The organism is Chryseobacterium antibioticum, assembly GCF_012927325.1.
Lineage (GTDB): Bacteria > Bacteroidota > Bacteroidia > Flavobacteriales > Weeksellaceae > Chryseobacterium > Chryseobacterium antibioticum.
Genome location: NZ_JABBGI010000008.1, coordinates 1 through 115,343 on the forward strand (window position 1 = coordinate 1; position 115,343 = coordinate 115,343).

Consider the following 115,343-nt stretch of genomic DNA (forward strand, 5'->3'; position numbering starts at 1 on the left):
TATCATTTACTTTTTTTCTTCTCGATTTAACTGCTTGATTCACTGTTAAATATACAAAAAACAAACCAAAAAAACAATTAAAATAACTGATAATCAACGTATTAAATCCATAACTTAATGACATTGGCCTAAAGGTCCCCAATAGAAAGAGTCCAGTTTATATTTATTCAGGTCCCACCATGCATAATATCCACGTTGCACATCGATTGTTTTTGACGTATTCTCAGGTGGAATAGCTAAATCTACTGTAGAATGTCCCAATGTCATAGGTGTTTTGTTGTACCAGTCATAGACATCCTTAGGTTTCATGCATCGTCTGAGATTATTGTTCGGGTTATTGGTAACATCGTTGACGAAGCTCTGGGTGAAAAGATTTCTCCAGATCACAGGACCCCAAAGAAGACCTCCGTTATCCTGAACGACATGATAGTTGTATTTATCCAGATATTCCGGTGAAATGACCTCTGAAATGCTTGTGTTATAGGTTTTAAAGCCCGTGTTATTACAGGTATGGAGTACATTGGCAAGGAAGGAAGTGAACGGATAGAAATCTTTTTCCAAAACCCCTTTGTTTAACGTAACCCCTGAAAAATCATAAGGTCCGTCTCCCATATATGCATACTTGAATTTCAGGTTGCCAGGATTGGAAACGTTTAGCATTTTTAAAGTGGACATTGCTGCGTGCGCGCCCTGGGAATAACCTGCCAGGAAGTATTCATCATAGCGTTTTATTCCCTGCTGGGCCAGAACTTTATTGGCAGCCTTTACAAAATCTATTGTTGCTCCGGCTTCCGTAGCATAATCTACATAGGGATGAACCCCGTCTCCGGTTCCCATGCCCACATAGTCAGGAGCCATTAAAATATATCCATTGAGTGCATAAGAAAGTTCGACGACAAATCCGGCTGTTAAAGCTCCTTTAAAGTTAGAAGGGACATTATCCCTGCTGTCTGTAGTTCCGTGGTCAGATACGACCGTAGAGAGCTTAAAATTGACGTTAGGGTACATCAGTAGCCCAGTTGCCTTTACTAAAACATTTTTTTCATTTTTGGTGTAATAGGTGATTTTGTATCCTTTGAGGCCTACATTGAAACCGTTGAGATAACTGACGAAGTCAGGAGCATTCTGTTCGCCAAGACTATTGGCAATGAAATCAACAACGCCCTGCGGGGTCAGATCCAGCTTTTGTTCAACATTCACAAGGTCTCCTGCCTGTTGAGCAAAAAAGAACGGTGCTGTTAAACCTAATAAAAGCATCGAGATTTTTTTCATATCAATATTTTTTAGTGATATTAAAGTAGATATTTTTAATAAAACTATAATAACATTAATGGATCAATAATTATTCAATGAATATAAGTTCCCCGGAAAGTGAGTAAAACAAGGAGTCCGGCCATTCGGCCGGACTCCTATTCTGTATATTTTGGGCTTTTAATTAAAAAGCATTGATTCCTGTAATATCTAAACCGGTGATCAGTAAATGAACATCATGCGTTCCTTCATAAGTGATCACAGACTCCAGGTTGGCTGCATGTCTCATCATCGGGAATTCACCCATGATTCCCATACCCCCAAGGATTTGTCTGGATTCTCTTGCGATATCGATAGCCATTTTTACATTGTTACGTTTAGCCATTGAAATTTGTGCAGGACTTGCCTTATGATCATTTTTTAGATTTCCTAACTGAAGACATAGCAACTGAGCTTTTGTGATTTCTGTTAAGAATTCAGCCAATTTCTTCTGCTGAAGCTGGAAAGCACCAATTGGTTTTCCAAATTGTCTTCTTTCTTTAGAATACTGAACGGCTGTACAGTAGCAGTCAATTGCTGCACCAATTACACCCCATGAAATTCCATATCTTGCTGAGTTCAAACAAGATAAAGGTTCTTTTAATCCGGTTACTCCCGGAAGTAAGTTTTCTTTAGGAACTTTTACATCATTGAATACCAGTTCTCCGGTTTTCGATGCTCTTAAGCTCCATTTATTATGCGTTTCAGGGGTGGTAAAACCTTCCATTCCTCTTTCAACGATCAGTCCCTGTACTTTTCCTTCTTCATTTTTAGCCCATACTACTGCGATGTCGCATACCGGAGAATTCGTGATCCACATTTTGGCACCGTTCAGAAGATAATGGTCGCCCATATCCTTGAAATACGTTTCCATAGAACTTGGATCAGATCCGTGGTTGGGCTCTGTCAATCCAAAAGAACCGATCATTTCTCCCGCAGCAAGCTGAGGAAGGTATTTTTTCTTCTGTTCCTCAGAACCGAATTCGTTGATTGGGAACATCACCAGCGAGCTCTGTACAGAAGCAGCAGAACGTACCGCAGAATCTCCTCTTTCCAATTCCTGCATAATCAAACCGTAAGAAATCTGATCTAACCCTGAGCCACCGTATTCAACTGGAATGTATGGACCTAAAGCCCCGATTTTCCCCAATTCTTTCATTAAGCCAGGAATATCAGTATGATTTTGCGCGGCCTGGTCAATTTGCGGCATTACAAAACTCTCCACCCAATCTCTTACCGATTGACGGATCAGTTTGTGTTCTTCAGTAAGTAAAGCATCAATTCCGTAGTAGTCTGGAATGCTTGTAAGAGGATAATATGACATGATTTTTTGATTTGCCTAAAAGTAAGACTTTTCGTGTGGTTTGAAAAATTTTTTTGAAAATCTTTATTGTCTTTGATTCTCAATAAGATAAAACTGCATCAGCAGGATTTCAGCAGAAATACAGCCTCCTAAGATTCCTCATCGTTGGAGATAGGATATTGATTGGCAGCATTGTGTACCTTACTTTTGAACTTATAGAGATACGGAGCTTTGTTCGCAGATCCGTCATAAAATTTCTCTAATCTGTCCAGAATATTTAAACTTAATATCTTGCGCTGGAAATTATTTCTCCTGAATTTCTGGTTCAAAATAGTTTCATACAGCGACTGAAGATCTTTCATGGTAAATTTCTCCGGAAGAAGATTGCTGGCGGCCACCTCTGTATTGATATTCATACGCAGGTATTCCAGGCCGGTTTCTATGACCCTGTCGTGGTCAAAAGCCATTTTAGGAAGCTTATTAACCTCAAACCATTCGCAACTTTCATTGAAGGCATCCGGAAAAGTATTGGCAACGGAAAAATCGATCAGGCTACAGTAACCCACTGTAATAAATCTCTGGAAGATCCAGTGATCTTTGGGAACCTCGATTCCTTTATTGTTAAGAAGGATCTGGTGAACATTATTCTCTGTACGGTCAATTCTTCCGAAAGTGTGGAACTGTTTCAGAAAAAGATCCTGAAGGTGTGTTCTTTCATAGAGTACTCTGGCAGCGGCCTCACGAAGATCTTCATCATTAAAAACAAAGCCTCCCGGAAGCGACCACAGATCCAGATCGTGGTACTTTAAAAGCAAAACCTTCAAAATATTATTGTGAAAACCAAATATCGTGCAGTCAACAGATACGTGTGCTACAAAATCTTTTGTATCAATAAGTTCCTGAAGGGTTTCTTTGTTTTTGGTGTCTTTGATTTTCATGGGAGTAAAAATAAAATTATTTTCTATAATTTCTTTCCTGCGAGCTTAAAATATATTAAACTCACCGTAAAAAGCACAGAAACAGCAAGTAATATGTATAGAGGATAGTAGTTTAACAGTTGTTTTCCGAACAGAACAGACATGAGAATAGAACTGACAGAGCTGCCCAGTGATGAAAAAATCACAATCAGTGAAGTAAACAGGTTGATTTTTTCTTTATTGACCTGTGCAATCATTTTTGAGTTGATGACTGGGTAGAGTGGTGACAGAAAAAGCCCGATTACCGGAAATAAAAATAAAATGATGCTGGAATGTACAGAATCAAAATACTGGATTCCCAGGATTATCAGAAGCACAGCCATAATTAAAGAAATACACAATACATAATATTTTGATAATGAGAACCTCTGAATGACATTGGCAGTTACCGTTCTTCCTGCATACGAAAAAAGGGCAAGGAAAGAAGTGGCCTGTAAAGCAAAGAATGAATTGACGTTCAGGTGGTTTTTATAAAAGGAAGGAAGCCATGAATTGAAACCCTGTTCTACATACACAATAAAGAAAACCACAGCAAGAAACGCAATCGTTGCCGGTTTTGCAAATGCTGAAAGTTCCGAAATAAGGCTTTCTTTCTCCGTTTTTTTAGCTTCCGAAATATTTAATTTTGAAAATAGAAATATTGTTACCACGCACAGCACCGCTATAGACAGGAACCCGAATTTCCAGAATTCGGAATAACGACTGGAAATCAGCCATCCAAAACCCATATTGACTACAAAAATACCCGCCATAAAGGTGGCTTCTACGCTGTTCATCATCCTGGCAAGAGATTTTTCATCTGAAATATTATTTCTGATAATGCCGAAAACGCAGATCTTACCTACCGCAAAACAGGTTCCGATAATAGCAAACCATACCTTATAAAACCAAAAATCTTCTACGAATGGAAGAAGACAAGAACAGATTCCTACAATAACCAGGGCAGATATAAGAGCCTTTTTAGTCCCAGTTTTACTGATGAAATTCACAGCGAAAAGGGAAATAAATGCGATCGGAAGATCCTTGAATGATTCTAAAAAGCCTAACTTTTCATAAGTGATCTTTGCTTCCGAAAGCTGAAGAATCACAATGCCCATGCAGTTCAAGACCATTGAGAAAATAAGGAAGGTCAGTTTTAAAGGAAGTGAAATATGGGAAAGCTTGGCTGTCATTTTGGGGATTTTTTTATTCGTTTTTTTGGGTAATTTTATGAATTATGAAGTGAATATAGTGCTTTGAACTCCCAAAAATAAACGAAAAATTAAAATAATTATGAATAGAATGTTAATTAATTAAAAAAAAATATATTTTTATTGTCTCAATTTGAGAATTAAAAACTAACTGTATATGAATCTAAGAATATCAAGGAGCCTGGGAATGGTTGCTGTGCTGTATTTTACAGCGAATTTCAGTGCACAGACCAGCGTAAAGGACACTGTTCCTAAAGAGAATAAGATTGAAGAGGTTATCATGATCGGTTATGGTAGCCAGAAAAAAAGTAATGTGACAGGAGCAATATCAAGTATAAAAGCTTCGGACATTGAAAATTCTCCCACGGCAGGAAGACCAGAACAGATTATGCAAGGGCGAGCTGCTGGTGTTAGTGTAGTATCAAACTCAGGGCAACCTGGGACAGCTGCTACAGTGCGTGTGCGTGGAATCACAAGTTTTGGTGCCGGAAGTAATGATCCGTTATGGGTAGTAGATGGAATTGTAGTAGACAATATCGGATGGCTGAACCAATCTGACATTGAAGGAATGGAGATTCTTAAAGATGGTGCTTCTGCTGCTATTTATGGTGTTTCAGCTGCAAAAGGGGTAGTTCTTATTACGACTAAAAAAGGAGCAAAAGGAAGAATGAATCTTTCTTATAATGGTTTCTTTGGAGTGGGAAGCGCCGCAAAAAAACTGGACCTACTGAATGCAACACAATATGGGAATATTATGAATGAAGTGATTGCCAATGATAATATGTATAATAATTCCAATACTCCTAATCCTCCAATGTTTGCTAATCCAAACTCATTGGGAACAGGAACGGATTGGCAGAAACAAATTTTCAATTCGGCACAGCGTCAGTCTCATGAATTTAGTATCAGTGGAGGAAACGATAAATCTTCCTTCTATACTTCATTTGGATATTATGATCAGCAGGGCATTGTATTGAGAGATATCTCAAATTATAAGAGAATTAATGCCAGATTTAATTCAACACATAAAGTTTTTGACTTCTTAACAATAGGGCAGACTTTTGCTTATACTCATACAAAGTCTCAGGGAATTAATGATAATAATGAATTTGGAGGGCCTTTAAGCTCTGCCATTAATCTCGATCCTGTTACCTCTGTTTTAGCTACAGATCTTAGTCAGCCTGTTTATACGAATAATCCCAATATTGTAAGGGATGCCAATGGAAATCCTTACGGAATTTCACCCTATGTAAGTAAAGAGATGTCTAATCCATTAGCATTTCAGGAAACTCAAAGGGGGAGATACAAATGGGCGGATGATATTGTTGCCAATGTTTTTGCTGATTTAAAAATCAATAAACATATCAATTTTAAATCGACAGTCAATGGGAAGTTGTCCTATTGGGGAAATCAGGCCTTTACTCCATCAGCGTTTCTAAGTACCGCAAATAACAATCTATCTAATAATTTATTCAGAGAAGTTCAAAGAAAATTCGAATGGAATACGGAGAACACCCTTACTTATCAAAATAAATTTGGAGAACACAATCTAAGTGTTTTACTAGGTCAGGGTTATTACGAATATAACATTAGTTACGGGCAGAATGCTACATTCAAGAACCTTCCAACGAATGATTGGCAAGAAGCTTCATTTAATTTTGATGTTGGAGAATCTAACAAAACTTCTAATGCCTGGGATGGAAAGCAAACCCATAAAGCGTCTTATTTTGCAAGAGTAGTTTACGATTATAATAACAGATATCTTTTCACAGGTACAATCCGTAGAGATGGATCATCAAAATTCGGAAGCAATAACCACTGGGGGAATTTTCCGGCAATGTCATTAGGTTGGAATGTATCCAACGAAAGCTTTTGGCCTGAAAACAAAATTGTTACCAGCTTTAAATTAAGAGGTGGATATGGTGTATTAGGAAATGATGCGATTGATGATTTTGCATTTGCCAATTTCCTTGTTCCGGGTAGTAATTATACTTTCGGAGATAATATTATTCATGTAGGATATGCACCAAGTACATTAGAGAATCCTGATCTGAAGTGGGAAAGAACATCGCAATTTAACATTGCGGCAGACCTTAAACTTTTCAGAAATTTTGATTTAAGCGTTGATCTTTACAGAAAAAAGAGTACCGATATCTTAAGAAGAGTTGAGCTTCCGGGATATTTAGGGTTAAGCCAGAATCCTTTTAGAAATATTGGGGATATGAATAATGATGGGATTGAAGTGACTTTAGGCTATAAGAAGAATTGGGGCGATTTTGGGATGTCTGCAAACGGTAATTTTGCCTATGTAAAAAATGAAATTTTAAGATTGGAAGGAAACAGAGAGTATGTTAATTTCGCTGGTTTCCAAACATTGGGGAATGTATCCAGATTACAGGTTGGAGAATCTTATGGCTCTTTTTACGGATACAGAAATATTGGTGTGTTCCAAAATCAGGCAGAAATTGACGCTTACAGAAATTCAAGCGGACAACTACTCCAGAATAAGGCAAAACCGGGAGATTTCAAAAGAGAAGATGTAAATGGTGATGGGGTCATTGATATCAAGGACTATGTTAACTTAGGTAATTCTGTACCAAAATATACATTTGGTTTTACTCTAAACATGAGCTATAAGAATTTTGATTTAATGGTATTTGCACAGGGACAGGCCGGAAATAAAATTTTCCAGGGTTTGAGAAGACTTGATATACCGGAATCAAATTATCAGACATCAATTTTAGACCGATGGACAGGTGAGGGCACTTCTAATACAGTAGCAAGAGTAACTAAAGATGATCCTAACCAAAACTATACAGCAATGTCTGATTATTATTTGCAAAAAGGAGATTATCTGCGTATCAAATTAGTTCAGGTAGGCTATACACTTTCTAAAGATATAGCAAAAACGATCGGAGCTTCCAAAATAAGATTTTATGTAACAGGAGAAAACCTGTTAACCTTCACAAAATATACAGGTTATGATCCTGAAATTGCAGGCGCAGATACTTTTGGTATAGACAGAGCTTTCTATCCACAGGCTAGAACTTTCCTTTTTGGAGCTAATGTTCAATTTTAATTAAAAGAAAAATGAAAAATAAAAGTTTTATATATAAAAGTATTTCCGTTTTAATGCTTACGGGAATTAGCTTTGGAGCTGTTTCTTGTAACGATGGTAATTTAGAAGATGTTAAAAATACAGGAACCTTCGATTCAAATAATTATTTTAAAAACGAAGAGCAATCTTTCGCGGGACTTGTTGCGACGTACGATATGATGAGAAAATATTCGGGCGGATTTGAAAATATGGTAACATTCTTTAATGGCGCTTCTGATGATTTCTATTCTGGTGGAGGAAATTCTTCAGATGGAGCAGGTATCCAAGGATTTTCAAATTATACACTTAATCCGGTGATTATGCCGGCCAGTTATTGGAAAGATTATTATCAGGGAATTGCAAAAGCAAATCTTTTATTGGATAGAATTCCTAATGCCAATATGAATGATCAAACAAGAAAAAGATTTATTGCAGAAGCAAAAGTTTTGAGATCATTATATTATTTTGAATTATTAAGAATGTTTAAAAATATTCCTTTAATATTAAAGCCTGTTCTGGTAACAGATGATTATTATAATATTCCTCAAGAAGATCCGGCAAAAGTTTATGCACAGATAGAAAATGATATTGTGTCAGTACTTGGAGATCTGCCAATGACTATTCCGTCAGGTAATCTAAACGAGATTGGTAGAATTACACAAGGCTCCGCAAGAGCGATTTTAGGTAAAATTTATTTGTATGATAAAAAGTATACATTAGCCGCGTCTGAATTTCAGCAAGTAAATGGCACACCTGGACAAATAAGCCAATACGGATATAAGCTGGTTGCTAATTTTGCAGACCTTTGGGTGATAGATAATAAATTTACAACAGAATCTATCCTGGAAGCAATGCATACTAATAAAGGAAACGGAGTTTGGGATAACTGGGGATCTGGTAAAGATGAAGGTAATGCAGTAAATCAGATGGTTGGAATAATTTCTTATGGAACTAATACAAACATTCCAAATAATGATGCTCCAAGTATTCATTCTGGTTGGGGATTTAATCCTATAACAGATGATTTATTTAACTTTATGCAAGGTGATCCGCGTATTAATGCAACTATTTTTAATGCTAAAAGCTTAAAACAACAAAATAAAATCACTTATTCTGCAGGTTTTAGAGATACAGGATATTTTCTAAATAAATATTTACCAAGAAAAGCTGATGAGTCTACTCAACCGGGAAATACAGAACTTAATTTTCGTCAAAACTATATCGCCATTCGATTGGCAGACACTTATTTAATGGAAGCTGAAGCATTAGGTAGCTCAGGAGCAAGAGCACAAGCCTTGTTAGATGCTGTAAGAGCAAGAGTAGGTTTGGCACCAGTTACGGTTTCTTTGCAGGCGATTAAGGATGAGAGAAGAAGAGAGTTAGCAGGTGAAGGTCACAGATGGTTCGATTTGGTAAGGTGGGGCGATGCTTCCGCTAAACTAAGTTCAAGAGGATTTATTACAGGTAAAAATGAAGTATTGCCAATTCCTTTCAATGAGCTAATCAATACAGCTTTAAAACAAAACCAAGGTTATTAAAGTATGAAGTTTCACAACTTATATAGTTTCTTTTTTAAAGGTACTGCGCTGCTTTGCGGCGTGGTGCTTTTTCCTTTATCGTGTGCATCCGTTGGAGCAGATAAAGAAAGTGAGGTTCAGTCGTGGCTCACCAAGGACAATGAAAGTGTAAAATTACAGCAGCAAGCTCCGGTTAGGTTTGTCAAAAATGCCAATAACTGGCAGAATATTGAAATTGATGATACTCAGAAGTTTCAATATGTTGACGGTTTTGGATATACCCTCACAGGAGGCAGTGTTGAAGTAATCAACCGTCTTTCCCCTTCAAAAAGAAAAGCTTTGCTCAATGAACTTTTTGGAAATGATAAGAATTCTATTTCTATCAGTTATCTCAGATTAAGCATCGGAGCTTCTGATCTTGATGGCAGAGTTTTCTCTTACGACGATCTTCCGGAAGGGCAGACAGATCCCAAGCTTTCAAAATTCAGTCTGGCCAATGATAAAGACCTTATCGCTATGCTGAAAGAGATCCTGGCAATTAATCCTAAAATTAAAATCATTGCGGCTCCTTGGTCACCTCCGGTTTGGATGAAAGATAACGGTAAATCAAAAGGAGGAAGTTTAAAACCTGAATTTTACAGCGTTTACGCAGAATATTTTGCAAAATATATCCTTGGAATGAAAAAGGAGGGAATTACCATTGACGCTGTAACACCTCAAAACGAACCTCTTCATCCGGGAAACAATCCAAGTCTTTTTATGCCGTCTGATCAGCAGAGAGATTTTATCAAAGGTCATTTAGGTCCGGTCTTTAAAGCCAATAATATCAAAACAAAAATTGTAGTCTACGACCATAACTGCAACAAACCAGAATATGCCCTTGATATTCTGAAAGATCCAGAAGCTTATCAATATATTGATGGCTCAGCCTTCCATTTGTATGAAGGTGATATTTCCGCTTTAAGCACGGTGCACAACGCATTTCCTGATAAAAATTTGTATTTTACCGAGCAATGGACGGGATCGAAAGGTACTTTTAACGAAGACCTGAACTGGCACATTAAAAACGTAGTCATCGGTTCCATGAGAAACTGGAGCAGTATTGCTTTGGAATGGAATGTAGCGAATGATCCACAATATAAGCCTCATACAGACGGAGGATGTACGGAATGTAAAGGAGCAATAACGGTTTCAGACAGTGAAAATTTCACCAGAAACGTTTCCTATTACATCATTGCGCACGCTTCCAAATTTGTTCCTGCAGGTTCTCAGCGTATTGCTTCCACACAGACAGAAACACTTTCCACGGCGGCATTTAAAACCCCAGCCGGAAAAACGGTACTGATTATCCAGAATGGAAAAAGTACTGATGAAAGTTTTAATATCAAATATAACGGAAAGATTGCTCCCGTCATCCTTTCAGGAAATTCGGCAGCAACTTATGTTTTTTAATTTAATATCATGAAAAGAGTTTATTTCTTACTGGCATTTTCAGCATTTGGAATGAATGCTTACGGGCAGAAAACAGTTGATCAGAAAGTAGCAGAGCTTTTGTCTAAAATGACATTGGAAGAAAAGGCAGGGCAGATGGTCCAGTATAGCGGATTTGAATATGCTACCGGACCTCAGCAATCTAACTCGGCAGCAGTTTTAGAAGAAATAAAAAAAGGAAAGGTAGGCTCTATGCTGAATGTTGCCGGAGCGGAAGAAACAAAAGCTTTCCAGAAGCTGGCTCAGCAATCCAGACTGAAAATTCCTTTACTGTTCGGGCAGGATGTTATTCACGGATATCGTACAACCTTTCCGGTCAACTTGGGTCAGGCCGCAAGCTGGGATCTTGGACTGATAGAAAGATCAGAAAGAATTGCGGCTACAGAAGCTGCGGCTTACGGGATCCACTGGACTTTTGCGCCTATGGTGGACGTTGCCAGAGATCCTAGATGGGGAAGAGTGATGGAAGGTTCTGGGGAAGATACCTATCTGGGAACACAAATCGGGTTGGCGAGAATCAAAGGATTTCAGGGGAGAGGTTTAGGAAGTCTTGATGCTGTGATGGCCTGTGCCAAGCATTTTGCTGCATACGGTGCAGCAGTCGGCGGAAGAGATTACAATTCTGTCGATATGAGTTTAAGACAACTTCATGAAATATATCTGCCTCCATTTAAAGCTGCTGCGGATGCGGGAGTGGCTACATTTATGAATTCTTTCAACGATATCAATGGAATTCCGGCCACGGCAAACCAATATATCCAAAGAAATCTGTTAAAAGGAAAATGGAATTATAAAGGTTTTGTGGTTTCGGACTGGGGAAGTATTGGTGAAATGATTCCTCACGGTTATGCTAAAGATGCCAATGAAGCAGCTCAAAGAGCAATTCTGGGGGGAAGTGATATGGATATGGAAAGCCGTGTTTATATGACGGAACTTCCCAAATTGGTCAAAGAAGGAAAAGTAGAGGCAAAATGGGTAGATGATGCGGCGGGAAGAATTTTAACCAAGAAATTCGAGATGGGACTTTTCGATGATCCGTACAGGTTCAGCAATGAAAAGAGACAGAAAGAGCAGACCAATAATCCGGAGCATAGAAAATTTGGAAGAGAATTTGGCTCCAAAAGCATTGTTCTCCTTAAAAATCAGGGAAATATTCTTCCGCTTTCAAAAACGGTAAAGACTGTTGCCTTAATCGGACCTTTCGGAAAAGAGACTGTAGCTAATCATGGTTTCTGGTCTATTGCCTTTAAAGATGACAACCAAAGAATCGTTTCGCAATATGACGGGATTAAAAATCAACTCGATAAAAACTCAACTTTATTATACGCTAAAGGATGTAATACCGATGATCAGGATAAATCTATGTTTGCAGAAGCAGTGGAAACTGCAAAAAAAGCAGACGTGGTGATTATGACCTTAGGCGAAGGACACGCGATGAGTGGCGAAGCAAAAAGCAGAAGCAGTATCGGTTTCTCCGGCGTTCAGGAAGATTTGCTTAAAGAAATCGCTAAGACCGGAAAACCAATCGTATTAATGATCAATGCCGGAAGACCACTGATCTTCAATTGGGCTGCAGACAACATTCCTGCTATCACCTATAATTGGTGGTTGGGAACTGAAGCTGGAAATTCTATTGCTGATGTTCTGTTCGGAGCCGTGAACCCCGGAGGGAAACTTCCGATGAGTTTCCCGAGAACAGAAGGGCAGATCCCGATTTATTACAATCATTACAATACGGGAAGACCTGCAAAAACCAATACAGAAAGAAATTATGTTTCAGCGTACATTGATCTGGATAATGATCCAAAGTTTCCGTTTGGTTACGGTTTAAGCTATACGGATTTTAAATATTCTGATATGGTTTTAAGTTCAGCCAGTCTCAAAGGAAATCAGACATTGACAGTTAGCGTGACCGTTTCCAATACCGGAAAATATGATGGAGAAGAAGTGGTACAGTTGTATATCAGAGATCTTTTCGGGAAAGTAGTGAGACCGGTGAAAGAACTGAAAGGTTTTCAGAAAGTAGCCATTAAAAAAGGAGAAAGCAGGAAAGTAGAATTCAAGCTGACTCCGGAAGATCTGAAGTTTTTTGATGATGAACTGAATTTTGATTGGGAAAGTGGTGAATTCGATATTATGTTGGGAACTAATTCTCAAAACGTACAGACGAAAAGAATCATCTGGACTCAATAAGATATTCAATAGGAGCGGGCTTCAGCCCGCTTAATTTAAAAAAAATAAAAAACGGCTTTAGCCAAAACCTAATTAGTAGAGATGCATTCATGAACATCAAACTCCAAAATATCATTCAGCTTTGTACTGTGGGAATAGTCATCTTTTCTGCGACTAGCTGTGTTTCAAACAAACCAGATTCCGGGAAGAAGTTGATCTGGAACGATGAATTTAATGGAAAAGGGCTTCCTGATTCCTTAAAATGGAACTATGATGTAGGTGGAGATGGCTATGGAAACGAAGAAGCCCAGTTTTATACCAAAAACAGGCTCGAAAATGCCAGAATGGAAGACGGCAATCTTGTTATTGAAGCCAGAAAAGAGAATTGGCAAAAGAATAAGTATACCTCCGCAAGGCTTTTAACCAAAGGGAAGTTTTCCTTTCAATACGGAACAGTAGAAGTAAGAGCAAAGCTTCCCAAAGGTCGCGGAACATGGCCCGCTATCTGGATGATGAGTGAACATATGAAAGAATGGCCGGATGATGGCGAACTGGATATAATGGAACATGTAGGTTTTAATCCGGGCTATGTTCATGCTTCGGTACATACCAAAAAGTATAATCATATTCAAGGGACACAGAAAACGGATACTTTGATCGTGAAAGACGTAAGTGAAAAATTCCATGTCTATAAAGCAGACTGGACTCCGGAAAAAATTGACGTATATATTGACGGACAAAAGTTTTTCACTTACGAAAATAAAGAAAAGACCTATGAAGCATGGCCTTTCGATCAGCCTTATTTTCTAATTTTAAATCTGGCGGTAGGCGGTTTCTGGGGTGGAAAAGAAGGTATTGATGATCGTATTTTTCCACAAAAATATTATATAGATTACGTAAGAGTTTATCAAAATAAATAATGAAGCGAGGGCAGTTGAGTCCAAAAACAGAAAGAAAAAGATTATGAAAAAACTAATTGTGAGCTGTCTGGCAGTTGGAGCGTTGTTAAACATCAATGCACAGAACTACTGGAAGAAGAATGCAGGGAAAACAGCGAAAGTTATTTTAACCAGTTCCAAGACCAATGAAAAGATGGCGGATAAAGGAACGGTTAAGTTTGAGAAATTCGGCCAGCCGAAAGAAACAGATGCCTGTATCTTCGTGGATCCTGATTTTAAATATCAGAAACTGATCGGAATAGGAGGTGCCATCACGGATGCATCTGCCGAAACTTTCTATAAAATGCCGAAGAATAAGCAGAAAGAGATTATGGAAGCTTACTTTGGAAAAAATGGACTGGGATATACAGTAGTTCGTACGAATATGAACTCTTGTGATTTCTCCAGCGATTCTTATACCTATGTGGAAGATAATGATACGGCTTTGAAGACTTTCAATATTGCCCATGACGAAAAGTATAAAATCCCGATGATTAAAGAAGCTCAGAAAGCTATCGGCAAAGATTTTACCTTCTATTTTTCTCCTTGGAGCCCACCGGCATGGATGAAATCTAATAAAAGTCTGTATAAAGGAGGCAGACTGGAAAACCAGTATTACCAGACCTGGGCAGATTACTATATTAAATTCATCAAAGAATACGAAAAGAGAGGAATCAACATCTGGGGACTGACGGTTCAGAACGAGCCGATGGCCACACAGAGCTGGGAGTCCTGTATTTATTCTGCAGAAGAAGAAGGAGAGTTTCTTAAAAACAATTTAGGACCAACTCTCTGGAAGAACGGGTACAAAGATAAAAAAGTAATGATCTGGGATCACAACAGAGACCTGATCTATCAAAGAGCAACCACTACTTTAAGTAATCCTGAAACGTCTAAGTATGCCCATGGAATTGGCTATCACTGGTATGAAACCTGGAACAATAAAACCCAGCTTTTTGATAACTTGACAGAAACCCAGAGAGCTTTTCCTGATAAATTCCTGGCTTTTACAGAAGGATGTAAAGAACAGTTTAATATGTCAAAAATTTATGACGTGAGCTTAGGAGAATTATACGGCAGAAATATGCTTAATGATTTTAATAAAGGAACCGCTTTGTGGACAGACTGGAATGTGCTGCTGGATGAAACCGGAGGCCCGAACCATGTCGGGAACTTTTGTTTTGCACCGATCATTGCTGATACCAAAACAGGAGAAGTACATTATACTTATGAATATTATTATGTTGGTCATGTTTCAAAATACATTAAGCCGAATGCTCAGAGAATCGGAAGTTCTTCCAACAGGGCAGCTCTAACGTCAACTACTTTCATGAATGAAAACGGGCAGTTGGTTACGGTGATCATGAATGATTCTGAAAACGATATTGAAACGAATCTGTGGATTGAAGGAATGTCTGCCAGGCTATCGGCACCTGCACATTCTATACAGACTGTTATTTTATAAAATCAAATTTTATTTTTAGCGGAAGATTCCAGCCTTGAACTTTTGGTTCATTTTGTTTCAAGACAAAAGAACAAGTACAAAAAATAATTAATTTCTTCATATTAGCATTATTTTAAAGAGAACCGGCGGCCTCGTAGAGGCCGCCGGTTTATTTTTGATAAAAATTATTAATCAGATTAACTATTTTTACTTTCAGCGTCATATTTGTCCACAACTTTTTGCGAAACCCCTGTATTGCTGAACCCTCCATCGTGGAAAAGATTCTGCATCGTTACCTTTTGAGTAAGGTCAGAGAACATGCTTACACAATAGTTCGCACAGTCAAGCGCCGTAGCATTTCCTAGTGGAGACATATCGTCTGCGTACCCTAAGAAACCTCCGAAGCCTTTCACGCCGCTTCCTGCCGTAGTAGGAGTAGGAGATTGAGAAATTGTATTGACACGTACTTTTCTTGCGCCCCAATAGTTTCCGAAAGATCTTGTGATGCTTTCCAGATAGGCTTTGTTGTCTGCCATATCATTATAATCCGGGAAGGTTCTCTGCGCTGCAATATAAGTAAGGGCAAGAATGCTTCCCCACTCATTCATACAGTCTTTTTCCCAAGCTACACGCATTACTTTGTGGAAAGAAACAGCGGAAATATCCCAGCCTTTTTCTAACCAGTCGTAATTCATTTCTGTATAATGCTTTCCTTTTCTTACATTTACGGACATGCCTATTGAATGAAGGATAAAATCTATTTTACCATATTTCGCAACAGCAGCATCAAAAAGTTTTTCAAGATCTTCCACAGAAGTAGCATCTGCACCTATCACTTCAGAACCTGTTTTTTCTGCTAAACCATTAAGTTCTCCCATTCTCAACGCAATAGGAGCATTGGATAAGATAAATTCAGCACCTTCTTCATGACATCTTTCTGCAACTTTCCACGCGATAGATTGCTCATTAAGGGCTCCAAAAATAATTCCCTTTTTGCCTTTAAGTAGACCGTATGACATAATTTTTTAATGTTTATTTAAATACAAATGTAGCAATAATTTGTGTTTGCGACATAATAAAAATGGAGCCTTATTGATTTAAGACTCCATTTTTTTGAAAATATTTATATGACTGAAATTTTAATTGGTTTTCTTATTCCATTCTGCTTTTACATCCTCTGCTGCATCTTTTGTTTTTTCCCATGCATCATTGGCTTTATCTTTAATGTCGTCCCATGCATCAGAAGCATTATTTTTTACCTTTTCCAACCAATCTTCCTGGCTAGCTTCCTCATCATTGTTTCTTTTTTCATTGATATAATCTTTTGCTTTGGCAGCTAGATCTTCAATTTTCCATTTTGTATTGTCTGCTGCATTCTTTAAAGAATTTTCTGTGTTGTTCACTGCATCTTCCGCTTTGTTGTATTCTGAATTGTTCATAATGTGTAATATTTTATTGTTGTGTACCAGTAATTAAACAAGAACCATTCCTAAAATCCGGGGCTACTGTTAAAATTTTCTTAATTTTTTGTTATACTTTTCTAAATCAGCACTAACTTTAATGTAAAATATACTGTTATGGAAAAAATACGCTGTGGCTGGTGCGAAAAAGATGATCTCTACAGGCAATACCATGATGAAGAATGGGGAAAACCGGTCTATGACGATGAAACCATCTTTGAGTTTTTGGTTCTTAAAAGCTTTCAGGCAGGGTTGAGCTGGTATACCATTCTTTCTAAAAGAGAGAATTTCAGAAAAGCTTTTGATGATTTTGATTATCAAAAAATTGCTCTTTATACTGATGAAAAAATAGAAGAGCTCATGAAAGATTCCGGTATTATAAGAAACCGTCTTAAAATTAAGGCGACAGTTTCCAATGCACAAAGATTCCGGGAAGTACAGCAAGAGTTCGGCAGTTTTTCCACTTACATATGGGGTTTTGTAGAAGGAAAGCCTATTGATAATAGCCCGGCGGCTTTAGAAGATGTTCCTGCTGTAACAGACATTTCGGACGCTTTGTCTAAAGACCTTAAGAAAAGAGGGTTTAAGTTTATGGGATCTACAGTCGTTTATGCTCATATGCAGGCGACCGGAATGGTCAATGATCATATAAAAAGCTGTTTCATCAGGCAGTAATGAATTTTATTCAATTTTAATTGATAATAATGTAATTGTATCTGGCGTTTTTTTAATCTAATTGTTGCTGTGTCGCTTCAGAAGGGTTTTTGGGGCTGTTTAATATTTAAAAATGTTTCATTTAATAGTGATTAATGACACTGATTTCATAGACGATTTGGGATAGGTTTAATATATATTTTTGCTAATCTCTAATCTCTAATCTCTAATCTCTAATCTCTAATCTCATATCGACAAAATACGCCAAATGGTCATGCAGTTTTTCAGTGAAATGAAGTTCAGCATTATTTATTTTGGATGATGATTTTTCAAAACTGTACTTTACTTTTATACTGAATTCAAAATTGTCGACAGAAAAATCGGGCTTGTCTTCATAGAGTTTTTTCAGATGGCTTTTGATCAGCTCATCTTTGTTATTGAGAATAGAGTGGAGCTCAACGGAAAGGGTATCTTTTTCCTCATCAAGTTTAACCAGTTTCATTTGATAATTATATTCCATTCCATCTACCAATCTGGAGTTGAACTGGAGTTGGCTGGATAAAAAGCTGAAATGCTCATTGGGAGGGAAAATAAGGCTGTATATTTCCGGGAGCAGCAGAACGTACTGAAGATTTTTTTTCAATCCTGTGTCAAAGTCCTTCAGTCCTTTTTCGTAATTGGAAATCATTTTAATCTGATCCTTCTCTTCCGGGAAAACAGAAGAAAGTTTGTTCTGTTTCCAGAGTTCCCAATCTTTCCAAAGGTCTTCTTTTTTCTCAACGGACAGCATTTTCCCGTCGAGGTTTCTTTTAATAAAAAGGCTTCTGGAGATATCCGAAAGCGCCAGACTCTGCATTAAGAAAGGTTTCATAATGTGATCTTCCGTATCTCCGGTAATGTGAAGGAGCTCTATTGTATTATACAGAAAGTTATCATCCTTGTCCTGCTTCAGGACAATATCTGATGTCGTTTTTAAAGAAATAGGCGGATTCTCCTTTCCCATCAGAAAAGTATTCTCAACGGTCAGTGTGTAGGGTTGTGAGAATGATTCCAGCTGTAAAAGCGGGATGTTTTCTCCAAATAAAGATTTTGATAGGCTCATTGGTGTATGTGATGGGACAATTAAGTGTTCTTTTGTTTACAGCGATCATTTTATCCTACATATCATCAAATTCATTTCTTTCAGGATCTATATCTATATAATTAAGACTAAAGTTTTCTTGTAAATAGGGCAGCATTTTTTCTTCTATTAATAATGATTTTTCAATACTTATAACTACATCATCAATATCTTGCTTCCCGATAATTTGCAGCCAGTAAAATTTTTGAAGCTCTTTTTTTAATTGATAATAATTATCAAAATATTCATCCTTAATAATGTTACGCTGGTACAGAGGGAAGCTGGTTAAACAAATTTTGATAATCTAAAAGGTATTCATAGTCTAAATAATTTTTAGGACTATCAAACCAATGTTTAGAAAGGTCAGCAGTTCCAAATTGTTCAATGAGTTCTATTTTTTCATTTTCTTTTGTAAACTCTTTCAAAAAAATATTATTTTTCTTTTTATTAGAATAGAATAAGATTGTTTTTCCTAAATCACCATACCAGGATATTTGTTTATTATCAAACAGTATAAAATCTCCATTAACTATTTCACCTTTAGAAAAGACTATCATTAGATTATACTTAAGTATATTATTATCATAAAAATTAAATTTTATTGTCATAGAATCAATAGCGACCTGACAATAAGGTTTTTCATCCTTGTAATAATTGATAGTATATTCCAGTTCATTTTCAAAAGCATAATTAGCCCATTCATCTGGCGTATATTTTAAGAAATCTTTTGGAACATTTTGGCTAAACTCTGTTGATAAATGAACTTCTAATGTGGTTTGTTCATCCATTATTTTGTTCATTATTCCATTATACTTCGAAAATTCTGTTTTATACATTTTATAATACTTATTGCACAATATCTAAATACTCCGGTTTTAGAATACTTTTGTAGTCCAGTAGGTATTCATAATCTTTATAAGTTTCAGGACTTCTTATAAAATTATGAGATATATTAACTTTGGTTTTTTTTACCTCAGTGTTACTTTTATTGGATTCTTTATCAAGGGTTGTAATAAATATATTTGTGTTACCATTTAATTTAAAAGCTAATTCATTTTGTATTTCCTTGTCAGAGTCCTCAAAATAATTATTAATTTGCCCTAAAAACAATTCATCATTAGGAAATTTTTCATTTCTGTTCTGTTTAAAAACAATATCCATGTTAAACTTAAAATAGGTCATTGACAAATATATTTTTAATTCTCCTTCAATGTAATCCAGAAAGTCAACGGTGATATCGAAAAAGCTATTTGTAATATGGGCAATAGATTTTTCTCCATTATAAAATACTAGGTGGTACTCTTTGTTTTTTTCAAAAGCATATTTAGCCCAATCTTCAGTGCTCTTGAGAGCTTCTTTTTCTTCTTTATTAGGTTTCTTTTCTACGACTAGGTCACAAATATTTTCTAAGGTATCCTCTTCAGACAAGATCCTTTTTAGTAATTGATTGTATTCTAAAAACTTTACTGTATACATTTTTTCTATAATTTATTTATAATCCAGGTATTTGGGAAATATCGTCAATAATGGTTACTCCTTTTTTTGCAGCATGATCAATAATTTCTTTTGATAAACCTTGAGCATTTTCAACATGTAAAAATACCTTTTCCTTTAATACGGTTCCTAATTCGTCAGAATATGACTGACCATATTTTGCAGCATTATCTATGTAGCTTTTAGCTGTTTCTTTTGCTATTTTTGATAAATCAGTAGCTTTCCTTTCTATTATTCCTACACCTTTAATATAAGAATCGATAAATCCTTTTTTTCCATTTTTTAAAGAAACATGCAATTCCGATCTAAATAATTTTCCAGCATTGGTTGCAAGCTCTTCTGTAAAAGCATTCATCACATTGTTAAAACTATTACCTCTCATAATATTCTGAAACCATTTCTGAGATTCCAGCATCATCTGGGACAAGCATCGTCCAGAGTTGTGGACTAACAGGGCTAGAAGTCCTACAAAATACGTATGAAAATGAGCTACCGTAAAGTTATAAACTTTTTTAGGTTCGTAGCTGTATTCTGTTTTTTCAATGGAGATTTTAGTTTGTCCTTTGGTGATAATTTTTTCTCCTGCTTCAAGTTCAGATGCATCTTTCCATCCGTTTTCTGTATAAAAAGGATGAATCGCTGTAGTCTCAATCACTTCAGCTTCCGTATAAATACTAATGGTATGATCGCTTTCATTAACCATCAGATCAATAACAGGTTGCAGTGCGACGGTATCTGTGTCCTCATCATAAGCCCAGACCATATCACCGACCGTTATATCTTCAATGTTTTTAATGCCCTGTTCCGTATGAACGGGTGTGCCTGCCGGAAAACAGGCAAATACACAGGTTTTAAGCAGTTTTTTCGCAATATCGTCGACGCTTTTCTTTAAAGCTTCCTTGCTTAATTTTTTGAGTGCCGCTTTTCCCATTTGTTGCAAGGCCTCTTTCGAAACTGCTTTAGCGCCTGCTTTTATGGCGCCTTTTATTCCAGCTTTAGCACCCTGCATCGCTACAGTTCCGGTTCCAAAGGAAACAACTCCCACGGCTATAGAAGCTACATCCCAGATCAGAAAACCGGCGTTCATAGCAGCGCCCCAGCCATCGCCGGTTTGTATATCGTTGATGAGGTCTCTTCCGCTTCCCCAAACCGGGATCATCCCTTCAACTAATCCTGCTTCACCCACGCTATCGCCCTGTCCGTTGTCATCCAGTTCGCGTTGTGCCTGGTCCTGCATATCTTTTACTTCCTGGGCGGCATCATCCGGGAGCGGAACCTGTCCGCTGGTCATAAATTCTACTTTTCCGCCTACCGGACAGCGGCAGGTACTTTTACCGATCAGGGAATGTATTCCGTTTATTTTTACCTGCCACGTATCCTGCCATGTCATAGGGACAGTGGCAGGGGTGCAGGGTCCTCCGGTAATTTTGCATACTTTAAAGGACGGTATATTGATAAGTGGTGTGGCATCTTTATTGGTCGCCACCAGACAACCGTGGATTTTAACCTTGGTATTGTAGGTCGGCTTGAAAAAGTCCGGCGCGGCACCCTGATCACACATCATCAGGGCATTCAGCGTTATGTATTCTAATTCATCCATGATCTGTTGTTTAGAATTACATAATATTGGTATCCCCTGAAGACATTACGGCTGTAGGTCCGCCAGTGATTGTAAGTGCCGAATCTGTGGTTATATCCATAGTGCCTCCTTTACTGGAAAGTCCTAAAGCGCCTGCCAGTGCGGTGATGTCTATGGTTCCTTTTCCGGCTGAAGCGGTAATCCCTTCACCCGATATGGTAATAGAGTTTTCGCCTACTTTCAGAGTAATACTTGTCTTTCCGTCAAGCATGATGTTTCCACCGGCATCCATCTGCAATAGCGATTGCGGGGGAGCGTCTTTTTTTCCACCCACGTTGATGACACTGGAGTTTCCTGCGTTGGTGGTGTGATTGGCATTAGCATTGGTGGTGGCATTTCCGCCTCCGTCAAACTTCATATTCGCTCCTCCCTGATCTGTCAGAAATACAGATCCTGCTCCGTCATCCAGCTCCAGTTTATTGCCGCTGCGGCTGCTTAAACTTTTAACGTTATTGTTCTGTCCGCCACCGCCGCCAACACCACCATGAAACATTCCTCCCATTACAAAGGGACGGTCCGGATGCTGGTGTACAAAATTGACAACCACCTGGTCTCCAACTTCAGGAATAGCCATAAAACCGCGGTTTTTACTTACCTTATCGCTTCCGCCTGCATCAGGAGTCATCACGCGGATAAATTCTGTGTTATCCTGTCCATTTTGCCAGTCAAACTGAACCTGTATGCGTCCCTGGTTTAAAGGATCAGTGCTTGAAATAACTTTAGCGAACTGAGGGTCTGCTTTTGGCATCTGAAATTCAGGTCGGGGCATAAATCCGGTATCTGCTGCGATAGCTTCGAAATTCCCCGTATAATAACCTCTTCCATCTACCTCATGACTGATTTCTGTAATCATCAACTTGGTAAAGTAGGCCGTTTTATTGGTTTCAGATTTACGCATTTCTACATCTGCAGTACATCCCGGATACAAAAACGGGACACTGGTGGTTCCGGAAGTCATAAAGACATCTACTGCCTTACTTCCAGCCGTACCTTTCTGTGAGGCATCAATATCCATAAAGGTTGATGCTTTGATTGGAGCTATTCTTAAGGAAGGGGTTGTAAATGTTTTTTGAGATATTTCATACGCACGTTTCGCAATATCGGATTGATGGTTTATTTTTGAGGTTCCCGTTGTGAGCTTTTCATTTTTGCTGCTGTTGTAGCCATAAAAAGAGGGATTCACGTGCTGGGCTTTCATTTTAATCTTTATATCATGTACGCTGCTTCCATAAACCAATTGTACCGGTTTTTCCTGTGGTGGAAGTTTCCCAAAATGAAGAACTTCACCATCATAATAAAACTGTTCGCCGTAAGCTTCTGCTATCCTTGCGAGATAGTTGTAGTGGGTTTCTTCATATTGTGAGCTGTAGGAAACATTTCCATGCTGGGAATCTACTCTGAAATCGAATTTATTAGAGCCTAAGCCTTCTTTGATGACCCAGTCTGCAATACTGTTCAGACTGATCTCCTGTGTACCGCCGAAACTTTGGATGTGGGGTGCCGCATCCAGGAGTACGGTAGGGCTGTTTCCGGTAAGTACAATATTACCCAGACTGCCTTTGTCCTGACTGAATCCTACTTCTGTGATCACTCCTACAAAATTCCTTTCCGGACTTTCTTCTACATCTTTATATTTAAATACGACTGTGATCCTTTTACCAAGAAAGTTTTGTGTCTGCTCCAGATTATGATTTTCCGCATCTCCCAAAGTATCATGGGCTAGGGTTAGATTGAATTCATGATGTTTAATGGCACTCTGAGTGAGTTTAAAATGTTTGAAGTGCTTTATAATTTTACCTTCAATAATGATTTCAAGCTTGACCACACGGTTGATCCCCAAAAGTTCGCTTGTGGGAATAGAGCTGGCATTGTATATTTTGGAGGTAGGCTGTTCTGTCCAGATTTTATTTTCTGATACCAAAGCTGTATTAGGCTGGGAAACTTTGTTCATAAAGTTATCAGCATAGGAGAGTGTCTGTCCGGCTGTCTGTACAGTTTCCTTTATTTTATCAGCTTTTTTTACGGTTTCTTTACCTGCATTGAAAGTTGCCGGTTCTATACTATCCAGATCTTTTTTAGATTTTGAAATCTGGTTCTTTGATGATTTACTGTCTTGGAACATAACATATTTTTTCTGGTTAGTGTATGTAAACATCAGCCTGGCGAACAGGTCTGCATTATAGTTTTTTCTTGTCGCTCACTGCAGATGAAAATACTACCTGATCCATGTCAACAGATGATATCTTTGGTGAGGACTTTATCGTTCTTTTTTCACTTGATGTATGGGTAAAACCCGCTCTGTTTACTATTTTAAAATACAGTTAATGTTTTGTTTTCATAAATTTAATATTCTGAATTACAGATTAATATCGGTGTTGTGAAAATCACGTTCCTGTGAAAACAAATATAAGAAGCAATGGCTCGAATCAGAAAAAATTGGAATGCTATTTTACTTTTTGTCGTAGTTTTACTACTAACGATTGTTAGGCTCAAAATGAGACAAAAAACATGGACGCAGATGCACCTTCGTATGGAAAGGGACTTCCTTTTATCCTTTTTATTTTGATTTCTTAGCCCAAACTCAGATTAATTGGGAGTTTAGAAAAACTAAAATATTGCACTCTGTATAAATTGATTTAATTTTGCTGAAAAATCTATATGTTTTTTCTAAATACGGGAAAGAACATTTAGACCATTAATGCAGATATCTGAATTTATGAAGAAAATAGGAATTATAGGCTGTGGCTGGCTGGGATCCAGAATGGCCACTTCAATGTCCGATCGGTATACAATATATACTACCACAACCACTAAAGATAAAGTTGAGGATCTTTCTTTCAAGGGTTTCCATACCTCTGTCGCCAGTTTCCCTGATTTTCAGCTGGAAGAAAAAATTACGCAATGGAGTGAGATTAAAGATATTGATGTTCTGGTTATTACCATTCCGCTTTCCGGAAAGAGCTGCTGCGCAAGTTCGTTGTATAACAGAATACAGCATTTATTGTCGTTCATTGGTGATTTTGATGGACAAATGTTCGTGATGAGCTCTACAGGTGTATACCCGGATATTGCAGGAGCGTATACCGAAGAAAGTCTTTCTTCCGATCAGGTTCCGGGAGAAAGGATGATCAGAAACAGATATCCACAGGCTAATATTTTGAGATTGTCCGGACTGATGGGAGACAACAGGCTTCTTAAAAATTATAATGTATCAAATCTGGAAACTCCGGTGAATCATATTCATTATGAGGATATTTCCGGAGTAATCGAAAAAATGATTGAAAAAGGTTCAGAAGGAAAACTGTATAATGTGACAGCGCCACAGCATCCGTCAAAGGCCCAGGTGATCAATGCCCAGAAAAACCTGGCATCTCCTGAGAAGGCAGTAGGGGAAGGGAAAGTAATCCTGCCTTCAAAATTAATTTCAGAATTAGATTTTGTTTTTAAATATCCGGATCCGCGAGCGTTTCATTAAAATAACAAATTCTCATGGATTTGACAGGTTGCAAAGATATTGTGATGCTTTTTTTGCAAAATGTATTTTAAACTAAACCTTATAGGTGCAGAAACCTACAAGGTTTAGAATTCAAGTTTTATCCCTGAAATATATTTTATTTAATGATTCTATCCAATACCCAATCGATCAGGTTCTTTTCAGAAGCATGGTGGTCTGCGGAGAATTCTCCTCGTCTTCTGTTGGCAATAACATTATTGACGGTGATTGCTTTGTGTCCTAATAATTTTGAAAGAGCGTAGATCGCTGAGGTTTCCATTTCAAAGTTGGTGACTCCAAGATCATTTAAGGTTTCAAGAAATTTATCATCGAATGCCTTTAGACGAAGTTCTCTTCCCTGTGGTGCATAGAATCCCGGAAAAGTAGCTGTATTTCCGTGGTATTTGGCATCTTTGTAGTATTCTCCCATTTCTTCTGCCCAGTCCGAGAAATAAAGCATCGGTTTGATCTTTGCGTACGGGAATTTCTCCATAAAGTTTTTGGAAAATTCATTCTCGAAACTGTAATCCTGATAGAAATGCATCAGTCCGTCAAGACCTACCACATTCTGGGTTACCAGCATATTATCAACCTGTACATCAGGGTTTACACTTCCACAAGTTCCCATACGGAACAGTTCAAGCGCCTTATGTTCTGTTTTGAATTCTTTGTTTTTAAGATCGATATTCACCAAAGCATCAAGCTCGTTCATCACGATATCGATGTTTTCGGTTCCGATACCTGTGGACATAACCGTAATTCTTTCTCCACGCAATGTTCCGGTATGGGTATAGAATTCTCTTTTGTTTTTTTTGATCTCTACTTTGTCAAAATATTTTGAAACTTTTGCCACTCTGTCCGGATCTCCTACAAGGATGATCTTATCAGCAATATCTTCAGGTAAAAGATTTAAGTGGTATACACTTCCGTCATCATTCAGAACCAGTTCTGAGGCAGCAAGTTTATTTAGCATAACTTATATTTTTTGTTTTTTTAATTAATGAAAATAGCGTCTTTGTAAGGCGATCCGGCAAGGTCGTAGATGGTATCATATTCCTCTACAATTCTTTTTTGTCCCTGAAATATTTCGTAGACCGTTACGATCGTCTTTTCAAAGTTTTTGGGATCTTTTCTTTGAGTTGTGATTTCGTAGAATTTGTCTCCTTTTTTTAAAACAGAAACCATCTCTTCCTTAGTCGAATTGTTCGAGTTCATCATACCCGGGAAATCCATCACAACATCCTTGAGATCCGTATACTTTTTGTAGGGTTTTGTAACTCCGTTTGAATACACGTACACATTGGGTATCTGTTTATCCTGTTCCAGGCGTATCAGATAATAATCATTGCCTTTCTTCTCTGCGTAAACGGCCATTTCTTTCTTTTGTGAAAATGCACCAATGGAAAGAAGACCCGCCGCAAAAGCGAATAATACTTTTGTTTTCATAATAATATTTTGTTTTGATCTGCTGAAAATAATGTTAAAAATCCTCTCCCAATATCTTTCGTCATCATTTTTTAAACCGGCATGAAGAAGTCAGCCGTCCTTAAGTATAATGAATTTGATTTCGGGGTTTAAAATTAATAAAAATATTTCTATTTTTTATGGATGGAAGCAGGAAGATGGAGGCTTGGTATTATTGAAGTTAAAAGAAGGGCTAGGTATCGCTTTATTGTTCTTTTACAGGCTGCTTTATCAAATTGTATGATGACTTAAAAAATTCCAGTCGACACTAACTTTCTTCCTCCATCTTTCGTTTTCTAACTGTCTCACGAGAAACTCAGATGAAATATAAACATTTTTTAATCTGCACTTAAACTTAACATAACATGAGAACGGTACTTTTGCCGCTAAAAATTCATGAGATTGTATCCGCTGCTAGCTGTGATTGTGTTGATAGGTTTTGCTGTCATGTCTTTTAACCCTGTTGATAAGGGTAGAGAAAATGAAAATACCTTTGTCAATAAAGGTCTGTCCGATTTTAAAAACAGGCTTGATCAGCTGAAATCAGACGTATATAAATTTTCTGACGACCAGATCTCTCTTGAGGAACTCAGAAATTCTTTAAGCAGTACCAGGAATTCATTTAAAGAAATAGAATTTTATATTGCTTATCATTATCCGGAATTTACAAAAACACACCTCAATGCTGCTCCGTTGTTTCATATAGAAGCAGCAGGTACTTCGGCCTACACCTTGCCACCGGAAGGGCTTCAGGTTTTAGATGAACTGATATTTTCCGATGAAGCGCGAGACGAGAAGGATAAAATAAAAACCATTACTGATTTTTTGTACAATTCCTATTCAAGCTTTTATCTGAGTGCTATGAAGAATGGTTTAAGCCGTGGAAATAACAAAACCTTACCTTTAAGGATAGAGTTAATAAGGATTTATACGCTGGGAGTTACAGGTTTCGATACACCAGGTTCCCTGAATATTTCTGAGGAGGCCAGTCACGCGTTTACAGGCATTAAAAAATACCTCAACGACGATGCCTATTTTAAAAATTATAATGTTCAAAAAGCGAATCAGATTCTTGCTGAAGGGATCAGTTATCTTTCAGCCAACAAAGATTTTGAAACTTTTGACAGAATTGAATTTTATAAAAAATATATTCAGCCTCTGTATGAAGAATTGGGGAAATGGGATGGAAGAGAAGATGATCTTAAAGAATTTTCCGGCTGGAATGTAAAGAGTAAAAATCTATTCAGCAGTGATTTTCTGGATCCTTATTTCTATACGCTGCTGCAGTCTTCTGAAGATAATTCAGATCTAAGAAGTCTAGGGAAATCTATTTTCTATGACCAGAACTTAAGCCAAAACGGTAAAATGAGTTGTGCAGCCTGCCACCTTCAGGAAAATGCTTTTACGGATCTTAAAGCAAAATCACAGAGCAATGTAGAAGGAAAAACAGTCTTACGAAATTCACCCTCTCTTTATAATGCTGTTTTTGCGAAAAGATTTTTCTATGATCTTCGTGCTTTTTATCTGGAACAGCAGGCTGAACACGTGATTTACAATGATGACGAGTTTAATACCAGTTATGAAGACATTATCAAAAAATTAAAAACAAAACCTGAGTATAAAAAAGCGTTCCGTGCTGCTTTTAAAAATGGTGAAATTAGCAAAGAGAATTTTTCTAAAGCTCTTAGTTCTTACACTGCTTCCTTGTATTCTTTTGACAGCGATTTTGACCGTTTTATGAGAAATGAAAAAGACGTTTCTGATGATGTTAAAAAAGGCTACAATCTGTTTATGGGAAAAGCCAATTGTGCCACATGCCATTTTGCTCCGCATTTTTCAGGTCTGGTACCACCGTTCTTTAATGAGAATGAATCTGAAGTTTTAGGGATCACGAAAAAACCTTTCAACCAGCTTCCTGTAGAGTTGGATGCCGATCTGGGAAGAGGAAACAGTCCTGTGAAAAAAGAAAAATCATGGATTTATGATTACTCTTTCAAAACTGTTACGGTAAGAAATATCGCCCTTACCAAACCTTATTTCCATAACGGTGCTTTCAATACACTAGAAGAGGTAATGGATTTTTACAACCAAGGCGGCGGAGAAGGACTCGGGCTAAAAATGAAAAATCAAACATTGCCACCGGATAAACTGGAACTTACAGAAACCGAGATCAAACAGGTCATCGCTTTCCTGAATTCACTGACGGATATTAGTAAGGCAAGGTGATGTTTGAGAGTCGGAGTGTTTTAAGGTTTGAGAGTTTTTAGAACATGGTTTTAAGAGGTGTACAAGTTGTAAAACTCAGTAATTCCAAATTATAAAGACTCGATAGCAATATTGGTTCTAATCAGTTTTTCAAGATGTATCTTCTCAATGCAAAAATAATTACAGCCTAATAAATCTTTATATTACACTAAAACACTCCAACTCAAAAGACAACATTATTTAACAATTATTTAATTCTCTTAACATTGAGTTCCGAATTAATTAATATTCCCTGATCTTTATTTAAAGTCCTATTAACAGAGGTTTGGCGCCAAAAAAATAGTTTTGCAAGGTCTAATAAATCAATAAAAAATGAAGAAAAAATTACTTACAATTGCGGCGTTGGCAATGGTCGCTGGTTTTAGTGTACAGGCCCAGACCTTTTTGTTCAACAAAAACTCGTCATGGAGCTACAAAGACAACAACCAGGCCCTGGCAGATCCGTGGAAAGGCCAAGCATTTGATATTTCAACATGGGCAACAGGAAACGGACCTTTAGGATATGGGGATCCCGTGACCACTACCATCAGTTCAGGTCTTACAGCAGCTTATTTTGCTAAAGATTTCACTGTAGACTTGTCAACCCTTTCAGACAATATGGAATTGGGCGTAATGAGAGATGACGGAATAGTTGTTTATCTTAACGGAGTTGAGGTGGTGAGAGATAATATGCCAACAGGGGCTATTGCTTTCAATACACCTTCCAATACAACAATTGACGGGGCTGCAGAAAGCGTTTATAATATCTTTTCTATTCCGAAGGCTCAATTTGTAAACGGAACTAACAGGATTTCTGTAGAACTTCACAACAGAACCGGAACCAGTTCAGATCTAAGAATTGATGCTTATTTAAAAACAACAACTACGGTTACGCCACCTCCTGCATGTACAGGAACGCACATCAGTTGTTTTACTTCTATTGTTCCTACTGCACAAACCAATAAACTGATTATTCCGGGAGAACATAAATACCAGCTTATCTTAAAAGAAGGTGAAAGCTACACCGAAGGAGGCGGAATGGTAGGAGGTCAGAATGACTTTACCGCCTATGTTGCTAAGACAGGAAGCAGCACAAACGGCTATCTTTCTGTAAACCACGAAACAAATCCTGGAGGGGTTACGATGGCTGAGGTTAACTACAATTCTTCTACAAAGCTTTGGCAGCTAACAAGATCAAGAGCGGTAAGCTTCTCAGATCCAAGTCTGGTTCAGACGATCAGAAACTGTTCAGGTGGAGTTACGCCTTGGGGAACTGTTGTTACAGCAGAAGAATCTGTTACTTCCAATGACGTAAACAGTGATGGCTATAAAGATTACGGATGGCTAGTGGAAATTGATCCTGCTACGGCTCAGGTTGTTTCCAAAAATACAGATGGATCCAAAGGAAAACTATGGCAGATGGGTATTATGAACCATGAAAATGTGGTGGTTAATAATGCAGGAACTACGGCTTATTATGGAGAAGACGGTGGAACTCATATGGTATACAAATATATCATGGATACGCCGAATAATCTTGCTTCAGGAAATCTTTATGTACTAAAACTTGACCAGGGATTAAGTGCTTCAGGAGATCCGGTAGGAACTACAGCCACATGGATTCAGGTTCCGAATAAAGTAAAAGCAGACCAGAACAATACAACAGCTCTTGCTCAGTCATTAGGAGGAACAAGATTTAATGGAGTAGAGGATGTAGATATCAGTCCACTAGATGGAAAGATCTATTTTACAGCAAAAGGATTGGATAAAATATACCGTCTTCAGGATAACGGAACAACTGCTTCTCAGGTAGAAACTTTTGCAGGAGGTGCTTCCACATCGTATTCATTCAATACACCACAGGGAATGAAAACTGAAGCGTGGGGTGATGGGAACGACAATCTTACGTTTGATGAGCTTGGAAATCTTTGGGTTCTTCAGGATGGTGGAAAAAATTATATCTGGGTAATCGCTCCGGATCATACGCAGGCTAGTCCTAAAGTGAGACTTTTTGCTTCTATGCCGGCAGGATCAGAGCCTACAGGATTAACATTTACACCTGATCATAAATTCGGTTTCTTCTCTATTCAGCATCCGGATTCTACGATTTCTACGGATATCGATGCTACAGGAAATACGATCGATTACAGAGGGAAATCAGCTACGATTGTTATTGCTTTAAAACAAAACTTAGGAACAGCTGGTGCATTGGGTACCGTTGAAAGTCACAATGCTGAAAATACGGTTGAGGTTGCTCCGAATCCTACTTCAGGAATGGTTAAGATCAACTCTCCAAAGGGATTGAAAGATATTTCAGTTACCGCATACAATATGGATGGGAAGATCGTGTATACGAAGAAATTCAGTGGGGTAAACAGGTCATTGGATCTTGATTTTACCCATCAGTTGGAAACATCCCGTATCCTGGTTCTGAATATCGAAGCAGAAGGTGGTTTCCAGAAGACTGTGAAATTATTAAAAAAGTAAATTATTAATACCCATTTCGGGCGGCGGCAAAGCCGCCGCCCGAAATTTATCTCTATGAAAAAAATTGTTCTCTTGATTGCTGTTTTGTCTCTCTGCCTTGCGAAGGCACAGATCGATCCTGTAAAATATCCTACGTTTACCAACATAGATGAGGCTCTGAACAGTAAAAAGACAGTTTACAGCATGAGTTTCAGGGAAAAGGGGCTTTTTAACCTTCCTCCACAGATCTCGAAACTGAATGCTTTATTTTTCCTGAATATAATGGGAAATAAGCTTGAAAAAATGGATCAGGAGATCTTTGCTTTAACTGAACTGGAGATCTTAAATGTGAATGAAAACAGCATCAAATATATTCCTGATGAAATAGGAAATTTGAAAAAGCTGAATACATTTTCCATGAATCTTAACGGTCTTACAAGTATCAATTCTAATGTAGCAAAACTTCAACATTTAAAAGCTGTTCATTTTGATGCCAATAATCTGAATGTTTTTCCCGAAGCACTGATGGGAATTCCTGCTTTGGAAGAAATTAATCTTCAGGGAAACCAGATCAGCATCATTGCGGACCGTTTACATAGAATCAAAAATTTAAAATTTCTAAACTTATCTGAAAACCAGATTAATGACCTTGGAAACCTTTCTTTTCCTAAAAATTTAAAATATCTGGAACTTCAGCAGAATGCTATTGTAAAGCTTCCGGAAAACCTGTTCAAAGCTAAAAATCTTGAATTTTTGAACGCTAGCGACAATCATATCACAAAAATATCCCCTGGAATCAAAGGGTTGAAGAATATAGTCAGTATGAATCTGGCCAATAATAATTTAAAAGACATTCCTGAAGAAATAGGGCAGCTGAAAAACCTGAAAACCCTTATTCTTACAGGAAATCCAATAGAAAAAACTAAGATTGAACGATTAAAAAGCCTGATGCCGGAAACACAGATCTATTTCTAGGTCTATCCGCCGACTCTTTTGGTTTTATATCCCATTTCTTTAAGGATATTCATTATTTTATCACGATTATCGCCCTGAATAATGATCGTTCCGTCTTTCTCTGAACCGCCTATTCCTAAGGTGGTTTTTATTTTTTTTGAGATTTTCTTCAAATCATCCTCATTTCCTTCCCAGCCTTCAACAATCGTTACAGGCTTACCGTTTCTGCCTTTCTTTTCAAATTTGCACACCAGAGGTTCCTGCTGCTTAAATTCTTCTTTAGGTATTTCAAAATCCTTTTCCTCATGTTCAGGAAAAAGGTTCTTTAACTGATCTCGTAAATCCATAAAGCAAAATTAAATAATAATTTATAAAAGTGTGTCAGATCAACAGATTATTTAAGGTGAAAATACAGGTAAATATAAGAAAGCAGGGGGTAATAATTCGCGTACACAGGAAAGATAGCTGGTGACTGAAGCCTTTGAAGTCACGATTAGTGTAGACTTCGAGGACATCGGCTAACGATAGGGCAAGGACATAAATAATAGGATAGCTAAAAAAACAATTTGAACAATAATCTGTGCCATCAGCGAAATCTGCGCGAGAACAAAAAAGCAAAGCATTCAAACGTACTGTTTTTACCCGAATGTTTTTAAAATAAACCTTTCAAATTCTTCCATTCATCGGAAATTAGGTAGATTTGTGTAACAAAAAGTTATACGAAATGTCAAAAAAAGCAATATTAGCAATCCTTGACGGATGGGGACTGGGGACAAATCCAGAGGTGTCTGCCTTAGACAAAGCCAACACTCCATTTATAGACAGTTGTTATCAAAAATTTCCACATACAACACTTGAAGCCAGTGGTCTGGCTGTAGGACTTCCCTTAGGACAGATGGGAAATTCTGAAGTAGGACACATGAATTTAGGAGCGGGAAGAGTGGTATATCAGAATCTTGTGAAACTGAATATGGCCGTTGAGAATGGTACATTGGGGCAACAACAGATTATTCAGGATGCCTTCGATTATGCTAAAAGAGAAAATAAAAAACTGCACTTTATCGGATTGGTTTCCAACGGAGGTGTACATTCACATATCAATCATTTAAAAGGTTTATTAACTGCCGCTCAGGAGTTCGGATTGCATGAAAATGTTTTTGTTCACACATTTACAGACGGAAGGGACTGTGATCCGCATTCAGGACTTGGATTTATAGAAGAACTTCAGGATCATATGGCAACTACAGTAGGTAAACTGGCAACCGTGATCGGAAGATACTACGCAATGGACCGTGATAAAAGATGGGAGCGTGTAAAACTGGCATACGATGCTATGGTAGATGGAGTAGGACTGGAGACGACAGATGCTTTGGCTGCTATTAAATCTTCTTATGACAACAACGTAACCGATGAGTTCCTAAAACCTATTATTTTGGTGAATACAACCGAAACTGGGAATGTAGTTCCGGTAGCCAAAATTATAGATGGTGATGTGGTCATCTGTTTCAATTTCCGTACAGACAGAGGGCGTGAGATTACAGAAGTTCTTACCCAGAAAGATTTCCCTGATTTCTTTATGCGTAAACTCAATCTTTATTATGTCACTTTAACCAATTATGATAAAACCTATCAGAATGTACAGGTTGTATTTGATGAAGAAGTACTGAAGGATACCATGGGAGAAATCCTTGAGCGAAACGGTAAAACCCAGATAAGAATTGCTGAAACGGAAAAATACCCTCACGTGACCTTCTTCTTTTCCGGAGGTAGGGAGGAAGAGTTCACTGGTGAAAGAAGACTTCTGTGCCCAAGTCCGAAAGATGTTCCAACGTATGATCTTAAGCCGGAAATGTCTGCTTATGACATCACTAATATCATCGTACCGGAGCTTGAAAACGGAACTGCTGATTTTGTCTGTCTGAATTTTGCCAATACAGATATGGTAGGTCATACCGGAGTTTTTGAAGCCGCTGTAAAAGCCGCTGAAACAGTAGATAAATGTATTGAAAGAGTAGCCACTGCAGCGTACGAACACGGATATACCGTATTTATTCTCGCAGATCACGGAAACTCAGATGTAATGATTAATCCGGACGGAACACCAAATACGCAGCATTCCACGAATCTTGTCCCATTTATTGTCATGGATAAAGATCATACCTGGAATCTGAAACCCGGAAAACTGGGTGATGTAGCTCCAACAATCCTAAAGGTAATGGGAGTGGGAATTCTGGAAATAATGACAGGAGATATTTTAGTTAGCTAAAATTCAATAATAATGTCTGAAAAATGTCGTTATACTATAGATGGCGGCATTTTTGCATGATTTATATCAGTCATCGTATGGGTTGCATATGTTATTATGCGACAAATAATAAATAATTCATATCTTTGTAAATTAAAATCCATATAATAAAATGTATCAAACGCTTGTCAGAAAAGAAGTAATGGGAATTTTGGAAAAGGAGGTAGGTTCTTTTCTGGATAAATTTTTAACACCAATTGAAAAAATTTGGCAGCCCTCTGATTATCTTCCGGATCCATCAAGCTCTGATTTTAAATATGATCTTGAAGAAATTCAGACTTTCGCACGTGAAATGCCTTACGACCTTTTTGTAACGCTGATCGGAGACTGTATCACAGAAGAAGCACTGCCTTCGTATGAGTCGTGGTTGATGGGAGTAGACGGAATTGATCAGGAGAAGAAAGAAATCGGCTGGGCCAACTGGATAAGAGCATGGACTGGTGAAGAAAACAGACATGGAGATCTTTTGAGCAAATATCTTTATTTGTGTGGAAGAGTGAACATGAGAGAATTGGAAGTTACCACTCAATATTTAATTAATGACGGTTTCGATTTGGGAACAAGTATGGATCCTTACAGAAACTTCGTATATACAAGTTTTCAGGAAACGGCAACTAATATCTCTCACAGAAGAGTAGGGACATTAGCCAAACAGTGCGGAAACGGAAAGCTGGCTAAAATGTGTGGTGTTATTGCGGCAGATGAGGCCAGACACGCTAAAGCTTACAAACATTTCGTGGCTAGAATTTTAGAAATAGATCCTTCGGAAATGATCCTGGCATTTGAAGATATGATGCGTAAAAAGATCGTAATGCCGGCTCACATGATGAGACAGTCCGGTCAAAAAGCAGGTGAACTTTGGGGACATTTCTCAGACGCAGCACAGAGATGTATGGTCTATACAGGAAATGATTACATCAATATTTTATCAGACCTGTTGGATGAATGGAAGATTGAACATGTAAAAGGACTTACTGAAAAAGCTGAAAAAGCTCAGGAATATTTAATGAAACTTCCTTCGAGACTTCAGAAAATTACAGACAGAATTTCTACTCCGGATCTTCAGTTCCAGTTTAAATGGGTGAAAAGCTAGTTCCGGATTATCATTAAATTATAAAAACTTAAGAGTGCCAGCGTTTTCGGCACTCTTTTTATTTCTTATCTTTGCAAAGCTAAAAAAGGTATAAAATGTTAAATAATAAAAAAATTGCTGTGGATTTCGACGGAACTATCGTTGATGATGCCTATCCTGCAATTGGAAAAACGAAAACTTTTGCTTTCGAAACATTAAGAAGACTTCAGGCAGAAGGATACAGATTAATCCTCTGGACATACAGACATGGAAAGACTTTAGATGAAGCCGTAGAATTTTGCAAAAGTAACGGCATTGAATTTTATGCCATCAATTCCAGCTTTGAAGGAGAAGTTTTCGATTCCGAAAATCAATCCAGAAAACTGGATGCGGACTGGTTCATCGATGACCGAAATCTTGGAGGATTTCCGGGATGGGGTGAAATTTACAATATTATCCAGGACAGGATAGAATTCCGCGTAGAAGGAAAAGAAGTTCTGGCCTATTCAAAACTTAAAAAAGAAAAGAAAAAAGGACTTTTCTGGTAGAGTGGTTAGAAGTTAGAAGCCAGAAATTAGAAATTAGTTTTTAATGCTGCTTCTTTTTTTAAATTCATCAGGAAACCGCAGATGCCCAGAAGACTATTATATTATTAAAAATATACATTTAGCTGTAGTCTAATATCTGGCATCTAATATCTAACATCTAAAAAAAATGATTCAATTAAAAACAATAGAGGAACTACGCCTCATGAAGGAGAGTGCACACCTGGTGTCTAAAACACTGGGAATGCTTGCTAAAGAAATAAAACCGGGAATCAATACTTTATATCTTGATAAACTGGCCCACGATTTTATTAAAGATCACGGGGCTGAACCCGCTTTTTTAGGCTATGGCGGTTTCCCGAATTCTTTATGTATTTCTCCCAATGATCAGGTAGTTCACGGTTTTCCCAATAATGATATTATTCAGGAAGGAGATGTACTTTCAGTAGACTGTGGTGTTATTCTGAACGGTTTTGTAGGAGACCATGCCTATACCTTTGAAATCGGCGAAGTAAAACCTGAGGTTAAAAAACTGTTGCAGGTAACCAAAGAATCCCTTTACAAAGGAATTGCACAGTGTGTAAGAGGAAAAAGAATAGGAGATATCTCCCATGCCATCCAGAACCATTGTGAAAAAGAAGGATATGGGGTGGTAAAAGAACTTGTAGGGCATGGTCTTGGAAGAAAGATGCATGAAGATCCACAGGTTCCGAATTACGGAAAACAGGGAAGCGGAAAAGTCATCAAAGACGGTCTGGCTATCGCTATTGAACCGATGGTAAACCTGGGTACTGAAAAAGTAAAATTCCATAATGACGGATGGACGGTAACGACTTTGGATAATCTGCCTTCTGCTCACTTTGAGCATGATGTAGCTGTGATCAATGGTAAACCGGTATTGCTTTCCACATTCAAATATGTTTACGAAGCCTTAGGCATTGTAAGCGATGAAGAGAAGCCATTCCAATTGGATTTTTAATGAAAAGAGTAGCCAAACTTTTACTCAATACCCTACCACGTCCGATGCTGATCAAAATGAGTATCTGGGCGAGGCCACTTATCTATCAGTTTTTTAAAGGAGATAAGTTCTATGATCCTATCGACGGAAAATCTTACCGGAAATTCCTTCCTTACGGGTATGGAAAGCAGCGCGAAAATGCACTTTCTCCAGGAACACTGAGCTTGGAGAGACACCGCCAGATGTGGCTGTATCTTCAAAACGAAACGGATTTTTTCATTAAAAATGCCAAAGTCCTGCACATTGCTCCAGAACAGGAATTTCTGAGAAAATTTAAGCTGATGAAAAATCTGGATTATATTTCTGCAGACTTATTTTCTCCCATCGTAGATGTGAAAGCGGATATTCTGGATTTGCCTTTTGCTGATGAAAGTTTTGATATCGTTTTCTGTAACCATGTTCTGGAACATATAGAAGATGATGCAAAAGCCATAAGCGAGCTTTACAGAGTGATGAGACCCGGAGGTTGGGGGATTTTTCAGGTTCCGATGAGAAATGCTTTGGAGAAAACCTATGAAGATTTTTCTATCAAAGATCCAAAAGAACGCCAGAAGCACTTCGGTCAGTATGACCACGTTCGATGGTACGGAATGGATTATTTTGACCGTTTGAGGAAAGCCGGTTTTGAAACAGAACCGAATTTCTACTCCCAAAATTTTTCAGAAGAAGAAATCACAAAATATGGGTTAAGACAAAATGAGATCTTACCTGTAGTTTTCAAAAAATAAAAGCAACAACAAACCCGTCTTCAGATTCGAAGACGGGTTTGTTTTAATATAGATAGAAATTGTTTAGATTTTAGTGGGAAACAGATTTCAGTCCGACCACAGAACCAATCAGGGTGGCGATGAAAAATATTCTCCAGAAGCTGACAGGATCTTTAAAAAAGAACATTCCCATAAGAGCGGTTCCTACAGCGCCTATTCCTGTCCATACAGCATAAGCCGTTCCAATGGGAAGCGTTTGGGTAGCTTTGATCAGCAGCAGCATACTGATCGTCATGGTTACCAGAAAGCCGGCATACCAGTAATACATCTCGGATCCTGATGTTTCTTTGGCTTTTCCTAAGCAGGAAGCAAAGGCAACCTCAAATAATCCGGCGATGATTAAAATAATCCAATTCATTTTTTTTGATTTTCTCTCCTGCAAATTTCAGGATTTGAAAGGAGAAATAATTTTACATTTGTTAAAAAACGAATTTAGTTTAATCTGAGTCAGGAAGTTTGAAGCTGGAAGAGGGAAGTTTATTGATACCTTACAGCACAACTATAGTGCACGATTTATTCATTTTTTAGGGAAACTATTAAAAATGAATAATCAATAGTAACTTCCGGCCTCCCTCTTCCAGCTTCCAGCCTTCTTATTATTTTATTTCTGCCCGAATCCTGCTCAGGCTTACCTGGGTGATGCCAAGATAAGAGGCGATATGACCCAGCTGGACTCTTTTCAAAAGATCAGTTTTGTTGATCATCAGGTCTTTATAACGTTCCAGAGATGTTTTGAACTGTCTGGAAATAATCAGCTCTTCCGTTTTCACGAGTTCTCTTTCTGCAAATTTTCTTCCCCAGTTCGCAATGTGAATATCTTCATTGAAAAGTTTTCTTAAGCTTTCGGTTTCCAGAATATACAGATCACAGTCTTCCAAAAGTTCGATGCTTTCATAGCCGGGCTTGTCTTCCACGTAACTTTTCATGGAAACTATGGTTTCACCTTCACTCCCGAACCAGAAGGTTATATCATTGTCTGCCGTAGAGGCGTAAGCACGTACAATGCCTTTCCTGATGAAGTAGATGTAAGGAATGATCTTGTCAGATTCCATAAGGCAGAAATATTTGGGATGGGATACTTCTGTAATATGCTTTTTCAAAGAGGCCTTAGATGCTTCAGGGAGTGCATAAATACGGTCAAGGATCTGGTCTATATCCATAAAGTGAATTATAATGTCAAAAGTATTGGTTTTAAGAGTTGCAATACAAAAGTATTTCGTTTAATTTTCAAAATTAAGAAGATAAATATACAGATGAATCATTCAAATAAACAGCATCCGTAATTTTTTTTAAAACGATTAAGCTTTTTTATTTTCTAAAAGTAGACTTAAACCGTGAAGACCAGTTTTGTTTTAGTAACTTTGCAGTTCGTAATACTATTTATATGCATAAAGCTGGATTTGTAAACATAGTCGGAAAGCCCAATGCTGGAAAATCTACCTTATTAAATGAATTAATGGGAGAAAAACTAGCTATTGTAACGCAGAAGGCACAGACAACCCGCCACAGAATTTTTGGAATTTATAATGAAGAAGATCTACAGATTGTATTTTCAGATACTCCCGGAGTATTGGATGCAAAGTATGGTCTTCAGGAAAAAATGATGGATTTTGTAAAGGACTCTTTACAGGATGCCGATGTATTTTTATTCATCGTAGACGTCACCGATAAAGCTGAACCTTCAGAATTTTTAATTGATAAACTTAATAAGATCCCGGTTCCGGTATTGCTGTTACTGAATAAAGTAGACCAGACCAATCAGGAAGGACTTGAAAAACTGGTAGAAGAATGGCACAACAGGATTCCAAAAGCTGAGATCCTTCCTATTTCTGCTTTGAATGCCTTCAATACAGATATCATTCTGCCGAAATTAAGATCCCTGTTGCCGGAAAGCCCAGCTTATTATGATAAGGAACAGTATACCGATAAGCCGGAAAGGTTTTTCGTAAACGAAGCGATCCGTGAAAAAATCCTTTTAAACTACGAGAAAGAAATTCCATATTCTGTAGAAGTGGTGACCGAGCAGTTTAAAGAAAAAGAAGGGATCATTTTTATAGATTCTATCATTTATGTGGAAAGAGATACCCAGAAGGGAATTATCATTGGACATAAAGGAGACGCGATCAAAAAAGTAGGAACAGAAGCCAGGATAGATCTGGAAAAATTCTTTTCCAAGAAAATTCATTTGAATCTTTTTGTAAAAGTGAAAAAAGACTGGCGTAAAAACGACAGGGATTTGAAAAATTTCGGGTACAGATAAACTAAAAACGCTCGTGATTCCGTTCTATTAAAAGATTTTTATTACCTTTAATCTAAATTTTTAGTAAATGAACTATTTCAATTCAAATTCCAGCTCAGTACTTAAAGATATTATTTTATTAGTAGTGAGAGTGTTTGTAGGTTTTGCGATGCTTTCTCACGGCTTTCCAAAGCTTCAAATGCTTTTGGAGGGCGGTAAAATTGAATTTTACAACTTTCTGGGATTAGGTCCTTTAATGACCCTGGTTCTTACTGTTGTTGCTGAATTTGCGTGTTCTATACTCCTTATATTAGGATTGTTTACGAGAATTTCGTTAGGTTTTCTGATCTTTACAATGGTTATAGCTGCTTTTGTCGTTCACGGAGCAGATCCATTCGAGAAAAGAGAAATGAGCCTGATCTATCTGTCTGTTTATCTTCTCCTGATGGCTTTTGGCGCAGGGAAAGTATCGGTAGATCACATGATAGAAAAAAGAAGAAGAGCTTCAGACTGGTAAACGGGTCTTGAAATATAAGCAAAGAGCATTAGTTATCTAATGCTCTTTTTGTTTTTACGATGGCTTACAAGGCAATGAAGACCATACACCGGTTCATGTGATGATACCGTTTTCATCTTCTCCGGCTGTGCATGGTTTTATACCATGAAGGACATGATGGGATCTTTCCTCCGATGATGATTTTTAAATCACTTTTAGATAATTTTTTCATAGTCAACATTTTAATTATTTGATCTGATTAGTATAAAATTATTTAATTATATCACGATATAGGGTGTTAAAATTAACAGTTTCAGTTATATCACAAAAATCACTACTTTCGTAGAAAATGAATTTATATGAAGATAAAACTGACCATTTGCCTTCTGGCATTTCTCAATTTCTACGATGCACAGGAGAATATTACTTATCAAAAGCCATCTGCAGAGATCCTAAAACTGGCAGATTATGAAAGACCCCCAAGCGTTCTGATGAACAGCAAAAAAGACTGGGTAGTTTTTACTTACCGTCCTACTTATAAAACACTGGAAGATCTTAATCAGCAGGAAATGAAACTGGCAGGATTAAGAATCAATCCGGTTACTAATATTTCCAGCAGTGTTACCTATTCCAATAATCTGAAGATCAGAAAGATCAACGATAAAAATGAAACTCAGGTGAAAAACCTGCCTGCCAATGCTAAAATTACCTATATTTCATTCTCACCGGACGAAAAGAAACTGGTATTTACCAACACCACAAATAAAGGGGTAGAGCTTTGGTTAGTAGATATGGAAACGGCTACCGCCAAAAAAATTACTGAAGATAATCTGAATGCTAATTTAGGAACGCCTTATACATGGTACAATGATTCGCAAAGTTTGCTGATCAGAACGCTTCCTCAAAACAGACGAGCTCTGATAGATGCCACCAAAGATCTTCCTACAGGACCTATTGTTTCCACAGCAGACGGTAAGGTTTCGCAAAACAGAACTTATCAGGATCTTTTAAAGAATCCTCAGGACGAAAAAAACTTTGAGGTACTTACGGCCTCCGAAATTTATAATGTAGATCTGAATGGAAATCTTAAGAAAGTAAAAGATCAGGACATGTATTCCAATCTGAGTTTTTCTCCGGATGGAAATTATTTAATGGCCGTTGTGATCAAAAAGCCATTCTCATACATTGTTCCGTTAAGCAGATTCCCGCTGACGGCTACCGTTTATGATATGAAAGGGAACGCTGTAAAAGTAGTGAATGATGTTCCTCTGAATGAAATAATGCCTAAGGGATTTTCATCCGTAAGAACAGGAAAAAGAAGTATGGGCTGGAGAAGTGATGCACCGGCAACATTACTGTTTGCAGAAGCATTGGACGGAGGTGATCAGTCTAAATCCACAGAATACCGGGATGAGATCTTTATGTGGGAAGCTCCGTTTGCAGCTGCTCCGAAATCATTCTTTAAAACAAAACAAAGATATGAAGGTGTAAGCTGGACCAATGACCACTATGCCGTAGTTTCTGAAGGCTGGTATGATACAAGGAATACAAAATCGTATCTGGTAGATCTTAATAATGGCGAATCAAAAGTCATTGATGACAGAAATTACCAGGATGTTTACAGTGATCCGGGGAATTTCAATACAGCGAAAAACCAGTATGGAAGATATGTCATCGATATGAAAGGAGGGAAGACCTATCTGATCGGAGACGGATTTACAAAAGATGGACAGCATCCTTTCATCGACGAAATGGATGTAAAGTCACTTAAAAAGAAGAGACTCTACACTTCCAACGTTAAGAATGGTAAAGAAGAGATCATTGATATCTTAAATGCTTCGAAAGGTGAAATCTTAACGACTCAGCAGTCTCCAAGCCTGTATCCGAATTATTTCAAAAAGAATATTAAATCGAATAAAGCAGAAGCCGTAACTAATTTCGCGAACCCTTTTGAAAGTATTAAAGATGTATACAAAGAAGTAATTACGTACAAAAGAAATGACGGAGTTACTTTGACGGGAACGCTTTATCTGCCTGCCAATTACGACAGAAAAGCTAAAAAAGAAAAGCTTCCTTTACTGATCTGGGCTTATCCAACGGAATACAAGGATAAAAATACTGCAGGTCAGAATACCCAGAACCCGAATGACTTTACCTTCCCATACTACGGATCTTTCGTATACTGGACAACAAAAGGCTATGCTGTACTGGATGATGCTGCATTCCCGATCATCGGAGAAGGAAAAACAGAACCTAACGATACTTTCATTCCACAGTTGGTAGCCAATGCTGAGGCTGCAATCAATGCAGTTGACCAGTTAGGATATATCGACAAAAAGAAAGTAGCTGTAGGAGGACATTCTTATGGTGCTTTTATGACTGCTAATCTATTGACTCATTCTAATCTTTTCGCATGCGGTATCGCAAGAAGTGGTGCGTATAACAGAACGCTGACTCCATTCGGGTTCCAGAGCGAGCAGAGAAATTATTGGGATGTTCCGGAGATCTACAACAAAATGTCTCCATTCATGAATGCAGATAAAATGAAAACGCCAATGCTTTTGGTTCATGGTGATACGGACAATAATCCTGGAACTTTCACTTTGCAGACCGAAAGATATTTCCAGGCCCTGAAAAATTTGGGAGCTCCTGTGAAAATGGTTTTGCTTCCCAAAGAAGCCCACGGTTATGTGGCTAAAGAAAATATTCTACACCTTTTATGGGAACAGGATCAGTTCCTTGAGAAGTGTTTGAAAAAATAAAATAATTTGATAGAAAGCCCGTTCATGATTGGAACGGGCTTTTTTATAAATGTTTCAGTATTTCATCAATACTTGTCAGCTCCATAAAATTGTCATATTCCAGGTGATGCTCATGTTGTTCATGGCTCCACGTTACATGATAAGGAATGTGCGCTGCAAAACCTCCAATCTCCAATACCGGCAAAATATCTGATTTTATGGAATTTCCAAGCATCAGAAAGTCTTCAGGCTGACAGTCCAGATGTTTCAGCAGCTTTTGATAATCACTTTCCTTCTTATCACTCATAATTTCTATATGGTGAAAATACTCCTGCAATCCTGAATTTTTAAGCTTTCTCTCCTGATCAAGAAGGTCACCTTTTGTAGCGACTACCAGTCTGTATTTTCCTTTTAAAGCATCCAGGGTTTCAGTGACTCCATCTAACAATTCTATTGGTTTCTGAAGAAGTTCCTGACCGATTTCAATAGTTCGGTTGATTAATTGCATTGATGCTGTACCATCCGAAACTCTGCTTACCGTTTCAATCATACAGAGCATAAAACCCTTTACACCGTAACCATACAGGTGGAGGTTCTGCATTTCCTTTTTAAATAATTCCTGCGATATGGAATGCTGTGGCAGATAATCTTCGAGCAGTATACAAAATTCCTTTTCAGCTTCCTGAAAATAAGGTTCATTGATCCAAAGGGTATCATCCGCATCAAAGGCGATGGTCGTTATGTGATTATTCATTTTACTTTTGTATTTTTCTCCTGACAAAATTCAATATAAAAATTCAATCAGAAAAGGACATTTGTCCCGGATAAGATATGCTACGAACCAATCAGTTATTTTTAAACTATTTAGAAGATCTTTACGAAAAGCAGGAACGTAAAGAAGATATCACCAAAAGATCATTTTCCAAGGGAGAACGGATATTGACCCAGAATGAAAAACCTTCTAAAATAATGCTGATCAAAGATGGTATTACCAAATGTTTCTTCATTGAAGAAAACGATAAAGAATATATTGTTGAGTTTCTGGGAAAAGGGGAGATCATCGGAGAAATAGAACTGATCCGGAATATTTCCTGCCTTTGCAGCATTGAAGCGGTAACAGATGTCACTGTGTATGCTATGGCTATACCGTATTTCAAATCATTGATCAAAACCGATCTATTGTTGAATAATCATCTGTTGGAGGTCTTTGCCGAACGTATTGTCAATACTTCCAGAAGAGCCTCCTATCAGCAGTTGTATGCCGCGGAACATACTTTGGCGCAGCTTCTTGAACTGCAGGCACAGCAGAATATTCAGATTTCAAAAGAAGATATGGCTGCTTACCTGGGAATTACGGTGAGAAGTCTGAACAGAACTTTAAAGAATTTGGAAAAGTAAAAAATTAAGTAAGGAAGCTGAAAGATGGAAGAGTGAAGTTACAGAGAGCGCGCAAGCACAATCCTATTTTAATTTTTCTTTTTAAAGATTATTTTAACTGAATAAAGAAGTTAATAGCAACTTTCTGCTTCCATATCCTATCTTCCAGCTCTTTAGACTGATCTTAATTACAATTATTAACGGAACTTCTGCTCTTAAAAGTTTTTACTCCTTATTTTTGCAATGAAATAAAACCGGAATCTACAAAATGGAAGAGCTGAAATTCAGGAATGCTGACCTGAAAGATTTAGAGAAAATAGTGGAGATATACAATTCTACGATCCCTTCAAGAATGGTAACCGCCGATACAGAAAATGTTTCTGTAGAAAGCAGAAAAGAATGGTTTGAAGAACATAATCCTGAAACCAGGCCTCTCTGGATCATTGAAAATAATGACCAGGAAACAATAGGATGGGTGAGTTTTTCTTCATTTTATGGGAGACCTGCTTACAATGGAACCGTTGAAATGAGTATCTATATGGATGAATCATGCAGAGGAAAAGGGTATGGGAAGAAAGTAATGGAACACTGTATGATCATGGCCCCCGGTTTAGGGATAAAAACACTCTTGGGGTTTATCTTTTCTCATAATGAAGCCAGTTTGAAACTCTTCAGGCATTTCGGATTTGAAGAGTGGGGAATGTTTCCGGATGTAGCTGTTCTGGACGGGATAGCAAGGAGTTTGACGATTTTAGGAAAAAGAGTGGGATAATTGATACATAAAAACGGATTGCGCGAAGTCGGAGACTTCGTGCAATCCGTTTACAATTTAGTTTTAAAAGAAGGCTCCTTATCCTTTTCAATGTAAATGTAGCGGCTTTTTATCCCGTTCTGAAGCATTGACTTCTTTTTATTGAGCTCTTCAACAGATTCTATACTTTCGTTCTTAAAAGTAGCTTTCTGTCCGTTTTTTATATTTTCTGAAAACATTCTTGTTGGATTTTCATAAATGTCTTCAACATACTTATTGAATTTCTCGTTGGAAATAGGGATGGCTGCTTTTCCGTAGTGGGTTTCTATAAATTCTTTGGTATCGTATTCGGTGTCCAGTTTTTTATTGCTGATCAGTTTATAGATGAAATTTTTATCTGTGTCTTCCAGAATAAAGATCAGACCCGGAAGTCCTCTGAATTTATACGGACCTTCCTTAATGTTTACATCATTGGAAAACCATGCATTCCATGTTCTGCCACCAAAATCGGTGGTTGCTTTTTGAAGCTTGTAACCATTGTATTCCTAGGTTTCCTGAAGCAATTTCCATTTCATTTCGTCATTCGTACTGACAACGAAATAATCAAAAAAGTCCCTGTACCATTTGTTTTTAAAAGAATTGGGTGCCCTCTCAATCACCTGATCAGTTTTTGTACTGTATCTCGAAACAGATGCATTTGCGTTTTTATTGATGGAATCATAATCCGCAAATTTTTTGTCATAAAACTTGACAGATTTCGGACTGATATCAAGATTCATAAGATTTTGTCTGTACTCTTCAGAAGCATCTTTCCGATACTGAAGTTCATAAATAAATCTGTTGGTCTGTGACTGGTAGAATGAACCAGCATACAAAGCGAGCAGGAATAGTATTTTTTTCATGGTTTTTATTGATTCTGTTTAATAGCGTGACCAAAAATATAAAAAGCTGCGCGAAGTCGAAGACTTCGCGCAGCTTTTTTAGCAAATTTTTAATGACGTCAGGAAGCCTGAAGATGGAAGAGGTAAGTTTTTAGGACTAAAGAACAACTAAAGTCTTGCTTTATTCATCTCGTAAATTTCTTTATCACATCATTTTAGCAAACTGTATGAAGTTGTAAGCCTGGTAGTAACTTCCAGCCTCCCTCTTCCAGCTTCCAACCTATTAATTCTCCTTAATTCTCTTTGCAGACATATTTAAAAATCGCTTCACAAGGAAAACAGCTGAAACGGTAAGTCCCAATCCTAAAGCAATCCACATTCCGAAAGCGCCCATTTCTAAAGTAACGCATAAGAAATATCCCAAAGGAATTGTAATTACCCAATAGGCAATAAATGTATAGATGGACGGGATTTTCACATCCTGAAGGCCTCTCAGCATTCCTAAAGCCGTTACCTGAACTCCATCTGAAAGCTGGAATAAAGCAGCAATAATCATTAATTTGGAAGCCAGCATAATCACTTCAACCTCTTCTTTTTTAGTGAAGAAAGTAGGGAGGATGTTTCTTCCCAGAATGAAGACCAATCCACAGATACACATGAAAATAAAAGCTATTTTCAGGTTGTTGATTCCCACTTTTCTTAATTCAACAAAATTCTGTTCACCAAGCTTTTTCCCGATCATGACCGTGGAAGCCACACTGAATCCTACACACAGGTTGAAGGTAAATGAAGCCATACTCAACGCGATCTGGTGAGAAGCAATATCATGAGCAGAGATCAGTCCACAAATAAATGCCGCTCCCGCAAAAGCCGTTACTTCAAAGAACATCTGTAAAGCAGTAGGCAGACCCAGTTTCACCATTTTATCAAACATACTTTTAGAAAAAACCTGAATTTTTAAAGAAAAATCTTTGATATAACGTCTTGTTTTTTTCTCTTTAACTAATACTACGTAAAGGAAAACCACCATGAATATTCTGGAGATCAGTGTTGCTAGAGCCGATCCTTTTACCCCCATCTCAGGGAAGATCCAAAGTCCTTTGATGAAGACATAGTTCAGGATAATATTGATGACATTGGCAATGATTGTAGCCTTGGTAACGCCTATGGTATAGGAAAGACCTTCAGAAACTTCGCGGAGCGTCTGAAATGCCATAAACGGGATCATACTGATTGCCATGATACCCAGGAAGTCTACCGTATTGGGAATGATCTTCGCAGGCTGCCCGGACTGATAGAGTAGTGGCATCCCTAGAAGTAAAAGTGCCATTAAAATAATTCCTACAGACATATTGATGACAAATCCATGGCTGAATACAGAATTAATCGTTCCGTGATCCTGCTTGGATTGAGCTTCTGAAACCAATGGCGGGATTGCAAATGAGAATCCAAGAGCCAATACAAACACTGAGAAAAATACAGCATTTCCCAATGAAACGGAAGCAAGGGCATCCGCACCTAAAAGTTTTCCGACAATAATGTTGTCGAACAAATTCACCGAGACCTGCCCCACCTGCGTAAGCATTACAGGAAGAGCCAGAGTCAGGCACTCTTTCGTATAGTTTTTGTTTAAAAAGTTCATAATAGTTTATGATTCATATAAAATTTAATATTTAAAAATAAGGCAAAAAAAAATTTGCAGTAGGGCTACTGCAAATTGTTATAATATATTTAATGTTCAATTAAATTATTTCCTTACAAAACTTGCAACATCCTCCTCGGAAACAGAATTTCCGCCAAGAATAATTAATCTTTCCACCACGTTTCTCAGTTCTCTGATATTTCCAGTCCATGAAAGAACTTTAAGCGCGTCAATCGCTTTATCATCAAATTTTTTCACGGCAGTACCATGTTCATCGGCAATCATACCGGAAAAATGATCTACTAATAATTTGATATCTTCTTTTCTGTCATCCAATGGCGGAACATAGATTTCAATCACAGAAAGCCTGTGGTAAAGGTCTTCCCTGAACTTTCCTTCTTCAATTTCCTTCTGCATGTTTTTATTCGTTGCTGCAATCACTCTTACATCAACTTTTATTTCTTTATCGCTTCCCACAGGAGAAACTTTGCTTTCCTGCAATGCTCTCAAGACTTTAGCCTGGGCAATAAGGCTCATATCTCCGATCTCATCCAAAAAGATAGTACCTCCGTTGGCTTGCTCAAATTTCCCTTGCTTATCCTTAATAGCTCCTGTAAAAGAACCCTTTACGTGTCCGAAAAGCTCAGATTCAATAAGCTCAGATGGAATAGCCGCACAGTTGACTTCAATCATTGGACCTCTTGCACGCTCACTTTGGTTGTGAATCGCGTGGGCTACCAATTCTTTTCCTGCGCCGTTCGGTCCTGTAATCAGAACTCTGGCATCAGAAACCGCTACTTTTTCGATCATATCCTGGATTTTTTTCAAAGCAGGAGAATCACCGATCATCTGGTATTTTTTGTTGACCTTTCTCTTTAAGGTCTTATTTTCAGTTTGAAGATTTTTATTTTCCTTTTTAAGACTTTCTTTCGCTAAAGCATTTTTTACACTTGTGATCAGCCTGTTGATGTCGATAGGTTTGGAAATAAAGTCATATGCACCTTCCCTTAAACAGGAAACAGCAGAATCAATATCCGCGTGACCTGAGATCATGATAAATGTGCTTTCAGGTTTCAACATGATACTTTGCTTTAAAAGCTCTGTTCCTGAAAGTTTAGGCATCTTGATATCAGAGATCACCAATGCGAAATCTTCTTTTTCTATCTGTTTGTAGCCTTCAAGGCCATCTTCAGCGATAACAAATTCGTATTCGGTAAGTTCATCAGAAAGGATACTGTGTAATACTCCCGAGATTGCTTTTTCGTCTTCTACAATAAGGATTTTTTGCATAGTTGCAAATTTAGATTTTTTGATTCAATTATTAGCAAAAACCATACCTAAATATACTATTTTGAGTAATCTCTTCTGCCAAAAATAGCAGATCCAACCCTCACAGAATTGGCACCACATTCAATGGCAGCAGGGAAATCATCACTCATTCCCATAGATAAAGTTTTAAGAGTTTTTAATTGATTTAATTCATCAAAAAGTCCTTTTAAAACTAAAAATTCTCTTTTTACCTGTTCTTCATCATCAGTAAAAGTAGCCATTCCCATTAATCCGGTTATCTCAACATTGGAAAGTTTTCCGTCAATATATTTTTGAAACAAGGCTTTCGCCTCATCGATCTCAAGTCCGAATTTTGTTTCCTCTGCTGCTATTTTTACCTGAAGCAGTACTTTAATGATTCTGTTGTTTTTACCCGCTTCTTTACTGATTTCGGCCAGAAGTTTTTCAGAGTCTACACTTTGGATCGTATCAATGAATGGGGCAATATATTTAACCTTATTCGTCTGTAAATGTCCGATCAGGTGCCATTCTATATCTTTAGGCAGGAGAGGATATTTCTCCATAAGCTCCTGAACTTTGTTTTCACCAAAGACTTTCTGTCCCAGATTATAAACCTGCTGAACCGCCTCAACCGGATGCGTTTTTGAAACTGCCACAAGCTGAACTCCCAATGGAAGCTGGTTTTTTATCGCTGTATAATTTTCTTTAATATCCATGAATGCAAATTTCTGAATTTTAAAAGCAAAAAACTAATGAATCTGTAAAATAGTTGCTGACTGTTGCCCTTTGCTGGTTTGCCCGTTACTTGTTGTCAGTTTAGCGCTAATGTAATTTATCCCATGTATCATTAAATTGTTACATTGCTACACTGATACATTGTTACATTAATTAAGAATATCATTAATCTTCGGATACTGAGAAATTTTTCTGAACACAAATTTGTTGCTTTTCTGAAGCTTTTCGATAAACATATCCAGCTCGTTGATAGAATCTGCATCTCTCAGGTACTGATCATGCGTAAGAAAAACAAGGTGTCTGGATGTTTTTTCAAGATCATTCAGGAAGATGCTGTCTACTTTTTTGATCATGGCTTCGTGGCTGCCTTTCAGGGTCATTTTTTGGGAAGGTCTCCACTCAAGATCCCATCCGATGACTTTGTAACCCGCTTTTTGAAGACCATTGGCCGCGTTTGTAGAGCTTTTAATATCGGTCACATTAATATTGTTTAGCCTCCAGATATTTCTACCCGGAGTTCTTGCTATTTTATCATGAAGCTTAAGACTGTCTTTGGCGATATCAAAATCACGAACTACTGCATCAGCACTTTTGTAGAAATCTGTGTATTTGTTGTGGGCGTGGGTAAAACTGTGATTGGCCAGTTCGATCAATGGATTGCTTTTTAAAAGTTCCAGGTCATCTTTCTGTCTCTTGCTTCCATAGGCGTGTTTTCCTACCAGAAATGCCGTGGCGCACACGTTTCTTTTATTTAAAATTTTAAGAAGATTTTCCGTACCCTGGTTAGGGCCATCGTCAAAAGTAAGATAGATAATTCTTTTATCGGTTTCTACGCTCTCATCATCTATTTTGGGGACCATTTGTGTGGTGGGATGTTCCTGTGAGGTTATTTTTTCAAATTCTTTCACATCGGTTTTGCCATTACAGCTGTTGAATACAATTGAGGCCGCACTCATCAATGCAGTCATCCCAAGAAAAGTCATGTTTCCTGACTTTCCCCCAAATTTTTTTTTCATAAAGATAATGGAGATTTAAATAGTTAAAAATCGTTAAAATATTGCTGAAATGTTAACAAATTACATGCCATGATCTGTTAAATTTCTACTTTTTAATTTTATTTTAAGAACTTTATTTTAAAGCAAATTTTGAATAAAAAAGCAGGTCGGTAGATTATGTTTTTGAATTCTTTTGTTTTAACATTTATAAATGTTAATTCCATTTATTTTATCTATTTGTATTGAGGTTTTCTTATTCTTCCTATATTCGGGAATTATTTATCTGATGAATTTTAAATATTTATTTATTCTTCTGGCTACGGCCAATTTATCTGCTCAGAAGATTTCCGGAACCATTTTTTCTGAAAAACATCAACCTATTGCAGATGCCAGGATTGGAATCGAAAATGAAGATATCGGAAGTATTACGAATGAAGAAGGAAAGTATGTTGTTGATCTTACAGGTATAGATAGAAATAGAATATTGAAGGTCTATGTAAATGGATACGAGCCTTTTTACGTGAAGATTTCAGATTTTGAAGCATTACAGAAATATGATATTTCGCTTAATAAAAAAATATTCGAAATTGAAAATGTGAATATTACCCCAAAGAAATATATCCAGAAGAACTTTGGAACCAGAAATTCAAAAAGAGGGTATTGTGGATATGATTCTGAAGATCCGAAGAAAATATTCAGGGAATACGCAATTAAGATTAAAAACAGGAGAAAATTAAAGGTAAAAAAGATCAATCTTAATCTTTCCTTTTTCGCGATTGAGAAGCCTGTTACTCTGATTTTTGATATTCAGCAATCTGCAGGCGATTTTCCGGGAAAATCGGTTGTGAGTGAAACCCTGAAACTTACGATAGCAAAAGAAGATATCCGGGATAATACGATCTCTCTTGATGTGAATGATAAAAGTATCTGGCTGAATGGGGATTTCTTTGTTTCCGTGCGGGTTTCTGAAGATTTTAGAGGGAAGCTTTTTTTAGGAGGAAATATTTTTGCGTTTTCTAAAAATACCTATTACAGAAATTATTTTGGAGAATGGAAAAAGTTCTCGGCAGGAGAACCTTCTATTAATGTGGATGTTTTAATAGAGAAATAAATACTTACTCTAAAATTTTCTTGAGATACAGTGCATTTTTAATCGCAGCAGTTCCCCAGGTATTATTTAAAAATATAAATGCTTTTCTTTCGGAATGTTTGATTTTATCTGCGAGAGTATCTATAAACTCCGAGCTGTACTCCGATTTGTAAAGAACTAGCTTTCCGTGGAGCCTATAGTACAAAATATCAGCATGATTGATGATCATATCCTCAGGAAGATTTCCCGGAAAGCTTACTCCAGAAAACACAATATTATTTTCTTTTAAAAGACTGAAAATTTCCTCTGTCCACCAGGATTCATGACGAAATTCAATGACGTTTGGATAATTAAAATCGAAACTGGCCAAAATCAGATCTATATTTTCCTGGGATTTTTTGAAAGATGGCGGAAACTGATACAGAAACCCGGCAAGCTTTTCTTTTAAGTGAGTCTCAATATGCGCACAAAATTCTGAAACGTCTTCTTTAGATTCTTTCATACGTTTTTCATGGGAAATGGCTTTCGGAATTTTGATGAAGAATTTAAAATCATCGGGCGTTTCATCATGCCATTTCAAAAGTGTTTTGGCGGTAGGTTTTCTGTAAAAGGTAGAATTGATCTCTACCGTATTGAAAACCTGAGAATATAAGGTAAGAAAGTCTTTACTTTGGGCGTTTTCAGGATATAGCGACCCTTTCCAGTCGTTATTATAAAATCCCGAGCATCCAATGTAAAGACTTTCTTTTTTCATGATTTTTATTTTATATCTGCATCCAGATCTACCGAGTTTAAACGCAATGAATTCAGAATGACAGAGAGTGAACTGACGCTCATTGCTGCTGCTGCAATCATGGGTGATAATAATATTCCAAAGAAAGGATACAATAATCCTGCCGCTACCGGAATCCCCAGCACATTATAGATAAATGCAAAAAACAGGTTTTCTTTGATATTCTTAAGGAGCTTTTCACTCAGTAATTTAGCTTTAGCTACCCCTAAAATATCGCCTTTCAATAAAGTAATTTCGGCACTTTCCATGGCCACATCAGTTCCGGTTCCCATTGCAATTCCTACATTAGACTGGGCTAGAGCAGGGGAGTCATTGATTCCGTCTCCGGTCATCGCTACGATCTTTCCTTGTTGCTGAAGTTTTTTCACCTCATTCAATTTATCTTCCGGAAGACAGCCTGCTTTATAATGTTTGATTCCCAATTCGTCAGCAACCGCTTTAGCGGTATGTTCATTGTCTCCGGTCATCATGATGACATCAATTCCTTCACTCATCAGACGCTGAACCGCTTTTTTGGAAGTATCTTTAATTTTATCTGTAAAACTGATGAAGCCTAATACCGTTTTATCCTGCGCAACATAAGAGATCGTATGTGCCTTTGACTGTATTTCAATAGCTTTTTCTTTTAATTCCTTTGGAATGGATAGGTTGCTGGAGATCAGAAGACTTTCATTTCCCAGATACACCGTTTTTCCACTGATATTTCCCTGAACTCCTTTTCCTGAAATATTTTCAAACTGATCCACTTTTTCAGGGATTAAATTTTCTTCTTTTGCTCTTTTGATCACCGCATTAGAGAGCGGATGTTCCGAGTTTTGGTTAAGGGAAAAAGCAAGCTTTAAAATTTCGTTTTTATCTCCGTTTCCTGAAGTTTCAATATATTCTACGGACGGTTTCCCTTCTGTTAAAGTTCCTGTTTTGTCAGTGATCAGGACATTCACTTTATGCATTTGTTCCAGCGCTTCTGCATTTTTGATCAGGATGCCGCTTTTGGCCCCTTTCCCGATTCCTACCATCAGGGACATCGGTGTGGCTAAGCCTAGTGCACAGGGACAGGCAACAATTAACACCGCAACTGCATTCACAAAAGCAAATAAACTTCTCTTTCCTTCCGGTCCGAAAAACTGCCATAAAACGAAGGTAAGAACAGCAATCAGGATCACTATCGGAACAAAAACTTTGGAAACCTTGTCTGTCAGTTTTTGTATGGGAGCTCTGCTTCGGCTGGCTTCATTCACCATTTTAATGATTTGCGAAAGAAGAGTTTCATCACCTACTTTTTCAGCTTTCATGATGAAAACTTTATTCCCGTTGATCGTTCCTGAAGAAACCCGGTCATCGATACTTTTCTCTACTGGTACAGGTTCTCCTGTGATCATACTTTCGTCAACCAGAGAGGTTCCTTCTGTGATCTTTCCGTCAACAGGGATTTTTTCACCCGGTTTTACTTTCAGCAGATCTCCGATTTTCACCTGGGAAAGCAATACTCTTTTTTCTTCACCATTCACAATAAGATTGGCTTCATCAGGAGAAAGATTCATCAGTTCCTTGATGGCATTTCCTGTTTTTTTATGAGCAGCAGCTTCCATCAACTGTCCTAAGATCACAAGTGTCAAAATCACACAGACCGCCTCAAAATAGAGTGGAATCTCGTGATTATGTCCCCTGATTTCATGAGGAATGATATCCGGAAAAGTCAGTGCAACAATACTGAAGATAAATGCTGCTGCAACGCCTAAAGCAATCAGACTGAACATATTTAAATTCCATGTTTTGAACGAAACCCAGCCTCTTTTTAGTAGGAACCACCCGGAATAAAACATTACCGGAAGGGTAAGTGCAAGTTCAATAAATCCCTGTATTTGATGAGAAAAGGGAAAATTGATAAACATTCCGCCCATCGAAAGAATAAACACAGGAATGGTGAAGGCAAGGGAAATAAAGAATTTCTTTTTTAAAATGTTATACGTTTCATCCTCTTCATCATCGCCGTTGTCGGGCATTCTTACAAGGTCCATTCCACATATCGGGCAGTCTCCGGGCTCATTACGAATGATCTCAGGGTGTATGGGACAGGTATATTTCGCCATTTTCTTTTCAGGATATTTTACCAGGTCCATTCCGCATACAGGACATCCTACGTTGGAGTCATAGGTTTTATCTCCCTCGCAGTACATCGGGCAGTAGTATTTTCCGGCCATATCATCGGTTACTTTTGGGGCTTCATGATGATGGCTGTGGTCGTGATTGTGGGAATGGGTATGCTGATGACTGTGAGAAGCAGCATTTTTTGCAAGATCTTCCGTGATTTCCTCCAAATGCATGTGGCAAACCGGGCAGTCACCTTTTTCGTCATAGACTTTATCCCCTTCACAGGACATCGGACAATAGTATTTTCCAATGCTGTCTTTAAAGTTTTGTGGAAGATGGGAAGAAGAGTAGGTGGGCTTATGATTGGGATCTTTAGCATGTTTTTCTTCGATGGGTACGAGGTACATATTGCAGTCCGGACATCTTTCGCCCTGTTTGAAATAAACTTTGTCTCCTTCGCACTCCATCGGACAATAATAAACTGAAGAGGGAGAAACTCTATCCTGAGGCTTTACAAATGCAGTGTCAGGTTTTTTAGGGTCTTCCAGTTTGTATTTTTCTTCTAAAACATTATTTAAAACTGAAAGTTCGATTTCTTGATCGGAAGTGATGGTTGCGGTATGGGTTTCTAAATTGACATCGGCCGTAACTCCTTCAACGCTGTTGAGCTTTTCAGAAATTTTTTTCTGACATCCGGAGCAGGTCATTCCGAGTATATTGTATTGTCTTTGCATGATCCTTGAATTTATAGTACAAATGTCCAAAATGAATGGCTAAGACTGTTATAAATTTAAGGATAATAGTTATAGAATTTTGCTGTGACTGGGTTTGAGAGTTTTAGAGTTGAAGTGTGGAAGGGGTTTAGGGTGAGAGAATTTATATAAGATGAAGGGTTTAAGAGTGGAGACTTTTGATGTTTTATATTGTAGTAACCGAGCTGTATAGTTTAAAACACGTGTACTCTAATACTCTCCAACTCAAAAACTATCTAATGTTTTCCTTTGATGATCATTCAGTTTTTTGAATTCTGTAGGCGTAAACCCGGTAATATTCCGGAATTGGGAAGAAAGGTGCTGAACGCTTTTGTAGCCAAGCTTTCCAGCGATTTCGGTAAGGGTGAATTCATTATAAAGAAGCAGCTCTTTTACTTTTTCAATTTTGTGAAGGATAAAAAACTGTTCCAGTGTAATATTTTCGTTCTGAGAAAAGGTTTTGGAAAGAGAACTGTAGTCTTTGTGGATCTTTGAACTTAAAAATTCAGAAAGAAGAAAGTTTTCATCAATGTCCAGTTCGCTGATCTTCATAATGATCATATTTTTAATCTTATCAACAAGCTGATGAGCAGAATCCATAATCCTTTCAAAGCCTGTTTCAAGAAGACTTTTTTCTACGGCCAACATTTTTTCGGCCGGAATATCAGTTCCGGTTGCTACTTCTCCCAACGTGATAGAGTGGATGGCTACATCTGCATCAGCGAATATTTTTTCCACTGCGGAAATGCAACGGTTGCACACCATGTTTTTGATAAAGATTTTCATGGTTGATTCAGTCTGTCTTTTACAAATTCGATCTGTGTTTTTCCGTGTGGGGCAGGGTTTCCTTCATTGTCCAGATTCACCATCACAATTTTGTCTACGGTGATAATGGTCTGGTGGGTCATCTTGTTTCGTACATTGCATTTCAATGTAATAGATGACGAACCGAACTGTGATGCTTCAATACCTATTTCTATAATATCTCCCTGTTTGGCTGAGCTTACAAAATTGATCTCTGAAATGAATTTCGTCACCACTTTTGTGTTTTCCAACTGAATGATGGCGTAAAGGGCTGCCTCCTCATCGATCCACTGCAAAAGTCTTCCTCCGAAAAGAGAATGGTTAGGATTTAGATCTTCGGGCTTTACCCATTTTCTGGTATGGTAGTTCATGTTTTAATAATTTACTTCACAAATTTAGTGTTAAAAACCGGGTTTATCAAAGAAAGAGTATTTACTGATCTGAAGAAAATGATTCATTTTCTCAATCATATTTTCTTGGATCGCATGGCTTTTACTTTTTTTATCGTGTCATCACTTAAAAACTTTTGATATTCTTTACTGTCGGCGGGGAAAATAGCCACTTTTCCTTCTTCATTATGATGGATCCCAAATCCATAGCGTTTGGCCAAAGGGGAGGATCGGAGGCAAGGCTGTCCTTTGGAGAAAAACCGGATTCTTTCCTGTTCCTTTTCACGATCTGAAATATCATTTTTTATCGCATAACATTCAAACACGATCTCATCGGAAGAATATCGGTAGGGATTTTTTATGATCTGCTCATACTGGAGACTGGCCAGTGTTTTTATTTTCTTTTCTGGCGGTGTCTCAGCATGGGAAACAGGGCAGTCATCTGCAATCTCAATAAAGGTGTTGATGTAATTTGTGGTGTGCTTCATATGTATTATGTTAAGAATATTGAGTATTTAAATATAAAAACCGAATAGACCATATCTTCAATTCATATTATTCCCGGAATTCCAGAATGTCTCCGGGTTGGCAGTCCAGGGCTTTGCATATAGCATCAAGTGTACTGAAGCGAATCGCTTTTGCTTTGCCCGTTTTTAGGTTGGATATATTAGACAAGGTCAAATTTATTCTCTCAGAGAGCTCGTTCAGGGACATTTTTCTCCTGGCCATCATGACATCAAGGTTTATTATAATAGGCATAGTGGTATATTTATCGTTGTAATGCCTTTCTAAAGGCTTAATTGGATCGTTTTCTTTATTTGTTAACTAACTTTAACTTTGCGCAAATTTCAATAAAAATTTTGTTATTAACAAAATTTATTTGTTGTTTAACAATGAAAATAAGGTGTTGATTCGGGACACTACCGCAAATACTTTAAAAAAAGCTTTGATTTAAAATTTTAAATTGTATCTTGCATACGTTTATATTTGGAATCAATATTTGTTCATTAATTTATGTTGCTTTTCTTTTATATACCAAATTTTTATTAATTTTTAATTTTTATTTAAAATGAACATTTTTGTTTCAAACATCAATTACGCAACTAAAGAGTATGAGTTGCACGATCTATTCGCAGAATTTGGTGATGTATCATCAGCTAAAATCGTTACAGACAGAGAAACTGGCCGTTCAAGAGGTTTCGGTTTTGTAGAAATGGGAGATGAAGAAGGAAAGCAAGCTATCGAAGCTCTTAATCAGAAAGAATTTAACGGAAAAGAGTTAAACGTATCTGAAGCTAAGCCAAGAGAAGAAAAGCCAAGAAGAAGCTTTGACAACAACAGAGGAGGTGGTTACGGAGGAAACAACAATAGAGGCGGCGGTAGCGGCTACGGAGGTGGAAACAGCCGTGGTGGTAACGGTGGCGGAAATCGTTGGTAAAAATATAAGGCGGCTTTTTTAGCCGCTTTTTTTATACATTATTTTGTCTCTTTTTAAAATATGTTGTTTTTACAGCCTATTTTAAAAAGAGACTTTTTTATTAATAGTATTCAGAGTAGTTTGTTTAAACATCTAGGAAGTGGATGTACAGGTATTTTTGTCTTTCCAGCTTTTCTCTAAAGGATCAGGGAAGGGATGTTAAAAAGAATATTTTAATAAGTGGTGGAAAGAGCCTTTGATTTATTTCTCTTTGATTAGCAGAACTGCATTATCATAGACGATATTGGATTGTTTACTATAGGGTGCCCTGTCTCTTGAAATGTTTGAAAAAACTATTTTGATATGGTATTTTCCCAGGTCACTTTCCATAGAGATCTCTTTCAATTGTACGGTTTGTGTGGTGCCTGTGTTGTTTTTGAACAGTTTATTCATTGCTGAACTAAAATCTACTGCTTCTTTTGAATTAAGGATAACTTTTATGGTCCCTTTATTATTGATTTCCGTCTGGTTGTCTATCTGGAATGTATCTCCATTAATAGTTCTTAACTCCTGATCATAACTGTTGAAATTAATTAAGTATTCGTACCCTTTAATTGAGGTTACCTTCGTTTGGGATTCTAATATCAGATGTTCATAATCAGATTCGTGTGAAGTCTTACTGAGATGGGTAAAGCCATTTCTAAGAGTATTATTAATCATTGAAGAACGGGGCTGCTCGAAGTTTTCTGCTAAAAGGTCATGGGTTTTACCGTCAACAAGATTCAGTAAAAAATCTTTTTGTTTTCTTTCAGCTAGGAATTCAAATTTATTGGCGATTTCATCAACTAAAGTATCAGATATTTTCTTTTGAAAATCTATTTTGTTGTTTAAGAGAAGTTTATTCTTGTCCAGGAGCGTTATCAATTGATTTTGCTGACTTCTTTTCGCCACACTGAATGCATTTAAATAAGGAAAGATTAACGAGAAAACTCCAAAAGCAAATAAGCTTATCGGAATGAATTTAATACTTGCTTTTTTATTCAATACAAAATAAATGACCACAGCCAGCAACCACAAAGCTAATAGTAAAACGAAGTATCTGGGTTCTGTATAACCATACTCTAAGATCCTCGTAAATATAGCTGTGAACAACAGGACAATTAAAGGGATTATAGTATAGTAAAACAGTTTTGAAAATATTTTGACCCATGATTTTGCCTTTTCTTCTTTAAGCGGATATACAAGAAGCAAGGCAAGGATTCCCACAATGCTGTATGCGAGTACCAGATAGGAAACCCAACCTCTGGGAAGTTCCCAGTTAATGACTATTTTAAATGAATAAATATAAAGGATCACCAAATAAATGAAAAGCAGCGGGATGAGTACAAACTGGGTGAAAAACTTTAATATTACCGGATAGGCACCCTCTTTTTCAAGATAGTTCAGACCTGTCTCATTGAACAGGAGAAAGATAAAACTGCTTCCGAAAATGGCTAAGACATAAAATATATCAGCGTACAGCTCATCACCAAAGTTAAAATCAAATAACTTATCAACGGCCAGAATCGCAAGCTCTACACCACCGGTAAGTACGCCGGTGAACACGGCAGTCAGAAAGATGTTGATGAAAAGATTTTTATTGTACTGCCAGAAATTGAGTTGTTTATCCTTTTCCAAAAAGGCAGCAAAAGAAACCAGTAAGTGGGACAGCAGAAGAGTAATGGCAATGATGAAGCCATGGACCTCGGTGAAATCTTTTTCTTTTGCAGGTAAGATGAAATAAAAGCCAATCAGGAATGCTGTTCCCAATATTTCCAGGATTAATCTTTTTCCAATCCTTTGCGAAAGGATTTTTAAAGCAAACATCAAAGAAATTCCGAGGCAGCAGCAAATTGTAAATTTAGCATGGATGAATAAAAAGTCATGGTCATATTTACTATCCAATATACGGATAGCTCCGATAGAGGAGAGTAGTCCCATTAATAAAACCATCGGATAGCGAAGGATGACATCCTGCGCTTTTCCGGCTATTTCCTGGAATTTTGTTTTCATGACCTGTGTGTTTTATGTTTAGTCTTTTTTCTTCTTTTTCTTCTTGTCTTTTGATTTGACTTTTTTGACTTTTTTAGGATTTAAGACCTCTTCTGCATACTCAAATTTCGGTTCTTCAATTTTAGCAGGAACAATCTCTATTTTAAGATCAAAATAATTTTTCAGATCATTCTGGGATATTAATTTCTCGTTATATAAAAAGTCCAGAATTTCCCTCCCTGAATCATTGAAAAAATTATGGGAAAGCTCTTTCAGTAGAAATTTTCTGTATTCCTCAGAAGGAACAACTACGGTATATTTAAAGATTCTACCTTCTTTTTGAGTGGTGATATATCCCTTTTCCACTAATATTTTCAGGTAAGTAGAAACGGTATTCTGATGCGGCTTCGGTTCAGGATGCTGCTCCATAATGTCTTTAAGATAAAAAGATTCAAGCTTCCAAAACAGCTTCATAAAATTTTCCTCAGCAGCGGTAAGATGATTTATTTTCATAGAATTCTTAATGTTGAAATTGTATATTGCAATAAAGATAGATAAAAGATACCAAAAATGCTATTCCGGCGCCCATAAATACTTCCTTTACGGTATGTCTTTTTAAAATAATTCTTGTAATTCCCACTAAAGCAGCAATTCCCAGCCATATCAATCCGGCTTTCCAGTTCAGTGTGAAAAACAAGGCGGCAACAAATACATTAAAGGCTGTATGCATCGAGCTTTTAATAAAAAAATTACTGATCTGCATCGTGAAAATTAAAATAAGAATAAAGAGCATTACAAGATCTATATACCCGTTTCTGAAATAGCTGAAAATCAGATAAACGATGACACAGGCGGCAATAAAGATATATAACGTTTTCCGTTGAACACGGTCAGAGACATCCATATTAGTGTATCTTCCGGTCTTTACATTCCATACCAGCCATATTACTACCGGAGCAATGATCATTAATAATATAGGAGCAAAGTAAAGAATAGAGTCTTTCAGTGAATATTCCCTTACACTCATATAAATGAAGAAAATAAATAAAGAAACAAGTGGATTAAAAAAATCTGAGATAATTTTTGAAATTTTATGTACCAGTAAAGGCTGTTTTTCTTCCATGTTCAAGTTTAAAATTCAAATATAACACTATAAGCAAAAAAACAATTAGTATGTATACGATAAAAACAAAGTTTTTTTTATAATTTTGCTCAAATATTCATCATAAAAAAGCAAGAGCTAGCACATGAAAGAATTTTCTAAAGAGATATACCTGAAGTGGTATGAAGATATGACAATGTGGAGAAGGTTTGAAGACAAATGCCGTTCTCTTTATCTAAAACAAAAGATCAGAGGTTTTTTACATTTGTATAACGGTCAGGAGGCTATCCCTGCCGGCTTCACGCATGCAATGGATTTAACGAAGGATAGTATGATTACTGCTTACAGATGCCACATCCATCCAATGGCGATGGGAGTAGATCCTAAGAGAATCATGGCTGAACTTTGCGGTAAAGCTACCGGAACGTCCGGAGGTATGGGTGGTTCTATGCACATTTTCAGCAAAGAACACCGTTTCTATGGTGGACACGGTATCGTAGGAGGACAGATTCCTTTGGGAGCTGGAATTGCTTTTGCAGATAAGTATTTTGACAGAAAAGCGGTAAACATCTGTTTCTTCGGAGACGGAGCAGCAAGACAGGGATCGCTTCACGAAACATTCAATATGGCGATGAACTGGAAACTTCCTGTCGTATTTGTTGTTGAAAACAACCAGTATGCAATGGGAACTTCTGTGAAAAGAACAGCCAACCATGAAGATATCTATAAATTAGGATTAGGATATGAAATGCCTTGTCTTGCAGTAGATGCAATGGATCCGGAGAAAGTAGCGGAAGCTGCTTACGAAGCGATCGAAAGAGCAAGAAGAGGAGATGGACCTACTTTCATTGAAGCCAGAACATACCGTTACAGAGGACACTCTATGTCTGATGCTGAACCTTACAGAAGCAAGGAAGAAGTAGCTATTCATAAGAATGATGATCCGATGGAACTGGTAAAACATAGAATTTTGGAAAACGGATGGGCTACAGAAGCTGAATTGGAAGTGGTAGACAACAAATCAAGAGATTTTGTGGATGAGTGCATCGAATTCATGGAAAACTCTCCATATCCGGACACAGACAAAATCTATGAATATGTGTATGCTCAGGAAAATTACCCATTCTTAGATAAATTAGAAAACTAAAATAATTTGCTGATCAGATGATAGATGATGTGTTAATTCAATATTCACTGTTCTTATCATCACATCATCACATTAACAAATTAATACAATAAATTATGGCAGAAGTAATTACGATGCCCCGCCTTTCCGACACTATGACGGAAGGTAAAGTGGCGAAATGGCATAAAAACGTAGGAGATAAAGTAAAAGAAGGAGATATTTTAGCCGAAATTGAAACAGATAAAGCTGTTCAGGATTTCGAATCTGAAATAAACGGAACTCTTTTATACATTGGTGTAGACGAAGGATCTGCTGCTGCTGTAGACTCTGTTTTAGCGATTATAGGAAATGAGGGGGAAGATATTTCAGGATTAACCGGTGGAGCTGCTGCTCCTGCTGCAGGTGGTTCTGAAGAAAAAAAATCTGAAGAAGAATCGAAAACAGAAAATAAGGTTACCAGCGTAGAGCAAACTACTGCGGAGGTTCCGGCAGGCGTAGAAATTATTACAATGCCGAGACTTTCTGATACCATGACCGAAGGTAAGGTAGCGAAATGGCATAAAAATGTAGGCGATACCGTAAAAGAAGGTGATCTTCTTGCTGAAATCGAAACAGATAAAGCAGTTCAGGACTTTGAATCTGAATTCAATGGAGTCCTATTGAAGCAAGGGGTAGAAGAAGGCGGTGCAGCTCCTGTAGATTCAGTTTTAGCGATTATCGGACCGGAAGGAACAGACGTTTCTGCGGTTGGTGCTCCAAAAGCAGCTGCTCAGTTCACTGAAAAACCTGCTGAACAGAAAACTGAAGCTAAAGCAGAAGAAAAAGCAGCACCGGCTGTAAGTTCTTCTTCTTCAGACAGAGTAGCAATTTCTCCATTAGCTAAAAAAATGGCTCAGGACAAAGGTGTTGACATCAACAGCGTTAATGGGTCAGGAGAAAACGGAAGAATCGTTAAAAAAGATATTGAAAACTATCAGCCTTCCCAGGCACAGGCTCAGCCTTCTGTTTCTGCTCCGGCAGCAGCTCAGGTTGCACTGAGTTTTGTTCAGGGTGAAGATACAGAAACACCAAATTCTCAGGTAAGAAATATTATTGCAAAACGTCTTGCTGAAAGTAAATTCTCTGCTCCTCACTATTATCTGATGGTGGAGATTAATATGGATAAAGCGATTGAGGCCAGAAAAGAAATCAATTCTTTACCGGACACTAAAATCTCTTTCAATGATATGATCATTAAAGCGACTGCTGTTGCTTTAAGAAAACATCCGCAGGTGAATTCAAGCTGGGCAGGAGATAAGGTGATCCACAGAGGAAATATCAATGTAGGTGTAGCAGTAGCTATTCCTGACGGATTAGTAGTTCCTGTACTTAAAAATACAGATCAGATGAACTACACTCAGATTTCTGCAGCGGTAAAAGATATGGCGACAAGAGCTAAAAATAAAGGCCTTAAAGCGAATGAAATGGAAGGTTCTACATTCTCAGTTTCAAACTTGGGTATGTTCGGAATTGAAACATTTACAAGTATCATCAACCAGCCGAACTCTGCGATCCTTTCAGTAGGAGCGATCATTGAAAAACCGATTGTTAAAGACGGTCAGATCGTAGTAGGAAATATCATGAAGCTTTCTTTAGCATGCGACCACAGAGTGGTAGACGGTGCTACCGGAGCTCAGTTCTTACAGACTTTAAAAACATATCTGGAAAGTCCTTTAACGCTGTTACTGTAACAGTTCAGATTGTAAATATTAAAACCTCTCGCTTTGAGAGGTTTTTTTGTTTAAACTTATCAATAAATTTATTCAATACAGGCCTTAAAAGTTTAATTAATTAAAGTATTTGTTCTGTAAAGTATAAAAAAATTTAATTTATTATTTTTTGCTTTAATTAATTATGTTTTTATTTTGGTAATTGCTATTTTTGAATCATGATTAAAGCGAGTAATATCCATAAATCTTATGGGAATTTAGAAGTACTGAAAGGAGTTGATATTCACATTAAAACGGGTGAAGTGGTTTCCATTGTAGGCGAATCCGGAGCGGGAAAGTCTACATTGCTTCAGATCTTAGGAACTTTGGATCACCCAAGCAATTCCAGTAAGTACAATACGGAAATTAGCATTGCAGGAGAGTCTTTCATCAATATGAATGATAAGCAGCTTTCCAAATTCAGAAACCAGAATATCGGTTTTGTATTTCAGTTTCACCAGCTTCTTCCGGAATTTACGGCTTTAGAAAATGTACTGCTTCCTACAAAAATAGGAGGGGCAAACGAAAAAGAGGCTTTAGACAAAGCATATGCTTTATTTGAAGATCTTAGAATAGAGCAGAGGCTGAATCATAAGCCCAACCAACTATCTGGGGGAGAAGCGCAGAGGGTAGCGGTAGCAAGAGCTTTGATTAATTCTCCAAAAATTATTTTTGCTGATGAACCTACGGGTAACTTAGATTCGAAAAATGCTGATGATCTTCACAGATTATTTTTTGATCTGAGGGATAAATATAACCAGACTTTTGTCATTGTAACACACAATCCAAACCTTGCTGAAATCACTGACAGAAAATTGGTGATGAAAGATGGAATGATCATCGAATAAATCCCTATTACTCTTAATGAAAAAGTTTATTTTCCTGTTCCTTTTTGTTATTACCTGCTCCAAAGCTGAGTCTCAGGAAAATAATACGTCGGAGATCCTTCCGGCGGCAAAAATTTTGGAAATTAAAAACTTTGTAAAGGGAAAAAATTATAATCAGGATATAGCCGTTTTTATTAATTTTAAAACCTATTCCGGGAAATACCGTTACTTTGTTTACGATTTAAAAAACAATAAAATATTGCAAAAAGCAGTTGTTTCCCATGGTTCAGGCTCAGTTGTCAAGAACTCAGATGCTTTGAAATTCAGCAATACAGAAGGATCATATCAGTCCTCACTGGGAAAATATGAAATCCTCAATAGCTATAGCGGGAAATTCGGAAAAGCTTACAGGTTGAATGGCCTGGATGACGGCAACAGCAATGCGATGCAGCGGGCAATCGTGCTGCATTCATTAGGATGTGTTCCGGATCAGGAATCCCAAAATCCAGCCTGTTTGAGTTTAGGATGTCCTATGCTTTCTCAAAATGCACTGATTCAAACGGCTAAGTATATTGATCATTCAAAACAGCCTGTTATCATGTATGCATTTTATTAAATTTATCCAAATGATTTAAAGGCTATAATTTGTAACTTCATCTCTAATCTCTAATCTCTAATCTCTAATCTCTAATCTCTAAAAGATGACCATAAAATTACTTGCTAAAGACGACAGACCCCGGGAGAAATTTTTACAGAAAGGTAAAAGTTCACTTTCTGATTCTGAACTTTTAGCGATTATTATGGGAAGCGGAAGCAGGGATGAGAGTGCGTTGGAATTGGCGAGAAAAATTCTATCATCGGTAAATAACAGTTGGCACCAGCTGAGTCTTCTTTCCAGTAAAGAACTGATGAAATTCAAAGGAATAGGGGAAGTAAAAGCTCTTTCCATTATTGCAGCATTAGAAATAGGAAAAAGAAGAGCGGTTCAGGAAATTCCTGACAAACCGGTAATTTCCAACAGTAAGGATGCCTATTTTATCCTTAAAAACCAATTATCAGACTTAAGAACTGAAGAATTTTGGGCTTTATTTTTGAATCAAAGCAATAAAGTTGTTCATACTTCACAGCTGACCCAAGGGGGAATAAGCCAGTCGATTGTAGATGTAAGGGTTTTATTTAAAACTGCTTTGGATCACTTCTCTACAGGAATTATTATTGCCCACAATCATCCGTCAGGAAGTTTAAAACCCAGTAAAGAAGATATTAGCATTACCCAAAAAATAAAAGAAGCCGGAAAAACATTAAGCATACAGCTTTTAGACCATATTATTATCACACAGGATACGTATTTTAGCTTCTCAGATGAAGGATTATTATGATTAGAAGAGTGAAATATAAAGAGATTGATTTTAAAAAATATACTGACTGTCTCGAAAATTCAGAGCAGAGAAAATACTCAGCATCGAAAGATTACTTAGATGTGACGACCAACAAACTGTGGGAGGTTTTAGTTTATAACAATTATGAGGCTGTTATGCCAGTTCCTTTTGTCCTCAAAAAAGGAATCAAAATAGTACATAATCCATTAATGTGCCAGCAACTTGGGATTTTTTCGGCCAAAGATGATAGGAAAATCAATGAAAAGTTTCTGCATTTTCTTCAAAAGAATTATCTCATAAAAGTTTATTATTTTAACGAAACCAATACTTTTGATTCAAAATTAGATACAAAGAAAAATTTCCTTTTATATCCTGGTAATTACACTGAAGTTTTTGCTAAATATTCGCCCAAAAGAAAGAGAAAATTGCGATTGGATGATGAAGTAGTACAAAATTCAGAGATCAAAGAGATCAGTTATCCGGAAGCGAAAAAATTTATAGAGGCTCATGTGGTAGGGCTGGATAAGGAAAATGATTCAGTCGCTTTACTGAATACCCTTGAAGCGTTTTATTCATTAAAACATTTAAAATTTCTGGCTTTTTACTATCACCATGAGATCACGAATATGATCGCTACCTATTCAGACTATGATACAATTGCTCTTTTAGGAACTTTTAATAACAAGAAATACATTAAAATGGCTGGAGCGTCTACCTTAATAGACCAGGTGATCAAAGAAAATATAGACCACTGTATTTTTGACTTTGAAGGCGGAAATCTTCCCAGTATTGAAGAATTCTTCCGAGGCTTCAGACCGGAATTAAAACCTTATACCGTAATAGAAAATTCACAGAAAACTCTTGTCAGAAATTTTGCTTCATTGATGATGAGGGGGAAGTTTTTTTAGGATTATTATCATGTATTAATTGTTATTTAGAAAGGTTTTAATTAGATATTATTTGTTACCTTTATCAAGTAATTACTACTAATAATTCAGCTATGCTTAAGCAGATCCGTTACTATAAACTGCCCTATGTCATTTATAATTTTTTTAATAAGAAAAAATTACAGCATAATATTTCCTTATACAAGAAATACGGTATCAATAAAAGTTATTTTTCCAGCATTTCCAGTGCAGATTTTGCCCACCTTCCCGCTTCAGAAAGAACGATTGCTCAGGAAAAACTGATCAACACTGAATTTTTCAAAAACTTATCTTCTGAAAATAAGGAAAGTGCCTTACAGTACGATGATAACGGGTATATGATCTTAAGAAATTTCATCAGCACAGATGATGCAGACAAGATCAATACTGAAATTGAAAAACTGATGGAAAACGGCACGCTGAAATTTATTTACGGCGGAAAACTGATGTTTGCCATCCACCATTCTGAGATTATTAAAAATATTGGTAACAATAAAAACCTGTTGGATTTTCTGTCTGTACTTTTAGATGGTAAGGCCAAACTTTTCCAGAGTATTAATTTTATCAACGGCAGTCAGCAAAAAACACACTCAGATAGTATTCATATGACGACCTATCCGCTTGGTGGACTTTTAGGAGTATGGGTCGCTCTGGAGGATGTGGATGAAACTAATGGGGCACTGCATTATATTCCCAAAAGCCATAAACTTCCTTATTTTCTGAATTCTGATTATGAAAATGAAGGAGATGCTTTACGTCTTGGCAAAAAAAGCTACAAGGCTTATGAAGAATTTTTAGCAGATAAAGTCAAGGAATTAGGGTTAAAAAAGGAAATTTTTAAAGCGAAAAAAGGAGATATGCTCATATGGCATGCCAATATTCTTCATGGCGGAGAGCCGCATACCGATAAGAACAGGACCAGAAAAAGTCTTGTGTATCACTTTTTTGACGAAAACAGCGTATGCTATCATGAAGTAACACAGAGACCGGCTTTATTTGAATTATAATCTAATTTTTTTCTAGAAAATAATAAAACAGTTGAATAATAACAGTTGAACGAATAGTTTTTTTACTTTTGCATTCTTAGTCAGAAAACAAAAATGTAAATGAAAAAAACCGGAAATATTCTTGTTTTTATTTTTTCAATCTATTTATGCCTGATGTCATACTATCTGTATACCCATCAGTATTACAACGTAGATCTGGAGGCTTATATAGGGCTTATTTACAAAGCAGAATATCCTGATATGAAAATAGAGGATATCCATAAAAAGGTATATACGGAATTAAAGGGAACCAACCCTAAGCTTTTCGGGATTACTCCTCAGGATGAAGAAATTGCAAAAGGGGAGAACACCTATTATAAAGTCCTTTCAGAAAATCCTAAAGCCTACGGAGAGGAACTGCAGCTGTTTTCAGTAAAGCCTTTTTATAATTTTGTTAATCTGATGTTCTTTAAATTAGGTTTTAAAATGACAACCTCTGTATTTTTAACCTCTATACTTTCTTATGTATTGATATTGATTGTCATATTCTGTTATCTGATCAGAATTGTAAGAAATTATCCTTTAGCATTCATTATAACCATCCTAATATCTTTGTTCAAACCGCTTTTGGAAGCCAGCAGACATGCCTCGGCCGACAGCTTATCCTGTTTATTGCTTTTGTTGAGCCTATATGCCTTTACAGTAAGGAAGAATCATCTTGCGGCTACGGTTATTGCGATGCTTTGTGTTTTAACAAGACCAGAATATTTTATTTTGTACTCCTTCCTTTATATGGTGGCTTATTTGTATAAGAATATGCTTCAGATCAAAGCGACGCATCTGTTTTTGTCCTATGGCTATGTCTTTCTTTCCTTCTTTCTGATACAGTATTTCAATCAGATCTCCTGGTCTACTTTATTCATGAATCAGTTTACGAAAGTTCAGATTTACCCAATATCCAACCCGGATTCTTTTTACTTTCCGGATTATTTAAACTTTATCAAAAAGTCAATGCCGTTGGAGTTTAACGGTTCGTATTTTCCGCTGCTACTTATATTCATTGTGGTAATTATGGCGAATAAATTTTCTTTGAACAGTAAGAAAAATTGGGCGCAATGTCTGTTTTTCGGGGCTATTTATCTCTCCGTATTTCTAAGATTCTTGGTTTTTCCTAGTTTGGCAAACAGGATGATGATCGGTTTTTATCTCATCATTATACTGTCTCTGATTTATATTCAGAATTCTAAGGCCAATATATTTAAAAACTCTTTAGAAGCCGGAAAATAATTAGTAATTTTGCGGTCTAAAATTATGGCTAGTTTTTCAGGATATTTACCGTATGCTTTTGCATTGATTATCGCAATCCCTTTTCTGGTTTTGCTGAGACAATTTGTACATTCGTACATTACCCTTAAAAATCAGGAGATCAAGCTTCTTTCTGTAAAATCAAATGCTGAAAATAAAGCGCATTCCTATGAAAGGATGACGCTTTTTCTAGAGCGAATAAAACCATCAAACATTATCCAGAAATTTGATAAAGATCTGGCAGTGCATGAGTTCATATTTCTGACTGAAAAGACCATTAATGATGAGTTTGAATACAATTCGTCACAGCAGCTGTATATTACAAAAGCTTCTTGGAAGAACATCGTAGATTCTAAAAATGCTTTGATAGACTTACTTCACAAAACCTATGATGGACTGAATGGAAATGCAGATCTTGAAGAATTCAAAACCATTTTCATCATGAACTATATGGAAAGCGATGATTATATTGCTGCCACAATAGAAGACCTTAGAAGAGAAATTTTAATTATAACTTAAAAAATAACAAATAAATAATGATTCCAAATTTTAAAGCACATCCATGGCATGGGGTTTCTGCAGGAGAAGATGCGCCAAATGTTGTAAACGTATTCGTGGAAATCGTTCCTTCAGATACAATTAAATATGAAGTAGATAAAGAAACAGGATTTTTAAAGGTAGACAGACCTCAGAAATTTTCTAATATTATTCCCGCTTTGTATGGGTTTGTTCCAAGAACATATTGTCACAATGAGGTAATGAAACTGGCTGTAGAAGCTGGAGCTGATGATGTGACGGAAGGAGATCATGACCCGCTTGATATTTGTGTATTAAGCTCTCACAATATTCATTCCGGAGGATTATTAATGGAAGCTATTCCAATCGGTGGATTCAAAATGATTGATGGAGGTGAAGCGGATGATAAAATCGTTGCAGTAATGATCGGTGACCATGCTTTCGGACATTTCAGAGATATTGCTGAGCTTCCTGAAGCAGAAGTTAAAAGATTGATGCACTATTTCCTAACGTACAAGAACTTACCGGATGAGCCTGCAAAATGCAGAATTCATGAGGTTTACGGAGCTGAGCACGCTAGAAAAGTGATCATCGCTTCTCAAAAAGATTACGCAGAAAAATTCGGAGGCTAGACAACAGCATTCCAAAATAATAATAAAGGCAGATGAGTTTTCATCTACCTTTTTATTTTTAAAATAGAAAATTTCTGAAGTATATCAATCTACATCAGCCTATCCATACCAGATAGACAATAAGAAATGCTGAAAAGATGAAGTAAATTAATGCTTTCATACCATATTCTGTTTTGTGGTGTTCTTTAAATCTACGAAAAAGATATTATAAAACAAGGTTTAATAAAACCATGGAATTTTTGTTATATTTATAAAACTAATTACTATTTATTAATATAAAAATAATAAACTATGGATTTGTTCTATTTAATTCCGGTTTTTGGCGTTGTCGCCTTATTGTATACTTTCCTGCAGAGTAACTGGGTAAGTAAGCAGAATGCCGGAAATGAGAAAATGAAAATAATCAGCGGACATATCGCTGACGGTGCCATGGCCTTTCTAAAGGCTGAGTACAAGATTTTAACCTATTTCGTAGTGGTAGTGTCTATACTGCTTGCTGTGATGGGATCCAGTAATGCCAACTCTCACTGGAGTATTGGGGTTGCTTTTGCCGTTGGAGCCGTATTTTCTGCTCTCGCAGGTTTTATCGGAATGAAAATCGCTACCAAAGCCAATGTGAGAACCGCAGAAGCTGCAAGAACTTCACTTTCCAAAGCTTTGAAGGTTTCCTTTACAGGAGGTTCTGTAATGGGAATGGGGGTTGCCGGACTGGCAGTTCTGGGTTTAGGATCTCTTTTTCTGATCATTAAACAGATCTTTGCTCCGGAGGCAACAGTCGATTCGCATGAAATGGAAAAAACAATTGAAATTCTTACCGGATTTTCTCTGGGTGCAGAATCCATTGCACTTTTTGCAAGAGTAGGTGGAGGAATCTACACAAAAGCTGCCGATGTAGGAGCAGACCTCGTAGGAAAAGTGGAAGCAGGCATTCCCGAAGATGATCCTAGAAACCCTGCTACGATTGCTGACAACGTAGGTGATAATGTAGGAGATGTGGCAGGTATGGGAGCCGATTTGTTCGGTTCGTACGTCGCAACGGTGTTGGCAACAATGGTTTTGGGTAGAGAAACAATGTCTGATGATTCGTTCGGAGGATTTGCACCTATTCTCCTTCCGATGCTTATTGCAGGAACAGGGATTATTTTCTCTATGGTTGGAACTTTATTTGTAAGAATTAATGATAATGAAGGTTCGTCTACTTCCAGCGTACAGAATGCCCTGAATCTGGGGAACTGGGGAAGTATCGTGATTACAGCTATATCCTCTTATTTTCTGGTGAACTATCTTCTTCCTGAAAAAATGACGCTCAGAGGTCATGAGTTTACTAAAATGGGGGTTTTTGGAGCTATAATGGTAGGACTTGTCGTAGGAACCTTGATGAGTATCATCACAGAATATTATACCGCGATGGGTAAAAGACCCGTTGCCAGTATTGTAAGACAGTCTTCTACAGGACATGCAACAAATATTATCGGTGGTCTGGCTGTAGGAATGGAATCTACATTGCTTCCGATCTTGGTACTGGCAGGCGGTATCTACGGATCTTATTTATGTGCCGGACTGTACGGAGTAGCCATTGCAGCAGCCGGAATGATGGCAACCACCGCTATGCAGCTTGCCATTGATGCTTTCGGGCCGATTGCAGATAATGCCGGAGGAATTGCTGAAATGAGTGAACTTCCAAAAGAAGTCCGTGAAAAAACAGATATCCTGGATGCCGTTGGAAACACAACAGCAGCCAGTGGGAAAGGATTTGCGATTGCTTCTGCAGCATTGACGGCGCTTGCCTTATTTGCAGCCTTTGTAGGCATTGCTGGCATTGACGGTATTGATATCTACAGAGCCGATGTTCTGGCAGGATTGTTTGTAGGGGGAATGATACCGTTCATATTCTCATCCCTTGCGATTACAGCAGTAGGACAGGCAGCAATGGCTATGGTAGAAGAGGTAAGAAGGCAGTTTCGTGAAATTCCGGGGATCTTGGAAGGAAAAGCACAGCCTGAATACGAAAAATGTGTAGCGATCTCCACCGATGCATCCATCAGAAAAATGATGCTTCCGGGAGCGATTACCATTATTTCACCAATTTTAGTCGGTTTTATTTTCGGACCTGAAGTCTTAGGAGGATTTTTGGCTGGTGCTACCGTATGTGGCGTTCTGATGGGAATGTTCCAGAATAATGCCGGAGGCGCGTGGGATAATGCTAAAAAGTCATTTGAAAAAGGTGTTGATATTAATGGTCAGACGTATTACAAAGGTTCAGAACCTCATAAAGCTTCCGTTACGGGAGATACAGTGGGAGATCCGTTTAAAGATACTTCAGGACCATCAATGAATATCCTGATCAAGTTGATGTCTATTGTTTCATTGGTGATTGCACCAACATTGGCCGTGATACATAAAGATAAAATTGAAGCCAATAGAAAGGCTAAACTGGAAAGCCTGACAAAAGCGTATAATGCCAGCTCATCTACAGCGTATGCAGGGATTCAGGCAACACCTGTGTCTCCAAAAGAGGTTAAAGGACAACTTAATGAAAACGGAGATTTTGTCTATGAGACCGGAACCATCCAGGAAATAAAACTGAAAGGAGGAAAAACCATCACCTTGGGAGAAGGAAGCAGATTATTTCAATTGTATAATGCGGTGAATCAAAAAGATAAAACCGTCGTAGATCCTAATAACTGGTACACATTAGAAAATCTTTATTTTCAAACGGGATCAAGTGACCTGAAAGCCGGTTCGGAATTACAGCTGAATAATCTTGCAGGAATTCTAAATGCCTATCCTGATTTGAAAATAAAATTAGGAGGGTATACCGATAACACGGGTAATGAAGAAAGCAATCAGAAGTTATCCAATCTAAGAGCTCAGACGGCAAAACTGAAGCTTCTGGAATTAGGAATTTCCTCAGACAGGGTAGAAGCGGAAGGCTATGGCTCGCAGCATCCTGTTTGTGAAGCAAATGATACCGATGAGTGCAAAGCTAAAAACAGAAGAATTGATGTAAGAGTTCTTGCTCTTTAAAATCAAATCAACAGATATCCAAAGCACCGCCCAAGGCGGTGCTTTTTTATGAATATAAAAACTTTGTAGGTCAAATAAGGGTAGGTAGTCTGTGAGAAATCTAAGGGGTAAAAACAGAATGTTTTTCCTGCTTAAAGATTTCTTTGCAGATGTTCCAGAGCATGGATGATCAATTCATCTTTTTTAGCAAAACTGAACCGTACATAATCTGAGTTCTGGCGTGAATTATAAAATGCAGAAAGAGGCAGACAGGATGTTTTTTTCTCTACGGTCAGCCATTTTGAGAACTCCACATCCGTCATTGTTTTTGAAACATTTCTGAAATTAACGATTTGAAACACGCTTCCTTCGGCTTTTCTTGTGGCTTCTAATGGCGTGAATGCAATCATTTCGTTAAATATATCTCTTTTGTGCTGCATTATGGCTCTGTTTTCGGATGAATCAAATACTTCCAGATATCTGGCCAGGGCATACTGAGCGGGAGCACTGGCGCTATAAGAAATATACTGCTGATGGCATCTGAATTTTGCGGTCAGATCTTCAGAAGCCAGCAAATAACTGACTTTCCAGCCGGATGTATGGAACATTTTTCCAAAAGAGAAAATACAGAACGTTCTGTTTTTCAGTTCAGGATGCAGAAAAGAACTGTAATGTTCAAGTCCGTCATAGCAATAGGTATCGTAAATTTCCTCTGAAAGCAGATAAATTTCCTGATGCTTTATCAATTCATACAGCTGATTCCAGTCGCTTTGTTTCAGGATTGTACCCGTAGGATTTTGCGGGGAATTCACAATGACTGCTTTTGTTTTTTCAGAAATACAGCTTTTAAATTTTTCCCAGTTGATGGTAAAATCATGTTCAAGATCATAATAGATAGGAATGCCACCGTTTAATACAACAGAAGGTCCGTAAGTATAATAGGAAGGCTGAATAATAATCACTTCATCTCCTTGATTTAAAATAGATTTAAGGGCGGTATATAAAGCAAAAGTTGCACATGGAATGATGGTGACCTCATTTTCCTTAAGCGTAATGCTGTTGGCCCTTGTCGCATTGTAGGTAATAATATTTTTTATCAGTAAAGGATTTCCTGCAAGCGGCTCATATTGATGACACTGATGATCTGCAGCTTCTTTTAAAAATAATTTAAGACGGCTGTCAATCTCAAAATCGGGAAGTCCCAGAGAAAGATCAAAACTATTATGTTTTGTGGCAAGTTCAGACATTTCCGTGAAAAAGGAATAATGTGTAAATCCGTAAATTTTTTCCATCTATTTTGTAATTATATCAAATATAAGGAAAATAAGTATTCATTAAATCTGACAAATCATAGATTGCAAAGTGTTATCTTTAAATGTATTCTGATATACTTTCTCATTAAAAAAATTGATGAACTAAACATCAATATGTATTTCTCCTTTTAAAAAAATAACTGCATTGCTTTTGATTATTGTTTTTTTATCTTTCAATTCAACCTCCATACTTCCCGTACGGGAAGAACTTTGAAAAGCTTTCAGAATTGTTTTATTAAGTTTTAATGCCCAGTATCTGCATAAAAAACTCTGTACACCACCGGTTGCAGGATCTTCATCTGAACCTGACCAGGGCCAGAAATAACGGTATTCAAAATCATAACCAGGCTTTGATGAAAGGGAAGTAACAAGAACCCCACTAAAGGAACTTTTGATACTTCTTAAGACATTAAAATTAGGAGCCAGACGTTGCAATTCATCACTGCTTTCTATTTCTGCCATCAGAATATTATGGTCCTTGTTATATTCACAGTTAATAATATCCTTAATGCCGATAGCGGTTTTTATTTCTTCAGAAAGAACTGCTTTTTCAGTTTCATGCACCGGGAAAAACATTTCAATGTGCGAAAGTCTTTTAAATACTTCAAGAACTTGCCCAAAATGAGTGTTAAAAATAACCTTGTTCAGCTCAGGAAATTCGTTAAACAAAGCTTTTGCTGATGCTAAAGTAGCATGTCCACATAAAGGAATTTCAGTAACAGGAGAAAAGTAGCGTATTGAGTAGACATCGGTTTGTTGATGGACGACAAAGGCTGTTTCCGAAAAGCCAAATTCCTTTGCCATATTAATCATATTATTTTCACTGATTGGATGTTCCAGAATACAGACTCCGGCCTGATTTCCTTTAAATAGGGAATCTGTAAATGCATCCACGATAAATGACTTGATCCTCATAACTTTTAACATTTAGACCTACAAAGTAAGCTTAATTAGAAATTGAAACTGATTTGTTTATTCTATGATTGCATTTGTATTTCTATATTTTATTTTAATCAGTTCTTTTCAAAATGACTTATCGAGATCAGATAATTTTAATTGCAATGTTTTTTATATTGTGATTTAATAGAGTTACCAGAGCATCTACATTCAATAAAATTTGCTATTTTTAAGCAAATTATTATCATATGAAAAAAATACTTATCCCGTTGTTGGGCCTGGCTGTAATGGTCAGTTGCAGAACAACGAAAACTTCCGAAGGAGCTTTAGCCCAGTCATCATCTGTAACAAATCCTGACAAAGCATTTCTGTCTGCATATAAAACGATTAAAGCTGATGAGTTAAAGAAAAACTTATATGTTATCGCTTCCGACGAAATGGAAGGAAGAGATACAGGAAGTCCGGGGCAAAAGAAAGCGGGTGAGTATATGATTAATTATTATAAAAGCTTAGGAATTACTCCTCCAAAGGCATTAGGATCCTATTACCAGAAGGTTCCTGCTGAATTTATGAAAAAAAGAGGTGGCGGAAACCTTCCTGATTCTGAAAATATTCTTGCTTTCATTGAAGGAAGTGAAAAGCCTGAAGAAATAATAGTGGTTTCTGCCCATTACGACCATGTAGGAACTAAAAATGGAGTAGTGTACAACGGAGCTGATGATGACGGAAGCGGAACTGTAGCGGTTATGCAGATTGCAAAAGCCTTTCAGGAAGCTAAAAAGGCTGGAAAAGGGCCAAAAAGATCCATTCTCTTCCTTCATGTAACAGGAGAGGAGCATGGTCTGTTTGGGTCCGAATACTACACCAGCAACCCTGTATTTCCACTTGCCAATACAGTAGTTGACCTGAATATTGATATGATTGGCCGTGATGACGCTGAAAACAGAGGAAAGCAGTACGTTTATGTGATCGGTTCCGAAATGCTGAGCTCACAACTGAAGGTAATCAATGAAACCGCCAATAAGAAAACGAACAATTTGGAATTGAACTATAAATATGATGATCCGGCAGATCCGGAGCAGCTGTATTACCGTTCAGACCATTATAACTTTGCTAAAAACAATGTTCCGGTAGCCTTTTTCTTCGATGGTATCCATGAAGATTATCACAAACCGACAGATGATCCTGAGAAAATAGATTATCAATTATTGGAGAAAAGAACACAGCTTGTTTTCGCAACGGCCTGGGAGATTGCCAATAGGACGGAAAGAATTGTGGTAGACAAGAAATAATGTATAGCGTTGGATCATTGCAAAAGCGTAAAGGGAATTACTTTAAATAATAAATGTTAATATCTTGTAAATCAATCGTTTTTATTCGAAGAGAATACCTCTAGGCTTTGCCTCGGGGTAAGTGAGGAAAAGCTTGAAAAACGGATGGTTTTTCATAAAACTAAAAATAAATTCTCTTCCGTTGAATACTTCGGGGCTCTGCCCCGGGGAGTATTTATTTTTTTAAGGATGTGATTTTCCAGCAGTATGCAGTTTTATTGGAGATAAAATTCTTGCGCCTTAAAACCATGAGGTAAATTAAAAATTGCGCTTTTGCGTTGATCAACATACACTATATTCAATAGAAACGGGCTTTAGCCCGTTTTATAAAAATAGTCAACAAGAATATGGCTTTAGCCAAAATTGTAATAAAATTACAGTAAGTTTTAATTATATTTTTCAATGAACACAGTTATCCGTGAAGCCAGACCAGAAGACATTTCACAAATACAGGTCGTAAGAAACTCAGTGAAAGAAAATATGCTTTCCGATCCTGCACTGGTAACCGATGCAGACTGTGAAGAATTCCTGTTTGAAAGAGGAAAAGGTTGGGTATGCGAAATAGAATCCCAAATTGTCGGTTTCTCCATTGTAGATCTGAAAGAAAATAATATCTGGGCCCTTTTTTTACATCCTGACTTTGAAAAACTCGGCATTGGAAGGAAACTTCACGACATCATGCTCGACTGGTACTTTGAGCAGACCAAAGAAGATGTCTGGCTGGGAACTGCACCAGGAACAAGAGCCGCAACGTTCTATCAAAAATCCGGATGGCAGGAGACAGGAACCCACGGAAAAGAGATCAGGTTTGAAATGACATTTAATAACTGGAAAAGTATACAATCGTGAAACAAGGGGTAAAATCTATCAGACCGTTTATTGGAGCTGAAAATTTTGAGATAAGCAGAAGTTTTTATAAAGACCTGGGATTCGAGGAAGTGATTTTGGAACCCAAATTATCGCTATTTAAAAAGCAGGAAACCGGGTTTTATCTTCAGGATTATTATACTAAAGATTGGGTTGACAATACCATGATCTTTATGGAGGTCGACAATACAGATGATTTCTGGAAAGAACTTCAGACTTTACATCTTCCAGAAAAATATGAAGGCGTGAGACTTACGCCTGTAAGAACTATGGAATGGGGAAAGGAATGCTTTGTACATGATCCGTCTGGGATTTTGTGGCATTTTGGTGAATTTTTTTAATGAAGAAGGGAAATATGATTTACGCTTTTGATACTTATTATTATGAGGATTATGCGAACACCGTTTGTATCGCATTTGAAGACTGGACTTCCGAAAAAGAATCTGAAATTTTTATTGAAAAAACAGACATCACCTCCGACTATGAGAGTGGTGCATTCTATAAAAGGGAATTACCCTGCATTTTGAGCCTGCTGAAGAAGATCGAACTAAAAGAAGGAGATCTTATTATAGTAGATGGCTATGTTATCCTTGACAACGACGGGAAAATGGGACTTGGAGGCTATTTGTACAAAGCTTTGAACCAAAAATATCCGGTCATCGGGATTGCAAAGAACGAATTTGCATCACCCGACTCCCAAAGAATAAGCGTGTTCAGAGGGGAAAGTAAAACGCCACTGTTTCTGACAGCAAAAGGAGTAGAGGCTGATCAAATACTTCCTAAAGTGGAGCAAATGTCCGGCTCTTATCGTATGCCAGCCCTTCTTAAAAAGCTGGATCAACTCTCCAGAACATAATCATTTTCATAAAATTATATATAATTTCAATGGTATTGCTCATTAAACTTTGATAACAGAAGTTTTCAATTGTCATATTATCAATGCATTAACTTGAATTGTTTGCGTGATTTTTAAATTATTCCGCAAAAGGTGACAAATATCATTCGTTTCTTATTTTTATTAATTCTAAATAAACATAAATTTGTCTCAAGAAAATAAGGAATAAATGAAGAAATTATCTACTCTATCTGCTGTGGTATTCTATATGATGATGAATGCACAGTATTGTACTCCGGCATTTCAATATGGAGCCGACAGCAATATGATCACCCATGTTAGCTTTGGGACGATCAATAATACGTCGTCTTCTCAGTCCGAAAGCGCACAGGTATATGAAGATTTTACTTTGATGTCTACTGACCTTCAGGCGGGAAACAGTTACCAGATCTCTGTAAAAGGGCCCTCCAGTACTTTCCCAAGTGACGTTGTTGTCTTCATTGATTTTAACAGAAACGGGAATTTTGATGATGCAGGAGAAAGTTTCAATATCGGAAGACTGGGAGCAGCTAATCCTTTCAATGCTATGACAATAACCGGTACTATTCTGGTTCCAGCTCATGCAGGATCCGGTACCACGAGAATGAGAGTGCTTAAAAATACCAATACCGCCGCTTATTCTGATCCCAATGCTGCCAATTCAATCAATACAGCATGTGATACGGGTTTAAGAGCAGGACAGACAGAAGATTATACCGTTAATATTGCAGGGAGTAATGTGGTTTTTCCTTCTCCATACTGCGGAGCTGAGAATGTAACAACCCTGACTGTCAGTGAAATTACAAAGGTAGAATTTGTCGGGATTTCCAGAGAAAGCCACATAGATGGGAACTCAGATGTAATCGAGAACTTTACAGGGACTGTTTTCAATGTGAACAGAGGAAGCTCTTACCCCATAACAATTACAGGAGGAACTCAGGGGCAGACGACCGTCTCGGCTTATGCTTACATAGATCTTAATCACAATAATGTATTTGATTCCAATGAAGTATTTAATCTGGGTTATCTAGATAATTCCGACCCAATTCCCGGCAGACAGTCCGGAGTAACGTCCGGTACGATCAACATTCCTGCTGATGCGCTGCTTGGACAGACTCGTTTCAGAATTGTGAAAGCTTACGAATCCAGCTCATGGATGGGAACACTGCAAAATCTTCCGTGTCCTTCCGGATGGTTCATCGGACAGGTTGAAGATTATACTTTAAACGTAAAAGCTGCAAATCTGGCGACATCAGAGGTAACAAAAAAGTCTTCTGCAAAAGTATATCCTAATCCTACATCAGGTTCTTTAACAGTAAAAACTGAGGCTGGATTGGAGAAATACGAAATTTACAATCTGGCAGGTCAAAAGCTGACAGAAGGCACATCTGACGTAATCAATATGGAAAGTCTTACCTCAGGAACTTACCTGATTAAGATCTACACCAGAGATAAAAAAAGCATGACTGAAAAAATCATCAAAAAATAAGAACACTTATCTAATCATATCCATATCAATTTTTGTTTTTTAGACCGGCAGACTCTATCTGTCGGTTTTCTTTTTTGGAGGAATAAGCTTTCTATAACGGTTTGGGTCCCAACAGGCCCAGTAAATCATGTTTTGACAGCTTTTGAATGCCGGTTCCGTCAGTCTGGAGCAGATTTTGAGCCAATTCGCTCTTCTTTTTCTGAAGACTTAAGATCTTCTCTTCCACAGTATTCGAGCAGATCAACCGTACAGCGATCACATTTTTAGTCTGTCCGATACGGTAGCTTCGGTCGATCGCCTGATTTTCCGCTGCAGGATTCCACCATGGATCTACCAGGTAAATGTAATCTGCCTGGGTAAGATTAAGCCCCACACCACCGGCTTTTAAACTGATCAGAAATACCCTGACCTCTTCATTCTCCTGGAAATTATTGACGACTTTACCTCTGTTTTTGGTTTGCCCGGTAAGGTATTCAAAAGGAATCTTTTTACGTTCAAGTTCAGCTTTAAGTAAATCCAGCATCTCTACAAATTGTGAGAAGACTAGGATTTTATGATCCTTCGATTTACTTTGTATCTGTTCCATCAATACTTCTATTTTCACGGCATGCTCATTGGAATATCCTTCTTTTAAAAGTACCGGAGAATTACAGATCTGTCGGAGCTTGGTAAGTCCCGTCAGAACATGCATGCTGTTTTTATTCAGATCATCGTCATCATTGGCGGCAATAAATTCACGAAGTTCCTTTTCGTAAGCGTCATAAATCTTACGCTGTTCAGCATCCATTTCACAATAAATTACCATTTCTGTTTTTTCAGGAAGCTCTTTGGCAACTTGTTTCTTGGTTCTGCGAAGAATAAAAGGCTTTATTTTCTGCTGAAGTTCCTGTGCCCGTTTTCCATATTCAAATTTATCAATGGGAACAGCATAAATATCCTTAAAATACTGTTTGCTTCCCAAAAGTCCCGGACACGCAAAAGAAAGCTGGCTGTAAAGATCAAACGTATTATTTTCAATAGGAGTTCCGGTAAGAACGATCCTGTTTCTCGACTGTAACAGACGAGCTGCTTTATACCTTTCCGAATTAGGGTTTTTAATGGTCTGCGATTCATCAAGGAAAACATAATTGAAGCGGAAATCTTTCAGAAAACGAATATCCGAAAGTAGCATTCCGTAGCTGGTAAGCACGATTTCATACTCGGACAAATGCTCTGAGGCTTTTAGTCGGTCTTCTCCATAATGTGTCATCACCTTTATAGACGGCGCAAACTTGTTGATTTCTTCCTGCCAGTTGAAGAGAAGGGAAGTAGGAACCACAACGAGATTGGTTGTATGTCCCCGTTTTTCCCTTTGAGACAGGATGAATGCAATGACTTGAAGCGTTTTTCCCAGTCCCATATCATCGGCCAGACAGCCTCCGAAATTGAAACCGTCCAAAAAGTCGAGCCAGTTGAGTCCGTCATGCTGATAATCTCTCAATACTGCATTTAATCCTTTAGGAATACCTATTTGAGGAATATCTTTAACAGATAAGAACTGAAGCGAGTAGGAAGAAAGTTCTTGTTGCATTTCCTCACTTAAAACTTCTTTCTCAAACAGAGTGGAGACTTCCGTAAAATTGATCTTCGGAATTTTAAGGTCTTCAGAATCAATTTCTCCGATCCGGAAAAACTCATTCATTCTGTTGATCCATTCCTCCGGAAGAACACCAAGTGTACCATCATCAAGCTGTACAAACTTGCTTCTGTTGCGGATAGCACGGTGAAGCTGTTTTAAAGCAGCATCTTTCTGCCCAAAACTAACCTTAAGTTTAGCATTGAACCAGTCCAGTCCGCTGGTAATCTGAATATTAATTTTGGCCCGGTGTCCATTAAGCTTGTTGTTTTTGAGTTCGTTGAATCCCAGTATGATCACGCCTTCACTCCTCCAGGTTTCAAAAGCATGCAAAAACCAATCCTCATCCAGAAACTTATCTTTGTGCAGATAAAAATAATCATAACCATCCATCTGTGCTTCAAAATCCGGGTGCTGTTTCATAATGAGAGACGTAAAACGGGCTTCTTCAGCATCACTTCGGTCAATTTTAAACACATTGCCATTCTGGTCTGTACCGAAAAGCTGTTTTCTGGAATATACGGCAACTTCTGCCTGACCATACTTCATGACCGGGGTTATGGCAATATAATTTCCCTGCTGGCGAAGATAAACGATCCTTTCATTTCTGTGCTTTTTTTCTTCAAGCTGTACTGGAGTTGCTATTTGTATGTAGCTATAATTAATATGGATACGCTGTTCAAGTGAAGCGAGTACGTTCTGCATAAATGCTTCGTATTTTGAGGAATGGACGAGCAGGATCTCATTATTGGCTTTAAAAAATTTAATAACCCTCAGCATATCTGGATCATCTACAAAACTGAAAGTATTTCGGCTGTAGACAAAATATTCATTCCTGATCGTGACATTTTTAAACGGAATGGAAATATCATTGAACTCCAATTCGCCCGTTATTTCATAAAAAGGATCTTTTTTAAATACCGAAAGCTGCATTTCTGCATGTAAAACTTCAAGATGCACAGGAACCAGAGATTTTGCTGAAATGGTTTCCGACAGTTCCCGGTCATGATAATACGTTTCCAGGCCAAGCGGATTCTGTACGATAAGTTTTAAAGCCTCAAGTTCTGCCGGATTGTAATCTTCATTATAATTGTTCCGAAAAGCAGAGACAGCGGTGTAGAATTTAATATGTTGCGGTTCTTCTGCTTTCCAGATTAGCTGCATAGCATCAACGGGATTTACTGGATTCTTGATCTTTCCGCTCTGTGTGGTTTCAGATTCCATCAGCGAAAAGTTCAGATGACTGTAGTAACGATGTCTACCAATAACCAGTATCTTTCTTTTACCATTTTCCCGTAAAGCCAGTTCCTCGATCACTGAAGAGCGTTGGGGAAGCAGATGTTGTTTAAAAACATTCTCATCTATTGGCAACATCTCTTTGATCTTAGGACACACTTCAACTTTTCCTTCGGTGTATTCCAGTTCGAAATAAGCATCCAGATCCGGCTCATTTTCTAAGCCATAACTTTTGGCTTTGGCAATCAACAGCTTTTTGCGAAGAAACGGATCAAAAAAAGTCCTGAAATTTTTATTTTCCAGAATACAGTGGATAATTTCTGTCTGATGCTCACAAAGTTTGTCTTTAGCGCTGTTGCAGCTGCAGGTACTTACTATAGAACTGCCGATCTGGCTTACCGAAACATCTGGAAAATCCTTTAATGGAGAGCTTTTGGTAAAAATCGCATTATTGTTTTCAATGGCAGTAGGATATATTTCATGAAAATCTCTGATCTCCAGAAATGCACTCCCTGAGGTGTGTTTTAAAAGATCATAAACAGAAAGCGTCGTGATGCTTTTATTTTCAAGAATATATGCTGCCATAAGCAGGCGAATTTACGAAAAAGCATGACAAAAATCAAAGGGATCCTGAATGAAGTAAAAAACCAATGGTAGAGGACGATTAAATAGATATTGCGAGCTTATTGTATGCTCTGAATACCAATATAAATATTCAATTCTATTTTATCATACGATTAATAAATATTTTATCGTTATTATTGTAGAATATTTGAATTCACGAAAAAATACGAAATGAATTTAAGAAGATTATAATTTTTTTTTAATGACAAGCAAGATTATAGGAGTCGGCAATTATATTCCGCCGGAGACAATTACAAATTTATTTTTTGACCAGCATCATTTTATTAATAAAAACGGAGAGTCATTAAAGGAACCGAATGATATTATTGCCAGAAAGCTCAAGGAAATTACCGGCATCGAAGAAAGAAGGTATGCATCTGAACATCAGGTGACCTCTGATCTGGGACTGATCGCAGCACAGAGAGCGATAGAAAATTCTAAAATAGATCCTGAAACATTGGATTATATCATATTTGCGCACAATTTTGGAGACGTTCGATTTGGTACCGTCCAGTCGGATAGTGTTCCAAGTCTTGCCTCAAGAGTAAAACATCTGCTAAAGATCAAAAATAATTTCTGTGTGGCCTACGATGTCCTGTTTGGATGTCCCGGCTGGATTGAAGGTATTATACAGGCCAATGCCTTTATTAAATCCGGTATTGCAAAACGTTGTCTGGTTATTGGTGCAGAAACACTTTCCAGGGTTGTTGATGCTCATGACAGAGACAGTATGATCTACGCCGATGGAGCAGGAGCAGCCATTCTGGAAGCCAGCGAAGATAACAGTGGAATACAATCTCACTTATCTGCCTCATATACTTTAAATGAAAAAGACTTCCTGTTTTTTGGAAAGTCTTACAATAACGAAAGCTGTCCTGATACCAAATACATCAAGATGGATGGTCGTAAGATCTATGAATTTGCCCTGGTTAATGTAGCGGATGCCATGAAGAAATGTATGGATGCCAGCGGATATTCTATAGATCAGCTGGATAAAATTATTATTCATCAGGCGAATGAAAAAATGGATGAGGCTATCGTAAAACGCTTTTATCAGCTTTACGACCTTCCCATGCCGGAAAATATAATGCCCATGGTGATTTCTAAATTAGGAAACAGCAGTGTAGCTACCATTCCAACTTTGCTTACCATGATCCTAAATGGAGAACTTCCTTCCCACGAAATAAAAGAAGGCAATGTTGTTTTATTTGCCTCTGTTGGAGCAGGGATGAATATCAATTCATTTGTTTATAAATTTTAACTTATTATATCAGACAGGGAAGTAGTGATGTAAATCATCATGCTGTTCCATCTCTTATTTGAAAAAAGGCTCAGATTTTTATGATCTGAGCCTTTTTTATTGGTCTTTTATTTATTCAAATCCGTTTTGGCTACACGTTAATCCAATTTGGCAACTCCAACCTTTATTCTAATGCTGACCTTTGTCCTGTTAATTTAATACAGAACAAAATGAAAACAATTTTTATAACAGGTGCTTCAACAGGATTAGGAAAAGCGGCTGCCCAATTATTCCAAAGCAGAGGATGGAACGTTATTGCAACCATGAGAAACCCTGAAGCAGATACGGAGCTTAGTGGTTTGGACAATATAACCGTGCTTCCACTAGATGTTACCAACCTTGAACAGATCAAATCAACCGTTAACAAAGCTCTTGAACTGGGTACTGTAGACGTAGTATTCAATAATGCAGGATACGGCCTTATCGGACCATTGGAAGCTTTGTCAGATGAGCAGATCTTAAAACAGCTTGACACCAACCTTTTAGGAGTAATTCGCGTGACACAAGCATTTATCCCGTATTTCAGAGAGAGAAAAAGCGGAATGTTTATTTCTACCACATCAATAGGTGGATTGATTGCGTTTCCTTTAGGATCTACTTACCATGCCACCAAATGGGCACTGGAAGGTTGGAGCGAAAGTTTAGCTTTTGAACTGAACAGATTCGGAATTGATATCAAAACAGTGTCTCCGGGAGGAATTAAAACAGATTTTGTAAGCCGTTCATTAGATGCTGCAACAAGTCCCGCTTATGAAGAAATGACCCATTCATTATTTTCCAAAATGGAAGGAATGATGGAAGCGGCTTCTGAGCCCATGCAGATTGCTGAAGTGGTTTATGAAGCTGCTACAGACGGTAAAAAACAGTTGAGATATGTAGCAGGAGAAGATGCCAAAGCATTATATGCACAGCGTCTTGAGCTGGGAGATGAACTTTTCAGAGAGCAGTTCGGAAAACAGTTTATCTAAAGTACTTTAAATCTTGAGACGGCATAAGTAGGCTTTATTTATGCTGTCTTTTAAGCTAAATATTTAATACTTTTATATCATGGAAAAGAAAGACCATACCCCTTTGAAAATTTCGTCCATATCGGAACTTCACAATCTGCTGAAGCTCCCTAAACCACTTCATCCGCTGGTGAGTTTAGTCGATAATACCAAAATGATTGTTAATAAAGAGCTGCTGAACAGAAGTTTTCATTTTAATTTCTATAAGATTTCTTATAAATTTTCTGAGCATGGAAAAATGGCATACGGACAGGGATATTATGACTTTAATGAAGGAGGAATGATGTTTACGTCACCGGGACAGATCCTTTCTACCGATGTGGATGCAGAATACTGCGGCTATACTCTGCTGGTACATCCTGATTTTATACGGAGCTATCCTTTAGCTAAGAATATTAAGAAATTTGGTTTCTTCTCCTATGACACCAACGAAGCTCTGCATTTGTCTGACCAGGAGAAAACAGTCATCACCGGATTGCTGGACAATATCAAAAATGAATTGAATACAGCTATTGATGAAGTCAGCCAGGATGTGATTGTTTCTTATATTGAGGTTCTGCTGAATTACAGCAACCGTTTTTATAAACGACAGTTCATCACAAGGAAAGTGGTGAATAGTGACCTGCTGTTCAAAATGGATATGGTTCTGGAGAACTATTTCAATAAACAGGAAACATTAAACAAAGGTCTTCCCACAGTAGAATTTCTGGCTTCTAAACTTAATCTGTCTCCGCATTATCTAAGCGATATGCTTCGGAATCTTACCGGGCAGAATGCACAGCAGCACATTCATGAAAAACTAATTGAAAAGGCTAAAGAATATCTTACAGCAACCAGTTTTTCAGTATCTGAAGTAGCTTATGCATTAGGTTTTGAGCATCCACAGTCTTTTAATAAACTGTTTAAAAAGAAAACAGATAAAACGCCTTTAAGTTACAGACAGTCATTTAATTAAGTTCCCTAGTCTGGAATGAAAGAGTAGTAGATTATGATCGTGCTTTAATTTTAATAATGATCCATAATGGATTGTGACCTCACCAAGAATCGAACTTGGATCTAAAGTTTAGGAAACTTCTATTCTATCCGTTGAACTATGAGGCCTTTGACAGGAATAAAATTACTAATTAATTGTAATAAAAAAGACTTTGCATCAGCAAAGTCTTTTCCTTCTATAAACAAATCTGACCATTTCTGGTTTAGTCTTTCATTATTTTTACTTTTTCAGAAATCTCATCTTTAAAATAAATCTGATGAAATAGAAAGCCGTTATTCCTGAATCCATTGGATAGCGGTAACCATTTCAGCGTCAGTATTGGTATTTTCTGAAGTTGCTACAGGGATATCAGGCTGGATTTTTTCTTTATATTCTTTTCCTGTTCTGTCCATTTCATAAGAAACGGCTAAAATTAATTTTTTTCCGTCGCTCAGCTTAAAACCTCTGTTAGCACTTGTATATCCTGCCGAAGGTTGTCCGAATGTTTTTACATTATCTTTTCCAATAAAGGAAATCGCTGTGGCTTCACCGCTGCTTGCAGTTCGGGGACCCATTAAAACGGCAATTTTTGCTTTAGGGTTTTGAAGCACATATGGGTTGAGGACAGTGATGGCACCGCAGGTTCCATTGGCATATTTCCATGGTGTTTTTTTCTTGCTATCTACAAAATAGCCCAATATACCTTCACCGGTCAGAGGGCCCAAACCTGCAATCATTGGGTGCATATTGCCTCCCATATTCGTTCTGAGGTCTACGATCCAGCCTTTAATAAGGTGGTCTGTATCCAGTTTTCTGATCATGCTCTGGATCTTTCCTGCAAATGAACTTCCCACTTCCTTATTTAGAGATGAAAATGGCGGAACCATTACGTAACCGATATTTTGATCCAGCAATTGGGATTCAGGTTCTATCGCTGTGGGATTTGAGGTGCTTTTCTTATCAAAACTTGCTTTGGAATCTATAAAAGAATGATTATCTCCGGCTTCTTTCAGGTTCTTCATGATGTATTGGATTGCCAGAGCTGTCATCTACAGTTTCCATGCCTTTTGAAATGATTTGCAGATGATTTTCAAGGGGCGACCAGTTTATTTTATCTTTAAAAATTGAGTTTTTCTTAATGATATTTTTAAATTCATCAATATAGGTTAAAGCCTCTTTAGAAGCTGCTTTTTCAGAAAAGGGAATCGCTGAAACTGAAAAATCATCAAACCATACCTTTCCATTACCTGATAAAAAGCCTCCAAAAAGAAAATTCTTTGCGTTGTCATCTACTACAAATTCTAAAGAATATTCTTTCCAGTCTTTGTTGGCTGTTATTTTATGATTCTGTGTTTTAGAATTTCCCTGATCGATCGTGATTTTTTCTCCATTTTTTACATACGCATACAGTGCAATACTCCCTGTAATGTTTTCAGAACGAACATAACCACTGAGGCGTACTTTTCTAAATCCACTTCCCTGAATAGGAAACATCTGTGAAAAAGTCTGCATACTGGCTGATGCATCTGCTGTATTTGAGATTTGGAGAGAATTTTTCCCAGAATATTTAACGACGTCATCTGTTTTCACCAGATAAAGATCATTGGGTTCACTTTTCCATGCTGAAGGAAAGCTGTTTTCAGTCTGTTCGAAATCAGGGTTTTGTAATTGGGCCTGTGTCAAAATTCCTGTTGTCAGAACAGCAATGCTCAATATGATTTTTTTCATTGGTTAATTTGAGGCTAAAAATATAAAAGTTGGGAAGTACAATAGCTTCTTATGAAACTTTAACGCGACTAAACCCAAAATAGGATAATGAATATAGAGTACCTGTATCATTATTAATAAAAGAATCCGCTCTTTAGGAGCGGATCCAGTAGATAAAAACATCTCATTTTTTTAATTAGACAACAATAAAAAGCACAGCCGACAATGCTGTGCTTAAATTTTTATTTCAAATTTAATTGCAATTTCAAAGCTGAAAAAAGCAAAAAATGATTTCATTTCAGTTGTATTACATAGTAAATGTAGCACTATTTTTAATACGAAACATGAATTTAATGTTAAAATTCACAAGTTATCCACAATTTCCTGTGGATAAGTCTGTAAGTTACTGTTCTTCAATGTACTTTAATACCGTATTTTTCAATATGGCCTTCTCTTCATCACTGCCTTTATCATCCATATGCCCGTGGTTGATTTGGGTGGGCATTATAGTAATGTGGTACTTTTTCTGCTCTTCAGAGGATGGGAGAACGCCTTCATCAGCCGGATAATCATTAGAACGGAGGGTATATACTTTTGGAAGTGAGGTTCTGGGAAGATACATCCTTCGGTTGTCCATGGCAATCATTTTATACACAAGAGATGGATACTTATTGGCGAACAAAGCGGTCATGTCTCCACCGTTGGAATGCCCGATCAGTGTCAGATGCTTATAATCAAGATCAGGTCTGGTCTTTTTAAGTTCATTCAGAACAAATAAAATGTTTTCTGCACCCCGTTCCCAGAAAGGCATTCTTACAATTTGTGGTTTTCCTTCCATAGGAATCAGTTCATCCGTTGGAAGCTCATGCTGGATGCTTACCGTGAAATATCCTTTTGAAGCCAGCATTTGGGTTAAATATGAATAGACAAAATAATCACCTCCTTTATTGGCTCCGTAGCCATGACTGAAAATAACGACCTTTTGTCCGGAAATTTTCTGATTGGTTTTCGGGCTGTAGAATGCAACCGGAATTTTACGGTTTCGGCTTTGATCAAACAAGGTAAGCGTATCCAGTTTGACTTCGAACGTTTTGTCTGAACTGATGTTCTTCCTGGACGTGCAGTTAGAGAGTGATAAAATAATGAAAGAAGTGAGGAGGATTTTATAGCTCATGGTTTTGATGTTAAAAGGATAGAGAAGTATTCTGATAATGGTAAATAATTGTTTTTTCGAAGATAAAAAAATGGGTTTAAAAACAGGCTTTAATCATCCACTTTTATTTCTTTATAATTTATTCATTGTCCTTTATATAAATGACTATATTTGGCCCATTAATATCTCTTTATAAATATCATTACTTCATCAAGCGCGTTCCAAGCGCCTGAAACCCTAAGGTTCGAGTTTTCTGAACCTGATTCTAGTATTATTTAACACTAACAAAGAAAGTTGACATCGATGTATGAATTGTTCATCATTGACTATGGCCTTACTTCTTTACCAACAAAAGAGATCATTATGAAACCCAATAAAATAGCCGTAATAGGCGGCACAGGAAAAACCGGAAACTACCTTGTTCAGGAACTTCTGAAAAAAGGATATCCCATGAAGCTGTTACTTCGAACTCCCGAAAATTTCACCCTTGAAAATCCTTTCATTGAAATTGTAAAGGGAGATGCAAGAGATTTTGAGACTGTAGACCGTTTGATTAAAGATTGCCGCGCAGTGATCAGTAAAATTGGACAGCCTGTCGGAGAGAAATCTATATTCACTGACGCTACAAAAAATATAATCCAGTCTATGAATTCTCATGGAATTAAGAGATATATTGCTATTACCGGCTTGAATGTGAACACCCCCTTTGATCACAAAAGTGATAAGGTAAAGGCAGCCACCGACTGGATGTACCAGAATTATCCGAAAACAACAAAAGACAAACAAGATGAGTATGAAATTCTTGTGAACAGTTCTTTGGACTGGACACTGGTCAGACTACCACTGATTATCCCGACTTCTGAGCAGTTTAGGACAGAAACCAATCTGGTAGACTGTGTAGGCGAGAAAATAAGTGCAGCAGATCTGTCGGAATTTTTGGTTTCCCAGATTGATGATGAAACCTATATCAAGAAGAGTCCGTTTTTGTATAATGTCCCGGATTAGAAATCTTATAGTTTAGATCAAAAAAATAGAGAGCCATTTGGCTCTCTATTGGTATTTAGTTGTCAAGTTTTTCCTTGATGTATTTCGCGGTGTGTGATTTTTTATCCTTCGCCAGATCTTCCGGTGTTCCGGCAAAAACCACTTCTCCACCATATTTTCCAGCCTCAGGGCCGATGTCTATAATGTAGTCTGCGCTTTTGATAATATCCGGCTGATGTTCGATAACGATAACGGAATGTCCAAGATCGATCAAAGCCTGCAATGATTTCAGTAACTTCTGGATATCATGGAAATGCAATCCTGTAGAAGGTTCATCAAAGATAAACAGCGTTTTGTCTGTGGTCACTCCTTTAACAAGGAATGAAGCCAGTTTCACACGCTGCGCTTCACCTCCGGAGAGGGTAGAAGAGCTCTGTCCTAACTGCAGATAACCTAATCCTACTTCCTGAAGCGGTCTCAGTTTCGTAACGATTTTGTCTTCGTTATTATCTTTAAAGAATTCTAAAGACTCGTCAACCGTCATATGAAGAATATCGGAAATACTTTTTTCATCGAATTTCACTTCCAGAATCTCGCTTTTGAAACGGGTTCCTTTACATACTTCGCATTCCAGCTCGATATCTGCCATGAACTGCATGGAAACATTGATCACGCCTTCCCCTTTACATTCGTCGCATCTTCCACCGTCTACGTTGAAAGAGAAATGTTTAGGTTTGTAACCCATCATTTTTGAAACTTTCTGCTTCGCAAAAAGATCTCTGATGTCGTCATATGCCTTCAGATAAGTAACCGGATTGGATCTGGATGATTTCCCGATAGGATTCTGATCAATCAGCTCAATATTTTTAATCAGTTTCTTTGGAAATTCTACAGAGTCGTAATCTCCCTTTTTGCCACCCATTCCAAGCTGTATCTGGATATCATTGGTTAGAATTTCCTTCATCAGCGTAGACTTTCCGCTTCCGGAAACTCCCGAGATCACCGTAAGGCTTTCCAGAGGGACATCTACGTCTATATTTTTAAGATTATTTTGTCTTGCTCCTTTGATGTGGATCCATTCCTTCGCTTTTCTTCGCTTTTTAGGAATTTCAATTTCCATTCTTCCGGTTAAGTATTTTGAGGTAAGGGTATCTGCATTTTTAAGATCATGATAATCCCCCGCAAACACCAGTTCACCTCCCAGATAACCTGCTTCCGGACCGATATCAATAATATAGTCTGCAGCTTTCATAACGTCTTCGTCATGCTCAACAACAATTACAGTATTTCCGAGATCACGGAGATTCTTTAAAACTCCGATCAGGTTTTCTGTATCTCTGGAGTGAAGACCAATGGAAGGCTCATCCAGAATATAGATAGATCCTACCAGTGAACTTCCCAAGCTTGTTGCAAGATTGATTCTCTGACTTTCACCACCGGAAAGCGTATTGGATGTTCTGTTGATCGTTAAATATCCTAAACCTACTTTTAATAAAAATTCAATACGGGTTTTGATTTCGTACAGTAATCTTTTGGCAACATCCTGATCATGTTCAGAAAGCTTCAATCCATCTATTAAAGGATATAATTCATCCAGAGGAAGCTCGATCATGGACTGGATATTGTGCCCGTCTATCTTTACCCAGCTTGTTTCCTCGCGTAGTCTCAGGCCTTCGCAGGTAGAGCAGAGTGTTTTTCCTCTGTATCGGGAAAGCATAACGCGGTACTGGATTTTGTATAAGTTTTCTTCAAGCATTTTGAAGAAATTGTTGATCGAAGGGAAACTGCTTTTTCCATCACCTTTCCAAAGGAAATTTTTCTGTTCTTTGGTCAGCTGATGATAAGGTTTGTGGATAGGGAAGTCTTCTGCTTTTTTGATGAATGACTTTTTCCATTCGCTCATGGTTTCGCCTCTCCAGGAAACGACAGCATCTTCGTAAACAGATAACGTTTTATTGGGAATAACAAGATCTTCATCTATCCCGATTACTTTTCCATAACCTTCACATGCCGGACATGCTCCGTAAGGATTGTTGAAACTGAAAAAATGAACGTTCGGTTCAAGAAACTCCATACCGTCCAGCTCAAATTTATTGGAGAATTCTTTTACTTTTCCCGTATCTGCATTCTTCAGGGCACAGTAGCCGTGTCCTTCGTAAAATGCCATCTGAATAGAGTCTGCCAGCCTTTGAAGGAAGTTTTCATCTTCCTCATAAGAAAAACGGTCGATGACAAGATTGATAATCATTCCTTTTTCGGGAGTAAAACCGAAGCTTTCCAGATCTTCAATGCCTGCCAGGTTACCATTGATTTCAAGTCTGGTGAAACCGGCCAGCTTTAAAACTTTCAGTGCTTCTTTAAAATTATCTGCATCATATTCCAGAGGAGCTGTCAGTAAAAATGAAGTATCCTTTTTGGAAGCCTTGATAAAATCAATCACATCAGAAACAGAATCTTTTTTTACTTCTTCCCCTGAAACCGGAGAAAATGTCTTTCCGATCCTTGCAAAAAGAAGTTTCATATAATCATAGATTTCCGTAGAAGTTCCTACTGTAGATCGTGGATTGGAAGAAATTACTTTCTGCTGGATAGCAATAGAAGGGGCAAGTCCTTTGATATCGTCTACTTTTGGTTTTTCTAATTTACCCAAAAACTGACGGGCATAGGAACTCAAACTCTCTACATATCTTCGCTGTCCTTCTGCATAAATCGTATCGAATGCCAGGGAAGATTTTCCGCTTCCGGACACTCCCGTGATCACGATCAGTTTATTTTTCGGGATCAGAACGTCTATATGTTTCAGATTGTTAAGATGTGCATTCTTAACGAAGATCTGTTTTTTTATATCTATTTCTATTGTTTTAGCCATGTTTTATCTTTGAAAAAGATTGTTCGTATCTTAAAAAATTAAGACCCACAAAATTACGAATTTTTAGTGGAAATAATACGTTTAATATATTTACTCAACACAAATATATTATCCTGATTGAGACCTCAAAAAGAAGACTTATATATGGTGAATCGGAGCAATAATGGGTAGTGTGTGATTGTTAATTATAAGGTTATATGAGTGCCGTATTGCCATGAAGTTTTACACAAATCTATGATTTTCGTTATGTTTTCTATTTTCCTCTTGTTTTATATTTTAAAATTATTTAAAATTGTATTCATAAATATGTAATAAAGAAATGAGAAAGTTATTCAGAGATCTTGTTACACATTTAATGAGAAAAAGATAAAAAGTTACTTCCCGCAAAAGATGCAGTATGAGCCATACTGCATCTTTTTTTTATGATAACTATCATTTGCCTGTCTTCGGGAACTCCCTTACTTTTGAAGCCATTATTAAAGAAACTGATTAAGAACAAAACTAGGACTACTATGATCAAGAAGATTGGAAGCATATTTTTATTGGGATCAATGCTCTGCGCTTATGCACAGGAAAAGACAACAGATATTGAAAGCATTGAATTTCAGGGAAAATTTATCTCTACCCCTTATAAGAGTGCCAATCAGAATATTACAGTGATTACCAAAGAAGATATCGCAAACTCCCCTGCAAAAAGCATTGACGAGGTTCTTCAGCAGGTTCCGGGAATGGATGTCAGAAGGAGAGGGGCCAATGGGGTGCAGAGTGATATAGGTTTCAGAGGAAGTTCTTTTGAACAGGTATTGCTGCTTCTGAACGGAATCAGAATGAATGACTCTCAAACGGGACACAATTCTATGAATGTCCCAGTAGATATGGATGATGTGGAGAGGATAGAGATCATCAAAGGTCCGGCCGCCAGAAGATTTGGGCAGAATGCCTATGCAGGAGTCATCAATATTATTACAAAAACGACACCCGGGAAACGGGTAAAAATAAGTGCTGAAGGCGGAGATTATGAAACGTATGGATTTGGCTTCAATGCACAGTTGGGAAATGAGAAATTCTCTAATGCTCTTCAGGCTAATTCAGCTTCATCACAAGGGTATATGTACAATACGGACTATGAGATCCGAAATGTTTTCTACCAGAGCAAACTGAATATTAAAAACGGGGATCTTAAGCTGCAGGCCGGTTTTTCTGAAAAGAAATTCGGAGCCAATGGCTTTTATGCGTCTAAAGATGCAAAGGAACAATATGAGGAAACGCAGGCTTCTATTGTAAGTCTGGCACATCAGCAGACCTTTGGGGCTCTAAAACTGAGTTCTAATGTATACTGGAGAAGAGGTGAAGATATGTATGTTTATACAAGAGGCAATCCTGGTTTTTATAGAAATATGCATATCGGGAATAATGTAGGGGGAGAAGTGAATTCCAGCTATCAGTGGGGATTAGGGACTACAGGTGTAGGTGTGGAGCTGAGAAAGGAATTTCTGGCGAGTAATAATTTAGGCGAGCGAAATCGTTTTGTTTCGCAGGTTTTCTTTGAGCATCATTTTTCATTATTAGATAAAAAACTGAACATCAGTCCGGGCATTTCATGGGCCAATTATTCCAAGGAAGGAAATTTTTTCTACCCGGGTTTAGATGTTGGATATAATTTCAATCAGAATAATAAGATCTACGGAAATATTGCGAGAGTCCATAGGGTTCCGACATTTACAGATCTTTATTACGTAAGCAAAACGGAGCAGGGAAATCCTGATCTTCTTCCTGAAAATGCGGTTTCTTCGGAAGTGGGCTATCAGTACCAAGACAGCAGAATTCTGGCAAAAGTGAGCGGGTTTATGAGAAACTCAAACAATTCTATAGACTGGGTTAAAAAAAGCCTCACTGATCCGGTGTGGTATGCTCAGAATGTAGGAAAAATCGACACAAAAGGTATTGAAGTAGAATTGAGTCACAGAGCTTTTGACTGGTTGAAATACACCGCCGGATATACCTATCTGGACAGTAAAATGAAAGCGTCTAATGAATTTGTTTCGAGGTATATTCTAGACAATCTGAAGCATCAGGTGGTTGCAAAGCTGGAAACCAGATTCCTGAAATATTTCACGAATGAATTAGTATACAGATATAATGAAAGAATGAATCTGGGAACGTATAATCTTCTTGATGAGAAACTGAGTTTTGTTAAAAAAGACTTCTCTGTATATGTGCTGATTAATAATCTGACCAATACAAAATATACGGAAGCTTTTGGGGTTGAAATGCCTCAAAGATGGTTCCATTTAGGTTTCTCGTATACGATCAATATTAAGTAAATGTTAATTCGAAATGAATGAAAGTTAATATTAACAAATTGTTAAATAATTTATTTTTGCAAAAATTTTTTATGAAACTTTTTTTAAGTCTGAGTTTACTTTTGAGTATGACCTTTTTAAAAGCACAGGAACATATTTCCAGCTTCAATGCAGTGACTCTAACCTATAAGTTTCATCCGAAATTTTTCCTTTACGCAGAAGGACAGCTTAGAGGTAACGAAGATTATACCTACCCGGATTATTACGAGATCAAAGGGGGAGTGGGATACAATCTTACCAAGAATCACAAACCTTTCGTAGGTCTTGGCAGATATGTGAATTATAAAGAACACAGTTTGAGCAGAGAAGAATTCAGGGTATGGCTTCAGGACGTGATCGATTTGAAAAAAGGAATCGTGAAGTTTGAAAACCGTTTCCGTGCAGAGAAAAGCTGGTTCTACGAGCCCGCTACGGATAAAAGCTCGCAAAGAATGCGTTACAGATACCGTCTGAACATAAGTGTTCCCCTGAATGCAAAAACCGTTAAGAAAGGGACTGTTTTCGCGAATGCCTATGACGAAATCTTCCTGGTAAGTCCTATGAAGCCTACTTTCGCACGAAATAGAGTATACGGTGGTTTCGGTTATCAGATTGATGACCATTTCGGAATCCTGACGGGTTATCTTTGGCAGCGTGAATTTGAAGCGAAAGGTAATAAAAACCTTCACTTTATCTATCTGGCCCTAAACATCAACATTGACGGCACAGATCATCCAACGAAAACGTATGATTTCCCAGGAGCGGATTAATATTTCTCTATCAGATAATGGTAGGCTTTTAAATATTTGTTGAACCTTTTGATGTCTTTAGGAGTAAGTTCGCGGTTTACCCTTCTTAGATCCATATTGTCACGGAGATCGTTAAGTTTTACAGCAACAGCCAGAGGAGACCTTTCTGTTCTTTTAATGAATTCATCGTAATCTTCCTCAGGGTCAAATTTGGTCAGGCAGCTTACAGCAAAAATAATGTATTCGGGAAAGCCTTCAGCTCTTAAATACTCGAGGCTAAATTCTGTCGGATGATCTTCCACCACGTCATGCAGTACGCCTACAATCTTTTCATCCAGTGTCTTACCGTATCCCATGACACGCATCACGTGAGCAATGTACGGAGCATGATATTTGTCGGTTTGTCCTTTGTGTGCCTTATCGGCTATTTTGATGGCTCTATTGAGCATTTCTTCTTTTGTCATTTCAAATAGAAAATAGAATACAAAAATAAAAAATGCCTTAAAAAATAAGACATTTTTATTGAGATTATTTTAGATATTATTAAAGATCGGTTTCATCCTCTACAGAAGCCCCTGACGCATTGTTTTTTACAGATTCTATGCCGTTGTCCATCCCGTTTTCGGATTCGTACATCTGGCTGGTTCCTATAATCTGCCCATTTCCGGCTTTTAAATTGAAATAGCAGCGATTGTCTTTTGCTGTATTTCTTTCAAATTTCGAATCATCCTGCGAATTGGTTCGTACAGATTCTATTCCGTTTTCACAGGAAGATTTTGAACCATATCCCTGGCTTGTTAAAATCACTTGTCCGTTTCCTGCTTTGAGATTGAATTGAAATTCTTCGTTGGCTCTTTTAGAAATAATAAATTTTCCCATAGTAATTAATGTTTGTGGATTGATTTGTTTGTTTTTTTGTTATTTGGAAGGCGTTGCCTTTTTTGGATCTGTGGCTGTTTTTTCCGGAGCAGCGGTGTTGAGTATTCTGTATTTTGAATAATCTTTCTTTGCTTCTTTTAAGGCCATATAGGCTGAAGTATCCTTTGGCATTACGGTCAATATTTTATATTGTTCCTTCTGATCTGTAGGGATGTTGGCTGGTATTTCTTTTTTTAAATCTTTCAGGGGGCTCATTTTTGTGGTATCCATCTTTGGCAGAACCAGTTTTTTATCTCTTTTCTGCTGCGCGAAAACGGTTGTACACAATAATATCAGTGAGCATGATAATAATGACTTCATTTCTAGTTTTTATTTAGGGTTATGATTGAGTGAAATTCCATTCAGGATTTTTAAACACTTTGTATTCATCTTTATTAATTAAAAGTAACAAAAAAATAAAAAACAGCAAAAAAAAGCTGCGCGAAGTCGAAGACTTCGCGCAGCTTTTCCAATCTGGTCAACCCAATGAATGCTTGATATTTATAAAAATTTCAGCTTTGAAAAATAATAAGTATTTAAATTTCTATAGAAATAAAGTACTTTTATAGAGCCTGTTTAATCAGGTTTTAATGATTATTCTTTATAAAGTTTTAACTAAAAAAAATAGATGTTGCTGAATATGGAAATTAAGAATTTAGAAGGTGTCACAATAGAAGAACTGGTTACTGTTTTCAATCTGTCATTTTCCGATTATATAGTGCCTTTTCAATTGACTTTGGAGCAGTTGAAATTTAAAATTGAGGCAGAGGATATCAAACCTGATTTATCTCTGGGTGTTTTTGATGCTGGTAGGATCGTGGCCTTTATGCTACATGGTCTAAGGGTTGATGATTCGGGGTCAACAGTATATAATGCCGGGACGGGAGTCATACCGGACTACAGAGGTCAGGGCCTGGTCGGTAAAATGTATGAAAAACTGATTCCTCAACTAAAAGCTCTTCATGTCAGGAAAATGGTTCTTGAAGTGATACAGGAGAACCAACCTGCTGTTAGGGCATATGAGAAGATGGGATATACTGTTTCCCGAAAACTGGATTGTTTTTCTGGTACGCTTGATATTTTGAAAGACAACAAAGAGGTTGTTATAAAGCAAACCTCCGAATTGAAGTGGAATGAATTTATTGCTTCCTGGGAAATACAGCCTACCTGGCAAAATGCGGTTCAGACATTAGAAAACATCAAAGACCTTTGTAGCATTGCCATAGCTTATAAGCATAATGTACAGGTGGGATATGTGATATTCAATGCAGTTTCAGGAAAGATTCATCAGTTTGCAGTATCTCCTGATTGCCAGAATATGGGAATTGGAAGCAGTTTATTTTCATATATCAATGATACGGTCAAAGGTCGTGATGTGTATGTTTATAATGTAGATAATCGCTCCGTTCCCACTGTTTGCTTCCTGAAAAAAATCGGACTTTCTAAAAAGGTCGTACAGTTTGAAATGATCAGAGAAGTTTAAAGCATAACATAAAAAAGCGTCTCAAAAATGAGACGCTTTAAATCAAATTTATTTATAAAAAGACTAATAAGCTCCTTTAGCAATATAATGTGCTATTACGTTTTCAGTTAAAACTACTACATTGGGGTGATTAGTATACTTCGTGCAGGGTTTCAATAAACAAAAAAACATATTGAGTTGTTTCAGTTTTTGATAACTGATATGTTTGGGTGATTCTTTTTTTAGAGGACAGATTTTTAGTTATACTAAATAAAAATAAAAAGTAGTTGGGAATCTGGAAAAAATCTTTATTTTTGGCTGCAATTAAAAAAAACAAAAACTATGAAATGGTACTTAAAAGTATTAAAACAGTATGCTGATTTTACAGGGAGAGCCAGAAGAACCGAATACTGGATGTACATATTGTTTAATATGATCTTCGCAATTATAGCCGCAGTATTAGACAATCTTTTAGGATTGAAATTTAATCAGGAAATCCCTTATGGATTTATTTATTTGATTTACGGATTGGCTACTTTTATTCCGGGATTAGCGGTTATGGTTAGAAGATTACATGATGTTGATAAAAGCGGGTGGTGGGTTTTTATATCTTTGATCCCTATTGTTGGAACTATTTGGTTACTTGTACTTCTGGCAACAGACGGAACTCCAGGAGCTAATCAGTATGGCGTAAATCCTAAAGAAAATTTCAATGAAATAAATGAAATTGGACAAAAACAGATGTAATTTAAAAAAAATTACAACCCATATTAATATAATAAACGCTCCAAAAACTTGGAGCGTTTACTATTATATTTCAAACTGATATTTAGTAATGTCCTTTAGCGATATAGTTTGCTGCTACTTTTTCAGTTAAAGCCACTACATTAGGATGGTTTGTATATTTTGTGAACCTTCTTAATCCTGAAAGCATCATTCTCTGCTCATCACCTTCTGCGAAAGAAATAATTCCTTCTTTAGCCGCTGCGATGATTTTTTCAACAGCTTTATAAAGGTTAAGCTGTGCCATTGCTGCTTCTACAGAATCAGGAGAGAAGTGTTTCTCAGCTCTTAATATGGCAGATTCTGCCATATAAAGTTGGTTCAGGATCTCAGAAGCATTCAATAATAGGTGCTGCTGTTTTTCAATATCCATCATATATTTTTGAAGGGCAGCTCCGGAAACCATTAGGAATACTTTCTTAAGGTTGGCAATAATCGCTTTCTCTTCAGCCATAAATGCTGAGTAATCAGGAACATCAAATGAAGGAATTCCCATTAATTCTTTGCTGATAGCCATTGCCGGAGAAAGTAGATCCAGTTCTCCTTTCATTGCTTTTTTAATCAACATTCCAACCGCTAAAAGACGGTTGATCTCGTTGGTTCCTTCATAGATTCTTGCAATTCTGGAATCTCTCCAGGCTGCTTCCATTGGCATATCTTCAGAGAATCCCATTCCACCATATACCTGAATTCCCTCGTCAGCAGTATGTTGTGTTAAATCTGAAACGAAAACCTTCAAAATAGAAGCTTCCACAGCAAATTCTTCAACCCCTTTTAATTCAGCCTGTTGGTGATTCATTCCACCAGCAACCAATTCGTTGATTTTATCTTCAACATCTTTTGCTGCTCTGTAAGAACCAGCTTCAGCAACGAAAATTCCGGTCGCCATTTCTGCCAGTTTCTTTCTGATCGCTCCAAAAGTGGAGATAGAAACGCCAAACTGCTTTCTTTCATTAGAATACTGAAGAGAGTGGTTTAAGATTCTTCTCTGTCCGTCAAGGTTAGCAGCTGCCAATTTGATTCTTCCAACATTCAATGCATTCAAAGCGATTTTGAAACCGTTGTTTCTTTCACCTAAAAGATTTTCAACAGGAACTTTCATATCATTAAAGAAAACCTGTCTTGTAGAAGATGAACGGATTCCCAGTTTGTGCTCTTCCTCACCGAAAGTAAGCCCTTCTGTTCCTTCTTTTTCTACGATGAAACCTGTTATATTTTTGTCATCATCAATTTTAGCAAAGACAATGAAAATTTCTGCAAAACCTGCATTGGAAATCCACATTTTTTGTCCGTTGATGATATAATGTTTTCCGTCTTCGGAAAGTTTTGCTCTTGTTTTTCCAGAGTTTGCATCAGAACCTGCATCCGGCTCAGTCAAGCAATATGCTCCGAATTTTGTACCTGTAGCCAAATCCGGAAGGTACTTTTTCTTTTGCTCTTCCGTACCATATAATAGGATAGGAAGGGTTCCGATTCCCGTATGAGCCCCGTAAGCTGTTGCCAAAGAACCATTGGCTCCCGAGCAGTAGTCACAAGCTAACATGGTATTAACGAAGCCCATTCCAAGGCCGCCATATTCCTCAGGAACAGCAACTCCCAAAAGACCCATTTCACCCAACTGACGCATCTTTTCTTCAGTTAAAGCATAATCTTTTTTCTCAAATCTTTCTTTTTGAGGAATTACTTCTCTGTCGATAAATTCTTTTGCAGAATCACGAAGCATTTTTTGTTCTTCACTCAATTCTTCAAGAGTGAAAATATCATGTGCAGGTATTTCCTTGATGAGGAATTCTCCTCCCTTCAGTGTTTTATTAAGTGTATTACTCATTATTTTATGATTTTAAATTTTAAATTATAAATTTTAAATTATTGATTCTCTGTTATAAATTTTCGGATGAAGTTTTGATGATTTTGGTCAAAATATTAATAATACTTTCAATTTCTTTCAAATAAGAGTCTATTTCAATTTGAACTAAATTTGAAGATTGATAAAGTCTTAGCCAATACTTTGTCTCTCTTGCTTCTTTATTGGCTATAGAAAGTTTTGAGATAAAATCTTTTTTAGATTGTGCAGCAATTGCTTCTTCTACATTTGCGCCAATTGAAGTTCCACAGCGAAGAATTTGTTTAGATAAAATGAATTCATTCTGAGATTTACATTGAGTATAAAATTTAATTATCCTTAAAGCAAAGTCAAAAGTTTTTGTCTGAATCAAATTGTCTTCTTTGAAACTCATTTCATCTAAAATTTATAATTTAAAATCTATAATTAATTAAAGAAGCTCAAAAATACTTGCTGCTCCCTGTCCCGTACCTACGCACATAGAAACCATTCCGTACTTGTTGCCGCGTCTTCTCATTTCGTCAAGAAGCTGAACAGTTAATTTTGTTCCGGTACATCCAAGCGGGTGGCCAAGAGCAATCGCGCCTCCGTTGACATTAAGAATATCAGGATTTAGACCTAATTCTTTTTTGATCGCAACAGACTGTGATGCAAATGCTTCATTCAGCTCGATAAGTTCAATATCTTTTAATTCAAGACCTGCCTGTTTTAGAGCTTTTGGAATAGCATAAATAGGCCCCATTCCCATAATTCTTGGTTCAAGACCTGCCGCTGCATACGCGACTAATCTTGCTTCCGGCTCAAGACCTAATTCTTTCACCATTTCTTCGCTCATTACCATTACGAAAGCGGCTCCGTCACTCATCTGAGAAGAGTTTCCGGCTGTTACGCTTCCTCCGTTTTTAAATACAGGTCTTAATTTAGCCAAACCTTGTAAAGAAGTATCAGCTCTTGGACCTTCATCGACAGAAAAATCAAACTTTTTAGTCTGCATTTTCTGATTGTCGTCCAAGAAATTATATTCTACAGGAATCGAAACAATCTGGTTGGCAAATTTCCCTTCCTGATTAGCTTTTAAAGCTTTCATGTGAGATTCAAAAGCGAACTGATCCTGCTCTTCTCTTGTAATATTATATTGTTTAGCCACTTCTTCTGCCGTATAACCCATTCCCCAGTAATAATCAGGGTTTGTTTTGGCAATTTCTGTTTCAGGAACCGGTTTGTAACCACCCATCGGAATATAAGACATCGATTCTGTACCTCCTGCGATGATACAATCTGCCATTCCTGCCTGGATTTTTGCTGAAGCAATCGCAATCGCTTCACTTCCTGATGCACAATATCTGTTTACGGTAACTCCGGGAACTTTATCGGTATTCAATCCCATTAAAGAAATTAAACGGGCAACGTTAAGGCCTTGTTCGGCTTCCGGCATTGCGTTTCCTACGATAAGGTCATCGATTCTGTTTTTGTCTAATTGGGGAAGCTCAGCCATTAATTTTTCAATAACTGTAGCCGCCATCACGTCGGGTCTTGTGAATCTTAAACTTCCTTTTGGAGCTTTTCCAACGGCAGTTCTGAAACCCTTTACTATATATGCTTGTTTCATTAGATTAGAGATTTTAAGACAAGAGATTTGAGACTCTTGTCGCTTAAATTATTCTTTTATTAATATTTTCTTTAAAAACATAAATCATTTTTTGAACATCATTAAGCCTATCTAGCAATGGCTTATTTATTTCTTCAGAAATAAATTCTAGCTTTTCGCATAAGATAAGTTGAGTTTGAAGTTCATAAGAAGAGCCATATGCAATATTTAAAAAATAGTAAAATTCTTTTTCTCTTTCTCTTCCAGCACCTTCTGCTATATTGGAAGAAATTGAAACAGCAGATCTTTTAATTTGTGAAGAAAGTCCATACTTTTCATCATTTGGCATATTTGCTAATGCTTTATAGACGTCAACACATAAATCAATTGAATCATTCCAGATTTTCAATTTTTTAATATTATGCATAATCTTACCCTTAATTTAGTTCTTTACTAGTCTCTTAGTCTCGAGTCTTTACATCTCAAGTCTAATTCCTAAGTGGTTTTCCGTTTTGCAACATATACTGAATTCTCTCTAAGGTCTTTCTCTCGCCGCAAAGCTGAAGGAAAGTTTCTCTTTCAAGATTCAATAAGTATTGTTCGGTAACGACCGTTGGTTCGGAAAGATTTCCTCCAACCATTACGTTGGCTAGTTTGTCTGCAATTTTCTTGTCGTGTGCTGAGATGAAATTTCCGGTCAACATCTGGTCTGTTCCTACATAGAACATACCTAAGGCATCTTTACCAAGAACTTTCACTTTTTGCTCTATAGGTTGAGTATATCCCTGTTCTGCCAGTAGTTTTGCTACTTTCTTAGCTTCTGCAATCTGTCTGTTTTTGCTAACGGAAACGATGTCTTTCCCTTTTTCAAGAATTCCCATATCGTAAGCTTCGTAAGCGGAAGTTGCCACTTTACCCATTGCGATATTCATGAAAGCTTCACGAAGTCTGTTATTTTTAACATCATCACTGTGGAATTCTCTTGAAGTTCTTAAGGTCAATTCCTTTGTTCCACCACCACCAGGAATTACACCAACTCCGGTTTCTACCAATCCGATGTACGTTTCAGCTGCTGCAACCACTCTGTCTGCGTGCATGGTCATTTCGCAACCACCACCAAGAGTCATTCCGTGAGGTGCAACCACTACAGGGATAGAAGAGTAGCGAACTCTCATCATCGATTTTTGGAAATAAGCAATGGCCATATTCAAATCATCCCAGTCCTGCTCGATAGCCATCATCAGGATCATGGCAAGGTTGGCGCCCACAGAGAAATTCGTTCCCTGGTTCCCAACGACCAATCCGTCGTATTCTTTTTCAGCTAAATCAATGGCTCTGTTCAATCCGTCAAGGACTTCGCCTCCAAGAGAGTTCATTTTAGAACGGATCTCGAAGTTGATAATTCCGTCACCCAGATATTCAATAGCCGCCCCTGAATTGCTCCAAAGTGTTTTGTTTTTTCTGATGTTATCTAAAATAATAAAGGCATCCTGACCTGGAATTTTGTTGTATTCTCCTGAATTTTTATCAACGAAAATACTCTGACCTTCATCATTTACTTTATAGAAAGTTTCTACATTTTTAACCCAGTCTGAAACTTCATAACCTGCGTCTTTTGCCAGTTCAATACCTTTCTGAACTCCTACAGCATCCCAGATTTCAAATGGACCATTTTCCCATCCGAAACCTGCTCTCATAGCGTCGTCTATTTTGTAGACTTCGTCAGAAATTTCAGGAACTTTATGAGAAACGTACGCGAATAATGCACCCAACGATTTTCTATATAATTCTCCTGCTTTATCTTTTCCACCAATTAAAACTTTGAATCTGTCAATTGGTTTATCAATATTTTTAGTTAATTCTAATGTAGGGAACGATGATTTTCCCTGAAGCTCATATTCTAAAGTATCAAGATTTAAAGCATGAATTTCAGATTTTCCTTCTGCATTTTTCACCTTTTTGTAGAAACCTTGTTCTGTTTTAGAACCCAGCCATTTATTATCCATCATGGTCTGGATATAGCTTGGAAGAGCAAAAACATCATTGAAATTATTGGCTTCGGCACCGCTTTGGCGAACACCATTAGCAACCATCACCAAAGTATCCAGACCTACAACATCCGCTGTTCTGAAAGTTGCTGATTTTGGACGCCCGATAACAGGACCTGTTAATTTATCAACTTCAGAAACGGTTAATCCTAATTTCTGTACGTTGTGAAGAAGATCCATCATGGAGAAAACTCCGATTCTGTTGGCAATAAATGCTGGAGTATCTTTGGCTAAAACTGTAGTTTTACCTAAGAATTTAGCTCCGTAAGTCATGTAGAAATCTACAATTTCCGGATCTGTATCATGGGTTGGAATAATCTCTAAAAGAGGAAGATATCTTACCGGATTGAAGAAATGCGTTCCCGCAAAATATTTTTTGAAATCATCGCTTCTTCCTTCCGTTAAGAAATGGATAGGAATTCCTGATGTATTAGAAGATATTAATGTTCCCGGTTTTCTGAACTGTTCAATTTTTTCATAAACAGATTTCTTAATGTCAAGTCTTTCAACGACAACTTCAATGATCCAGTCTGTATTTTTGATCTTCTGAAGATCATCATCAAAGTTTCCTACTTTAATTCTATCTGCAAATTTTGGAGAATAGAGAAGGGCAGGACTCGCTTTTTTCAGTTTCTCAAAGTTTTCAGAAGCAATTCTGTTTCTTACCACTTTGTCATCTTTGGTCAAACCTTTTTTCTGTTCAGCTTCCGTCAGTTCAAAAGGAACGATATCCAATAGAGACACTTCCACACCAATGTTGGCGAAATGTGCCGCAATACCGCTACCCATAATTCCTGAACCAAGAACCGTTACATGTTTGATTCTTCTTTTCATTATAATTTATTTTCTGTTATTTAATAATTCGTTTGCAATTTTCATGATTTCGGACATGACCTCCTTAAAGGTTTCAATTTTCTCAGGAGCAATCTTCTCCATCACCTTCTTGTTGAAATTAACGACCACTTCTTTTGACATGTTTCTTGAATTCAGGCCTTTATCTGTAAGCTTGATGATCACCTCCCTTTTATCGGCAGTGGTCTTTTCCTTATAGATATATCCGTTGTCTTCCAGAAGCTTGATGATTCTGGTTAAAGAGGTGGGTTCAATCGCCATTTTAGGACCTAAGTTTGTACTTCGGGTACCTTCCTTGGGATCAATTTTAAGAAGGGTGAGGGCTTGTACAGCTGTAGAATCATGCTCTTGAGCAAGTTCTGTATACATTTTTGAAACAGCCAACCAGGTCTGTTTTAAAACTAAATCTACGTTTTCTATTTTTTCTCTATTATTATCCATCATTTATGTACGAATGGTGTTACCCAAATTTAGTAAATATTATGCATGCATAGTATTTATTAACGTTAAATTTTGTTAATAACTTGATAGTAAGTAGGTTAAATTGTATGATTAGCATAATACTATGCATGCATAGTATGTGAAATATTTAGTAAAAACATAGTATTAATGAATGTTTCTAACGAAATCAACTATTTTTTCGAAAGATTCGTATTGTTGCTTCGTAGTACCGCTGAGGATTTCCCAAAAACCATCTTTGTACTCAAAATGCAGTGATGAAAGGTCTTTTTCGAAGTTTTTCTGCAGCAAAGAATAGAGCATTTCCTTGTGAACCTGCGGAGCGGTAATGAAAGGGGGGATGAAATTCTCATTCACCTGAAATAAGGAAACATTGGTGAGTTCATCATGCTGAAGTAATACGTCTTCTACGAGTCCGGAGAAAAGCTGACTATCTTTTACATACCATATTTTGTCTGCAAACTCTTTGGCCAGTCTCCAGTCGTGGGAAGAAAACAAAATAATTTTATTCTGCTCTTTGGCCAGTCTGCGAAGTGTTTTTAAGATGATAAGCTTGTTTTTTTCATCCAGATGCGTTGTGGGTTCATCCAGTATGATAACAGGAGAGCTTTGGGTAATAGCACGTCCGATGAATGCTTTCTGCAGATTTCCGTCTGAAAGGTTTTTAAGAAGGGTATGTTTGTACTGTGCAAGATCCAGCTCCTCTATGATATGAGAAACCTCTTCTCTGTCCTCTTTTTTAAGCTCAAAATAAAAAGGATAATAAATGTATTTGCCTAATGAAATAAGGTCTTCAACCGTATAATGCAGCGGAACATTTGATTTTGAAAAAACGACGGCAATATTTTCTGCAATTTCTTTAACGGAAAGGGTTTTTATGTTTTTTTGATGAATTAAAATTTCTCCGCTTAACAGAGAAACCTGATGTAATATAGATTTAATAAGCGTTGTTTTTCCTACACCGTTATTTCCAATCAGAAGGCATACGTCGCCCAGTTTCAGACCTGCATGAGCATTTGAAATTAAGGTGGTGTCGTAGCCAATATTGGCGTTTCTGATTTCTAGATGCATTGGCTTGTTGGTTATTGCAAAGGCGTAATTCTTTTTACAAAAATACTGTTTTTAAGACGCAAGGAATTCGACTCCGTCAAATTTTATGCTGTTATAATTTATAAATGATTGACCATTCTGGTGACACCGTTTTTAAAAACATCAGATTGGAAGTTTAATAGCAAACCTAATTTGCAATCTGTCATTTTTAAATAGGTCAAAAGCTGAGCTTTATGAGTTGAGTTGATATAGTCTACCGTTTTTATTTCTAATATTAATTTATTCTCAATGATAATATCTAACCTGAAGGCGTTTTCAATTTTTAAATCTTCATATATAATAGGGAAGAGCTTTTGCCTTTCGATCCATAAACCTGTCTTTGATAGTTCATAAAAAAGACACTCTTCGTAAACGTGTTCAAATAATCCGGCTCCAAGTTTTTTGTGGATTTTTAAACCTGCATCAAAAACTACTTTTGATAATTCATTTTCTGTCATTGTGCTGTGTTTTTATACTAATAAAGGGATGGTTGGTAAATTGCAAAGGCGCAAAGTTTTTAATTTTTATGCTGTTTTAAGGCGCAAGAAAATCAAAGATTTTTAGCAAGTATACCATTATAAATATCCAGTTACAATTTTATCGAAGATAAAATCCTTGCGCCTTAATACATAATCCATATCAATTTCTTGGCGCCTTTGTGAATCACCAACAAATCAGATCTTTTTCGGAATTTCAGATAGATCAATTATTCTTAATTCTTTTAAAAATCTTTCATCTGTAAAATCAGCGAGCGTAATTTTTATTTTCCCACATATTTTACAAATCTCTCAGATCTTATTAACAGTTTAAAAATTAAAAATTTACTCATTCACTTTTAAACCTTATTCTGCTTCAAAAGCATCAATAAAATCACAGGAATTCCAAATACAGAACTGATCACATTCAGAGGAATCTGTGTTTTTTCTGCTATTACCGAGAACAGCATCATGACCAGCATTCCGAGAAACATATTGAGGATCCACTGTTGCCATAATTTGGACGGATTATAGATCAGTCTGCAGAAATGCGGAACAATGATCCCGATAAATAATATAGGGCCCAGAAATGCAGTTATAGAGGCAGAAAGTAGGGAAGAGGCTGCAATGATCAGGATCTTTAGCTGATTGAGATTGACTCCCAAACTCTGTGCATAAGAAGTTCCCAATGAATTTCCAATCAAGGGCTTTATTGTTTTAAAACAGAAAAAGAGTCCTACAAAAACCAGAACAGACAAAACATAAATCTGGTTTCTGGTCACCATATTATTGGCTCCAAAAGACCATAAAATATAGTTTTTAAGACTTTGATTTTCTGCATAGAACTGCAATAAAGAAACGACTGCACCGGCAAATGCTGAAACAAGGAATCCAAAAATGATCAGATAAGATTTATCCTGAAATTTATTCGATATGGAAAGCAGGACCAGCATCAGCACAAGACTTCCCACAATGGCTGAAAGACTGAGAAAACTGTTCTGCAGAAATTCAGGAATCAGGAAATCATGGGAAAAGAAAATGTAAAATGCAACAGACAAACTGGCTACAGAAGTGATTCCCAATATATCGGGTCCGGCCAGCGGATTTTGAAAGTATTCCTGCATCAGAAAACCTGACGTCGGAATTGAAATACCTGCCAGAAGCATCACAAGAACACGGTTAATCCGGATCTCAGCAATCTGACTTTGCGCAGAATCCTGAAAAAAATCCTCCAGTTTTAAACTTAAAAATCCTGTGTTCAGGTTGATGACCGCAGTAAAAATAATGGCGGCTGTCAGAAGTAAACACAGGATTTTAAATTTTTTTGACATTATTCAGAAAGAATCTGGATATTTTATTTTAAAAGGGCTTCGACTTTGGAATTCAAGGTTTCTTCAGTCATCATGCCTAAGTACTCATCTGTTTTATCTCCTTTTCTTAAATACGTAAAAGGAATTGAACCGCCGTCCCACTGCTTGAAATTATCTTTGAAAAAAGTCTGATCTAATTTTTGACCATCTAAAAGAATGATGTTAGCAGCAAGATTATTTTCCTGTGCAAATTTCTTCACAGAAGTGTTCCACTCAGATTTATCATCAAGATTGATAAAAGTAAATTTTACCGGTTTGCCTTTCAGTTCCTCCATTTTGTTCTTAAAATGAGGGATTTCTCTCATACATGGTCCACACCATGTAGCGAAAAAGTTGGTCACATACAAAGTGTCATTCTTTTGCGCTAAATATTTCCCAAGATTCTCCGGAGAAAGTTCTTTTGAAGTATAGGCACCCGTTGCAGAAGCCGTATTTTCTGTTACCGAAACTGAATCTGTCACAGCCGTATCCTCTATTTTATGACCTTCTTTTTTACAGCTGTAAAGAGCGGTGAGAATAAGCGTGGATAAAATTATCTTCTTCATAAATTATTTTTTGACTATTTTTGAATTGAAGTATGGAACAACAAATCTATAAAGGGAAACTGATACAGTTTCATCCGTTAAAAGTAACGAAAAAGGAACAACTGACCAAAAATACTTTTTCTCTGGAATTCGATATTCCCGAGAATTTACAGGAGAATTTCAAGTTTGAAGCAGGACAGTATGTAAGCATAAAATTTATGGCGAACGGAGAGGAAGTCATCAATGATTATTCAATGACTTCAGCTCCCTATGAAAAAAAGATATGCCTCGGCATCAAAGTGAACTCATCCAAAGGAGCCACTTCAGAATTGTTCAGGAATTATAAGGTTGGGGACGAATTGATGGTAGGAGAACCTTCCGGAAGATTTACCCTTGTTTCTAAGCCCAGCGAATTCAGAACAATTGCCGCTTTTGCGGCAGGTATTGGAATTACTCCGATTTTAAGTCATTTTAAAAATATTCTTCATACAGAACCACGTACCAGACTTTTTTTGTTCTTTGGAAATAAAAGTTCGGAGGAGCTTATCTATAGAGAACAATTGGATCATCTTGCGAAAACCTGGGGAGAAAGACTGCAAATTTTTTACTTTTTTTCACAGGAGAAAACGGCCGACCAGTTTTTCTTCGGAAGGCTGGATGAAAAAAAACTCAACCTGATCATTAACCAGATTCTGCATCTGGATGATACCGACGAGGAATCTACCATCTGGGATGCAGTAGATGAAGTGTTGATCTGTGGTAAAGGAGAGATGATAAAATCGCTGGCTAATGCATGCTATCATCACGGGATTCCGAAAAAGAATATCCATTTTGAGCTTTTTGAAGAATATAATGACGATATTTATCCTGTAGAAAAGGAATTTCCTCTGATCGAAGATGTAGAAGTAGCGTTTAAGATTTTTGGAAAAGATTACCAAACACATCTTCCTGATAACAGGGAGAAAATCCTGCAACAGCTTTTGATCCAGAAATTTCCGGTTCCTTATTCATGTAAATCAGGAATCTGCGGAAGTTGTGAATGTTATCTTGAAGAAGGAGAAGTGGAACTTCTTGAAAATGAATATCTGACGGAAAAAGAGGAGGCACAGGGGAAAATACTAGCGTGTATGTCGATTGTAAAAAGTAAGAAAATAAAGCTTAACTTTGACCTTAGTTGAGAATTATTAGGAACATATTTAACTTAACTTTTATATCAGCAGAAATAGGAATTCTGGTGATATGTCTGTGTAATGCCTGGGTTTTCGGGTTGACGAACGGGCGTACCTATACCAAAATATCCAAAATTCCTCCACGTGAAATTGCATTAGTTCTGGGAACTTCTCCCAAAATGAGATCAGGACTTTCCAATCCGTATTTTACGAAAAGAATGGATGCTGCCGCACTTTTATATCATCATGGAAAAATCAAGAAAATCATTGTAAGCGGGGAGAAGAGTAAAGGATATAATGAACCTGCTGCGATGAAGAATTATCTGGTCAATCAGGAAGGAGTTCCCGGTGATATCATTGTAGAAGATCCGAAAGGATTCAATACCTACAAAAGTATTCTGCGTTGTAAAGACGTTTACAAAAAGAAAGATGTGATCATTGTTTCACAGGGTTTTCATAACCTCCGTGCGTTGTTTTTTGCAAGGAATAACAATATGAATGCGCTGGGATTTGACGCACAGGATGTTACAAAACCTGAAAGTTACTACAGAAACCAAGCCAGAGAAGTACTCGCCAGAGTGATTGCTGTAGTCTATTTCATATTGGGAATTTCTCCTGATTAGAAAGGATATCCGAATGCAATATTCAGGGTAGGCTTGAAAGGCTGGAAATTCTTAAACCTCCATCGGTCTCCCTCAGGTTTGTTCGGGTCATAGATCTTATAAGCTAAGTCAAGTCTGAATGTGATATAAGCCACGTTTACCCTTAAACCCAATCCGCTTCCTATTCCCATCTGTCCTAAGAATTTATTGAATTTAAATTCATCCCCATAGTTGCCGCTTTCACCAGCTTTTCTAATACTCCAGGTGTTTCCTATATCGGTAAATACAGCCCCTTCATACATTTCATTAAATGGAATCCTGTATTCTATATTGGTAGTTAGCTTTACGTTGTTTGTCATATAAGTACGAACTCTTTCATCGATCTGAGAGTCTGAAGGACCAAGTCCCCCAAATGCTACCCACGCTCTGATATCATTTGATCCACCGTTGAAATAAGACTTAATAACAGGCATGTCTTTAGAGTTCCCGTAAGGAATACCTACTCCAATGAACTGACGTAAAACTAACGTCTGATTGCCATTAAATTTAAAATATTTTCTGGTATCAATATCAAATTTTACAAATTGGGCATAAGGAATTCCGAAGATCGTTCTCTGCGGGCTTGCTACAACACCTCCGGCATCTCTTTTTTGATTGAAGATGCTTAAAATGTTACCTGCAAGCTCTACTTTTCCATTAAAATAGAAGGCGTTCGGATAATCTTTTTTACCGATCTCACTATACACAAAATTATAGATCATGGAAGAAATAAGGATATCCTGAGTTTGTCTGTCTTTATTAACAAGAGTACCTTTGAATGCTGTAAGAAGATCCTGTCCTTTCTGATCAAGTGTCCCCTCATAATTAGTGTCATTAACGATCTGTTTTGAAATATTATCGATGCTTAGCTGCCCTGAAAGGAACTGTTGTTCAAGCTCTGGTGGTTTAGTGGCAAAATAGCTGGCAAACATATCTCTTCTGATAAACTCGTCATTGGCAAAATAATCATAATAAGCATCTTTGTTTTTCGTAAGACTGACCTGGGTATTGAAAAGGGTAAGTCTGTGTGATACCTGATCATTAACAGTGGCCTGGTAATTCAACCCTGTATTAAAGTTAACTCTTCCCAAGCCGATGTTATTCTGTATGGATGCTCCCAAAAGAATGGAAGAGGTCGGTGTATATCTTTTCGGAAGAATCTTATAATAATTAAACGGCAGAAGAAGTCTTGGGAAATTCAGGGAAGCCTGCGCTGAAATTTCGTAAGCAAGATCTCTTTTGTCAATATTTTTAGTACTTCTTATGGAACCGAATGTTCCGGAAATGCTGGTCGAAAGGTTTTCTGCCCCTCTGAAAACATTTCTCGTCGTAAGATCTACAGAAGGTGATACCCCAAGATTCAGGAGCTGGGAGTAGTTGATATCTGTTCCTAGTTTAAGTTCATATTTCGGAAGGGGTTTCAATATATAAAGAACATCAACGATACTGTCATTAGGTGAAGTACCTCCGCCTCTTCTTAAAGAATCTCTGGCTTTCAGAATACTGAAGTTATTCATCGCAATGAAATTTCTTTTTGTAAGATCAAGATTTTTTTGGTCGTAAACTTTCTTACTGTCCACAATGACTGCTCTCCACAAGGAGGATGTTTTGTAGCTGTTGTCCATTTTATGGAACCTGATTCTTCTTAAGCTGTCTTTGACCGTATTTTTAGGAAAATCACCCGCTTCATTAACGATGGCCACATCTATATTTCCTATTGTCGCTACTTTGTAAGGATGATCCGCTGAATCTTTATGGATCTCCAGTGTAAGGGGAACCTGTTTTTTACTTTTCAGGGAATCTGCTACAAAATAAATCTCTTCATTGGAGCTGTTAAATCTATAATATCCGTTTTCACGCATCAGATCAGTAATTCTTGCCACTTCTTTTTCAAGAACAGTCTGGTCAAGCCTCTGTCCGGATCTGATAAGGCTTTTGTCTAGTTTCTGCCAGTAAAGACCTTTAACAGTAGGATCGGTAATATTATAATAGTAATCCTTAATATAGGTAGGATCGTTATGTTTAATGATGTAATTAACGGTTGCTTTCCTGGATGCAGAATCGAGAGAATGTTTTAAATGTACGTCAGCATCCCAAAAACCTCTGTAGGTAAGCCTTTTTTCGATAGATTCTATGCTTTTTTCACTTCTGGTCTGATCCAGAATTATGGGTGGAGTTCCCCAACTGTGAAGTAAACGGTCTAAAAATAGCGTTTTTCCCACACTGCTTTTCATATTATATTTAAGGAAAAGAGAATCTCTCAGTTTTTGGTTTCTCATTTCGCTGGGATAGGTCATGTACTCATTGAGCAATGTATCATATTTAGGATTAGCCATATTATAAAATCCTAAACTCAGCGGAGCGAACAAAAGCTGCTTTTTATTGGGCTTCTGCTGTACGTAATTTTTCAGTTCTTCATCGATGGATTCTTTCTTATCTTCAAACTCAAAGCTGTTCTTAGTAAGCAAATATTCACCTTCCGGAACTTTTTTTGTTGTACTACAGGCATAAAGGAGACCAACAAATGTTGCGAATGAAATAATTTTATAATATTTTTGAGGAGAATACTTATAATGCTTACAGCTCATACAATAAAAATTTTACAGTCTT

Annotated in this window: 103 protein-coding genes, 1 tRNA gene and 1 pseudogene (1 of these 105 running past the window's edge); 50 read left to right on the top strand and 55 right to left on the bottom strand. The window is 37.3% G+C overall.

The genetic code is table 11. The features are described from left to right. Window positions 1-114 precede the first annotated feature (114 nt). The 4 genes from HHL23_RS07475 to HHL23_RS07490 all read right to left on the bottom strand — a co-directional run bounded on the left by HHL23_RS07475 (window position 115) and on the right by HHL23_RS07490 (window position 4,742). Window positions 115-1,272, bottom strand: a complete 1,158-nt coding sequence (locus HHL23_RS07475) for a lipase family protein (protein WP_228464667.1) — start codon at window positions 1,270-1,272, stop codon at window positions 115-117. Window positions 1,273-1,435: 163 nt separating this feature from the next. Next, window positions 1,436-2,614, bottom strand: coding sequence for an acyl-CoA dehydrogenase family protein (locus HHL23_RS07480; protein WP_169234190.1), 1,179 nt, complete (start codon window positions 2,612-2,614; stop codon window positions 1,436-1,438). 128 nt (window positions 2,615-2,742) lie between these two features. Beyond that, on the bottom strand, window positions 2,743-3,531 hold the full coding sequence (locus HHL23_RS07485; RefSeq protein WP_169234191.1) for an NUDIX hydrolase: 789 nt from the start codon (window positions 3,529-3,531) through the stop codon (window positions 2,743-2,745). 23 nt (window positions 3,532-3,554) lie between these two features. Then, complete coding sequence (locus HHL23_RS07490; RefSeq protein ID WP_169234192.1) at window positions 3,555-4,742, bottom strand: MFS transporter; 1,188 nt, start codon at window positions 4,740-4,742, stop codon at window positions 3,555-3,557. Between the two features lie 175 nt (window positions 4,743-4,917). Between HHL23_RS07490 and HHL23_RS07495 the strand changes: the two genes are divergently transcribed. The 6 genes from HHL23_RS07495 (at window position 4,918) to HHL23_RS07520 (ending at window position 15,440) form a co-directional block, all read left to right on the top strand. After that, window positions 4,918-7,839: a SusC/RagA family TonB-linked outer membrane protein gene (locus HHL23_RS07495; protein ID WP_169234193.1), complete on the top strand. Its 2,922-nt coding sequence runs from the start codon at window positions 4,918-4,920 to the stop codon at window positions 7,837-7,839. An 11-nt stretch (window positions 7,840-7,850) separates the two neighbouring features. Continuing rightward, window positions 7,851-9,395 carry a RagB/SusD family nutrient uptake outer membrane protein gene (locus tag HHL23_RS07500; RefSeq protein WP_169234194.1) on the top strand — a complete coding sequence of 515 codons (1,545 nt, stop codon included), beginning with the start codon at window positions 7,851-7,853 and terminating at the stop codon, window positions 9,393-9,395. 3 nt (window positions 9,396-9,398) lie between these two features. Continuing rightward, complete coding sequence (locus HHL23_RS07505) at window positions 9,399-10,826, top strand: glycoside hydrolase family 30 protein (RefSeq protein WP_169234195.1); 1,428 nt, start codon at window positions 9,399-9,401, stop codon at window positions 10,824-10,826. A 9-nt stretch (window positions 10,827-10,835) separates the two neighbouring features. Beyond that, window positions 10,836-13,058, top strand: coding sequence for a beta-glucosidase BglX (gene bglX, locus HHL23_RS07510; protein ID WP_169234196.1), 2,223 nt, complete (start codon window positions 10,836-10,838; stop codon window positions 13,056-13,058). A gap of 89 nt (window positions 13,059-13,147) precedes the next feature. Beyond that, window positions 13,148-13,957 carry a glycoside hydrolase family 16 protein gene (locus HHL23_RS07515; RefSeq protein ID WP_169234197.1) on the top strand — a complete coding sequence of 270 codons (810 nt, stop codon included), beginning with the start codon at window positions 13,148-13,150 and terminating at the stop codon, window positions 13,955-13,957. Window positions 13,958-14,000: 43 nt separating this feature from the next. Next, on the top strand, window positions 14,001-15,440 hold the full coding sequence (locus tag HHL23_RS07520; protein ID WP_169234198.1) for a glycoside hydrolase family 30 protein: 1,440 nt from the start codon (window positions 14,001-14,003) through the stop codon (window positions 15,438-15,440). Between the two features lie 176 nt (window positions 15,441-15,616). Here HHL23_RS07520 and HHL23_RS07525 read toward each other — a convergent pair whose 3' ends face one another. Beyond that, complete coding sequence (locus HHL23_RS07525; RefSeq protein WP_169234199.1) at window positions 15,617-16,438, bottom strand: enoyl-ACP reductase FabI; 822 nt, start codon at window positions 16,436-16,438, stop codon at window positions 15,617-15,619. Window positions 16,439-16,558: 120 nt separating this feature from the next. Further along, the gene (locus HHL23_RS07530) at window positions 16,559-16,858 is read right to left on the bottom strand and encodes a hypothetical protein (protein ID WP_169234200.1); all 300 of its coding nucleotides are present in this window, start codon (window positions 16,856-16,858) and stop codon (window positions 16,559-16,561) included. Between the two features lie 138 nt (window positions 16,859-16,996). Here HHL23_RS07530 and HHL23_RS07535 point away from each other — a divergent pair, with 138 nt between their 5' ends. Then, window positions 16,997-17,554 (top strand): DNA-3-methyladenine glycosylase I, encoded by a 558-nt coding sequence (locus HHL23_RS07535; protein ID WP_169234201.1) that lies wholly within the window; start codon window positions 16,997-16,999, stop codon window positions 17,552-17,554. Between the two features lie 205 nt (window positions 17,555-17,759). On the opposite strand, the gene HHL23_RS07540 is transcribed toward HHL23_RS07535, so the two are convergent. The 5 genes from HHL23_RS07540 to HHL23_RS07560 all read right to left on the bottom strand — a co-directional run bounded on the left by HHL23_RS07540 (window position 17,760) and on the right by HHL23_RS07560 (window position 23,908). Then, entirely contained in the window at window positions 17,760-18,635 is an 876-nt protein-coding gene (locus HHL23_RS07540) for a hypothetical protein (RefSeq protein ID WP_169234202.1), read from the bottom strand. 278 nt (window positions 18,636-18,913) lie between these two features. Next, on the bottom strand, window positions 18,914-19,441 hold the full coding sequence (locus HHL23_RS07545) for a hypothetical protein (protein WP_169234203.1): 528 nt from the start codon (window positions 19,439-19,441) through the stop codon (window positions 18,914-18,916). 58 nt (window positions 19,442-19,499) lie between these two features. After that, the gene (locus HHL23_RS07550; protein ID WP_169234204.1) at window positions 19,500-20,129 is read right to left on the bottom strand and encodes a hypothetical protein; all 630 of its coding nucleotides are present in this window, start codon (window positions 20,127-20,129) and stop codon (window positions 19,500-19,502) included. A 16-nt stretch (window positions 20,130-20,145) separates the two neighbouring features. Continuing rightward, complete coding sequence (locus tag HHL23_RS07555; protein WP_169234205.1) at window positions 20,146-21,747, bottom strand: polymorphic toxin-type HINT domain-containing protein; 1,602 nt, start codon at window positions 21,745-21,747, stop codon at window positions 20,146-20,148. A gap of 16 nt (window positions 21,748-21,763) precedes the next feature. Beyond that, window positions 21,764-23,908, bottom strand: coding sequence for a type VI secretion system Vgr family protein (locus tag HHL23_RS07560; RefSeq protein ID WP_169234206.1), 2,145 nt, complete (start codon window positions 23,906-23,908; stop codon window positions 21,764-21,766). A 594-nt stretch (window positions 23,909-24,502) separates the two neighbouring features. On the opposite strand from HHL23_RS07560, the gene HHL23_RS07565 reads away from it, so the two are divergent. Next, a complete protein-coding gene (locus HHL23_RS07565; protein ID WP_169234207.1) occupies window positions 24,503-25,261 on the top strand; it encodes a Rossmann-fold NAD(P)-binding domain-containing protein in 759 nt (252 codons plus the stop codon). 136 nt (window positions 25,262-25,397) lie between these two features. Here the strand turns inward: HHL23_RS07565 and HHL23_RS07570 are convergent, their stop codons facing one another. Both HHL23_RS07570 and HHL23_RS07575 read right to left on the bottom strand, forming a co-directional pair. Then, window positions 25,398-26,252 carry a nucleoside phosphorylase gene (locus tag HHL23_RS07570; RefSeq protein ID WP_169234208.1) on the bottom strand — a complete coding sequence of 285 codons (855 nt, stop codon included), beginning with the start codon at window positions 26,250-26,252 and terminating at the stop codon, window positions 25,398-25,400. A 20-nt stretch (window positions 26,253-26,272) separates the two neighbouring features. Then, entirely contained in the window at window positions 26,273-26,725 is a 453-nt protein-coding gene (locus HHL23_RS07575) for a hypothetical protein (protein WP_169234209.1), read from the bottom strand. Between the two features lie 414 nt (window positions 26,726-27,139). On the opposite strand from HHL23_RS07575, the gene HHL23_RS07580 reads away from it, so the two are divergent. The 3 genes from HHL23_RS07580 to HHL23_RS07590 all read left to right on the top strand — a co-directional run bounded on the left by HHL23_RS07580 (window position 27,140) and on the right by HHL23_RS07590 (window position 32,428). Next, window positions 27,140-28,969: a cytochrome-c peroxidase gene (locus HHL23_RS07580; protein WP_169234210.1), complete on the top strand. Its 1,830-nt coding sequence runs from the start codon at window positions 27,140-27,142 to the stop codon at window positions 28,967-28,969. Between the two features lie 351 nt (window positions 28,970-29,320). Beyond that, complete coding sequence (locus HHL23_RS07585; RefSeq protein WP_169234211.1) at window positions 29,321-31,474, top strand: alkaline phosphatase PhoX; 2,154 nt, start codon at window positions 29,321-29,323, stop codon at window positions 31,472-31,474. A gap of 54 nt (window positions 31,475-31,528) precedes the next feature. After that, the gene (locus HHL23_RS07590) at window positions 31,529-32,428 is read left to right on the top strand and encodes a leucine-rich repeat domain-containing protein (protein WP_169234212.1); all 900 of its coding nucleotides are present in this window, start codon (window positions 31,529-31,531) and stop codon (window positions 32,426-32,428) included. 2 nt (window positions 32,429-32,430) lie between these two features. Here HHL23_RS07590 and HHL23_RS07595 read toward each other — a convergent pair whose 3' ends face one another. Continuing rightward, window positions 32,431-32,754, bottom strand: a complete 324-nt coding sequence (locus HHL23_RS07595) for a translation initiation factor (RefSeq protein ID WP_169234213.1) — start codon at window positions 32,752-32,754, stop codon at window positions 32,431-32,433. A 377-nt stretch (window positions 32,755-33,131) separates the two neighbouring features. Between HHL23_RS07595 and gpmI the strand changes: the two genes are divergently transcribed. The 5 genes from gpmI to HHL23_RS07620 all read left to right on the top strand — a co-directional run bounded on the left by gpmI (window position 33,132) and on the right by HHL23_RS07620 (window position 38,075). Further along, complete coding sequence (gpmI, locus tag HHL23_RS07600) at window positions 33,132-34,673, top strand: 2,3-bisphosphoglycerate-independent phosphoglycerate mutase (protein WP_169234214.1); 1,542 nt, start codon at window positions 33,132-33,134, stop codon at window positions 34,671-34,673. Window positions 34,674-34,824: 151 nt separating this feature from the next. Continuing rightward, complete coding sequence (locus HHL23_RS07605) at window positions 34,825-35,805, top strand: acyl-ACP desaturase (RefSeq protein ID WP_169234215.1); 981 nt, start codon at window positions 34,825-34,827, stop codon at window positions 35,803-35,805. Between the two features lie 95 nt (window positions 35,806-35,900). After that, window positions 35,901-36,332, top strand: coding sequence for a BT0820 family HAD-type phosphatase (locus HHL23_RS07610; RefSeq protein ID WP_169234216.1), 432 nt, complete (start codon window positions 35,901-35,903; stop codon window positions 36,330-36,332). A 166-nt stretch (window positions 36,333-36,498) separates the two neighbouring features. Further along, complete coding sequence (gene map / locus HHL23_RS07615; protein WP_169234217.1) at window positions 36,499-37,308, top strand: type I methionyl aminopeptidase; 810 nt, start codon at window positions 36,499-36,501, stop codon at window positions 37,306-37,308. After that, a complete protein-coding gene (locus HHL23_RS07620) occupies window positions 37,308-38,075 on the top strand; it encodes a class I SAM-dependent methyltransferase (protein WP_169234218.1) in 768 nt (255 codons plus the stop codon). The genes map and HHL23_RS07620 overlap by 1 nt, the downstream gene beginning before the upstream one ends. 70 nt (window positions 38,076-38,145) lie before the next feature. Here HHL23_RS07620 and HHL23_RS07625 read toward each other — a convergent pair whose 3' ends face one another. Both HHL23_RS07625 and HHL23_RS07630 read right to left on the bottom strand, forming a co-directional pair. Next, entirely contained in the window at window positions 38,146-38,472 is a 327-nt protein-coding gene (locus tag HHL23_RS07625) for a DMT family transporter (RefSeq protein ID WP_169234219.1), read from the bottom strand. A gap of 238 nt (window positions 38,473-38,710) precedes the next feature. Further along, window positions 38,711-39,274, bottom strand: coding sequence for a Crp/Fnr family transcriptional regulator (locus HHL23_RS07630; protein ID WP_169234220.1), 564 nt, complete (start codon window positions 39,272-39,274; stop codon window positions 38,711-38,713). A 224-nt stretch (window positions 39,275-39,498) separates the two neighbouring features. On the opposite strand from HHL23_RS07630, the gene era reads away from it, so the two are divergent. From era to HHL23_RS07645, 3 genes are all read left to right on the top strand, one after another. Continuing rightward, window positions 39,499-40,374, top strand: a complete 876-nt coding sequence (gene era / locus HHL23_RS07635; protein WP_169234221.1) for a GTPase Era — start codon at window positions 39,499-39,501, stop codon at window positions 40,372-40,374. A gap of 67 nt (window positions 40,375-40,441) precedes the next feature. Next, entirely contained in the window at window positions 40,442-40,870 is a 429-nt protein-coding gene (locus tag HHL23_RS07640) for a DoxX family protein (protein ID WP_169234222.1), read from the top strand. 338 nt (window positions 40,871-41,208) lie between these two features. Continuing rightward, window positions 41,209-43,611, top strand: coding sequence for an alpha/beta hydrolase family protein (locus HHL23_RS07645; RefSeq protein WP_185194859.1), 2,403 nt, complete (start codon window positions 41,209-41,211; stop codon window positions 43,609-43,611). A 43-nt stretch (window positions 43,612-43,654) separates the two neighbouring features. Here HHL23_RS07645 and HHL23_RS07650 read toward each other — a convergent pair whose 3' ends face one another. After that, window positions 43,655-44,344 (bottom strand): HAD family hydrolase, encoded by a 690-nt coding sequence (locus HHL23_RS07650; protein ID WP_169234223.1) that lies wholly within the window; start codon window positions 44,342-44,344, stop codon window positions 43,655-43,657. A 77-nt stretch (window positions 44,345-44,421) separates the two neighbouring features. Between HHL23_RS07650 and HHL23_RS07655 the strand changes: the two genes are divergently transcribed. Both HHL23_RS07655 and HHL23_RS07660 read left to right on the top strand, forming a co-directional pair. Continuing rightward, the gene (locus HHL23_RS07655; RefSeq protein WP_169234224.1) at window positions 44,422-44,988 is read left to right on the top strand and encodes a Crp/Fnr family transcriptional regulator; all 567 of its coding nucleotides are present in this window, start codon (window positions 44,422-44,424) and stop codon (window positions 44,986-44,988) included. A 247-nt stretch (window positions 44,989-45,235) separates the two neighbouring features. Next, window positions 45,236-45,739: a GNAT family N-acetyltransferase gene (locus tag HHL23_RS07660; RefSeq protein ID WP_185194860.1), complete on the top strand. Its 504-nt coding sequence runs from the start codon at window positions 45,236-45,238 to the stop codon at window positions 45,737-45,739. Between the two features lie 50 nt (window positions 45,740-45,789). On the opposite strand, the gene HHL23_RS22480 is transcribed toward HHL23_RS07660, so the two are convergent. From HHL23_RS22480 to HHL23_RS07690, 7 genes and pseudogenes are all read right to left on the bottom strand, one after another. Beyond that, window positions 45,790-45,957 carry a hypothetical protein gene (locus HHL23_RS22480; protein ID WP_228464669.1) on the bottom strand — a complete coding sequence of 56 codons (168 nt, stop codon included), beginning with the start codon at window positions 45,955-45,957 and terminating at the stop codon, window positions 45,790-45,792. A gap of 30 nt (window positions 45,958-45,987) precedes the next feature. After that, window positions 45,988-46,248: pseudogene (locus HHL23_RS22905) on the bottom strand (GLPGLI family protein); the annotation flags it as partial. 15 nt (window positions 46,249-46,263) lie between these two features. After that, complete coding sequence (locus HHL23_RS07670) at window positions 46,264-46,620, bottom strand: hypothetical protein (protein WP_169234225.1); 357 nt, start codon at window positions 46,618-46,620, stop codon at window positions 46,264-46,266. 262 nt (window positions 46,621-46,882) lie between these two features. After that, window positions 46,883-48,241 carry an MATE family efflux transporter gene (locus tag HHL23_RS07675; protein WP_169234226.1) on the bottom strand — a complete coding sequence of 453 codons (1,359 nt, stop codon included), beginning with the start codon at window positions 48,239-48,241 and terminating at the stop codon, window positions 46,883-46,885. A 105-nt stretch (window positions 48,242-48,346) separates the two neighbouring features. Beyond that, on the bottom strand, window positions 48,347-49,531 hold the full coding sequence (locus HHL23_RS07680; protein ID WP_169234227.1) for a sigma-54-dependent transcriptional regulator: 1,185 nt from the start codon (window positions 49,529-49,531) through the stop codon (window positions 48,347-48,349). A 56-nt stretch (window positions 49,532-49,587) separates the two neighbouring features. Continuing rightward, window positions 49,588-50,247, bottom strand: a complete 660-nt coding sequence (locus HHL23_RS07685) for a YggS family pyridoxal phosphate-dependent enzyme (protein ID WP_169234228.1) — start codon at window positions 50,245-50,247, stop codon at window positions 49,588-49,590. A 168-nt stretch (window positions 50,248-50,415) separates the two neighbouring features. Beyond that, window positions 50,416-51,282: a polysaccharide deacetylase family protein gene (locus tag HHL23_RS07690; RefSeq protein ID WP_169234229.1), complete on the bottom strand. Its 867-nt coding sequence runs from the start codon at window positions 51,280-51,282 to the stop codon at window positions 50,416-50,418. A gap of 190 nt (window positions 51,283-51,472) precedes the next feature. On the opposite strand from HHL23_RS07690, the gene HHL23_RS07695 reads away from it, so the two are divergent. After that, window positions 51,473-52,372, top strand: a complete 900-nt coding sequence (locus tag HHL23_RS07695) for a carboxypeptidase-like regulatory domain-containing protein (protein WP_169234230.1) — start codon at window positions 51,473-51,475, stop codon at window positions 52,370-52,372. Between the two features lie 4 nt (window positions 52,373-52,376). On the opposite strand, the gene HHL23_RS07700 is transcribed toward HHL23_RS07695, so the two are convergent. The 6 genes from HHL23_RS07700 to HHL23_RS07725 form a co-directional block, all read right to left on the bottom strand. Further along, window positions 52,377-53,105: a DUF72 domain-containing protein gene (locus HHL23_RS07700; protein ID WP_169234231.1), complete on the bottom strand. Its 729-nt coding sequence runs from the start codon at window positions 53,103-53,105 to the stop codon at window positions 52,377-52,379. Window positions 53,106-53,110: 5 nt separating this feature from the next. Next, window positions 53,111-55,969, bottom strand: coding sequence for a heavy metal translocating P-type ATPase (locus HHL23_RS07705; RefSeq protein ID WP_169234232.1), 2,859 nt, complete (start codon window positions 55,967-55,969; stop codon window positions 53,111-53,113). Between the two features lie 243 nt (window positions 55,970-56,212). Next, window positions 56,213-56,773, bottom strand: a complete 561-nt coding sequence (locus tag HHL23_RS07710) for a helix-turn-helix domain-containing protein (protein ID WP_169234233.1) — start codon at window positions 56,771-56,773, stop codon at window positions 56,213-56,215. Next, window positions 56,770-57,162, bottom strand: a complete 393-nt coding sequence (locus HHL23_RS07715) for an acyl-CoA thioesterase (RefSeq protein ID WP_169234234.1) — start codon at window positions 57,160-57,162, stop codon at window positions 56,770-56,772. The genes HHL23_RS07710 and HHL23_RS07715 overlap by 4 nt, the downstream gene beginning before the upstream one ends. A 95-nt stretch (window positions 57,163-57,257) precedes the next feature. After that, window positions 57,258-57,668: a DUF6157 family protein gene (locus HHL23_RS07720; RefSeq protein WP_169234235.1), complete on the bottom strand. Its 411-nt coding sequence runs from the start codon at window positions 57,666-57,668 to the stop codon at window positions 57,258-57,260. Between the two features lie 67 nt (window positions 57,669-57,735). Further along, a complete protein-coding gene (locus tag HHL23_RS07725; protein ID WP_047453408.1) occupies window positions 57,736-57,939 on the bottom strand; it encodes a helix-turn-helix domain-containing protein in 204 nt (67 codons plus the stop codon). A 310-nt stretch (window positions 57,940-58,249) separates the two neighbouring features. Between HHL23_RS07725 and HHL23_RS07730 the strand changes: the two genes are divergently transcribed. Then, complete coding sequence (locus HHL23_RS07730; protein WP_076510160.1) at window positions 58,250-58,618, top strand: RNA recognition motif domain-containing protein; 369 nt, start codon at window positions 58,250-58,252, stop codon at window positions 58,616-58,618. A gap of 240 nt (window positions 58,619-58,858) precedes the next feature. Here the strand turns inward: HHL23_RS07730 and HHL23_RS07735 are convergent, their stop codons facing one another. Genes HHL23_RS07735 through HHL23_RS07745 form a run of 3 tightly spaced genes read right to left on the bottom strand, consistent with a single transcriptional unit; the run spans window position 58,859 to window position 61,751 of the window. Continuing rightward, window positions 58,859-60,649 (bottom strand): DUF4153 domain-containing protein, encoded by a 1,791-nt coding sequence (locus HHL23_RS07735; protein ID WP_169234236.1) that lies wholly within the window; start codon window positions 60,647-60,649, stop codon window positions 58,859-58,861. A gap of 18 nt (window positions 60,650-60,667) precedes the next feature. Then, the gene (locus tag HHL23_RS07740; protein ID WP_169234237.1) at window positions 60,668-61,141 is read right to left on the bottom strand and encodes a BlaI/MecI/CopY family transcriptional regulator; all 474 of its coding nucleotides are present in this window, start codon (window positions 61,139-61,141) and stop codon (window positions 60,668-60,670) included. A 7-nt stretch (window positions 61,142-61,148) separates the two neighbouring features. After that, entirely contained in the window at window positions 61,149-61,751 is a 603-nt protein-coding gene (locus HHL23_RS07745) for a phosphatase PAP2 family protein (RefSeq protein ID WP_169234238.1), read from the bottom strand. 124 nt (window positions 61,752-61,875) lie between these two features. On the opposite strand from HHL23_RS07745, the gene pdhA reads away from it, so the two are divergent. From pdhA to HHL23_RS07800, 11 genes are all read left to right on the top strand, one after another. Beyond that, window positions 61,876-62,877: a pyruvate dehydrogenase (acetyl-transferring) E1 component subunit alpha gene (gene pdhA, locus HHL23_RS07750; RefSeq protein WP_169234239.1), complete on the top strand. Its 1,002-nt coding sequence runs from the start codon at window positions 61,876-61,878 to the stop codon at window positions 62,875-62,877. A gap of 95 nt (window positions 62,878-62,972) precedes the next feature. Next, window positions 62,973-64,586, top strand: coding sequence for a 2-oxo acid dehydrogenase subunit E2 (locus HHL23_RS07755; RefSeq protein WP_169234240.1), 1,614 nt, complete (start codon window positions 62,973-62,975; stop codon window positions 64,584-64,586). A gap of 197 nt (window positions 64,587-64,783) precedes the next feature. After that, window positions 64,784-65,452, top strand: a complete 669-nt coding sequence (locus HHL23_RS07760) for an ABC transporter ATP-binding protein (RefSeq protein ID WP_169234241.1) — start codon at window positions 64,784-64,786, stop codon at window positions 65,450-65,452. A 16-nt stretch (window positions 65,453-65,468) separates the two neighbouring features. After that, window positions 65,469-66,047 (top strand): murein L,D-transpeptidase catalytic domain-containing protein, encoded by a 579-nt coding sequence (locus HHL23_RS07765; RefSeq protein ID WP_169234242.1) that lies wholly within the window; start codon window positions 65,469-65,471, stop codon window positions 66,045-66,047. 85 nt (window positions 66,048-66,132) lie between these two features. After that, window positions 66,133-66,810, top strand: coding sequence for a RadC family protein (gene radC / locus HHL23_RS07770; RefSeq protein WP_169234243.1), 678 nt, complete (start codon window positions 66,133-66,135; stop codon window positions 66,808-66,810). 8 nt (window positions 66,811-66,818) lie between these two features. Then, complete coding sequence (locus tag HHL23_RS07775; protein ID WP_317174675.1) at window positions 66,819-67,718, top strand: hypothetical protein; 900 nt, start codon at window positions 66,819-66,821, stop codon at window positions 67,716-67,718. A gap of 92 nt (window positions 67,719-67,810) precedes the next feature. Then, window positions 67,811-68,743, top strand: a complete 933-nt coding sequence (locus HHL23_RS07780; protein WP_169234245.1) for a phytanoyl-CoA dioxygenase family protein — start codon at window positions 67,811-67,813, stop codon at window positions 68,741-68,743. Window positions 68,744-68,842: 99 nt separating this feature from the next. Next, entirely contained in the window at window positions 68,843-70,009 is a 1,167-nt protein-coding gene (locus HHL23_RS07785; protein WP_169234246.1) for a hypothetical protein, read from the top strand. Window positions 70,010-70,033: 24 nt separating this feature from the next. Next, window positions 70,034-70,546, top strand: coding sequence for a DUF7935 family protein (locus HHL23_RS07790; RefSeq protein ID WP_169234247.1), 513 nt, complete (start codon window positions 70,034-70,036; stop codon window positions 70,544-70,546). Window positions 70,547-70,563: 17 nt separating this feature from the next. Beyond that, a complete protein-coding gene (locus HHL23_RS07795; protein WP_076510188.1) occupies window positions 70,564-71,175 on the top strand; it encodes an inorganic pyrophosphatase in 612 nt (203 codons plus the stop codon). Window positions 71,176-71,466: 291 nt separating this feature from the next. Beyond that, entirely contained in the window at window positions 71,467-74,202 is a 2,736-nt protein-coding gene (locus HHL23_RS07800) for a sodium-translocating pyrophosphatase (RefSeq protein WP_169234248.1), read from the top strand. Between the two features lie 131 nt (window positions 74,203-74,333). Here HHL23_RS07800 and HHL23_RS07805 read toward each other — a convergent pair whose 3' ends face one another. Further along, window positions 74,334-75,473, bottom strand: a complete 1,140-nt coding sequence (locus HHL23_RS07805) for an aminotransferase class I/II-fold pyridoxal phosphate-dependent enzyme (protein WP_169234249.1) — start codon at window positions 75,471-75,473, stop codon at window positions 74,334-74,336. A gap of 123 nt (window positions 75,474-75,596) precedes the next feature. After that, complete coding sequence (locus HHL23_RS07810) at window positions 75,597-76,409, bottom strand: PhzF family phenazine biosynthesis protein (protein ID WP_169234250.1); 813 nt, start codon at window positions 76,407-76,409, stop codon at window positions 75,597-75,599. A gap of 230 nt (window positions 76,410-76,639) precedes the next feature. Between HHL23_RS07810 and HHL23_RS07815 the strand changes: the two genes are divergently transcribed. The 5 genes from HHL23_RS07815 (at window position 76,640) to HHL23_RS07835 (ending at window position 80,952) form a co-directional block, all read left to right on the top strand. After that, on the top strand, window positions 76,640-77,683 hold the full coding sequence (locus tag HHL23_RS07815) for a M28 family metallopeptidase (RefSeq protein ID WP_169234251.1): 1,044 nt from the start codon (window positions 76,640-76,642) through the stop codon (window positions 77,681-77,683). A 441-nt stretch (window positions 77,684-78,124) separates the two neighbouring features. Beyond that, window positions 78,125-78,571: a GNAT family N-acetyltransferase gene (locus HHL23_RS07820; RefSeq protein ID WP_169234252.1), complete on the top strand. Its 447-nt coding sequence runs from the start codon at window positions 78,125-78,127 to the stop codon at window positions 78,569-78,571. Continuing rightward, a complete protein-coding gene (locus HHL23_RS07825; protein WP_169234253.1) occupies window positions 78,568-78,930 on the top strand; it encodes a VOC family protein in 363 nt (120 codons plus the stop codon). The genes HHL23_RS07820 and HHL23_RS07825 overlap by 4 nt, the downstream gene beginning before the upstream one ends. Next, complete coding sequence (locus HHL23_RS07830; protein ID WP_317174676.1) at window positions 78,930-79,445, top strand: endonuclease V; 516 nt, start codon at window positions 78,930-78,932, stop codon at window positions 79,443-79,445. The genes HHL23_RS07825 and HHL23_RS07830 overlap by 1 nt, the downstream gene beginning before the upstream one ends. A gap of 208 nt (window positions 79,446-79,653) precedes the next feature. Further along, window positions 79,654-80,952 (top strand): GEVED domain-containing protein, encoded by a 1,299-nt coding sequence (locus tag HHL23_RS07835; RefSeq protein ID WP_169234254.1) that lies wholly within the window; start codon window positions 79,654-79,656, stop codon window positions 80,950-80,952. A 91-nt stretch (window positions 80,953-81,043) separates the two neighbouring features. Here HHL23_RS07835 and HHL23_RS07840 read toward each other — a convergent pair whose 3' ends face one another. Beyond that, window positions 81,044-84,388 (bottom strand): DEAD/DEAH box helicase, encoded by a 3,345-nt coding sequence (locus HHL23_RS07840; protein ID WP_169234255.1) that lies wholly within the window; start codon window positions 84,386-84,388, stop codon window positions 81,044-81,046. A gap of 241 nt (window positions 84,389-84,629) precedes the next feature. Here HHL23_RS07840 and HHL23_RS07845 point away from each other — a divergent pair, with 241 nt between their 5' ends. The 3 genes from HHL23_RS07845 to HHL23_RS07855 all read left to right on the top strand — a co-directional run bounded on the left by HHL23_RS07845 (window position 84,630) and on the right by HHL23_RS07855 (window position 87,689). Next, entirely contained in the window at window positions 84,630-85,688 is a 1,059-nt protein-coding gene (locus tag HHL23_RS07845; RefSeq protein ID WP_169234256.1) for a 3-oxoacyl-ACP synthase III family protein, read from the top strand. A gap of 209 nt (window positions 85,689-85,897) precedes the next feature. After that, a complete protein-coding gene (locus HHL23_RS07850) occupies window positions 85,898-86,695 on the top strand; it encodes an SDR family oxidoreductase (RefSeq protein ID WP_169234257.1) in 798 nt (265 codons plus the stop codon). Between the two features lie 79 nt (window positions 86,696-86,774). Next, a complete protein-coding gene (locus tag HHL23_RS07855) occupies window positions 86,775-87,689 on the top strand; it encodes a helix-turn-helix domain-containing protein (protein WP_169234258.1) in 915 nt (304 codons plus the stop codon). 74 nt (window positions 87,690-87,763) lie between these two features. On the opposite strand, the gene HHL23_RS07860 is transcribed toward HHL23_RS07855, so the two are convergent. The 4 genes from HHL23_RS07860 to HHL23_RS07875 all read right to left on the bottom strand — a co-directional run bounded on the left by HHL23_RS07860 (window position 87,764) and on the right by HHL23_RS07875 (window position 90,588). Further along, window positions 87,764-87,835: transfer RNA gene (locus tag HHL23_RS07860), tRNA-Arg, on the bottom strand. Between the two features lie 165 nt (window positions 87,836-88,000). Beyond that, window positions 88,001-88,729, bottom strand: a complete 729-nt coding sequence (locus HHL23_RS07865) for a S41 family peptidase (protein WP_169234259.1) — start codon at window positions 88,727-88,729, stop codon at window positions 88,001-88,003. Continuing rightward, window positions 88,701-89,435: a carbohydrate binding domain-containing protein gene (locus HHL23_RS07870; RefSeq protein WP_169234260.1), complete on the bottom strand. Its 735-nt coding sequence runs from the start codon at window positions 89,433-89,435 to the stop codon at window positions 88,701-88,703. The genes HHL23_RS07865 and HHL23_RS07870 overlap by 29 nt, the downstream gene beginning before the upstream one ends. 382 nt (window positions 89,436-89,817) lie before the next feature. Next, a complete protein-coding gene (locus HHL23_RS07875) occupies window positions 89,818-90,588 on the bottom strand; it encodes an alpha/beta hydrolase family protein (RefSeq protein WP_169234261.1) in 771 nt (256 codons plus the stop codon). A gap of 282 nt (window positions 90,589-90,870) precedes the next feature. On the opposite strand from HHL23_RS07875, the gene HHL23_RS07880 reads away from it, so the two are divergent. Then, a complete protein-coding gene (locus HHL23_RS07880) occupies window positions 90,871-91,572 on the top strand; it encodes an NAD(P)-dependent oxidoreductase (RefSeq protein WP_228464671.1) in 702 nt (233 codons plus the stop codon). 55 nt (window positions 91,573-91,627) lie between these two features. Here HHL23_RS07880 and uvrA read toward each other — a convergent pair whose 3' ends face one another. Beyond that, window positions 91,628-94,420 (bottom strand): excinuclease ABC subunit UvrA, encoded by a 2,793-nt coding sequence (gene uvrA / locus HHL23_RS07885; RefSeq protein WP_169234262.1) that lies wholly within the window; start codon window positions 94,418-94,420, stop codon window positions 91,628-91,630. 512 nt (window positions 94,421-94,932) lie between these two features. On the opposite strand from uvrA, the gene HHL23_RS07890 reads away from it, so the two are divergent. Both HHL23_RS07890 and HHL23_RS07895 read left to right on the top strand, forming a co-directional pair. Beyond that, on the top strand, window positions 94,933-96,744 hold the full coding sequence (locus HHL23_RS07890) for a TonB-dependent receptor plug domain-containing protein (RefSeq protein ID WP_169234263.1): 1,812 nt from the start codon (window positions 94,933-94,935) through the stop codon (window positions 96,742-96,744). A 71-nt stretch (window positions 96,745-96,815) separates the two neighbouring features. After that, window positions 96,816-97,532 (top strand): DUF2490 domain-containing protein, encoded by a 717-nt coding sequence (locus HHL23_RS07895; protein WP_169234264.1) that lies wholly within the window; start codon window positions 96,816-96,818, stop codon window positions 97,530-97,532. On the opposite strand, the gene HHL23_RS07900 is transcribed toward HHL23_RS07895, so the two are convergent. From HHL23_RS07900 to HHL23_RS07910, 3 genes are all read right to left on the bottom strand, one after another. Then, window positions 97,529-97,975 (bottom strand): phosphohydrolase, encoded by a 447-nt coding sequence (locus tag HHL23_RS07900; RefSeq protein WP_185194861.1) that lies wholly within the window; start codon window positions 97,973-97,975, stop codon window positions 97,529-97,531. The two genes, HHL23_RS07895 and HHL23_RS07900, sit on opposite strands and share 4 nt — an antisense overlap. A gap of 79 nt (window positions 97,976-98,054) precedes the next feature. Then, the gene (locus HHL23_RS07905; protein WP_169234265.1) at window positions 98,055-98,390 is read right to left on the bottom strand and encodes a YegP family protein; all 336 of its coding nucleotides are present in this window, start codon (window positions 98,388-98,390) and stop codon (window positions 98,055-98,057) included. 39 nt (window positions 98,391-98,429) lie between these two features. Further along, window positions 98,430-98,750: a hypothetical protein gene (locus HHL23_RS07910; RefSeq protein ID WP_169234266.1), complete on the bottom strand. Its 321-nt coding sequence runs from the start codon at window positions 98,748-98,750 to the stop codon at window positions 98,430-98,432. 319 nt (window positions 98,751-99,069) lie between these two features. On the opposite strand from HHL23_RS07910, the gene HHL23_RS07915 reads away from it, so the two are divergent. Continuing rightward, window positions 99,070-99,912: a GNAT family N-acetyltransferase gene (locus HHL23_RS07915; protein ID WP_169234267.1), complete on the top strand. Its 843-nt coding sequence runs from the start codon at window positions 99,070-99,072 to the stop codon at window positions 99,910-99,912. Window positions 99,913-100,233: 321 nt separating this feature from the next. Beyond that, complete coding sequence (locus HHL23_RS07920; protein WP_169234268.1) at window positions 100,234-100,638, top strand: DUF805 domain-containing protein; 405 nt, start codon at window positions 100,234-100,236, stop codon at window positions 100,636-100,638. Window positions 100,639-100,720: 82 nt separating this feature from the next. Here the strand turns inward: HHL23_RS07920 and HHL23_RS07925 are convergent, their stop codons facing one another. The 10 genes from HHL23_RS07925 to HHL23_RS07970 all read right to left on the bottom strand — a co-directional run bounded on the left by HHL23_RS07925 (window position 100,721) and on the right by HHL23_RS07970 (window position 110,944). Next, window positions 100,721-102,502 carry an acyl-CoA dehydrogenase family protein gene (locus HHL23_RS07925; RefSeq protein ID WP_169234269.1) on the bottom strand — a complete coding sequence of 594 codons (1,782 nt, stop codon included), beginning with the start codon at window positions 102,500-102,502 and terminating at the stop codon, window positions 100,721-100,723. A gap of 52 nt (window positions 102,503-102,554) precedes the next feature. Next, complete coding sequence (locus tag HHL23_RS07930) at window positions 102,555-102,911, bottom strand: four helix bundle protein (protein WP_169234270.1); 357 nt, start codon at window positions 102,909-102,911, stop codon at window positions 102,555-102,557. Window positions 102,912-102,947: 36 nt separating this feature from the next. Next, entirely contained in the window at window positions 102,948-104,126 is a 1,179-nt protein-coding gene (locus HHL23_RS07935) for a thiolase family protein (RefSeq protein WP_169234271.1), read from the bottom strand. A 43-nt stretch (window positions 104,127-104,169) separates the two neighbouring features. Further along, entirely contained in the window at window positions 104,170-104,514 is a 345-nt protein-coding gene (locus HHL23_RS07940) for a four helix bundle protein (RefSeq protein WP_317174677.1), read from the bottom strand. A gap of 79 nt (window positions 104,515-104,593) precedes the next feature. Further along, a complete protein-coding gene (locus HHL23_RS07945) occupies window positions 104,594-106,987 on the bottom strand; it encodes a 3-hydroxyacyl-CoA dehydrogenase/enoyl-CoA hydratase family protein (protein ID WP_169234273.1) in 2,394 nt (797 codons plus the stop codon). A 6-nt stretch (window positions 106,988-106,993) separates the two neighbouring features. Further along, window positions 106,994-107,446, bottom strand: coding sequence for a MarR family winged helix-turn-helix transcriptional regulator (locus HHL23_RS07950; RefSeq protein WP_034751372.1), 453 nt, complete (start codon window positions 107,444-107,446; stop codon window positions 106,994-106,996). Window positions 107,447-107,611: 165 nt separating this feature from the next. Beyond that, on the bottom strand, window positions 107,612-108,535 hold the full coding sequence (locus HHL23_RS07955; protein ID WP_169234274.1) for an ABC transporter ATP-binding protein: 924 nt from the start codon (window positions 108,533-108,535) through the stop codon (window positions 107,612-107,614). A 98-nt stretch (window positions 108,536-108,633) separates the two neighbouring features. Next, window positions 108,634-109,011, bottom strand: a complete 378-nt coding sequence (locus HHL23_RS07960) for a GxxExxY protein (RefSeq protein ID WP_169234275.1) — start codon at window positions 109,009-109,011, stop codon at window positions 108,634-108,636. Between the two features lie 377 nt (window positions 109,012-109,388). Beyond that, on the bottom strand, window positions 109,389-110,360 hold the full coding sequence (locus tag HHL23_RS07965) for an iron ABC transporter permease (protein ID WP_185194862.1): 972 nt from the start codon (window positions 110,358-110,360) through the stop codon (window positions 109,389-109,391). A 23-nt stretch (window positions 110,361-110,383) separates the two neighbouring features. After that, entirely contained in the window at window positions 110,384-110,944 is a 561-nt protein-coding gene (locus HHL23_RS07970; protein ID WP_169234276.1) for a TlpA family protein disulfide reductase, read from the bottom strand. 32 nt (window positions 110,945-110,976) lie between these two features. Here HHL23_RS07970 and HHL23_RS07975 point away from each other — a divergent pair, with 32 nt between their 5' ends. Together HHL23_RS07975 and HHL23_RS07980 are read left to right on the top strand one after the other, a co-directional pair. Then, window positions 110,977-112,101 (top strand): ferredoxin--NADP reductase, encoded by a 1,125-nt coding sequence (locus HHL23_RS07975; protein ID WP_169234277.1) that lies wholly within the window; start codon window positions 110,977-110,979, stop codon window positions 112,099-112,101. 56 nt (window positions 112,102-112,157) lie between these two features. Further along, window positions 112,158-112,715: a SanA/YdcF family protein gene (locus HHL23_RS07980; protein ID WP_394354152.1), complete on the top strand. Its 558-nt coding sequence runs from the start codon at window positions 112,158-112,160 to the stop codon at window positions 112,713-112,715. Here the strand turns inward: HHL23_RS07980 and tamL are convergent. Further along, window positions 112,712-115,321 carry a translocation and assembly module lipoprotein TamL gene (tamL, locus tag HHL23_RS07985; protein ID WP_169234278.1) on the bottom strand — a complete coding sequence of 870 codons (2,610 nt, stop codon included), beginning with the start codon at window positions 115,319-115,321 and terminating at the stop codon, window positions 112,712-112,714. The two genes, HHL23_RS07980 and tamL, sit on opposite strands and share 4 nt — an antisense overlap. On the opposite strand from tamL, the gene HHL23_RS07990 reads away from it, so the two are divergent. After that, window positions 115,307-115,343, top strand: partial view of a TrmH family RNA methyltransferase gene (locus tag HHL23_RS07990; RefSeq protein ID WP_169234279.1) — the 5' end (the start) only. 701 nt of this gene lie beyond the right edge of the window; 37 of the gene's 738 nt are visible here — the first part of the coding sequence; its start codon is at window positions 115,307-115,309; its stop codon lies off the right edge, out of view. The two genes, tamL and HHL23_RS07990, sit on opposite strands and share 15 nt — an antisense overlap.

Coding starts and splice junctions, on each gene's coding strand:
- HHL23_RS07880 (WP_228464671.1), top strand. CDS start 90,871: ATGTATGAATTGTTCATCATTGACTATGGCCTTACTTCTTTACCAACA.
- HHL23_RS07565 (WP_169234207.1), top strand. CDS start 24,503: ATGAAGAAAATAGGAATTATAGGCTGTGGCTGGCTGGGATCCAGAATG.
- HHL23_RS07555 (WP_169234205.1), bottom strand. CDS start 21,747: ATGGATGAATTAGAATACATAACGCTGAATGCCCTGATGATGTGTGAT.
- HHL23_RS07605 (WP_169234215.1), top strand. CDS start 34,825: ATGTATCAAACGCTTGTCAGAAAAGAAGTAATGGGAATTTTGGAAAAG.
- map (WP_169234217.1), top strand. CDS start 36,499: ATGATTCAATTAAAAACAATAGAGGAACTACGCCTCATGAAGGAGAGT.
- HHL23_RS07525 (WP_169234199.1), bottom strand. CDS start 16,438: ATGTCATACGGTCTACTTAAAGGCAAAAAGGGAATTATTTTTGGAGCC.
- HHL23_RS07620 (WP_169234218.1), top strand. CDS start 37,308: ATGAAAAGAGTAGCCAAACTTTTACTCAATACCCTACCACGTCCGATG.
- HHL23_RS07545 (WP_169234203.1), bottom strand. CDS start 19,441: ATGGATGAACAAACCACATTAGAAGTTCATTTATCAACAGAGTTTAGC.
- HHL23_RS07690 (WP_169234229.1), bottom strand. CDS start 51,282: ATGAAAAAAAAATTTGGGGGAAAGTCAGGAAACATGACTTTTCTTGGG.
- HHL23_RS07890 (WP_169234263.1), top strand. CDS start 94,933: ATGATCAAGAAGATTGGAAGCATATTTTTATTGGGATCAATGCTCTGC.
- HHL23_RS07725 (WP_047453408.1), bottom strand. CDS start 57,939: ATGCCTATTATAATAAACCTTGATGTCATGATGGCCAGGAGAAAAATG.
- HHL23_RS07845 (WP_169234256.1), top strand. CDS start 84,630: ATGACAAGCAAGATTATAGGAGTCGGCAATTATATTCCGCCGGAGACA.
- HHL23_RS07480 (WP_169234190.1), bottom strand. CDS start 2,614: ATGTCATATTATCCTCTTACAAGCATTCCAGACTACTACGGAATTGAT.
- HHL23_RS07520 (WP_169234198.1), top strand. CDS start 14,001: ATGAAAAAACTAATTGTGAGCTGTCTGGCAGTTGGAGCGTTGTTAAAC.
- HHL23_RS07590 (WP_169234212.1), top strand. CDS start 31,529: ATGAAAAAAATTGTTCTCTTGATTGCTGTTTTGTCTCTCTGCCTTGCG.
- HHL23_RS07895 (WP_169234264.1), top strand. CDS start 96,816: ATGAAACTTTTTTTAAGTCTGAGTTTACTTTTGAGTATGACCTTTTTA.
- HHL23_RS07945 (WP_169234273.1), bottom strand. CDS start 106,987: ATGAAAAGAAGAATCAAACATGTAACGGTTCTTGGTTCAGGAATTATG.
- HHL23_RS07560 (WP_169234206.1), bottom strand. CDS start 23,908: ATGTTCCAAGACAGTAAATCATCAAAGAACCAGATTTCAAAATCTAAA.
- HHL23_RS07830 (WP_317174676.1), top strand. CDS start 78,930: ATGAAGAAGGGAAATATGATTTACGCTTTTGATACTTATTATTATGAG.
- era (WP_169234221.1), top strand. CDS start 39,499: ATGCATAAAGCTGGATTTGTAAACATAGTCGGAAAGCCCAATGCTGGA.
- HHL23_RS07650 (WP_169234223.1), bottom strand. CDS start 44,344: ATGAATAATCACATAACGACCATCGCCTTTGATGCGGATGATACCCTT.
- HHL23_RS07645 (WP_185194859.1), top strand. CDS start 41,209: ATGAAGATAAAACTGACCATTTGCCTTCTGGCATTTCTCAATTTCTAC.
- HHL23_RS07910 (WP_169234266.1), bottom strand. CDS start 98,750: ATGAAGTCATTATTATCATGCTCACTGATATTATTGTGTACAACCGTT.
- HHL23_RS07575 (WP_169234209.1), bottom strand. CDS start 26,725: ATGAAAACAAAAGTATTATTCGCTTTTGCGGCGGGTCTTCTTTCCATT.
- HHL23_RS22480 (WP_228464669.1), bottom strand. CDS start 45,957: ATGTTTTCAGAAAATATAAAAAACGGACAGAAAGCTACTTTTAAGAAC.
- HHL23_RS07815 (WP_169234251.1), top strand. CDS start 76,640: ATGAAAAAAATACTTATCCCGTTGTTGGGCCTGGCTGTAATGGTCAGT.
- HHL23_RS07550 (WP_169234204.1), bottom strand. CDS start 20,129: ATGTATACAGTAAAGTTTTTAGAATACAATCAATTACTAAAAAGGATC.
- HHL23_RS07835 (WP_169234254.1), top strand. CDS start 79,654: ATGAAGAAATTATCTACTCTATCTGCTGTGGTATTCTATATGATGATG.
- HHL23_RS07700 (WP_169234231.1), bottom strand. CDS start 53,105: ATGAAAAAAGAAAGTCTTTACATTGGATGCTCGGGATTTTATAATAAC.
- HHL23_RS07925 (WP_169234269.1), bottom strand. CDS start 102,502: ATGAGTAATACACTTAATAAAACACTGAAGGGAGGAGAATTCCTCATC.
- bglX (WP_169234196.1), top strand. CDS start 10,836: ATGAAAAGAGTTTATTTCTTACTGGCATTTTCAGCATTTGGAATGAAT.
- radC (WP_169234243.1), top strand. CDS start 66,133: ATGACCATAAAATTACTTGCTAAAGACGACAGACCCCGGGAGAAATTT.
- HHL23_RS07660 (WP_185194860.1), top strand. CDS start 45,236: ATGGAAGAGCTGAAATTCAGGAATGCTGACCTGAAAGATTTAGAGAAA.
- HHL23_RS07490 (WP_169234192.1), bottom strand. CDS start 4,742: ATGACAGCCAAGCTTTCCCATATTTCACTTCCTTTAAAACTGACCTTC.
- HHL23_RS07930 (WP_169234270.1), bottom strand. CDS start 102,911: ATGAGTTTCAAAGAAGACAATTTGATTCAGACAAAAACTTTTGACTTT.
- HHL23_RS07530 (WP_169234200.1), bottom strand. CDS start 16,858: ATGAACAATTCAGAATACAACAAAGCGGAAGATGCAGTGAACAACACA.
- HHL23_RS07505 (WP_169234195.1), top strand. CDS start 9,399: ATGAAGTTTCACAACTTATATAGTTTCTTTTTTAAAGGTACTGCGCTG.
- HHL23_RS07820 (WP_169234252.1), top strand. CDS start 78,125: ATGAACACAGTTATCCGTGAAGCCAGACCAGAAGACATTTCACAAATA.
- gpmI (WP_169234214.1), top strand. CDS start 33,132: ATGTCAAAAAAAGCAATATTAGCAATCCTTGACGGATGGGGACTGGGG.
- HHL23_RS07735 (WP_169234236.1), bottom strand. CDS start 60,649: ATGAAAACAAAATTCCAGGAAATAGCCGGAAAAGCGCAGGATGTCATC.
- HHL23_RS07840 (WP_169234255.1), bottom strand. CDS start 84,388: ATGGCAGCATATATTCTTGAAAATAAAAGCATCACGACGCTTTCTGTT.
- HHL23_RS07785 (WP_169234246.1), top strand. CDS start 68,843: ATGAAAAAAACCGGAAATATTCTTGTTTTTATTTTTTCAATCTATTTA.
- HHL23_RS07740 (WP_169234237.1), bottom strand. CDS start 61,141: ATGAAAATAAATCATCTTACCGCTGCTGAGGAAAATTTTATGAAGCTG.
- HHL23_RS07790 (WP_169234247.1), top strand. CDS start 70,034: ATGGCTAGTTTTTCAGGATATTTACCGTATGCTTTTGCATTGATTATC.
- HHL23_RS07595 (WP_169234213.1), bottom strand. CDS start 32,754: ATGGATTTACGAGATCAGTTAAAGAACCTTTTTCCTGAACATGAGGAA.
- HHL23_RS07730 (WP_076510160.1), top strand. CDS start 58,250: ATGAACATTTTTGTTTCAAACATCAATTACGCAACTAAAGAGTATGAG.
- HHL23_RS07705 (WP_169234232.1), bottom strand. CDS start 55,969: ATGCAAAGACAATACAATATACTCGGAATGACCTGCTCCGGATGTCAG.
- HHL23_RS07805 (WP_169234249.1), bottom strand. CDS start 75,473: ATGGAAAAAATTTACGGATTTACACATTATTCCTTTTTCACGGAAATG.
- HHL23_RS07850 (WP_169234257.1), top strand. CDS start 85,898: ATGAAAACAATTTTTATAACAGGTGCTTCAACAGGATTAGGAAAAGCG.
- HHL23_RS07685 (WP_169234228.1), bottom strand. CDS start 50,247: ATGGATATTAAAGAAAATTATACAGCGATAAAAAACCAGCTTCCATTG.
- pdhA (WP_169234239.1), top strand. CDS start 61,876: ATGAAAGAATTTTCTAAAGAGATATACCTGAAGTGGTATGAAGATATG.
- HHL23_RS07715 (WP_169234234.1), bottom strand. CDS start 57,162: ATGAACTACCATACCAGAAAATGGGTAAAGCCCGAAGATCTAAATCCT.
- HHL23_RS07800 (WP_169234248.1), top strand. CDS start 71,467: ATGGATTTGTTCTATTTAATTCCGGTTTTTGGCGTTGTCGCCTTATTG.
- HHL23_RS07755 (WP_169234240.1), top strand. CDS start 62,973: ATGGCAGAAGTAATTACGATGCCCCGCCTTTCCGACACTATGACGGAA.
- HHL23_RS07515 (WP_169234197.1), top strand. CDS start 13,148: ATGAACATCAAACTCCAAAATATCATTCAGCTTTGTACTGTGGGAATA.
- HHL23_RS07535 (WP_169234201.1), top strand. CDS start 16,997: ATGGAAAAAATACGCTGTGGCTGGTGCGAAAAAGATGATCTCTACAGG.
- uvrA (WP_169234262.1), bottom strand. CDS start 94,420: ATGGCTAAAACAATAGAAATAGATATAAAAAAACAGATCTTCGTTAAG.
- HHL23_RS07975 (WP_169234277.1), top strand. CDS start 110,977: ATGGAACAACAAATCTATAAAGGGAAACTGATACAGTTTCATCCGTTA.
- HHL23_RS07610 (WP_169234216.1), top strand. CDS start 35,901: ATGTTAAATAATAAAAAAATTGCTGTGGATTTCGACGGAACTATCGTT.
- HHL23_RS07585 (WP_169234211.1), top strand. CDS start 29,321: ATGAAGAAAAAATTACTTACAATTGCGGCGTTGGCAATGGTCGCTGGT.
- HHL23_RS07955 (WP_169234274.1), bottom strand. CDS start 108,535: ATGCATCTAGAAATCAGAAACGCCAATATTGGCTACGACACCACCTTA.
- HHL23_RS07655 (WP_169234224.1), top strand. CDS start 44,422: ATGCTACGAACCAATCAGTTATTTTTAAACTATTTAGAAGATCTTTAC.
- HHL23_RS07865 (WP_169234259.1), bottom strand. CDS start 88,729: ATGAAGAACCTGAAAGAAGCCGGAGATAATCATTCTTTTATAGATTCC.
- HHL23_RS07500 (WP_169234194.1), top strand. CDS start 7,851: ATGAAAAATAAAAGTTTTATATATAAAAGTATTTCCGTTTTAATGCTT.
- HHL23_RS07970 (WP_169234276.1), bottom strand. CDS start 110,944: ATGAAGAAGATAATTTTATCCACGCTTATTCTCACCGCTCTTTACAGC.
- HHL23_RS07640 (WP_169234222.1), top strand. CDS start 40,442: ATGAACTATTTCAATTCAAATTCCAGCTCAGTACTTAAAGATATTATT.
- HHL23_RS07795 (WP_076510188.1), top strand. CDS start 70,564: ATGATTCCAAATTTTAAAGCACATCCATGGCATGGGGTTTCTGCAGGA.
- HHL23_RS07670 (WP_169234225.1), bottom strand. CDS start 46,620: ATGAAAAAAATACTATTCCTGCTCGCTTTGTATGCTGGTTCATTCTAC.
- HHL23_RS07720 (WP_169234235.1), bottom strand. CDS start 57,668: ATGAAGCACACCACAAATTACATCAACACCTTTATTGAGATTGCAGAT.
- HHL23_RS07485 (WP_169234191.1), bottom strand. CDS start 3,531: ATGAAAATCAAAGACACCAAAAACAAAGAAACCCTTCAGGAACTTATT.
- HHL23_RS07905 (WP_169234265.1), bottom strand. CDS start 98,390: ATGGGAAAATTTATTATTTCTAAAAGAGCCAACGAAGAATTTCAATTC.
- HHL23_RS07495 (WP_169234193.1), top strand. CDS start 4,918: ATGAATCTAAGAATATCAAGGAGCCTGGGAATGGTTGCTGTGCTGTAT.
- HHL23_RS07960 (WP_169234275.1), bottom strand. CDS start 109,011: ATGACAGAAAATGAATTATCAAAAGTAGTTTTTGATGCAGGTTTAAAA.
- HHL23_RS07810 (WP_169234250.1), bottom strand. CDS start 76,409: ATGAGGATCAAGTCATTTATCGTGGATGCATTTACAGATTCCCTATTT.
- HHL23_RS07625 (WP_169234219.1), bottom strand. CDS start 38,472: ATGAATTGGATTATTTTAATCATCGCCGGATTATTTGAGGTTGCCTTT.
- HHL23_RS07710 (WP_169234233.1), bottom strand. CDS start 56,773: ATGAAAATCTTTATCAAAAACATGGTGTGCAACCGTTGCATTTCCGCA.
- HHL23_RS07630 (WP_169234220.1), bottom strand. CDS start 39,274: ATGGATATAGACCAGATCCTTGACCGTATTTATGCACTCCCTGAAGCA.
- HHL23_RS07935 (WP_169234271.1), bottom strand. CDS start 104,126: ATGAAACAAGCATATATAGTAAAGGGTTTCAGAACTGCCGTTGGAAAA.
- HHL23_RS07475 (WP_228464667.1), bottom strand. CDS start 1,272: ATGAAAAAAATCTCGATGCTTTTATTAGGTTTAACAGCACCGTTCTTT.
- HHL23_RS07540 (WP_169234202.1), bottom strand. CDS start 18,635: ATGAGCCTATCAAAATCTTTATTTGGAGAAAACATCCCGCTTTTACAG.
- HHL23_RS07675 (WP_169234226.1), bottom strand. CDS start 48,241: ATGAACTTTTTAAACAAAAACTATACGAAAGAGTGCCTGACTCTGGCT.
- HHL23_RS07570 (WP_169234208.1), bottom strand. CDS start 26,252: ATGCTAAATAAACTTGCTGCCTCAGAACTGGTTCTGAATGATGACGGA.
- HHL23_RS07745 (WP_169234238.1), bottom strand. CDS start 61,751: ATGGAAGAAAAACAGCCTTTACTGGTACATAAAATTTCAAAAATTATC.
- HHL23_RS07765 (WP_169234242.1), top strand. CDS start 65,469: ATGAAAAAGTTTATTTTCCTGTTCCTTTTTGTTATTACCTGCTCCAAA.
- HHL23_RS07875 (WP_169234261.1), bottom strand. CDS start 90,588: ATGAGCTATAAAATCCTCCTCACTTCTTTCATTATTTTATCACTCTCT.
- HHL23_RS07950 (WP_034751372.1), bottom strand. CDS start 107,446: ATGGATAATAATAGAGAAAAAATAGAAAACGTAGATTTAGTTTTAAAA.
- HHL23_RS07855 (WP_169234258.1), top strand. CDS start 86,775: ATGGAAAAGAAAGACCATACCCCTTTGAAAATTTCGTCCATATCGGAA.
- HHL23_RS07680 (WP_169234227.1), bottom strand. CDS start 49,531: ATGCAAAAAATCCTTATTGTAGAAGACGAAAAAGCAATCTCGGGAGTA.
- HHL23_RS07900 (WP_185194861.1), bottom strand. CDS start 97,975: ATGACAAAAGAAGAAATGCTCAATAGAGCCATCAAAATAGCCGATAAG.
- tamL (WP_169234278.1), bottom strand. CDS start 115,321: ATGAGCTGTAAGCATTATAAGTATTCTCCTCAAAAATATTATAAAATT.
- HHL23_RS07870 (WP_169234260.1), bottom strand. CDS start 89,435: ATGAAAAAAATCATATTGAGCATTGCTGTTCTGACAACAGGAATTTTG.
- HHL23_RS07915 (WP_169234267.1), top strand. CDS start 99,070: ATGGAAATTAAGAATTTAGAAGGTGTCACAATAGAAGAACTGGTTACT.
- HHL23_RS07920 (WP_169234268.1), top strand. CDS start 100,234: ATGAAATGGTACTTAAAAGTATTAAAACAGTATGCTGATTTTACAGGG.
- HHL23_RS07780 (WP_169234245.1), top strand. CDS start 67,811: ATGCTTAAGCAGATCCGTTACTATAAACTGCCCTATGTCATTTATAAT.
- HHL23_RS07695 (WP_169234230.1), top strand. CDS start 51,473: ATGTTAATTCCATTTATTTTATCTATTTGTATTGAGGTTTTCTTATTC.
- HHL23_RS07760 (WP_169234241.1), top strand. CDS start 64,784: ATGATTAAAGCGAGTAATATCCATAAATCTTATGGGAATTTAGAAGTA.
- HHL23_RS07965 (WP_185194862.1), bottom strand. CDS start 110,360: ATGTCAAAAAAATTTAAAATCCTGTGTTTACTTCTGACAGCCGCCATT.
- HHL23_RS07580 (WP_169234210.1), top strand. CDS start 27,140: ATGAGATTGTATCCGCTGCTAGCTGTGATTGTGTTGATAGGTTTTGCT.